The sequence below is a fragment of the Marinovum sp. genome, from assembly GCF_048263515.1.
GTDB lineage: Bacteria > Pseudomonadota > Alphaproteobacteria > Rhodobacterales > Rhodobacteraceae > Marinovum.
In genome coordinates this window covers 336,602-450,108 of record NZ_JBLXEC010000001.1, presented here as the reverse complement: position 1 = coordinate 450,108, position 113,507 = coordinate 336,602, and the positions used below count along the sequence as shown (strand labels likewise).

At 64.8% G+C, this 113,507-nt stretch carries 107 protein-coding genes (2 of these 107 running past the window's edge); 42 read left to right on the top strand and 65 right to left on the bottom strand.

The window, feature by feature from the left end; genetic code table 11:
- The 8 genes from ACN0SE_RS02130 to ACN0SE_RS02095 form a co-directional block, all read right to left on the bottom strand.
- Positions 1-893, bottom strand: the 5' portion of a protein-coding gene (locus ACN0SE_RS02130) for an FGGY family carbohydrate kinase (protein ID WP_417522823.1). The gene continues 667 nt to the left of window position 1, outside the view; the window shows 893 of its 1,560 coding nt (coding positions 1-893); it begins with the start codon at positions 891-893; its stop codon lies off the left edge, out of view.
- Entirely contained in the window at positions 890-2,518 is a 1,629-nt protein-coding gene (locus ACN0SE_RS02125) for an FGGY-family carbohydrate kinase (RefSeq protein WP_417522822.1), read from the bottom strand. The genes ACN0SE_RS02130 and ACN0SE_RS02125 overlap by 4 nt, the downstream gene beginning before the upstream one ends.
- Before the next feature lie 8 nt (positions 2,519-2,526).
- Positions 2,527-3,255, bottom strand: coding sequence for an SDR family oxidoreductase (locus ACN0SE_RS02120; RefSeq protein WP_417522821.1), 729 nt, complete (start codon positions 3,253-3,255; stop codon positions 2,527-2,529).
- Between the two features lie 172 nt (positions 3,256-3,427).
- Positions 3,428-5,569, bottom strand: a complete 2,142-nt coding sequence (locus tag ACN0SE_RS02115; protein ID WP_417522820.1) for an arylsulfatase — start codon at positions 5,567-5,569, stop codon at positions 3,428-3,430.
- 153 nt (positions 5,570-5,722) lie between these two features.
- Complete coding sequence (locus tag ACN0SE_RS02110) at positions 5,723-6,733, bottom strand: ABC transporter substrate-binding protein (protein ID WP_417522819.1); 1,011 nt, start codon at positions 6,731-6,733, stop codon at positions 5,723-5,725.
- Between the two features lie 45 nt (positions 6,734-6,778).
- Positions 6,779-7,576 carry an ABC transporter ATP-binding protein gene (locus ACN0SE_RS02105; protein WP_417522818.1) on the bottom strand — a complete coding sequence of 266 codons (798 nt, stop codon included), beginning with the start codon at positions 7,574-7,576 and terminating at the stop codon, positions 6,779-6,781.
- Positions 7,577-7,629: 53 nt separating this feature from the next.
- Positions 7,630-8,424: an ABC transporter permease gene (locus ACN0SE_RS02100; RefSeq protein ID WP_417522817.1), complete on the bottom strand. Its 795-nt coding sequence runs from the start codon at positions 8,422-8,424 to the stop codon at positions 7,630-7,632.
- Between the two features lie 4 nt (positions 8,425-8,428).
- Entirely contained in the window at positions 8,429-9,220 is a 792-nt protein-coding gene (locus tag ACN0SE_RS02095; RefSeq protein WP_417522816.1) for an ABC transporter permease, read from the bottom strand.
- Positions 9,221-9,519: 299 nt separating this feature from the next.
- Here ACN0SE_RS02095 and ACN0SE_RS02090 point away from each other — a divergent pair, with 299 nt between their 5' ends.
- Entirely contained in the window at positions 9,520-10,524 is a 1,005-nt protein-coding gene (locus ACN0SE_RS02090) for a LacI family DNA-binding transcriptional regulator (protein ID WP_417522815.1), read from the top strand.
- 101 nt (positions 10,525-10,625) lie between these two features.
- On the opposite strand, the gene ACN0SE_RS02085 is transcribed toward ACN0SE_RS02090, so the two are convergent.
- On the bottom strand, positions 10,626-11,207 hold the full coding sequence (locus tag ACN0SE_RS02085) for a hypothetical protein (protein ID WP_417522814.1): 582 nt from the start codon (positions 11,205-11,207) through the stop codon (positions 10,626-10,628).
- Positions 11,208-11,482: 275 nt separating this feature from the next.
- Positions 11,483-12,379, bottom strand: coding sequence for a LysR family transcriptional regulator (locus ACN0SE_RS02080; protein WP_417522813.1), 897 nt, complete (start codon positions 12,377-12,379; stop codon positions 11,483-11,485).
- 84 nt (positions 12,380-12,463) lie between these two features.
- Here ACN0SE_RS02080 and ACN0SE_RS02075 point away from each other — a divergent pair, with 84 nt between their 5' ends.
- The 3 genes from ACN0SE_RS02075 (at position 12,464) to ACN0SE_RS02065 (ending at position 15,792) form a co-directional block, all read left to right on the top strand.
- Positions 12,464-12,892 (top strand): MFS transporter, encoded by a 429-nt coding sequence (locus tag ACN0SE_RS02075; RefSeq protein WP_417522812.1) that lies wholly within the window; start codon positions 12,464-12,466, stop codon positions 12,890-12,892.
- Positions 12,841-13,665, top strand: a complete 825-nt coding sequence (locus tag ACN0SE_RS02070; protein ID WP_417522811.1) for an MFS transporter — start codon at positions 12,841-12,843, stop codon at positions 13,663-13,665. The genes ACN0SE_RS02075 and ACN0SE_RS02070 overlap by 52 nt, the downstream gene beginning before the upstream one ends.
- 303 nt (positions 13,666-13,968) lie before the next feature.
- Entirely contained in the window at positions 13,969-15,792 is a 1,824-nt protein-coding gene (locus tag ACN0SE_RS02065) for a sigma-54-dependent Fis family transcriptional regulator (protein ID WP_417522810.1), read from the top strand.
- A 2-nt stretch (positions 15,793-15,794) separates the two neighbouring features.
- Here the strand turns inward: ACN0SE_RS02065 and ACN0SE_RS02060 are convergent, their stop codons facing one another.
- The 10 genes from ACN0SE_RS02060 to ACN0SE_RS02015 all read right to left on the bottom strand — a co-directional run bounded on the left by ACN0SE_RS02060 (position 15,795) and on the right by ACN0SE_RS02015 (position 24,118).
- Positions 15,795-17,036 (bottom strand): HupE/UreJ family protein, encoded by a 1,242-nt coding sequence (locus tag ACN0SE_RS02060; protein ID WP_417522809.1) that lies wholly within the window; start codon positions 17,034-17,036, stop codon positions 15,795-15,797.
- Between the two features lie 55 nt (positions 17,037-17,091).
- Positions 17,092-17,676, bottom strand: coding sequence for a VOC family protein (locus tag ACN0SE_RS02055; protein WP_417522808.1), 585 nt, complete (start codon positions 17,674-17,676; stop codon positions 17,092-17,094).
- 124 nt (positions 17,677-17,800) lie between these two features.
- Positions 17,801-19,378 carry a GMC family oxidoreductase gene (locus tag ACN0SE_RS02050; protein ID WP_417522807.1) on the bottom strand — a complete coding sequence of 526 codons (1,578 nt, stop codon included), beginning with the start codon at positions 19,376-19,378 and terminating at the stop codon, positions 17,801-17,803.
- 11 nt (positions 19,379-19,389) lie between these two features.
- Positions 19,390-19,977 carry a hypothetical protein gene (locus ACN0SE_RS02045; RefSeq protein WP_417522806.1) on the bottom strand — a complete coding sequence of 196 codons (588 nt, stop codon included), beginning with the start codon at positions 19,975-19,977 and terminating at the stop codon, positions 19,390-19,392.
- Positions 19,978-20,054: 77 nt separating this feature from the next.
- A complete protein-coding gene (locus ACN0SE_RS02040) occupies positions 20,055-20,357 on the bottom strand; it encodes a DUF1330 domain-containing protein (RefSeq protein WP_417522805.1) in 303 nt (100 codons plus the stop codon).
- A gap of 51 nt (positions 20,358-20,408) precedes the next feature.
- Entirely contained in the window at positions 20,409-21,107 is a 699-nt protein-coding gene (locus ACN0SE_RS02035; RefSeq protein WP_417522804.1) for a lipoate--protein ligase family protein, read from the bottom strand.
- A complete protein-coding gene (locus tag ACN0SE_RS02030) occupies positions 21,104-21,784 on the bottom strand; it encodes a 2-oxo acid dehydrogenase subunit E2 (protein WP_417522803.1) in 681 nt (226 codons plus the stop codon). Before ACN0SE_RS02030 ends, ACN0SE_RS02035 begins: the two co-directional genes overlap by 4 nt.
- Positions 21,781-22,014 (bottom strand): biotin/lipoyl-containing protein, encoded by a 234-nt coding sequence (locus ACN0SE_RS02025; RefSeq protein WP_417522802.1) that lies wholly within the window; start codon positions 22,012-22,014, stop codon positions 21,781-21,783. The genes ACN0SE_RS02030 and ACN0SE_RS02025 overlap by 4 nt, the downstream gene beginning before the upstream one ends.
- Before the next feature lie 72 nt (positions 22,015-22,086).
- Positions 22,087-23,115 carry an alpha-ketoacid dehydrogenase subunit beta gene (locus ACN0SE_RS02020; RefSeq protein WP_417522801.1) on the bottom strand — a complete coding sequence of 343 codons (1,029 nt, stop codon included), beginning with the start codon at positions 23,113-23,115 and terminating at the stop codon, positions 22,087-22,089.
- Positions 23,116-23,128: 13 nt separating this feature from the next.
- Positions 23,129-24,118, bottom strand: coding sequence for a thiamine pyrophosphate-dependent dehydrogenase E1 component subunit alpha (locus ACN0SE_RS02015; RefSeq protein WP_417522800.1), 990 nt, complete (start codon positions 24,116-24,118; stop codon positions 23,129-23,131).
- 1,227 nt (positions 24,119-25,345) lie between these two features.
- On the opposite strand from ACN0SE_RS02015, the gene hydA reads away from it, so the two are divergent.
- Both hydA and ACN0SE_RS02005 read left to right on the top strand, forming a co-directional pair.
- On the top strand, positions 25,346-26,731 hold the full coding sequence (gene hydA / locus ACN0SE_RS02010) for a dihydropyrimidinase (protein WP_417522799.1): 1,386 nt from the start codon (positions 25,346-25,348) through the stop codon (positions 26,729-26,731).
- 36 nt (positions 26,732-26,767) lie between these two features.
- On the top strand, positions 26,768-27,445 hold the full coding sequence (locus tag ACN0SE_RS02005) for a GntR family transcriptional regulator (protein WP_417522798.1): 678 nt from the start codon (positions 26,768-26,770) through the stop codon (positions 27,443-27,445).
- Positions 27,446-27,448: 3 nt separating this feature from the next.
- On the opposite strand, the gene allE is transcribed toward ACN0SE_RS02005, so the two are convergent.
- Genes allE through ACN0SE_RS01980 form a run of 5 tightly spaced genes read right to left on the bottom strand, consistent with a single transcriptional unit; the run spans position 27,449 to position 31,914 of the window.
- The gene (allE, locus tag ACN0SE_RS02000) at positions 27,449-28,195 is read right to left on the bottom strand and encodes a (S)-ureidoglycine aminohydrolase (RefSeq protein ID WP_417522797.1); all 747 of its coding nucleotides are present in this window, start codon (positions 28,193-28,195) and stop codon (positions 27,449-27,451) included.
- Positions 28,192-29,145, bottom strand: a complete 954-nt coding sequence (locus tag ACN0SE_RS01995) for a dihydrodipicolinate synthase family protein (RefSeq protein WP_417522796.1) — start codon at positions 29,143-29,145, stop codon at positions 28,192-28,194. The genes allE and ACN0SE_RS01995 overlap by 4 nt, the downstream gene beginning before the upstream one ends.
- The gene (locus tag ACN0SE_RS01990; RefSeq protein ID WP_417522795.1) at positions 29,142-30,278 is read right to left on the bottom strand and encodes an NAD(P)/FAD-dependent oxidoreductase; all 1,137 of its coding nucleotides are present in this window, start codon (positions 30,276-30,278) and stop codon (positions 29,142-29,144) included. Before ACN0SE_RS01990 ends, ACN0SE_RS01995 begins: the two co-directional genes overlap by 4 nt.
- The gene (locus ACN0SE_RS01985) at positions 30,275-31,672 is read right to left on the bottom strand and encodes an FAD-dependent oxidoreductase (protein ID WP_417522794.1); all 1,398 of its coding nucleotides are present in this window, start codon (positions 31,670-31,672) and stop codon (positions 30,275-30,277) included. Before ACN0SE_RS01985 ends, ACN0SE_RS01990 begins: the two co-directional genes overlap by 4 nt.
- Positions 31,669-31,914, bottom strand: coding sequence for a (2Fe-2S)-binding protein (locus ACN0SE_RS01980; RefSeq protein ID WP_417522793.1), 246 nt, complete (start codon positions 31,912-31,914; stop codon positions 31,669-31,671). Before ACN0SE_RS01980 ends, ACN0SE_RS01985 begins: the two co-directional genes overlap by 4 nt.
- 153 nt (positions 31,915-32,067) lie before the next feature.
- Here ACN0SE_RS01980 and ACN0SE_RS01975 point away from each other — a divergent pair, with 153 nt between their 5' ends.
- The 5 genes from ACN0SE_RS01975 to ACN0SE_RS01955 all read left to right on the top strand — a co-directional run bounded on the left by ACN0SE_RS01975 (position 32,068) and on the right by ACN0SE_RS01955 (position 35,949).
- A complete protein-coding gene (locus tag ACN0SE_RS01975) occupies positions 32,068-32,886 on the top strand; it encodes a transporter substrate-binding domain-containing protein (protein WP_417522792.1) in 819 nt (272 codons plus the stop codon).
- A gap of 80 nt (positions 32,887-32,966) precedes the next feature.
- Positions 32,967-33,641 (top strand): amino acid ABC transporter permease, encoded by a 675-nt coding sequence (locus ACN0SE_RS01970; RefSeq protein WP_417522791.1) that lies wholly within the window; start codon positions 32,967-32,969, stop codon positions 33,639-33,641.
- On the top strand, positions 33,641-34,315 hold the full coding sequence (locus tag ACN0SE_RS01965) for an amino acid ABC transporter permease (RefSeq protein ID WP_417522790.1): 675 nt from the start codon (positions 33,641-33,643) through the stop codon (positions 34,313-34,315). Before ACN0SE_RS01970 ends, ACN0SE_RS01965 begins: the two co-directional genes overlap by 1 nt.
- Positions 34,293-35,030: an amino acid ABC transporter ATP-binding protein gene (locus tag ACN0SE_RS01960; RefSeq protein WP_417522789.1), complete on the top strand. Its 738-nt coding sequence runs from the start codon at positions 34,293-34,295 to the stop codon at positions 35,028-35,030. The genes ACN0SE_RS01965 and ACN0SE_RS01960 overlap by 23 nt, the downstream gene beginning before the upstream one ends.
- Positions 34,999-35,949 (top strand): DUF6282 family protein, encoded by a 951-nt coding sequence (locus ACN0SE_RS01955; protein ID WP_417522788.1) that lies wholly within the window; start codon positions 34,999-35,001, stop codon positions 35,947-35,949. The genes ACN0SE_RS01960 and ACN0SE_RS01955 overlap by 32 nt, the downstream gene beginning before the upstream one ends.
- A gap of 9 nt (positions 35,950-35,958) precedes the next feature.
- Here ACN0SE_RS01955 and ACN0SE_RS01950 read toward each other — a convergent pair whose 3' ends face one another.
- The 9 genes from ACN0SE_RS01950 to ACN0SE_RS01910 all read right to left on the bottom strand — a co-directional run bounded on the left by ACN0SE_RS01950 (position 35,959) and on the right by ACN0SE_RS01910 (position 46,091).
- Complete coding sequence (locus ACN0SE_RS01950) at positions 35,959-36,627, bottom strand: GntR family transcriptional regulator (RefSeq protein WP_417522787.1); 669 nt, start codon at positions 36,625-36,627, stop codon at positions 35,959-35,961.
- A 419-nt stretch (positions 36,628-37,046) separates the two neighbouring features.
- Complete coding sequence (locus ACN0SE_RS01945) at positions 37,047-37,469, bottom strand: DUF3830 family protein (RefSeq protein ID WP_417522786.1); 423 nt, start codon at positions 37,467-37,469, stop codon at positions 37,047-37,049.
- 13 nt (positions 37,470-37,482) lie between these two features.
- Positions 37,483-40,311, bottom strand: a complete 2,829-nt coding sequence (locus tag ACN0SE_RS01940) for an FAD-dependent oxidoreductase (protein ID WP_417522785.1) — start codon at positions 40,309-40,311, stop codon at positions 37,483-37,485.
- A gap of 4 nt (positions 40,312-40,315) precedes the next feature.
- Complete coding sequence (locus ACN0SE_RS01935) at positions 40,316-41,209, bottom strand: dihydrodipicolinate synthase family protein (RefSeq protein WP_417522784.1); 894 nt, start codon at positions 41,207-41,209, stop codon at positions 40,316-40,318.
- Positions 41,206-42,228 carry a phosphotriesterase family protein gene (locus ACN0SE_RS01930; protein WP_417522783.1) on the bottom strand — a complete coding sequence of 341 codons (1,023 nt, stop codon included), beginning with the start codon at positions 42,226-42,228 and terminating at the stop codon, positions 41,206-41,208. The genes ACN0SE_RS01935 and ACN0SE_RS01930 overlap by 4 nt, the downstream gene beginning before the upstream one ends.
- A gap of 12 nt (positions 42,229-42,240) precedes the next feature.
- Positions 42,241-42,996: an amino acid ABC transporter ATP-binding protein gene (locus ACN0SE_RS01925; protein WP_417522882.1), complete on the bottom strand. Its 756-nt coding sequence runs from the start codon at positions 42,994-42,996 to the stop codon at positions 42,241-42,243.
- A gap of 82 nt (positions 42,997-43,078) precedes the next feature.
- Entirely contained in the window at positions 43,079-43,810 is a 732-nt protein-coding gene (locus ACN0SE_RS01920; protein ID WP_417522782.1) for an amino acid ABC transporter permease, read from the bottom strand.
- A gap of 70 nt (positions 43,811-43,880) precedes the next feature.
- Positions 43,881-44,726, bottom strand: coding sequence for an ABC transporter substrate-binding protein (locus tag ACN0SE_RS01915; RefSeq protein WP_417522781.1), 846 nt, complete (start codon positions 44,724-44,726; stop codon positions 43,881-43,883).
- A gap of 75 nt (positions 44,727-44,801) precedes the next feature.
- Entirely contained in the window at positions 44,802-46,091 is a 1,290-nt protein-coding gene (locus ACN0SE_RS01910; RefSeq protein ID WP_417522780.1) for a M20 family metallopeptidase, read from the bottom strand.
- Positions 46,092-46,274: 183 nt separating this feature from the next.
- On the opposite strand from ACN0SE_RS01910, the gene ACN0SE_RS01905 reads away from it, so the two are divergent.
- The 15 genes from ACN0SE_RS01905 to ACN0SE_RS01835 all read left to right on the top strand — a co-directional run bounded on the left by ACN0SE_RS01905 (position 46,275) and on the right by ACN0SE_RS01835 (position 66,171).
- Complete coding sequence (locus ACN0SE_RS01905) at positions 46,275-46,955, top strand: GntR family transcriptional regulator (protein WP_417522779.1); 681 nt, start codon at positions 46,275-46,277, stop codon at positions 46,953-46,955.
- Between the two features lie 491 nt (positions 46,956-47,446).
- Positions 47,447-50,773: a Hint domain-containing protein gene (locus ACN0SE_RS01900; protein WP_417522778.1), complete on the top strand. Its 3,327-nt coding sequence runs from the start codon at positions 47,447-47,449 to the stop codon at positions 50,771-50,773.
- Positions 50,774-51,077: 304 nt separating this feature from the next.
- The gene (locus tag ACN0SE_RS01895) at positions 51,078-51,869 is read left to right on the top strand and encodes a helix-turn-helix domain-containing protein (protein ID WP_417522777.1); all 792 of its coding nucleotides are present in this window, start codon (positions 51,078-51,080) and stop codon (positions 51,867-51,869) included.
- A 356-nt stretch (positions 51,870-52,225) separates the two neighbouring features.
- On the top strand, positions 52,226-53,836 hold the full coding sequence (locus ACN0SE_RS01890) for a sulfatase (protein ID WP_417522776.1): 1,611 nt from the start codon (positions 52,226-52,228) through the stop codon (positions 53,834-53,836).
- Between the two features lie 49 nt (positions 53,837-53,885).
- Entirely contained in the window at positions 53,886-54,308 is a 423-nt protein-coding gene (locus ACN0SE_RS01885) for a hypothetical protein (RefSeq protein WP_417522775.1), read from the top strand.
- A gap of 10 nt (positions 54,309-54,318) precedes the next feature.
- Positions 54,319-55,830: a tripartite tricarboxylate transporter permease gene (locus ACN0SE_RS01880; protein WP_417522774.1), complete on the top strand. Its 1,512-nt coding sequence runs from the start codon at positions 54,319-54,321 to the stop codon at positions 55,828-55,830.
- Between the two features lie 24 nt (positions 55,831-55,854).
- Positions 55,855-56,802, top strand: a complete 948-nt coding sequence (locus tag ACN0SE_RS01875) for a Bug family tripartite tricarboxylate transporter substrate binding protein (RefSeq protein ID WP_417522773.1) — start codon at positions 55,855-55,857, stop codon at positions 56,800-56,802.
- Positions 56,803-56,916: 114 nt separating this feature from the next.
- Positions 56,917-57,864, top strand: coding sequence for a tripartite tricarboxylate transporter substrate binding protein (locus tag ACN0SE_RS01870; RefSeq protein ID WP_417522772.1), 948 nt, complete (start codon positions 56,917-56,919; stop codon positions 57,862-57,864).
- An 88-nt stretch (positions 57,865-57,952) separates the two neighbouring features.
- Entirely contained in the window at positions 57,953-59,143 is a 1,191-nt protein-coding gene (locus ACN0SE_RS01865) for an alpha-hydroxy acid oxidase (RefSeq protein ID WP_417522771.1), read from the top strand.
- A gap of 331 nt (positions 59,144-59,474) precedes the next feature.
- Positions 59,475-60,281 carry a sugar phosphate isomerase/epimerase family protein gene (locus ACN0SE_RS01860; RefSeq protein WP_417522770.1) on the top strand — a complete coding sequence of 269 codons (807 nt, stop codon included), beginning with the start codon at positions 59,475-59,477 and terminating at the stop codon, positions 60,279-60,281.
- A 426-nt stretch (positions 60,282-60,707) separates the two neighbouring features.
- Positions 60,708-62,333: an ABC transporter substrate-binding protein gene (locus ACN0SE_RS01855; protein WP_417522769.1), complete on the top strand. Its 1,626-nt coding sequence runs from the start codon at positions 60,708-60,710 to the stop codon at positions 62,331-62,333.
- A gap of 69 nt (positions 62,334-62,402) precedes the next feature.
- Entirely contained in the window at positions 62,403-63,323 is a 921-nt protein-coding gene (locus tag ACN0SE_RS01850; protein ID WP_417522768.1) for an ABC transporter permease, read from the top strand.
- On the top strand, positions 63,316-64,209 hold the full coding sequence (locus ACN0SE_RS01845; protein WP_417522767.1) for an ABC transporter permease: 894 nt from the start codon (positions 63,316-63,318) through the stop codon (positions 64,207-64,209). Before ACN0SE_RS01850 ends, ACN0SE_RS01845 begins: the two co-directional genes overlap by 8 nt.
- A gap of 1 nt (position 64,210) precedes the next feature.
- Entirely contained in the window at positions 64,211-65,200 is a 990-nt protein-coding gene (locus tag ACN0SE_RS01840) for an ABC transporter ATP-binding protein (protein ID WP_417522766.1), read from the top strand.
- Positions 65,197-66,171, top strand: a complete 975-nt coding sequence (locus tag ACN0SE_RS01835) for an ABC transporter ATP-binding protein (RefSeq protein ID WP_417522765.1) — start codon at positions 65,197-65,199, stop codon at positions 66,169-66,171. Before ACN0SE_RS01840 ends, ACN0SE_RS01835 begins: the two co-directional genes overlap by 4 nt.
- A gap of 169 nt (positions 66,172-66,340) precedes the next feature.
- Here ACN0SE_RS01835 and ACN0SE_RS01830 read toward each other — a convergent pair whose 3' ends face one another.
- From ACN0SE_RS01830 to ACN0SE_RS01795, 8 genes are all read right to left on the bottom strand, one after another.
- Positions 66,341-67,549 (bottom strand): aspartate transaminase, encoded by a 1,209-nt coding sequence (locus tag ACN0SE_RS01830; RefSeq protein WP_417522764.1) that lies wholly within the window; start codon positions 67,547-67,549, stop codon positions 66,341-66,343.
- A gap of 80 nt (positions 67,550-67,629) precedes the next feature.
- The gene (locus tag ACN0SE_RS01825; protein WP_417522763.1) at positions 67,630-68,406 is read right to left on the bottom strand and encodes an SDR family oxidoreductase; all 777 of its coding nucleotides are present in this window, start codon (positions 68,404-68,406) and stop codon (positions 67,630-67,632) included.
- A gap of 60 nt (positions 68,407-68,466) precedes the next feature.
- A complete protein-coding gene (locus tag ACN0SE_RS01820) occupies positions 68,467-69,228 on the bottom strand; it encodes a LamB/YcsF family protein (protein ID WP_417522762.1) in 762 nt (253 codons plus the stop codon).
- On the bottom strand, positions 69,225-69,617 hold the full coding sequence (locus tag ACN0SE_RS01815) for an acetyl-CoA carboxylase biotin carboxyl carrier protein (RefSeq protein WP_417522761.1): 393 nt from the start codon (positions 69,615-69,617) through the stop codon (positions 69,225-69,227). The genes ACN0SE_RS01820 and ACN0SE_RS01815 overlap by 4 nt, the downstream gene beginning before the upstream one ends.
- Before the next feature lies 1 nt (position 69,618).
- The gene (locus ACN0SE_RS01810; RefSeq protein WP_417522760.1) at positions 69,619-70,587 is read right to left on the bottom strand and encodes a biotin-dependent carboxyltransferase family protein; all 969 of its coding nucleotides are present in this window, start codon (positions 70,585-70,587) and stop codon (positions 69,619-69,621) included.
- Positions 70,584-71,237, bottom strand: a complete 654-nt coding sequence (pxpB, locus tag ACN0SE_RS01805; RefSeq protein ID WP_417522759.1) for a 5-oxoprolinase subunit PxpB — start codon at positions 71,235-71,237, stop codon at positions 70,584-70,586. The genes ACN0SE_RS01810 and pxpB overlap by 4 nt, the downstream gene beginning before the upstream one ends.
- The gene (locus tag ACN0SE_RS01800; RefSeq protein ID WP_417522758.1) at positions 71,230-72,600 is read right to left on the bottom strand and encodes an acetyl-CoA carboxylase biotin carboxylase subunit; all 1,371 of its coding nucleotides are present in this window, start codon (positions 72,598-72,600) and stop codon (positions 71,230-71,232) included. Before ACN0SE_RS01800 ends, pxpB begins: the two co-directional genes overlap by 8 nt.
- Positions 72,597-73,022, bottom strand: a complete 426-nt coding sequence (locus ACN0SE_RS01795; RefSeq protein ID WP_417522757.1) for an acetyl-CoA carboxylase biotin carboxyl carrier protein — start codon at positions 73,020-73,022, stop codon at positions 72,597-72,599. The genes ACN0SE_RS01800 and ACN0SE_RS01795 overlap by 4 nt, the downstream gene beginning before the upstream one ends.
- 219 nt (positions 73,023-73,241) lie before the next feature.
- Here ACN0SE_RS01795 and ACN0SE_RS01790 point away from each other — a divergent pair, with 219 nt between their 5' ends.
- The gene (locus ACN0SE_RS01790) at positions 73,242-73,916 is read left to right on the top strand and encodes a 4-carboxy-4-hydroxy-2-oxoadipate aldolase/oxaloacetate decarboxylase (RefSeq protein ID WP_417522756.1); all 675 of its coding nucleotides are present in this window, start codon (positions 73,242-73,244) and stop codon (positions 73,914-73,916) included.
- Between the two features lie 27 nt (positions 73,917-73,943).
- Here the strand turns inward: ACN0SE_RS01790 and ACN0SE_RS01785 are convergent, their stop codons facing one another.
- The 3 genes from ACN0SE_RS01785 to ACN0SE_RS01775 are packed head-to-tail and all read right to left on the bottom strand — an operon-like array spanning position 73,944 to position 76,321.
- A complete protein-coding gene (locus ACN0SE_RS01785) occupies positions 73,944-74,969 on the bottom strand; it encodes a LacI family DNA-binding transcriptional regulator (protein ID WP_417522755.1) in 1,026 nt (341 codons plus the stop codon).
- Positions 74,970-75,006: 37 nt separating this feature from the next.
- Positions 75,007-75,543 (bottom strand): gluconokinase, encoded by a 537-nt coding sequence (locus tag ACN0SE_RS01780; protein ID WP_417522754.1) that lies wholly within the window; start codon positions 75,541-75,543, stop codon positions 75,007-75,009.
- The gene (locus ACN0SE_RS01775) at positions 75,530-76,321 is read right to left on the bottom strand and encodes an SDR family oxidoreductase (RefSeq protein ID WP_417522753.1); all 792 of its coding nucleotides are present in this window, start codon (positions 76,319-76,321) and stop codon (positions 75,530-75,532) included. Before ACN0SE_RS01775 ends, ACN0SE_RS01780 begins: the two co-directional genes overlap by 14 nt.
- 120 nt (positions 76,322-76,441) lie before the next feature.
- Here ACN0SE_RS01775 and ACN0SE_RS01770 point away from each other — a divergent pair, with 120 nt between their 5' ends.
- The 3 genes from ACN0SE_RS01770 to gndA are packed head-to-tail and all read left to right on the top strand — an operon-like array spanning position 76,442 to position 79,922.
- Positions 76,442-77,389: a 2-hydroxyacid dehydrogenase gene (locus ACN0SE_RS01770; protein ID WP_417522752.1), complete on the top strand. Its 948-nt coding sequence runs from the start codon at positions 76,442-76,444 to the stop codon at positions 77,387-77,389.
- Between the two features lie 10 nt (positions 77,390-77,399).
- The gene (locus tag ACN0SE_RS01765) at positions 77,400-78,440 is read left to right on the top strand and encodes an L-idonate 5-dehydrogenase (protein ID WP_417522751.1); all 1,041 of its coding nucleotides are present in this window, start codon (positions 77,400-77,402) and stop codon (positions 78,438-78,440) included.
- Between the two features lie 54 nt (positions 78,441-78,494).
- Positions 78,495-79,922, top strand: a complete 1,428-nt coding sequence (gene gndA, locus ACN0SE_RS01760) for an NADP-dependent phosphogluconate dehydrogenase (RefSeq protein WP_417522750.1) — start codon at positions 78,495-78,497, stop codon at positions 79,920-79,922.
- 80 nt (positions 79,923-80,002) lie between these two features.
- On the opposite strand, the gene ACN0SE_RS01755 is transcribed toward gndA, so the two are convergent.
- The 3 genes from ACN0SE_RS01755 to ACN0SE_RS01745 are packed head-to-tail and all read right to left on the bottom strand — an operon-like array spanning position 80,003 to position 82,941.
- Positions 80,003-81,307, bottom strand: a complete 1,305-nt coding sequence (locus tag ACN0SE_RS01755) for a TRAP transporter large permease (protein WP_417522749.1) — start codon at positions 81,305-81,307, stop codon at positions 80,003-80,005.
- 49 nt (positions 81,308-81,356) lie between these two features.
- Complete coding sequence (locus tag ACN0SE_RS01750; RefSeq protein WP_417522881.1) at positions 81,357-81,950, bottom strand: TRAP transporter small permease subunit; 594 nt, start codon at positions 81,948-81,950, stop codon at positions 81,357-81,359.
- A gap of 1 nt (position 81,951) precedes the next feature.
- Complete coding sequence (locus ACN0SE_RS01745; protein WP_417522748.1) at positions 81,952-82,941, bottom strand: TRAP transporter substrate-binding protein; 990 nt, start codon at positions 82,939-82,941, stop codon at positions 81,952-81,954.
- 230 nt (positions 82,942-83,171) lie between these two features.
- Between ACN0SE_RS01745 and ACN0SE_RS01740 the strand changes: the two genes are divergently transcribed.
- The 3 genes from ACN0SE_RS01740 (at position 83,172) to ACN0SE_RS01730 (ending at position 85,549) form a co-directional block, all read left to right on the top strand.
- Positions 83,172-84,074 (top strand): LysR substrate-binding domain-containing protein, encoded by a 903-nt coding sequence (locus tag ACN0SE_RS01740; RefSeq protein WP_417522747.1) that lies wholly within the window; start codon positions 83,172-83,174, stop codon positions 84,072-84,074.
- Between the two features lie 189 nt (positions 84,075-84,263).
- The gene (locus tag ACN0SE_RS01735; protein WP_417522746.1) at positions 84,264-84,383 is read left to right on the top strand and encodes a hypothetical protein; all 120 of its coding nucleotides are present in this window, start codon (positions 84,264-84,266) and stop codon (positions 84,381-84,383) included.
- A gap of 95 nt (positions 84,384-84,478) precedes the next feature.
- Entirely contained in the window at positions 84,479-85,549 is a 1,071-nt protein-coding gene (locus tag ACN0SE_RS01730; RefSeq protein ID WP_417522745.1) for a TRAP transporter large permease subunit, read from the top strand.
- Positions 85,550-85,663: 114 nt separating this feature from the next.
- On the opposite strand, the gene ACN0SE_RS01725 is transcribed toward ACN0SE_RS01730, so the two are convergent.
- From ACN0SE_RS01725 to hisD, 3 genes are read right to left on the bottom strand one after another with little or no spacing between them, the layout of a single operon-like run.
- On the bottom strand, positions 85,664-86,653 hold the full coding sequence (locus ACN0SE_RS01725; RefSeq protein ID WP_417522744.1) for a zinc-dependent alcohol dehydrogenase: 990 nt from the start codon (positions 86,651-86,653) through the stop codon (positions 85,664-85,666).
- On the bottom strand, positions 86,650-87,408 hold the full coding sequence (locus ACN0SE_RS01720; RefSeq protein WP_417522743.1) for an SDR family NAD(P)-dependent oxidoreductase: 759 nt from the start codon (positions 87,406-87,408) through the stop codon (positions 86,650-86,652). The genes ACN0SE_RS01725 and ACN0SE_RS01720 overlap by 4 nt, the downstream gene beginning before the upstream one ends.
- A 3-nt stretch (positions 87,409-87,411) precedes the next feature.
- A complete protein-coding gene (gene hisD, locus ACN0SE_RS01715) occupies positions 87,412-88,719 on the bottom strand; it encodes a histidinol dehydrogenase (RefSeq protein ID WP_417522742.1) in 1,308 nt (435 codons plus the stop codon).
- Between the two features lie 235 nt (positions 88,720-88,954).
- Here hisD and ACN0SE_RS01710 point away from each other — a divergent pair, with 235 nt between their 5' ends.
- The 6 genes from ACN0SE_RS01710 (at position 88,955) to ACN0SE_RS01685 (ending at position 95,334) form a co-directional block, all read left to right on the top strand.
- On the top strand, positions 88,955-90,013 hold the full coding sequence (locus ACN0SE_RS01710) for a LacI family DNA-binding transcriptional regulator (RefSeq protein WP_417522741.1): 1,059 nt from the start codon (positions 88,955-88,957) through the stop codon (positions 90,011-90,013).
- Positions 90,014-90,243: 230 nt separating this feature from the next.
- Positions 90,244-90,444, top strand: coding sequence for a hypothetical protein (locus tag ACN0SE_RS01705; RefSeq protein WP_417522740.1), 201 nt, complete (start codon positions 90,244-90,246; stop codon positions 90,442-90,444).
- A gap of 296 nt (positions 90,445-90,740) precedes the next feature.
- Positions 90,741-91,826 carry a phosphotransferase family protein gene (locus ACN0SE_RS01700; RefSeq protein WP_417522739.1) on the top strand — a complete coding sequence of 362 codons (1,086 nt, stop codon included), beginning with the start codon at positions 90,741-90,743 and terminating at the stop codon, positions 91,824-91,826.
- A gap of 12 nt (positions 91,827-91,838) precedes the next feature.
- On the top strand, positions 91,839-93,011 hold the full coding sequence (locus ACN0SE_RS01695; RefSeq protein ID WP_417522738.1) for an acyl-CoA dehydrogenase family protein: 1,173 nt from the start codon (positions 91,839-91,841) through the stop codon (positions 93,009-93,011).
- 23 nt (positions 93,012-93,034) lie between these two features.
- Positions 93,035-94,645 carry an acyl-CoA synthetase gene (locus tag ACN0SE_RS01690; protein ID WP_417522737.1) on the top strand — a complete coding sequence of 537 codons (1,611 nt, stop codon included), beginning with the start codon at positions 93,035-93,037 and terminating at the stop codon, positions 94,643-94,645.
- The gene (locus ACN0SE_RS01685) at positions 94,642-95,334 is read left to right on the top strand and encodes a nitroreductase (protein ID WP_417522736.1); all 693 of its coding nucleotides are present in this window, start codon (positions 94,642-94,644) and stop codon (positions 95,332-95,334) included. Before ACN0SE_RS01690 ends, ACN0SE_RS01685 begins: the two co-directional genes overlap by 4 nt.
- 113 nt (positions 95,335-95,447) lie before the next feature.
- On the opposite strand, the gene ACN0SE_RS01680 is transcribed toward ACN0SE_RS01685, so the two are convergent.
- From ACN0SE_RS01680 to ACN0SE_RS01660, 5 genes are all read right to left on the bottom strand, one after another.
- The gene (locus ACN0SE_RS01680; RefSeq protein ID WP_417522735.1) at positions 95,448-96,542 is read right to left on the bottom strand and encodes a CaiB/BaiF CoA transferase family protein; all 1,095 of its coding nucleotides are present in this window, start codon (positions 96,540-96,542) and stop codon (positions 95,448-95,450) included.
- Positions 96,542-97,291, bottom strand: coding sequence for an SDR family oxidoreductase (locus ACN0SE_RS01675; RefSeq protein WP_417522734.1), 750 nt, complete (start codon positions 97,289-97,291; stop codon positions 96,542-96,544). Before ACN0SE_RS01675 ends, ACN0SE_RS01680 begins: the two co-directional genes overlap by 1 nt.
- Positions 97,292-97,368: 77 nt before the next feature.
- Entirely contained in the window at positions 97,369-98,253 is an 885-nt protein-coding gene (locus ACN0SE_RS01670) for an enoyl-CoA hydratase/isomerase family protein (RefSeq protein ID WP_417522733.1), read from the bottom strand.
- Positions 98,250-99,476 (bottom strand): acetyl-CoA C-acetyltransferase, encoded by a 1,227-nt coding sequence (locus tag ACN0SE_RS01665; protein WP_417522732.1) that lies wholly within the window; start codon positions 99,474-99,476, stop codon positions 98,250-98,252. Before ACN0SE_RS01665 ends, ACN0SE_RS01670 begins: the two co-directional genes overlap by 4 nt.
- Before the next feature lie 9 nt (positions 99,477-99,485).
- Positions 99,486-100,238, bottom strand: coding sequence for an SDR family NAD(P)-dependent oxidoreductase (locus tag ACN0SE_RS01660; protein ID WP_417522731.1), 753 nt, complete (start codon positions 100,236-100,238; stop codon positions 99,486-99,488).
- Between the two features lie 104 nt (positions 100,239-100,342).
- Here ACN0SE_RS01660 and ACN0SE_RS01655 point away from each other — a divergent pair, with 104 nt between their 5' ends.
- Positions 100,343-101,353 (top strand): AraC family transcriptional regulator, encoded by a 1,011-nt coding sequence (locus ACN0SE_RS01655; RefSeq protein ID WP_417522730.1) that lies wholly within the window; start codon positions 100,343-100,345, stop codon positions 101,351-101,353.
- Between the two features lie 73 nt (positions 101,354-101,426).
- Complete coding sequence (locus ACN0SE_RS01650) at positions 101,427-102,173, top strand: FadR/GntR family transcriptional regulator (RefSeq protein WP_417522729.1); 747 nt, start codon at positions 101,427-101,429, stop codon at positions 102,171-102,173.
- A 3-nt stretch (positions 102,174-102,176) separates the two neighbouring features.
- Here the strand turns inward: ACN0SE_RS01650 and ACN0SE_RS01645 are convergent, their stop codons facing one another.
- The 7 genes from ACN0SE_RS01645 to ACN0SE_RS01615 form a co-directional block, all read right to left on the bottom strand.
- Positions 102,177-103,310: an iron-containing alcohol dehydrogenase gene (locus ACN0SE_RS01645; RefSeq protein ID WP_417522728.1), complete on the bottom strand. Its 1,134-nt coding sequence runs from the start codon at positions 103,308-103,310 to the stop codon at positions 102,177-102,179.
- A 63-nt stretch (positions 103,311-103,373) separates the two neighbouring features.
- Positions 103,374-104,564, bottom strand: a complete 1,191-nt coding sequence (locus ACN0SE_RS01640) for an ABC transporter substrate-binding protein (protein WP_417522727.1) — start codon at positions 104,562-104,564, stop codon at positions 103,374-103,376.
- Between the two features lie 23 nt (positions 104,565-104,587).
- A complete protein-coding gene (locus ACN0SE_RS01635; protein ID WP_417522726.1) occupies positions 104,588-105,586 on the bottom strand; it encodes a branched-chain amino acid ABC transporter permease in 999 nt (332 codons plus the stop codon).
- 22 nt (positions 105,587-105,608) lie between these two features.
- Positions 105,609-106,490 (bottom strand): branched-chain amino acid ABC transporter permease, encoded by an 882-nt coding sequence (locus ACN0SE_RS01630; RefSeq protein ID WP_417522725.1) that lies wholly within the window; start codon positions 106,488-106,490, stop codon positions 105,609-105,611.
- Positions 106,487-107,224, bottom strand: coding sequence for an ABC transporter ATP-binding protein (locus ACN0SE_RS01625; protein ID WP_417522724.1), 738 nt, complete (start codon positions 107,222-107,224; stop codon positions 106,487-106,489). Before ACN0SE_RS01625 ends, ACN0SE_RS01630 begins: the two co-directional genes overlap by 4 nt.
- Complete coding sequence (locus ACN0SE_RS01620) at positions 107,221-107,973, bottom strand: ABC transporter ATP-binding protein (RefSeq protein ID WP_417522723.1); 753 nt, start codon at positions 107,971-107,973, stop codon at positions 107,221-107,223. Before ACN0SE_RS01620 ends, ACN0SE_RS01625 begins: the two co-directional genes overlap by 4 nt.
- A gap of 172 nt (positions 107,974-108,145) precedes the next feature.
- Complete coding sequence (locus ACN0SE_RS01615) at positions 108,146-109,039, bottom strand: LysR family transcriptional regulator (protein ID WP_417522722.1); 894 nt, start codon at positions 109,037-109,039, stop codon at positions 108,146-108,148.
- 123 nt (positions 109,040-109,162) lie between these two features.
- Here ACN0SE_RS01615 and ACN0SE_RS01610 point away from each other — a divergent pair, with 123 nt between their 5' ends.
- The gene (locus ACN0SE_RS01610; RefSeq protein ID WP_417522721.1) at positions 109,163-110,284 is read left to right on the top strand and encodes an NAD(P)/FAD-dependent oxidoreductase; all 1,122 of its coding nucleotides are present in this window, start codon (positions 109,163-109,165) and stop codon (positions 110,282-110,284) included.
- Positions 110,285-110,464: 180 nt separating this feature from the next.
- Here ACN0SE_RS01610 and ACN0SE_RS01605 read toward each other — a convergent pair whose 3' ends face one another.
- A complete protein-coding gene (locus ACN0SE_RS01605; RefSeq protein WP_417522720.1) occupies positions 110,465-111,979 on the bottom strand; it encodes a sulfatase-like hydrolase/transferase in 1,515 nt (504 codons plus the stop codon).
- Positions 111,976-113,507, bottom strand: the 3' portion of a protein-coding gene (locus ACN0SE_RS01600) for a tripartite tricarboxylate transporter permease (protein WP_417522719.1). 67 nt of this gene lie beyond the right edge of the window; the window shows 1,532 of its 1,599 coding nt (coding positions 68-1,599); its start codon lies beyond the right edge, outside the window; the stop codon is at positions 111,976-111,978. The genes ACN0SE_RS01605 and ACN0SE_RS01600 overlap by 4 nt, the downstream gene beginning before the upstream one ends.

Below are 113,507 nucleotides of genomic sequence, written 5' to 3'. Positions count from 1 at the left end.
GCTTCGTCGGCAAGCGCCACCGTATAGCCGGTTCGGTTGTCGTTCAGCACGATCTCGTCGACATTCGCGGCATACCGCGTGTGAACTCCGGTCGATCCGAGGATCGACACCCCAGGCCGTGCGGTCCTGTCGCACAGCCCCGAGGCAATTCCGGAGGTGACGATATCCATATACCCAAGGCAGACCGGCAGCCCCTCAGGCAGTCCTGTCGCGGCAGCGGCGCGTCTGCCGAGCCCGTGCGCGGACCTGCTGCCATCTATGATTGGCGGCATCAGACGGCGCATGTCATCGAGGCCCAGCGCGGTGATCACCGCGTCGCTGTAGCGCCGCGTCCGGATATCGCCGAAGTTCAATACCGCTTCGCTCACATCGGCAACCACTTCGCCGGTGAGGCAAAAGTACAGCCACTCCTTGCAATGCAGGGCATGTGCCGCGCAACCAATCCTCTCGGGGGCGGTCTTTCGCAGCCAGGAGAGTTGCACCCGCATCTGGCAGAGATTCACCCCGGTCGCGGTTGTGTGGTAGATGGTGTCGTGCCCACAGGAATTGGCGATCTCTCGCGCTTCCAGAGCCGCGCGCGAATCCATCCACAACATGGCATCGCCGATCGGGGTGCCCTCGGCATCGATCAGCCATGTGCCGTCACCCTGGGCCGTCACCCCCATGGCGAGCACGCGGCCTGCGAGATCGGGGATCGTATCGGACAACTGGCGGAGCATTTGCGCCGCAAGCTGCCAGGTTTGCGCCATGTCCTGCTCCGCTGCCCCTTGCGGCGAGGTGCGGTAGCGATTGCGGACACCGGCCGCGGCCAGTTGACGCCCCGTCAGATCAAAGGCCACGGCCTTGATGACCGAAGTGCCGGCATCCAGACCGATCAGGATGTCCCGGTTCATGCCCCGTCTCCCTGGCTGGCGCGTCCGGCTTGCTGCAACGCGGTGAAGCGGCGATAGCGCTGGTCGTGCAGCTCTCGCATCTCGCCCGTTGCCGGCGCATACATACCGTCGAGGCTGGACATCTCCGCCATCGCTTCTTCCAGCGAACAGAAGTGACCGGAGGCAACCGCGCCGAGCATGGCGCTCCCCAGCAAGACCGGTTCAGCTGTTCCCGGACTGGCCATGGTCCTGCCCGTCGCGTCGGCCAGGATCTGCTTGACGAAGCCGCTTGCGCCGGCTCCGCCGCTGACGACAACCGTCTCTGGCACGACGCCGCAGGCGGCTTGTGCATCAAGGATCTGGCGGAGCCCGTATCCGATGCCGGTCAGGCCGGCGATGTAGAGCGCGACATGCGACGCCAGATCCCGCCGCAGATCGAGACCGGCGATGATGGCCCGCGCAGAAGGGTCCGACAGAGGCGCGCGATTGCCCAGGAAATCCGGCACAACGATCACGTTCCCGGCGAGGAGCACGGCCTGTTCCGGATTTTTGCTCATTTGCTCGGCTTCAGCGAGCAGGAAGTCGGTCACCGACAGCTCCTTTTGCCGGGCGATCTCTGCCGCTTCGGGGAAATGCGGATGCATCTGCACCAGATGTGCAATCGCCTCGCCTGCCGCGGATTGACCGCCCTCGATCAGCCAGGCGTCCGGCAGCATCGCCGCGTGATAGGGGCCCCAGACACCTGGCACGCTGGTGGCATGCGGCGACGACGTCATGGTGCAGGCCGAGGTGCCGAAGACATAGGCCATGCGCGACTGAGCCGGGGCTCCCTTGGCCCCGACCGTTCCGATCCCCCCCGAGTGCGCGTCGATCATCCCGGCCGCGACCGGAGTTCCTGCCGCCAGTCTCAGTGCCAGAGCTGCGTCTTGCGTGAGACCGCTGCCCAGAGGGCTGCCCGGAGCGACCACTTTGGTTCCGATCCGCGCAAAGTTGTCGTCACCAAGATCGGACAGGCCGATTTCACGGAAATAACTGACATCGAATCCGCCTTCATGCGCGAGGTAGGTCCACTTGCAGGTCAGTGTGCAGCTTGACCGGGACAGATCGCCGGTGGCCCGCCAGGTGAGGTAATCTGCCAGATCCATGAAATGCCCGGCGCGGCCGTAGCTCTCGGGCAGATTTTCCTTCAGCCAGAGCAGTTTCGGCGTTTCCATCTCGGGTGAGATGCTGCCGCCGACATAGTCGAGCACCCGATGCCCGGTCGCATTGATGCGGGCAGCCTGTGGGGCCGCGCGCTGGTCCATCCAGACGATGATGTTGCGCTCAGGATCGCCGGAGGGGCTGACGCTGACCGGCCTGCCGTCACCGGACAGACAGACCAGCGAACAGGTTGCATCGAAGCCGATGCCAACGACGGTATCGATTGCCACGTCAGCCTCGGCCATGGCCGCCCTGACGGCCATGCAGACCGCATGCCAGATGTCGTCGGATGATTGCTCGGCCAGAGCGCCCTCGCGCCAGATCCGGATTTCGTGCTTGCCGGTCCCCAGCAGCGCACCATCGGGCCTGAACACCCCGGCGCGGGCACTTCCTGTGCCGACGTCAATGCCGAGAAAGACCGGGTTTCCATGTGAGAGGTCCGTCATCTCCGGCCTCACAGTTCGACACTGTTGGGCAGGATCACGAGGTCCCGGATGGTGACGTGCCGTGGCCGGGTCAGCATGAAATGCACGCAATCGGCCACATCATCAGGCTGCATGAGGCTGCCGTTTGCCAGGGCTTCATCCATCTTTGCCTTGGGCCAGTCGTCCAGCAACGCGGTCACCACCGGGCCGGGCAGGACCGCGCCGACACGGATGCCGTGCGGGGCCATCTGTCGCCGAACCGTGTGGGTAAAGGCTTGCACGGCATGTTTCGATGCGGTGTAGATCGGCTCCCACATCACCGGCACGACACCTGCGATGGAGCTGGTCATGATGATGTCACCGGTTCCGCGTTCTTTCATGTGCGGCAACACGGCACGCACGGTGCGAAAGGCAGCGTTGACGTTGAGATGCAGCACCCGGTCCCATTCGTCCGGGTCTCCCTCAGACGCATCGCCACCGACGTAGCCCCCGGCGTTCGCGTGAAAGACGTCCAGATGTCCCATCCGGTCGAGGATCCGAGGCAGCATCTGGTCGACGCTGGCCGGTTCGAGCAGGTCTGTGACCACAGGGACTGCACGTTCGCCCAGCTCCTTGCACAGCGTCGCCAGCCGATCCTCGGCGCGGTCGACAAGCGCCACCTGCGCGCCGGACGCAAGGCAGGCCCGGGCGCAGGCCAGCCCGATACCAGAGGCTGCGCCGGTGATGGCGATGGTTCTTCCCTCAAGATCTCGTGCCATGTGTGCTTCTTTCAAATTAACCAGTGGTGCCGTGGACGCTCTCGACGTGCTCGCGCCTTACCGGCAAAGCGCCCGGTGGCGCGGGATCTGTCGTCGCGCGCCGAAGGCGGGCCAGGTCAGAGCGGAGTGTCGTGTCCCGCGCGACAGCCGCGCGGGATCGGGAACCGGGGACTCAGTCCTGCGATTCATAGTCGTTGGGTCCGGCAATATCGTTGCCCAAGGTGATGCGGACCCGGTCGATTTCGCCCGTGAAGGCAAATCCCTGTCGGCCCTCATAGACCGGGCTCACCGGCGAGCCGGCATCGCGCCCCAGGCTGAAACCCTCCCAGTCCATGAAATACCGATAGGTCTCGGGCAGCGCGGTGCGTCCCGCCTCCTGACCGTTGATGACCAGAACGCCTTCACCCTGACGGACGCCGGTCTTGTCGAACCTGTAGAGGATATCGACCCAGTCCCCGGCCGGCGGCACCCTGCCCTCGACCCGGTACATCTTCTGGTAATAGTTGTACTCGTGAATGATGCGATCATCCTTCACGTAGAGCGTATACCCCCCGCAGAGCCCGCCGCAGGCCGCGATGACCCCTTCGGCCCCCTCTGGCAGGCGCACACGTGCGGCCAGCTCATAAGAACGATCCAGCGTAAAGGGAGCAGCCCCGCCGGGAATGTTCGTCATGCCGGGAAAGAAGACGAATTCCTGCTGGATGCGCGGAGACTCGTCGCGCGGACGCGACATGGCGCGGCGTTCGGCAAAGCCACGGTCGTCAAGTGGCAGCACGTCATAGCGCCCGGCTTCCGCCCACCACAGCTCGATCAGCTTCCTCAGCCGCTCCGGCTCTTTCTGCGCGAGATCGGTGCTTTCCGAGAAATCCTCGGCGACGTGGTACAATTCCCACTGGTCCTCGTCATAATCGGAATAGCGCTTGTGATAGGCAACCGCCTTCCAGCCGTCGTGCCAGATGGCGCGGTGGCCGAACATCTCGAAGATCTGTGCGGTCTTGCGGGTCGGGGCGCGGGCGTCGTCGAAGGAATATTTCATGCTGGTGCCATGAATATTCATCTGGGGGATGCCCTTGATCCGGGCCGGCGCTTCGGTCCCGGTCACCTCAAGAATGGTCGGCACAATGTCCATGACATGATGGAACTGGGTGCGGACGCCGGTGTCCTTCAACCCCTTGGGCCAGTGGACGATCAGAGGGTCCTGAACCCCACCGGCATGGGTGTTCTGCTTGTAGCGGCGCAGCGGGGTGTTTTCGACCTGGGCCCAACCGATCGGATAGTTGTTCTTGGCATGCATCGTGCCGATCTGGTCGATCCGCTCGAGGTTGTAGTCGAAGGATTCAGCATCCATGTTTTCGTAGAAGGTGGTGCTGGTCGACCCGTGGATCTGACCTTCCTGACTCGCCCCATTGTCAGACATCAGGAAAATGATCGTGTCGTCGAGCTTGCCCAGTTTTTCGAGATGGTCGAAGACGCGGCCCAGTTCCTTGTCGGAGTGGTCGAGAAAGGCGGCATAGGCCTCTTCGAACCTGCAGTAGACCCGCTTCTGGTCGTCGGACAGGCTGTCCCAGGGTTCCACACCGTCATTGCGCGGTACCAGTTTCGTGCCCTCTGGCACGATTCCCATCTCGATTTGCCGCGCAAGGCGCCGTTCGCGCGCGATGTCCCAGCCTTCGTCGAAACGACCCTTGTACTTGTCGAGGTATTCCTGCGGAGCCTGATGTGGCGAATGCATGGCTCCCAGAGCGTAGTACATGAAAAGCGGCTTGTTCGGCGCCAGAGACACGTGATCGGTCAGAAACTTGCACGCCTGGTCGGCCAGGTCCTCGTTCAGCGTATAGCCTTCTTCCGGGGTGCGCGGCGGTTCGATGTGCTGGTTGTCCCGCACCAGCGAGGGCCGGAACTGATCGGTCAGCGCTTCGAGGAAGCCATAGAACTTGTTGAATCCGCGCCCGAGAGGCCAGTGATCGAAGGGGCCGACGGCCGACATCTGATCTGCCGGCGCCAGGTGCCATTTGCCTACCGCGTAGGAATTGTAACCTTCGGGCGCCAGCATGTCAGCCAATGTCCCGGCGTTGTGCCGGATCGCGCCGCGCTTGCTGGGAAAGCCGCTGTCGGCGTTGGCGATGATCGACATGCCGACAGCGTGGTGGTCCCGTCCGGTCAACAACGACGCCCTGGTGGGAGAACACAAGGCCGTGGTGTGGAAGTTGTTGTAGCGCAGGCCTCCTTGGGCCAGGCGGTCGATATTGGGGGTTTCCGCGTCGCCGCCGTAGCACCCCAGACTCCCGAACCCCAAGTCGTCAAACAGGATCACGAGGATATTGGGACTGTCTTTCTTCGGGCCCCTGACCTCAGGCCACCAAGGGGTGGACTCCTTGTATGTCCGGCCGATTTGACCTTTGAAAACCTCGGTCACCGTATCGCACGTGATGCTCATTCTTTACGTCCTTCTTTGGGAGTTGCCGGCTTAGTTTCGCAGGGCTTTGGCAGCGGTCAGCACCTGGAGCGCCACCGGCTGCATGGCCTTGAGGTCGGGCACTTCGTCATAGGCCCCCGCGGCTACCAGAACCTCGGCACCGGCGATCAGCGCGTCGATGGTGGCACCGGATTCCATGTCGGCGATTGCTTCGTCGAGGGTCTGGAAATCCCGCAGGCTGAACGCATAAGCGGCAGTTTCCTTGTCGCCCTCGATGCCGGTGTCTGCATAGTACTGGAGGGCCAGTTCGACGGCCTTGTCGGGATTGGCGCGGATGTATTCGTTGGCCCGGTAAGCGGCCTCGACGAATTTGGCCGCGGCCTCGGGATTCTCTTGCCAGAACCGATCCGTGATGATCCAGGGCGCAATCACCGATGTCCCGGCAATCTCGCCATCGCAGATGACTTCGTATTTGTCCTTGTCCATGACGATATCGAAATCCGCGCTGGCGGCGGTCGTGCCTGCGCCGACCTCGCCGTTGCGGAGCGACTGACGCGTCACCGGCGGATCAAGCGGAACGATCTCCAGGTCGCCCTGCGCCACGCCGAAATGGTCGGCGCAGGCGAAAAGAACCTGGCTCCAGGTCGAATTGGGAACGGTGCCGATCCGCACCTTTGCCAGCGCCTCGGCGGGGGTCATGCCCTGCATGACGTCCTTGCGCATGACCAGCTTTATGTTGCGGTCTTCCTTCTGCATCGTGCCAAAGGAAATCAGCTTGAACTTGTCCCAGCCCGAGATCGCCGGCGGCCCACCTGTCCAACCCGCCTGCCAGTCGCCAGAGACGCCGGACGCCAGCGCCACGCCGCCATTGGGGAAATAGGTGGTTTCCACCTCGAGGCCGTTCTCTGCGAAATATCCGAGGTGATCGGCCAGCCACATCGTATAGCCCGCCTCATTCGGCTGGCTGTTGAGATGCAGTGCGGTTTGCGCAAGAGCGCCACCCGCGGCCAGCGCCGCGATGGCCGCTCCCGCGGCAAGGCGCTTGATAAGATTGAATGTCATGGTCTTTCTCCTCCGGTTGGGTCGTTTCGATGGCTTCGGCATGTTTCAGGCGGCCAGGATCTCTTCGCGCACGAGCGCCCAGATCTCGCGCCGAGCCTTGATGAAGTCCGGGTGTTCGGCGGCCTGTTCGATGTCGCCGCGTTTCCAGACCACGTCGCGTGGCAACTGGATTTCCTTCTTGATGCGGCCGGGGCGTCGCGACATGACGATCACGCGATCGCTCAGGTAGACGGCCTCTTCCACCGAATGGGTGATGAACAGGACGGTGTAGTGCTTTTCATGGCTGAGCCGCTGGACCTCTTCCTGAAGGAGGGTCCGGGTCTGGGCATCCAACGCGCCGAAGGGTTCGTCCATCAACAGGATCTCGGGCTGCATCGCCAGGGCGCGGGCAATCGCCACACGCTGCTGCATGCCGCCCGAAAGCTGGCTGGGATAGCTGTCGCGGAACTGGGCAAGGCCCATGATGTCGAGCTGTTCGCACAGCCGACGCTCCTGCTCGTCGCGTGGCACGTTGGTCATCTGAAGGCCGAACTTGATGTTCTGGGCCACGGTCTCTGACGGAAACAGGGCGAACTTCTGGAACACGACGCTGCGGCGCGGGCCGGGCTTTCCGGCCGGCTTGCCGTCAATCAGGATCTCGCCCCGCGTCGCCTGCTCCAGCCCCGCCCCTACGGTCATCAGGGTGGATTTCCCGCAGCCCGACGGCCCGACGACGCAGACGAATTCGCCCTTTTGCACCGAGACCGAACAATCGTCGACCGCCAGCACCCCGGACCCTTCGGGGCCGTACCACTTGGTGATATTGCGCAGTTCCAGCTTGGGGATGGGGGCAGGTTCGAGCATCGGGGTGTTCCTTGTCGTGCTTGGTGCGGCTTCTGGCCAGGCGTGCGGGGCGGTCATGAAAGTCTCCAGGGCATCAGGCGGCGCTCGAGTTGCTGCACGCCAAGGTCGATCAGGACGCCCAGCACTCCGATGGCGATGATCCCGACAAAGATGGTCGAGACAGAGTCGTTCTGCTGTCCTTGCGCGATCAGGAACCCGAGGCCGGTCTTGCCGACGACAAGCTCCGCGCCGACCAGCGCCATCCAGCCGTTGCTGATGGCAATTCGTATCCCGGTGATGATGCTGGGCGTGGCAACCGGCACCACGACCCGGGTGAGCGTGCGTGACTGACCAGCTCCGAAAACCCGGGCCGCCTGGATCAGGATGTTGTCCACGTGCTGCACGCCAAGCTGCGCATTGATGACACAGGCCGGAAACGCGGCGATGAACACTACCATTGCCTGTGTCGCCGTCGACGCGCCGAACCACAGGATCGCGATGGGAACCCAGGCAAAGGGCGGGATGTAGCGCAGAGTCTCGAAGATCGGGTTCATCACCGCTCGAAACCACGGGGCCCAGGCAAAGAAGATGCCGATGGGCACTCCCAGCAGGATTGCCAGGATCACGCCGTAGGACCAACGTTCGAGGGACGCCAGAACATGACCCATGAGCGCAGCCCCGGCAAAAGGCTCGACGATCAGGTTGGCAAAGCGGGCCATCACCGCGAAGGGCGACGGCAGCACTTCGGGCCCCACCCAGCCGAACACGCTTGTGGCAAGAACCCAGAGCGTCCCCAGGAGGCCGAGAGACATCGCACCGTATGCCAGGGGGGCTGAAAGGGTCGAGGTGGCGGATGATCTGATGGTCATGGCCCTATCCTTTCTGTTGCGGCAGCGACCAGGGCGCGAGAAGGCGCGTCGCCAGTTTCATCAGGACGGACAGAAGGACGCCCAGCAAGCCGATCAGCAGCATCGCCACCACGAGCACATCGGTGTCCAGCATCCTCGAGGCGTTCAGCGCGACGTATCCAAGCCCGGCGGTGGCGGCGAGCAGCTCGGCCGCAACAAGCGTGGTCCAGGCATTTCCCAGCGCGATCCTCGCTCCGGCAATCAAGGTCGGCAGGGCGGTTCGGCACACGATCCGGGTCAGGATCTGATGATCGTTCGCCCCCAGCGTCCGCCCGGCGTTGATCAGCAGCTTGTCGACGGAAGCGACCGCCTGCATCGAGTTCATCAGCCACGGCACCAGCGCTGCAATGAACACCACGAAAACCCGTGCGGGCTCTCCGATACCCATCCAGACCAGGGTCAGCGGGATCCATGCCAGTGGCGGCACCGGACGGATCAGCTGAAAGATCGGAAAGACCAGCCATTTCACGCGCGGCCACCATGCCATCGCCACTCCGAGCGGCACGCCGACGATCCCGCCAAGCGCCCAGCCCGCCAGCACGATCGACAACGAGCTGAAGACATGCCCCAACAGGGTCGAGCCGATATAGGGCTTGACCCACATCCGACCAAAGCGCTCGGCGACATCGCCGGGCGAAGGCAGGAACAGCGACGACACCGGCCCGCTGCTGCGCGTGACCCAGGCCCAGGCTGCGATCCAGGCCACGCAGGCCAGTGCGCTGACCAGGAACAGGTTATCGTTGGCTATGCGCCGCATCGCTCTCCCCCTTCATCGGTTCTCCCCCGCCCCGACTCATCGCGGCTGGCGGCAATCTCGTAGTAAAACGTTTAACTGTCAATGCAGATTTCCGGCACTCACGGACAGCCGTTGGCGATATCCTCGCTAATTACTTGTTATAAAAGTTTTTTTATTTGGACTTGACCTCTTCAGCCAGATGACGCTCGCGCCGAGCGGTCAGGAATGCCAAGAAATCGAGACTCTGCGATTGCCACTTTCTCGTGATTCATATAACTGTTTAATTAAGAGCCATCTGGCAGAAACCGGAGCATGGGGAAGTGACAAAGAAGCCGTCGATCAAGGATGTCGCCCGGGAAGCGGGCCTGTCGACAGCGACCGTTTCGCACGTCTTTTCAGGCAAGAAACATGTCAACGAGGAGTCGGCCCGGAAGGTGCGGCAGGCTGCCAAGAAGCTGGGCTACACGATGGACAGGGTTGCGTCGCAGCTTCGCTCGCGACGCACCAGGATCATCGCGGTCCTTGTGCCCAGCCTCGAGGACCTCTTTCTCAACCGGTTCATCTCGCTGATCGAGTCTCGCGCCGAAGATGCCGGATACCAGGTCATTGTTTCCTGCTCACGCGATGATCTGAAAATCGAGCAGGACCGCTTGCGTGCCTTGATGGGATGGCGCCCGAGCGGACTGATCATCGTGCCCTGCGTCGACACTGTTCCCGCCATGCTGCTCAAGGAACACCCGGAAGTGCCGGTGGTCGCGGTCGACAGGGTCAATCCTGCGATGTCGCATTACGATACGGTGACCATCGACGACTTCGCCTCTGGTCGGGACGTGGCGCGGCATTTGATCGAGAATGACGCCCGGTCTATCCTGGTGCTCGCAACCAGCGATAGGGTTTTCACACAGAGACAGCGGGTCCTCGGAATTGAAGACTGCGTGCGCGCCGCAGGCGATGTGCCGGTCAACACGCTGGTAGCCGGGCCCGATGCCGAAAAGGCTGCGGCGAAGCTTGCAGACTGGCTCGAGGAACATCCGCAGACTGACGCGGTCATAGGGCTGACCAACGTCATGACGCTTGCCGCACTCTCGACATTTTCATCCCTGGGCATCGAGCCGCCCAAGGACATCATGCTGGCCGGGTTTCACGACTCCCTGTGGATGACCGCGCGACGCGTTCCCGTCACGACAGTGGCGCAACCGGTCGATGCGATCGCCGATGCCGCTTGGGAGCGTGTCAGCAACCGGATTGACCAGAACGACGATCAGATACGCAATGTCATCTTCAAAAGCACGTTGATCGAACGAAAATCGACGCTCAAGCATTGAGACCGCCCAAGGCAGCCTTGACAACACCCGGGGAAATGCCCGCAGAAATGTCATTTCTGACATCCCCGGCGAAGAACTTTCTCGCATTCCTATCGAGCTGTTCAGAGGTGCCGGAGCGATTTCGAAACGGGGGTTATGTCGAAATTGAAGCCGCCGTCGGTAAACAACCCGGGACCGGCCGCAAGGGCCAACACAGTCGCGGTAGTCACCTTAGACCTCAACTGGTGGGCCGCGCTTTCGCCGAGGGCTGAAAGCACGGCTCGCTGCAGCCGGATGTACCGCGTGACTGCGTCGATCAAGGTAGCAGAAAAGATCCGGCGGTCGCTGCGCGACTCCTGCGTGTGCGAGGCGTCGAAGTAGAGGCCCGACAGGTCCGCAAGCAGGCCTTCGGTTAGCTCCAATCCAGCATAGCCTTTGATGCGGATCGGTGCCTCGGGGATCAGGATCATCGTCGGCGTGATGCTGGCCCGCGTGTTTGCGTTCACGAGTTCCCGGCAGGGGCGGGCAAGATGATGGGCCACATACTGCCCGATCCGATAAATCAGCGCCGAGAACGCGAGCGCGACATTCAGCATCCGAGCCTTGCTTAAGCGCCGGATCAGGGCACAGGCCAGCTCCCAGAAGGTCGGAGGCGCTTCGAACCAGCGCCTGAGCCTGGTGGCCTCCGCGAACGCGGCAAGCATTGTGGCGTGTCAGAATCCGATGCGTCGATCGGCGTAGGCCCGTTTGAACCTGCAATCAGAAGTGCGCTGCGTGCCGCCCAACGCAGGGTCGACCCGTCTCTTCAACTCCTCGATCACCTCCCGGCGAACGTGGTTAACCTCAATCGCGCCCTACCGGACAAAGTGCCCTTACCAGAGAATGGTGTTGTCGGGGATCTCAGCAGCCTGTCCCGCCCCGGTGATGTGACCCACCGCCGTCCGTTATCCGTTCCGGGCCAGTGATGTCAGACAGCTGCTCATACCTGATGAATGACACCCAGCCAGTCCAGGAACACTGCCAACCGGCGCAGCCCCGAGACGCGGGTGAGGTAGAGCGCGGTGATGTCCAGCGGGTCGGCCTCGAGCTGGCCGGGGAACAGCTCGACCAGACGGCCTGAGGCAAGGTCCTTGTCGATCATGAAGTCGGAGAACCGTGCAATCCCCAGACCGTTCAGCACCAATTGGCGCACCGCCTCGCCGTTGCCTGCGGTCAAGGATGATGGCACGCGCACCGAGGCGGAAAGGTCTGCAAACCGCAGGGTATTGATGTGCTCGGGGCTGGCAAATCGCACCTGCTCCAGGTGGACAAGGTCGGCCGGCACCTCTGGCCAGCCGGTGCGATCGAGATACTCCGGGCTGGCCACCAGTTTCCACGCCGCGCGCCCCAGGGGGCGGTGCAACATGTCGCTGTCGGGCAGCGGACCCAGACGAATGGCGACATCCGCATGACTGCCGATCAGGTCAACCAGCGTGTCTGCCATGTCGATCGACAGCTGGATGTCGGGATATCTCGTGTGGAACTCGGCCAGCCGCGGGGCGAGGACATGGAGGACATAAGGCACCGGCGCGTTCACCCGCAGCGGTCCGGCGGGGGCCTGACCGCTTGACGCGATCTCCTGCAGGGTTTCGCTGCGGTCCAGGATTTCGCGCGCCTCGGCCAGAACCGCGGCGCCTTCGGGGGTGATCTCGAGGGACCGCGTGGTTCGGCGCAGCAGCGTGACCTTCAATTGCGCCTCCAGCCGCGAGACAGACCGGCTCAGGGTGGAGGCAGATACCCCCCTGTGCCGCGCCGCCTCGGCAAAGCCGCCTTCATCGACGACCCCGACAAAGGCCGCCAGATCGCCCATGCGCAGCAATTCGTGCAATTTCTGCAATGATCCATTCCAAACATGCCTGTTCTCGCAATAGATAACGGCAGGCATATACGGCGTCGACATCAAATTCGTTGGAGAAAACCGATGCCACTTGCTCTTTGGGCGCTGACCATCAGCGCTTTCGCCGTCGGAACGACCGAGTTCGTTATCGTCGGCTTGCTGCCCACCATTGCTGCCGATCTTGGTGTGTCGACCCCGTCCGCTGGCCTGCTGGTCAGCCTCTATGCGCTTGGCGTGACCATCGGCGCGCCGGTGCTGACGGCGATGGCCGACCGGGTGCCGCGCAAGACACTCCTGCTGCTCTTGTTGGCGCTGTTCACGATCGGCAATGCCTATGCCGCCTTTGCGCCGGACTACAACAGTCTCGTCGCCGCACGCTTCATCACGGGTCTTGCCCATGGTGTGTTCTTTGCCATCGCCTCGACCATCGCGACGAACCTGGTGGAGCCCGAAAAGGAAAGGTGGAGCCCGAAAAGGAAAGCTCGGCCATTGCGCTGGTGTTCCTTGGCCTGACTGTCGCGCTGGTGACGGGTGTACCTTTGGGGACCTTCATCGGCCAGACCTTCGGCTGGCAGTCGACCTTCCTTGGCGTTGTCGCTTTGGGCGTGATCGGCTTCATTGCCTCAGCCGTCTTGGTGCCTGCGAACCTGACCAAGACCGCGTCAGCGGGGATCAAAGCGCAGCTGCAGGTGCTGACCTCGCCGCGCCTGCTGCTGGTCTATCTGATCACGGCCGTTGGCTATGGCGGCAACTTCATCGCCTTCACCTTCCTCGCGCCGATGCTGACCGAGGTCACCGGCCTGTCGGCAGGCGCTGTCAGCCTGGTGATGCTGCTTTACGGGGCCTCCGTGGCCGTCGGCAATATCGCGGGCGGCAAGCTGTCGGACCGCATCGGTGCCGTCCCGGCGCTGACCGTGATCTTTGCCGGCCTCGCCGTGGCGCTGATCGCGCTCGGGGCAACCTTGACCAGCCCGATTGCTGCCATCGCGGTTGCGGCCTTCTGGGGCGGTTTTGCCTTCGCCAACGTGCCGCCGCTGCAATCTTACGTCGTGCAGATCGCGCGCGATGTCTCTCCCGGTGCGGTTGATGTGGCCTCTGGCCTGAACATCGGTGCATTCAACCTCGGCATCGCCGGGGGCGCATGGGCCGGCGGCCTCGTGGTGGACGGCATCGGCCTTGCCGCCGCGCCCTACATCGCCGCCGGAGTGGTGGTCGTCGGGATCGTTCTGGTGCGCCTTTCGGGCCGGTTGAACGAGACGATGCCCCAGGCCGTCGCTGCCGAATGACCTCGCCTGCCCCGCCGTATCGTTGGTCCGGCGGGGCAAACCATGAATTTCAGTTTGTCTCAGGGCTGCCCTGAAGCTGATCGACAGCGCCTTGGGGTGCAGCGCGATAGCCGGGCGTCGGCCGGGATGAACTCGGCCAGCGCGCCTTGCAGGTCCGCAAGGCCCTCGGCACAGCCATAGACCTCGTCAGCAACCTCTTCCAAAATCGGACATAACCCGCCTGAGCAGGAGTTCAGTTTTCCGAAATCGAGTATAATATTCGGCGTCGTTTACCTCTATGATCGGGACGACGGAGGAGACACGATGAACCTTGCCCCCCACGCGGGCCCCGAAGCCGCGCTTGGCGCGTCTTGGGAGCGCTGCGCATTGAAGTACAAGCTGGCGCGCGACAGCGCCCGCCCGATCCTGCGCATGCAATCGTCCGAGGTGACGCCCAGGCTCGAAGAGATGATCGAGCGCACCGGCGGGCGAAACGGCATCTTCCGGCAACTGGCCGGGATCGCCGCCGAAACCGGCGCCTGCCTCGTGGTTACCGACGCTGACGGCGTGCTGGTGCGGCTGGAGGGCAGGCAAAGCGGCCGCGACCTGTTCGAGCGGAAAGGCATCGCGCTGGGCTCGGTCTGGGATGAGCGCGTGGCCGGCACCAATGGCGTCAGCATGGCCCTGTCGGAGAAGGCGGCCTTCACCGTGCGTGGGCAGGATCACTACTTCTCGCTGCTCAAGCCGTTCTCCTGCACCGCCGTGCCGCTGTTCGACGCCGAGAACGAGATCGTGGGCGCGATCAATTACTCGATGGTCGATCGTGGCAACCACGCGGATTACCTCTTTGCCCGGCAACTTCTGGGGGCTGCGGCCGACCGGGTGCAGCGGCTGCTGTTCGAGCGTCGGTTCGACAGTGCGATGATCCTCACGGTGGCGCCCAGTGCAGGGCGCGACCTGTTGCAGAGCAGTGAGCTGGTGGCGGTCAACGAAGACGGCATTATCCTCGGCGCCACTGCCCGCGCGCATTTGCTAGCGGGTGGCGAGGCGCCTGCGAAACTGAAGGGCCAGTCCTTCGAGGCGGTTTTCGCTGCGGATACCACGTCGCTTGTGCAGGTGCCGGACCGTGTGATGAGCGTCCGATCCGAGGCCGGGGCGACGCTGAATATTTCGGCCCGCGTCCCGACCTCGCGGCACCGGCCTCTGCGCCCGGCTCGGTCACCCGCCAGCCCTCTCAGGCGCCGGCTGGCTCCCTCGCTGAAGCGGCTGTCCCAGGGCAGTGAGCGGATGGCGGCGATGTGCGCCCGAGCGCAGGCTTGCTATCGCCGGGGCCTGCCCTTCGTGATCGAGGGGCCGTCCGGCACCGGGAAATCCAGCCTCGTGGCGGCTCTGACCGACGATGCCGGATCGGCGCAGGTGATGACGGTGGATTGCGCCACGCTCGACGACACCCCGGACGACCGCGCCTATTTCAGAACCCTCGTCGGGCAGGCGCAGGCCGCCGGCGCGCTGTCGGACAGCCTCGGGGCACCGGTCACCATCGTCTTCGAGAATGTCGACGAAATGCCGGGCTTTGCCCAGGCCGGATTGCGCGCCATGCTCGAGACCTTCGACACGACCGACGCCACCGACATGCCCCGTATCATCGCAACCAGCCGCCGGTCCCTGAGACAGAGTGTCGAGCAGGGGCTGTTCCGAGATGACCTCTATTTCCTGCTGGCCCGCGCGGTGGTGGCGCTGCCCGCGCTGGCAGAGCGCGAGCGGATCGACACCCTCGCGCGCGACCTCGCGGGGTCATTGTCAGGCGCGGAGGTGGAGATCACCGAAGAGGCGCTGGCGTTGCTGCGCGCCCATCCCTGGCCGGGCAATCTGCGCGAATTGCAGAACGTCCTGCAACAGGCGCTGATCGAGGGAAACGGGAGGCGTATTTCGGCCGTCGAGCTTCTGGATTTGGCACCCCCAGCGCCCCTGCAAGCCGGCGTGCCCATCGTACAGCGAACCGCAGCAAACTACGACGAACGCAGCATGATCGAGGACGCCCTGGCCGGCGCGCGCTGGAACGTCAGTCAGGCTGCGCGGACCCTCGGCATGGGCCGCGCGACCATCAATCGCAAGATCAAGCAGTTCGGGATTTCCCGTCCCGCCTGAGCTCAGGTGAAGGCGTTGGTAGCGAGCCCCAGACGCGCCCATGTTTCCGACGCGGCCAGCAGCGCGACTGTCAGCGCCAGGCCGCGCCGCCAGGCCGAGGGGGCGGTGGGCAGAGCGCGGTCCAGCAGTCGGACGATGGGCAGCAGCAGGGCGTAAAGCGCAAACTGGCAAAGCTCCAGCCCCAGTGCGAAGGCCATCAGTAGCGAGGCATCGAAAGCCCCGGCAAAGATTGCCGTCGAGGCAGAGGCGGCGAAGCCGTAGCCGTGGATCAACCCGACGCTCAGCAGCGCCACCGGGCCGAAAGCGGCGGACCTCCTGGCGAAGATGGCGATCCCGGTGACGACGATCGACAGGGCGATGCTCAACTCGACCAGCGGGATGAACCAACTGGTCTGGGGGGCCATGCCGTAGAGGCCGGCGGCCAGGGTCACGACATGCCCGAGGGTGAAGGCCGAAGCCCAGCCGAGAGCCTGCCGCCAGCCGCGCGCCGCAAGAGCGATCAGCAGGATCAGGGCAAGATGGTCGGGCCCGCGATAGATGTGCTCGGCCCCGCTGAGCGCCGCCTGCCTCAGCTGCGCGGCAGGGGTGATCGTGGCCTGGAAGCTCACGTCGAAGAGGCCGAGAACCGCTCGGGTCTCTATCTCGTCGGCGCGGTGCAGCTTGAGGACGGTGCCGAAGCGGTCCATCACCGCGAAACGCGCGCCGAGGCCTGAGGCGAGCCGGAGGTCGCTGTCGAGGCCCCCGGGGACCGTCAGAAGGACGTCGAGCGTGGCTTCGAAGTAGGGGACAGGTCCCGTGCCGGCGGGGGTGGCGAATGCAGATCGCGCGGTCTTGAGGGTGCCGAAACGTGGACGGGCGTCATCTGCGTAAATGCGGATCGCACGGACCTCCGAGGCCTCCGCGCGACCGCCGATCTCGAGCGTCAGCAGACGGCTCAGTGCGCCCCGCAATTCAGGATCGGCAATGTCGAGCGCGCCGGGATCGAGCATAACTTCATCGCCGGCCGCGAAAGTGAAGGGCGGCAGACCTGTCTCGGCCCGGCCCTGCCAATCGTCGGGCAACAGAGCCAGCGGCACCGGCAGGCGCATGAGGACCGCAAGTTCGCCCTGGGTTTCGGTCACATGGATGATCCGGGGATCGGAATAGCTGAAATGCGCGTGGGCGACGTGCGGGGTGGCGAAGGCCAGCAGCGCCGCGATCAGCAGCGAAAGCCAGGGCGCATAGGGCCGGTTCGGCAGGCTCATGGCAGGTTCCTTTCCAAAGGAAAACCCCGGCCACAGAGGGCCGGGGCTGCGGAAGTCAGTCGCGCGGGTCCCAAAACCGTTTTTCGGTTTTCTGCTCGTAGACCATCCCGTCCGGGTAGCTCACCAGTTCCATCTGCATGCCCCAGGGCGACAGAAAGTAGACCCATTCCTGGCCCTCGGACCCGGTGCCGGTCAGCGGGTGCGGATCCTCCAGCACGCGCACGTCGTTGTCGCGCAGGTAGTCCACGGCCTCGCGGATGTCGTCGACGTAGAAGGCGATGTGATAACCGCCGATGTCGCTGTTCTTCGGCGGCTCGGGGTCCTGGTCGGGCGAGGTATACTTGAACACCTCCAGCGCCGGACCGTTGCCGCATTTGACCATGGTTATCAACTCGATCGTCGCGCGCGGATTGACGTTGAGGTTGTCGGTCATCCAGTCGTCTTCAAACGGGCCGAAGGGACCGAAGGAGTAGAAGCTCTCGCATCCCATCACGTCGACAAGGAAGGTCACCGCCTTGTCGAGGTCGGGCACCGTGATGCCGATGTGCTGGGTGCCGCGCATGCCGGGCAATTGGGCATGGGCCACGGCGGGCAGGGTCAGTACCGCGGCGAGGGCAGCGGCGGTCAGGGTCTTGGTCATGGGGGTCTCCTTGAAATTGGGCGAGCGGTCAGCGCGCGCAGGTTGCAGCCTGCGCGAACGGGGCCTTTGCCTCCCAATGCGGCCGGGTCCGCAGACCCGACCACACCGGGGAGGAACCGCTGGTTCAGATGTTCTGCGCGTTCATTTCCTGCGCGATGTACTCGGCCTGCCGGATCGCCAGAGCAACGATTGTCAGCGTCGGATTGCAGGCCGCCGACGAGGTGAACTGGCTGCCGTCCGACACGAAGAGATTGTCGATGTCGTGGCTTTGGCCATGGGCATTGACCACGCCCTTCGAGGCATCCGCGTGCATCCGGTTGGTCCCCATGTTGTGCGAGGCCGGATAGGGCGGCAGTTCGTAGATGTCGGTCGCGCCCACGGATTCGTAAATCTGCGAGGTAGACTCGACCATATGCGCGGTCATGGCGTGGTCGTTGTTGTGTGGTGTCTTGGCGACGATCGGCACCGGCAGGCCATGCTGGTCGACCTCGCTGCCATGCAGGGTGATGGCGTTCTGCTCCTGCGCGAGGTCTTCGCCCAGTGCCCAGACACCGGACATATAGTCGTATTGCTCCATCGCGCGCGAGAAGCTGCGCCCCCAGCCGGTGTTACCGGGCTCGAGGAAGGCCGCCATGAAGGGCAGGCCCAGCGACAGGAACTCGAGGTAATAGCCGCCATTGAAGCCCCGCGCGGGGTCGTGCTTCACGTCGTCGCCGACGACCCCGGCGACCGAGGTGCCCCGGTGCATATGCACCTTCTCCGGCATCACCGCGTAGATACCCGTTGAGGTGTGGCACATGTAGTTCTTGCCCACCTGGCCGGAGGAATTGGCCAACCCGTCGGGAAACATGCTCGACGCCGAGTTGAGCAGCAGGCGAGGGCTTTCGATGGAATTGCCAGCGACACAGACGATCCGCGCCTTCTGCAGGTGCTGGTTACCCTCGGTGTCGGCATAGAGCACGCCGGTCACCTTGCCGCTCGCGTCATGCTCGATCTTCAGCGCCATGGCATCGGTGCGCACCTCGCAGAGCCCGGAATCCTCGGCGCGCGGCAGTTCGCTGACCATCGTCGACCACTTGGCGCCGATGGCACAGCCCTGCATGCAGAAGCCGATCTGCTGGCAGGCCGGGCGGTCATCGCGGTCGACCGAGTTGATCGCCATGGGGCCGGAGTTGTAATCCGTCCGCCCGGTGCGGCGGCAGCCCTCGGCCAGCACTCGAAAGCCGTTGTTCCACGGCAGATGCGGCATGCCGGTGGTCTTGCCGGTGACGCCCATCTTGAGCTCGGCCTTCTCGTACCACGGCTCCATCTCTTCCAGGCTGACCGGCCAGTCCTCGACATTCGCGCCCTCGACCGCTCCATAGGTGGAGCGGGTCTTGAACTCCCACTCCTTGAAGCGCAGCGCCACGCCGGCCCAATGCACGGTCGAACCGCCATAGCCCTTGACGATCCAGGCCGGCAGGGTCGGGTGGTTGACCGCCCCGTGCCAGCCGCCCGCCGAGTGGCGCTTGTCGAGCCAGGAGATCTTCTGGAACATGGTCCATTCGTCGTTTTCCATGTCGGAGGTGTCGAGCCGCTTGCCGGCCTCCAGCACCACGGACCTGATCCCCTTCTGCGCCAACTCGTTGGCGAGTGTCCCGCCCCCCGCGCCGGAGCCGATAATGACGACCACGCTGTCGTCGGTTTTTTCGAAAGTTGTCATGATCCGCTCCCTCAGCTTTGCACGTTGGCCATGCGTTCTTCGAGGCTCGGGCCCTCGGGAACGAAGGTGATGTCGGAAAAGCCGCGGTCGATGTATCCGCCGTATTCCACCGAGGATCCTTCGTAGCCGAACAGCGGCCAGACATCGGCGTTGTTGTAGATGGCGAAATAGGCGGTCCAGCGGACACCCTGGAAGAAGCCGTCATGCTGGAAGGCGCGCAGTACGCCTTCGCGGGCGTCCGGATTTTCGATCGCGGTGTAGGGCGAACCGAAAAGGCTGTCGGCCTGCGCGTCGATCTTCTGCAACCCTTCGCGCAGGTCTTTCGCCGCGGCGGCATCGCCCTCGGCATTGGCAATCACCGTGTCGGCGATGGCCTGGTAGTGGCTGACGTCCAGCAAATCGGGATGCGGGTAGATGTCCTGGATCACCCGCAAGAGCGTAGCGTCCTGGCCTTCGTCGAGCGGCGCGGCGAAGGCGCGGTTGCCCAGCATCGTGCCGGTGGTCACGCCCGCCATGGCGGTGGTCATCAGGAACATGCGGCGGCTCAGGCCGAGATGGTCCTTGCCCGGCCTTTTCAGCCGGTGAAAGCGGATGGTCATCGGGTCTCCTCCCGTTCGTGAGTGGTGGTGTCGGGCCAGTCGCGGTCTCCTCAGGCCGCGAGCTGCCGTTCGCAGGCTCAGGCGAGGTCGTCCTTGCCCTCGATCAGGAAATGCTCGCTGACCGATCCCGCGTGCCGCTTGGCAAGCTGCGGGGTGTATTCGGGGTCCGACATGAAGGCCTTGGCGGCCGCCTCGGAGGGCCACTCGAGGATGATGCGCAGCCCGGCGGTGGTCGGTTCACCCTCCAATTGCTCGTGACTGGTCGTGCGAGCGAGGTATTTGCCGCCGTGCCTTTCGATGATCGGCCCGGCGACGGGCAGGTAATCGGGGATCCAGCTGTCGTCGGTGGGTGTGACGGCGAGTACGGAGTAATAGGCCATGTGAGGTCCTCCCTTGGTGTTGGCCTGCCCGCTCCTCCGGGCAAGGTGGTGTCAGGCCGCCTTGCGGTCGGGGCCTGTGAGATGGCGCAGGCGGTCTTCTGCCGCGCGCAGCAAGGCGCCTTGCAGCGCCTTCGCGGGCATGGTGGCAGGCAGCAGTTCGCTCAGCGCCACATGCACCTGGCGACGCGGTGGGGTGATGCCGCCAGCATGGGTTTCGATGGCGCCGAGAACGGGCCAGACGGTGTCGGGCGGGGGACTTGCGACAAGGGCGGCATGGATCAGCGCGAGGCTGCGGCCGTTTCCCATGGGTCGCCAGCGCTGCGCCGTGCCGGCGAGCTTGCGCCCGCCCACCGTGACGTTCCAGTCGCCGTCACAGAAGGCGGCATCGACCGCGCCGGTGTCGCTGACCACCTCGAAGCGCATCAGCGCCTCGGCGATGGCACCGCAGATAAGGCGATAGCCGTCCTCGATCCGTGCGCCTTGAGGCATCGGCGTGACCATGGCGAGGTTGATCGTCCCCGGCCCCTGCGGCACCGCGCCGCCGCCGCTGGCACGCAGGGTGAGCGGCCAGCCGGCGCGGGCGGCGGATTGAGCGAGGCCGACGAAACCGGCCTTCCGTGCGCGGCTGCGCGGCACGACGATGGCAGGCTCGACGGAGCGCCAGAGCAAGAGTGCAGGCCGCCCGGTGGCAAACAGAGCCTCCTCGCGCGCCACGCCTTCGGCGGCGGTCTGGAACTGAACGCAAGTCACGGCGCGAAGCTTTCGATCTCGACGCAGATTGCGGTCAACAGATCACCCGCCGGGGCACCGTCGAGCGCGCGGTGGTCGAATGTCAGCGACAAGCCGACATGGCTGCGCAGCGCGATCTCGCCATCCGACCCGCGCACCGCCCGGTCGGTCAGGCGACCGACGCCGAGGATGCAGATCTGCGGCGCGTTGATGATCGGGGTGAAATGCTCGACCCGCGTGAGCCCGAGGTTCGAGACGGTGAAGGTGCCGCCGGTCATCTCGGACACGCTCAGCTTGTTGGCCCTGGCTCGTGCCGCCAGATCCTGCCGCGCGGCGCGCAATTCGCTGACGGTCATGGCGCTGGCGCCGAAGATTGCCGGTGCGACCAGCAGGTTGCCGGGCAGCGCGATCGCCACCGACAGGTCGACGGTGTCAGAAAGCTTGATCTCCTTGCCCTCGACCCGACCATTGGCGTCCGGGTGGTTCGACAGCGCCCGGATCACCGCCAGCATCAGCAGGTCCTCGACCGAGACCTTGGTGCCCGCCTCGGCCATTCGTGCCTTTTCGGCCAGAAGGACCGAGGCATCGGCACTGGCGTGGTGAGTGAGCTGCGCCCCGGTCTGCAGGCTCTGCACCATCCGGTCGGCGATCATGCCGCGCACGCCCTTGAGGGGGACGGTTCTGATCTGCGCGGTCATCCGATGGTCCCGATCACCGCGCCCTTGGCGACGACGGCATCGGCCTCTTCGGTGATCGTCACGGTGCCCGATGCGGGCGCGTGAATTTCGTATTGCACCTTGGCGGTCATGATCTCGGCGATCAGCGCACCCTTCTCGACGGTGGCGCCATCGTCGACCAGCCATGAGGTGATGACGGTTTCCTCGTCTTCTTCCCAAAGGTCGGAGGGGATGGTGATATCGGTTGCCATTGGGGCAGTCCTTCTCTGTTCGGGGACGCGAGACGCGCCCCCGGTGATGGTGGGTTCCGTGAGGGTTTGGGGTCAGGCGGGCTGAAGCGCGCCCATCTCGTTCCAGGCGGCGACGATCTTGTCGGGGTTGGGCAGGCAATGCTGCTCCATCACCCGGGCAAAGGGGATCGGCACATCCGGGAAGGCAACACGCTTGGGCGGGGCCTTGAGCGCCGAGATATTGTGCTCGGTGACCGAGGCGATGATCTCGCCAGAGACGCCATAGGACATGTAATCCTCATCCACCACGATCAGCCGGCCGGTCTTGGCAACGCTGGCGCGGATGGTGTCGCGGTCGAGCGGCACGAGGCTGACGAGGTCGACGACCTCTGCGCTGACGCCCTGCGCCTCCAGCGTCTTCGCCGCCTTTAGCGCGTTATGCACACCCATGCCGAGGCTGACGATGGTGACGTCTTTGCCCTGCCGCACGACCTTGGCCTTGCCGATTTCGACGGTGTAGCTTTCCTCGGGCACATGCACCGTGGCGCCGGCTTCGGTGCCGAGCCAACCCATGCCCTGCAAGCCCTTGTGGTACATGTAGACCACTGGTGAATCATCGCGCATGGCGGCGGTCATCAACCCCTTGGCGTCATAGGCATTCGAGGGCGCAACCACCTTCATGCCCGGAAGATGCGCAAAGGTGCCGTAGACGCATTGTGAGTGCTGGCCGCCGTCGGAATAGCCGCCCCCGGTCGAGGTCATCAACACCATCGGCACCTTCACGTTGCCGCCGGAGAAATAGATGTTCTTGGCCATCAGGTTGTAGATCGCATCAAAGCAGACGCCGAAGAAATCCACGAACATGAGTTCGACCACCGGCCGCATGCCGTCCATGGCCGCGCCCACGGCGGCGCCGATGAAGGCCGTCTCGGAGATCGGCGTATCGCGGATGCGCTCGGCGCCGAATTCGTCGATCAACCCGCGGGTGTTGCCATAGACACCGCCGAGGGGCCCGATGTCCTCGCCCATCACGAAGACATTGGGATCGATCCGCATTTCCTGCGCAGTGGCCTCGGCCATGGCGCGGGCGATGGTGAGTTTTCTTTCGTTGCTCTTCGTCATTGGTCTTCCTCCCTCAGGCTGCGAAAACGGCGGTCAGCGCGTCTTCGGGCGCCGGGTCCGCGCTGTCGCGGGCATATTTGATGGCGGCGTCCACGCACTCGGCCGCCTCCGCCTCGATCCGGTCCAGCTCGGCCTCGGTAGCCGTGCCCTCGTCCAGCATCCTCTGGCGCATCTTCGGGATCGGGTCCTTGGCGAGAAGCGCGTCCTTCTCGCCCTCAGGCCGATAACCTTCTGCGTCGCCCATGAAGTGCCCGGCAAGGCGGTAGGTCTCGACCTCCAGAAGTGTCGGGCCGTCACCGGCCCGGGCGCGCGCGATGGCCTCGCCCGCCGCCTCGTAGATCGCGAAGGGGTCATTGCCCTCGATCCGCTTGCCGGGGATGCCGTAGGCGGCGGCACGGTCGGCATTGTTCTCGATGGCGGTGGCGGTGCTCTTGGCGACCGAGATGCCCCAGGCGTTGTCCTCGATCACGCAGACGAAGGGCAGTTTCCACACGGCGGCGAGGTTCATCGCCTCGTGCCAGGCGCCTTGGTTCACCGCGCCTTCGCCGAGGAAGGCCACAGCGACGCCGGGTTTTCCCTGCATCTTGCGGCTGAGCGCCGCGCCCACCGCCGGGCCCATGCCCTGGGCGATGATGCCGGAACAGGCGAAGTTCACGTCCGGGTCGAAGATGTGCATGTGACCGCCACGGCCGCCGGAGAGGCCGGTCGCCTTGCCGAAGATCTCGGCCGCCATCTTGTCGAGGTCGACGCCCTTGGCGATGGCCTGGTGATGCGGGCGGTGGGTGGCCGTGACCACGTCATGGGGAGCAAGATGCGCACAGACCCCCACCGCCACTGGCTCCTGTCCGTCGGACAGGTGCATTTCGCCGGGGATCGGCCCGTTGGCCATGTTGAAGACCGGCGTCTTTCCTTCGAAATAGATCTTGGCGATGGTCTCTTCGAACCTGCGGCTCGTGACCATATTGCGATACATCCAGTGCTGTTCGTCGCGTGTTGGTGACATGAACTCCTCCTCCTCCCGTAGCTGCGGCGGGTCTGCCGCATGAAGCTCTGAGGTCAGGATTGTTCAGCACTGTCGTTTCACGCAACGCCGGGTATGGCCGGGCTGTCGCGGAGGGCGCTTTGTGTCTCATCGTAAGACAGGATGAGACACATCGAGACATCCGGCAGGCGGCCTCGGACGCGCAAGGGCTTGCCGGGCGATCAATCTGTGTTCCGATTTTGATCGGCGCTCTTCTCGAACAGGTCTATCGGGCTCCCTTGATCGACGAGTCGATCTCGCATTGTTCATCAGGACGGCGCCGACGCCTGCTTGGAATGGCCCCACCATTTTTGTCGGCTCTACGATTGGTGCCAATCGCAAAAGCCCCCTCCCCGCGCAGCTTGAACGGCGTTCGCAGCCACGCCGAAAATCCGAGCCCGCGGGGCGAACGGCAGGTTTGACGGGCTGCACCGCGGCGATACCACTCGCGGTCAATTGACCGCAAAGGGCCGTTGTACCTTGATGATACGGCCACCCTCGTCGACAATGCAGATGTGTGTCTCGTCGAGGGAAATTTCGAGGCCAACGAAAAATCCCATTTCTGATCTCCTTGATCGGTTGCAACGAAAGGTATGGTCCCAACATCCCCGTCTGGCGCAAAGCCCGATCAGCGCATCTGTATCGCCAGAACGAGATCTGCGCCCGCATGGGGGCCGATATCCCGAACAGCACGCTGTTGGTCTGGTGCGGGCGCGCTGGCCGGCCGCAGGGCTACTTGGGCGTCGGAGACCCGAGTAAAATGCCAGCATCTCCCACCATCGGCCCGGCGAAAACGCACAGACTGTCGGGATTTTTCCGGTTTTCGCAAAAGGGCCTGCAAACATAACGCCGATATATGTCCGGGGTCCTGTGTGCGGCTGTCGGAGGGTTGCCGGGCTGTCGGGATTTTGCACATGGCGGTGTGCGCATCCGGCCATCAGGTGGGGGCGCGCGCGACCTTGAAGTGCAACTCCTATTAGAAACTAATGAGTTACCAAATGAAAGGATTGCGCCATGGGGTCTGTGTACACGATCCACCCGCACCGACTTTTCTCTACTGGCAAGGTCGGATGTGGCGGAGCATGACTTGCCAGACGTTGCGCAACTTTTGCGCATTTCCGTCTGCCTCCCGAAAAATTCAGCATCAATTGTATACGAACTGTCTATTTATAGTATATGGAGAGATGGACATGAACCGAGGCCCTCTCCATGCAATTTGACCTACTTCTGAAATCCGGCACCGTGGTGACCGAAACCGACAGCCGACAGGCCGATGTCGGCATCAAGGACGGCAAGATCGTCGCCATTGGCAGCACACTTGACGGCGAAGCCACCGAGGTGATCGACGCCTCGGGCCGCCTGGTCCTTCCCGGCGGGATCGACAGCCACGTGCATATCGCACAGCCGTCGGGTGATGGCATCGTCATGGCCGACGACTTCGAAAGCGGCACGCGCTCGGCTCTTTTTGGCGGCAATACGACGATCATGCCTTTCTGCCTGCAAGAGCGCGACGGCGACCTGCGCAGCGCCATCAACTGGTATCACGGGCTGGCCGAAAACCAGCTTTACACCGATGTTGCCTTTCACCTGATCGTCGCCAATCCCAGCCCCGGTGTGCTGGGCCAGCAATTGCCGGCGGCGATCAAGGATGGCTACACCTCGATCAAGGTCTTCATGACCTACGAGAACCTGCGCCTCAACGATGCCGAGCTGCTCGCCACCTTCGACGTGGCCCGCGAACACGGTGCGACAATGATGATCCATTGCGAAAACGAGGATGCCATCCGCTACCTGGTCGAACGGCACGAGGCCAATGGCAATGTCCTCCCCCGCGCCCATGCCACCACCCGCCCGGTGCCGGTCGAGCGCGAGGCCACCCACCGAGCGCTGTCGCTGGCCGAGATCGTCGATTTGCCGATCGTTATCGTGCATGTGTCGAATGCCGCCGCCATCGAGGAAATTCGCCGCGCCCGCGCAAGGGGCATGAAGGTGACGGCGGAAACCTGTCCGCAATACCTCGTGCTGACCGAGGATGACCTCGACGGCATGGACTGGGAAGGGGCCAAGTTCGTCTGCTCGCCGCCGCCGCGCAATACCCAGGAACAGGCCGCCTGCTGGGAAGGACTGACTGACGGCACCTTCGACCTGTTTTCCTCCGATCACTGCCCGTTCCGCTACGCGGGCACCGACGGCAAGATGAACCCGCAGGGGGCGAAGAACTTCCGCTACATTCCCAACGGCATTCCCGGCGTCGAGACGCGGCTGCCGATCCTGTTTTCCGAGGGCGTCGGCAAGGGCCGCATCGATCTGCAACAATTCGTGGCCCTGACCGCGACCAACCACGCCAAGACCTATGGGCTTTTCCCGCAAAAGGGCACCATCGCAGTGGGCTCGGATGCCGACATTGCCATTTGGGATCCCGAACTGACCCGAACCGTGACCCACGAAAGCCTGCATGACGGCGCAGATTATTCGCCTTATGAAGGCATGACCCTGACGGGCTGGCCCACCACCGTGGTGCTGCGCGGCAAGGTCATGGTTCGGGATGACGTATTGGAAGGAGAACTCGGTGACGGTCAATATCTTTCGCGGTAAATTCGACCGTTCCCCGTCTTGGTGCAGGAGGCGCGCATGAGCCGAGAGATCAACGACCCGGTCAATGTCACCCCGCGCAAGCGCACCAGCGCCCTGTCCGAGCAGGTGCGCCAGCGCCTGAACGAGATGATCCGCAATCGCGATCTGATCGGGGGACAGGTGATCACGGAAGAGCGCCTTGCCGAAACGCTGGGCGTGTCGCGGACCCCGCTGCGCGAGGCGCTGTTGCGGCTCGAAGGCGAAGGCATGCTTCAGAAAAACGCCGGCCGCTCCTTTATGGTGCGGCAGGTGGATTTCACCGAATATATGCAAAGTCTGAAGATGCGGCGCATCATCGAACCCGAAGCGGCAGCGCTGGCCGCGATCCGGGTGCCAAAGGCCGAACTGACCGAGATGCGCCAGGAGATCGAGGCGTTGCACAGTACGCGGGACGACCGCGAACACACCCGCGCGCATTGGAACTGCGATGACAAACTGCACCGGCTGTTTGGATATCATTCCGGCAATCAGGTGATGTACGGCGTGATCGAACGCCTGCGCGTCACCACGCGGCTCTTCGAGGTGGCGGATATCCGGCAACGGGTCGAGGCGGACCATGCGCAGCACCTGGAAATTCTTGATGCGCTTGACGCCGAAGATGCCGACTGGGCCCGACGCGCGGTCGATGCCCACATCGGCAGTCTCATTTCCTATTCGCTCGAGCAATTCACCTGAAGGTCAGCCCAGCGGTTCGCGGTTCCAGTTCTTGTAGATGAGATAGCGTGCGTTTCCCGGCCCGATGGCCCCGAACCACTGCGGGCAGTAGGGGCCCATCCATATCGCATCACCGGCGGCCACCGGATACCAGGCGTCCTCAAGCCGATAGATCCCGCCGCCGTCCAGCAGCATGAGCCCATGTTCCATGAAATGGGTCTCGACATAGGGCAGGCTGGCCCCGGGGGCGAAATCCATTACGTTGATTTCCATGTCGAAACCTGCGCCGTCAGGCAGCAGTTTCTGCAGCATCAGGCGGTCGTCACCCTTCATCGGTTGCGCCGCGGCTTGCGGGATGGATGACACCACGGGCGCTGGCGGCGGCGTGCCCTCCATCGGCCTGTAGCACCGTTCGAGAACAAGTACTTCGGACCCCGCCCCCAGTTTCAGCGCATGTTGGCACCCCGCAGGCAGAAATGCATAGCCTTCATGCGGCAGAGCCTCGGGGCCAGCGCCATCCAGATCAATCGCCACGCCGCCCGCGCGGTGCAGCACGAACCGTTCAACATCCGCTCTTGCCGCGCCAATCCTCGTCTCCTCCTGCGTGCGAACCAGGAAAAAGGTGAACTCGGCCCCGAGCGCCGGGGTGATCAGGTGAACCAGTGCACAGCCGGGCCAAAGCGGCAAAGTGACCCGTTCATGGCTGTCTCGGCTGATGACCGCATGTTTCTTTGCAAATGCCGAGCGCGTTTCACCGAAAGTCTGTCTCATGCCTGTGCCCTTTCGCACGCAAGTGCCAGGACCGCGCGCAGGCGGTCGATTTCTTCGGGGGCCAATTCCCGCATCGGACGTTTCATCCGGTCGCTTGCGATATGGCCTTGCAGGTGCAGGCCAGCCTTGAGCCGGGCGTTGGCCAGATAGGCCGGCGCGCGACGGTAGATTTCGCGCGACAGCGGATAGATCGCATCGTGAAGGTCCCGTGCCCGGCCCCAGTCTCCGGCGGTGCAGGCAGCAAAGAGCCCGGTGACAAGCTCCGGTACGATGGCGGCGAGAGAGACCTGGCTGCCATCGGTGCCGATCTGGTAGCAGGCAAACAGGTGTTCATCGCCCGAGGCCATGACCGACACGCCGGGACGCTCTGCCTTGATCCGCCGCCGCAGCTCTTCGTAGGCCGCGACGTCCCAGGCGCCTTCCTTGATCCCTGCGACTGCCTCGATCTGGCACAGCCGCGCCAGCAGGTCGACGTCATAGGACAGGTGCCCCCAGCCCAACGGCGCCTTGTAGAGCACAATTGGCAAGCCGCAGGCCTGCGCAACGGCGCGGTGATGTTCAACAACGATGCCCGGATCTACGCCCATCGCCCAGTGATTGGGCGGAAACAGCAGCACCGCATCAGCCCCGGCACGGGCGGCGTCCTCGGCCTCTTGCGTGGCGGCGGCAGTGGATTCCGAGGTCACGCCCACGGTCAGGAAACTCTCGGCGGGCACCGCCGCGCGCACCACCTCGGTCACGCGCCGCCGCTCGTCCGGCGACATCAGCCCTCCCTCACCTGCATGACCGTTGATCAGCAGCCCGCCAATCCCCTCGGCGCGCGCGATGCGCCCCGCGTGGGCGGCCAGCTCTGCCTCCGACACGGCCCCGTCGCGGGTCAATGGGCAAAGGGTGGCGGCATGAATGCCTGTCAGGCCGGGAACATCGAGCGGTGCGGCGGTATCTGTCACGTGCGATCTCTTTCGTTGAGGGAGCCTTGGCCGGGCAGAAGCCGGTCGATGGGGAAAAGGGGCATCTCGGGGGTTTGCCCCAGGATGGCCTGGGTCAGGCACCGGGCCACGTAGGGCGCGCTGGTATAGCCCGAGTGGACCGAGCCGATCACCCAGGCACCGGGATGGCCCGGCACCGGGCCGACGGCGGGCAATGCATCGGCGGTTTCCGCCTCGAACCCGGTCCAGATGCGGACGATACGACTGTGCCGCAGCGCCGGGATGGCATGCACGGCGAGCAGCGCATTGCCCACGGCGCTGGCGGCGGTGGCACGATGGGTGCCGCTGGCACGGTCGCCCACCCCCTGCCAACCGCCGCCGATCACCACGGTGCCATGCGGATATTGTTTGAGCGACAAGAGCCCGCTGGCAATCCCCAGCACCGTGCGCATCACCGGCGCCGCGCGCTCGGTCACCGCAAGCTGGTTGATCAGCGTCTTGATCGGCAGGTCGATCCCCAGCCACTTCAGCATCGGCTCGATCCAGACACCGCCTGCCAGGACCACCTGACTGGCCGCGAAACCGCCCCGGTCGGACCGAATGTCATAGCCATGCCCCAAGGGCGAAACGCCGGAAACGGGCGTGTATTCACGCAGGTCCACCCCAGCCTCGACCAGCGCCCGGCGATAGGCCAGCCCGGTAAGATAGGCGTTGGCATAGCCGTCGACCGAACAATGGCTCGCCATGCGGATGGCAGGATTCACCCCCGGCTCGATCCGGGCAGCCTCTTGCGGCGAGACCAGCCGGATCGGCGCACCGGCGGCGCTCCGCGCCTCGGCACGTTGCGACAGGATCTCTTCCTCGGCCTCGGTAAAGGCCAGTGACAGCCCGTCGCAGGCCACCACGCCCACGTCGTGGCCCAGCCACTCCGGTGCCTTGACCCACATCTCATGCGCCTTGAGCGCATAGGGGATCAAGGCCGCACGGGTCATCTGCATGGTCAGCGTGCCGGCGTTCGTCCCCGAAGCCTGCCGCGCCAGCGCGCCCTGATCGAACAGCACCACGCGCATCCCTTCGCGCGCCGCGAAAAGTGCCACGCTCGCGCCTTGGATGCCGCCGCCGATGACGGCCAGATCGAAAGCCATCTGGGTCATAGCGGCGCAGGTTTCGGAACGGGAATGTCGGAATAATCGAACTCGCCGATCAGCCGGTCCATGCTGACCGGGCGCACGGGTGCGCGGGGCGTGAACCGCAGGTCACCCTCAAGCGCCAGGATCCCGGCGGCGTTCAATCCGCACATCCGGCCCTGGCACGGCCCCATGCCAAGGCGCGTGAAATGCTTGAGCTGGTTCATGTCGGCGGCGCCAGCGGCCACCGCCGCATCGATGTCCGAACGCCGCACGTCCTCGCACCGGCACACAACACAGTCCGACGGCATGTGCGCCAGATCATCCTCGGGAAAGGCCATCAGCCGGCACGAGGCATCGGCAAAGCGCCGGGCCCGCGTCAGGCGACGGCGTGCAGACCGGGAACGTGCCGCGAAAGCTTCTGCGCTCAGGGCGCCATGATCGCGCGCCGCCGCGAGCCCGGCAATCTGCCCCTGATAGACCGAAGGCAATGCGCCATGCACCCCCGCGCCATCGCCCGCCGCGTACAGCCCCGGCACCGAGGTCCGTTGATCGGGGTCAACCTCAGTGCGATACCCGCCGCGCAGCCGGTCACGGGTTTGTGCCGCACCAAGAAGCCGGTGCAACTCGTCCGCCGGGGTCAGCCCGTTGCCGATATAGAGCGTATCTGCGGCAATTTCGGTTTGGCGGCCGCTTGGCAGATGCCGCACCGTGACGCGACCCAGTACCGGATCGCCCCCTGCGGCCACGATCGCGCTCTGCCGCAGGATCGGAACCCGTGCCGCCGCCAGCCGCGCCATCCACTGCGCGCCACGCGTCAGCATCATGGGCAGGGCGACGAAGCCCGACGCCGCACGCAGCCAATCGCCCCGACCTGCGCGGTCGACAATCGCGCGCGGACGCAGACCCAGCTCAAGCGCCTTGGCCGCAACAGCAATCAGCAGCGGCCCCTGTCCGGCGATCACGATCTCCTTGCCCGGCAGGATCTTTTCCGCCTTCATGATCGCAGTCGCCGCGGCCAGACCAAAGACGCCCGGGGTCGTCCACCCCGGAAAGGGCAGCACCCGCTCGATCGCACCGGTGGCCAGGATCAGGCGCGGTGCCTGCAACTCGCGGTTGCCCTGCTCTGCAAGGCACTGCACCAAGAACCCCGGGCCGGCATCCCAGACCTCGGCCCCGGCCAGAAGATCGACCGACGACTCCCGCAGCCGCTTTCGCAGCGCTTGGCCCTGTCGGCCATCGGCATCGGTTGCGGCGGCCACCTGCGCCTGCACGGTGCGCGGCGCGCGCCAGACCTGACCGCCCGGCGCCGGGCCTTCGTCGATCAGCGCCACCCGCAATCCTGCGTCCGACGCCGCCAGCGCCGCCTCGCCACCCGCCGGCCCCGCGCCGATGACAATCACGTCATGCGATGCGTTCATTCCGCAGCCCCCGCGCCGCGCAGACGCAACACCATGCCCGTCGCCACCGGCGTCTGGCAGGCGCGGCGAATCACCCCGTCGATCTCGATCGCGCATTCCTGACAGGCGCCCATCATGCAGAAAGGCCCGCGCGGCGTGCCCGCATCCGGAGAGACGCGAAACCGGTAGATGCCCCGCGCCAGAAGCGCCCCCGCCACTGTCTGGCCGGCCACGCAATCGACTGGTTTTCCGTCTACAACCATCTGAATTGCCTTATTTTCCATCATCTTTGAAAGCGCCCGTCCCAGCATGTCTCAAGAAAGTTGTTTACTTGTATGAGTTTTGTATACAGGCTGAGTGCAGAGTGAACAATAGAGTTTGCTGCACCGTCAAACAAAAACAGGGAACACTGACTCATGATGACTTTTTTCAAGCGCGCGATGGTCGCCGGGGTGGGCGCACTTCTCTCTGCATCCATGCTTCTGCCCGGCACGGCGGAGGCCCGGTCGCTGGATGAAATCCTGTCCTCAGGCACGCTCAAGGTCGGTGTGAACCCGACACTGCCGCCGCTCGGCATCTATGACGACACAAACCAGATCGCAGGCTTCGACGTCGATTTCTCGCAAAAGATCGCCGACATGCTGGGCGTCGAGCTCGAAGTCGTTCAGGTCGGATCGCCCGACCGCATCCCCTTTGTCGCCAGCGGCAAGATCGACATTGTCATGGGTGCCATGACCCGCAACCCCGAGCGCGCCAAGGTGATCGACTTCACCCTGCCCGTGCATACCGAGGTCTTCGGCGTGCTGACCACCGAGGAGAAGGGGTACAGCGACTGGAAAGAATTGAACACCTCCGACGTGACGATGGTGCAGGTGCGTGGCTCCACCCCGGTAAAGTTCATCGAGGAAAACCTGCCCGAGGCCGAGGTGCTGCTGCTCGACAACTACCCTGACGTGATCCGCGCACTGGCCCAGGGTCGCGGCGACGCGATGCTCGACGTGGTGGATTTCGTCGGCGAACACATGAACAAGCATGACGTCGCGTGGAAGGTCGTCGAGACCCCGGTCGACATCTACTACTGCGCACTCGGCGTCGCCAAGGGCAGCACCGGCCTGAAAGACTGGCTCAACGTGGCGATCTTTGAACTGCACCGCGATGGTGTGGTCGACGATCTCTGGGTCAAGTGGTTCGAACGCCCGATGATCCGCGACGTCGAGATGTCGCCCTGGTTCTGAATTCTCTCCCAGCGCAATCAGGGTCCCCGCCGGCTGTGCCGCGGGGGCCTTGCCTTCGGACTGGCACATACGGGTAATCGATGGACTATACTTTCCAGTACGGCCAGGTCTGGCCCTACCTCCCCTATCTCCTGAAGGGCGCGTGGCTCAGCCTGCAGATCGCCTTTCTCGCCTTTTGCGGCGGCATGTTGATCGGCACCGCCTGTGCCGCAGTCAAGACATTCGGCGGTGGCTGGATGCGACACGGGGTCAATGCCTACGTGGTGTTCTTCGTCAACACGCCGCAGCTGGTGCAAATCTACTTCCTCTATTTCGCCCTGCCGGACATGGGCATCTTCCTCAGCTCCTACATGGCAGTGCTGCTGGGCATGACGCTGAATGCCGGCGCCTACCTGACCGAGATCCAGCGCGCCGGTTTCGAAAGCCGTCGCCAAAGCGAGATGGAAGCCGCCGAAGTGCTGGGCTTTTCCCGCTGGCAGCAGATCCGCTACGTGATCCTGCCGCATGTGGCCAAGGTGCTGTTTCCGCCGCTGTCCAACCACTACATCCTGATGACGCTTGGCACCTCGATGGCGGCGATCTTCGGGGTCGAGGAATTGACCGGCCGCGCCTTCAACATCAACAGCGAAACCTTTCGCTCGCTTGAGGTCTTCTCGATCGTGGCGGTGATCTACGTGGTGGTCACGCTGGTCGCCTCGGTCCTGCTGGCGCTTTTCGGCCGCTTTGCCTTTCGCGCGAAAATGAGGGTGGTGTGATGAGCGAACTGGCCGAACTCCTTACCTATTACAACGTGATATTCCTGCTCAAGGGCATGGGAACCACCTTCGCGCTCTCTGCCCTTGGCTGCATCCTTGGCGGTCTTTTCGGCACCGCGCTGGCCGTGGCGCGGCTGACCACCGGGCCGCTCACCCTGCCCCTGCGGGCGCTGGCGCTGGTGTTCACCGAATTCTTCCGCCGGGTGCCCTTTCTTGTCACGCTGATGCTGTGTTTCTTCATATTTCAGTTCAGCGGGCTTGATGTCTCGACCTTCACTGTGGGCTGCGTGACCGTCGTGCTGATCGGCACCGCCTTTCTGGCGGAGATCGTGCGCGCCGGGCTGCAATCGGTGCATTCCAACCAGTGGCACGCCGCCGAGACGATGAATTTCACCCTGCTGCAAACCATCCGCTACGTGGTGCTGCCGCAGGCCTGGACAGTGATCCTGCCGCCGGCCTTCGGCTTCTTCATCCTCTTCATCAAGGACAGCGCGCTGGCCTCGCAGATCGGGGTGATCGAGCTCACCTATGTCGGCAAGGTCTTCAACAACCGCGGCTTTTCCGCCGGCGTGTCCTTTGGCGTGATCCTCGTGGCGTACTTCATGCTGTCCTACCCCCTGTCCCGCCTCGGCGCGAAACTGGAGAAAAAACTTGGCTCATCTCGAACTCGATAACATCAGCGCCGCCTATGGAAAGTTGCGGGTGCTCGACGGGATCGACATCTCGGTCGGCTCGGGCGAAACCGTCGGCCTGATCGGCCCCTCCGGGTCTGGCAAGAGCACGATCCTGCGGGTCTTGACCGGCCTGCTCAAACCGGATGCCGGCGTGGTCCGCGTCGGTGGCGCGCCGATCAACTTTGACAAACCGGCCGAGATCCGGCGATTGCGCGACCGCGCGGCCATCGTGTTTCAGCAATACAACCTGTTCCAGAACCTGACCGTGCTGGAAAACGTGATGATCGCGCCCACCAAGGTGCGCGGGCGCAAGCCCAAGGAGGTGCGCCCGGAGGCCGAGCATCTTCTGGCCAAGGTCGGTCTGGCCGACAAGATGGACAGCTACCCCGATCAGCTCTCCGGTGGCCAGCAACAACGCGTCGCGATCGCGCGCGGCCTGTGCCTGAAGCCTGAGATCCTTCTGCTGGACGAGGTGACTGCCGCGCTTGACCCCGAGTTGGTCAGCGAGGTTCTCGATACCATCCGGGGCTTGGCCGAAGACGGCATGACCATGCTGATCGTCAGCCACGAAATGGGCTTCATCCGCGAAATCAGCGCGCGCGTCGCCTTCATGGCCGATGGCAAGGTGGTCGAGCTGGGCGCGCCCGCAAAAATCTTTGATGCCCCCGAAAAGGAGAGAACCCGTGATTTCGTCGGAAAAATCTTGCGCCACTGAGGGCCTGCCCGCCCATCTGCCCGGCGCCGACCTGCTGGTGGGTGCGGTGGACGGGCATGTGCACGCCTGCCCCCACATCAATCACCGCTCGCTCGACGTGTTCGAGGCCACCCGCATGGCCGCCGCCGCCGGCATGCGCGCCATAGGCCTGATGGACAATTTCGCCAACACATCGGGCCTTGCCGCGCTGGCCAACCGTCAGTTGGCGCATCTGGGCGTCGAGGTCTTCGGCGGGCTGATCATGGAACCCCCGGCCGGCGGGATCAGCGCCGAAGCCGTGCGCATCGCACTGAAGCTGGGCTATGGCGCGCCGGGCGACGGGGCGCGCTTTGTCTCGCTGCCCACCCATCACACCCGCCACATCGCGCTGTTGGAGAACCGGTCGGAGGAACATGTCGCGCGCTGTCTCGCCATACCGGAGAGCGGCCCCCTGCCCGATCCCCTGCCCGAGATCCTCGACCTGGTGGCCGAAGCCGACGTGGTGCTGAACACCGGCCACCTCTCCGCAGCGGAAGCGCTGCGCGTGGTCGATGCGGCGCGCGCACGTGGCGTCACCCGCATTCTGGTGCCCGCCAGCCATTATGACGCCGCCACGGTGACCGCGCTGGCCGGGATGGGCGCGCATGTGGAGTTTTCGTTCTTCTTTGCCAGCCATGCCACCCAGACCGGGCTGACCCATGTGGACGCCGCGCGCAACACCGTGCCCCCGGTAAGCGCCCCCGAAATGGTCGCCCTTATTCGGTCGGCCCCGGCAGATCAGGTGGTGCTTTCAGGGGATTGCGGCGTGTTCCTCCTGCCGCCGCCAGTCGAAGGGCTGCGAGAGTTTCTCTTGCTGCTGGAAAGCTGCGGCCTGACCCGCGACGCGCTGCGCCGCATGACCGGCAAGACCCCCGCAGCGCTGTTCAAAGTCGCGTCCTAGGCAGGATGATCAGGACACCGTTTCAATGGCAAACTGACGCAGGGACCGGATGTGCCCTGCCATCGCCTTGCGCGCGAGCCGCGCATCGCGGGCCTCCAATGCGTCGAGGATGGATTCGTGCTGGCGGGTGTCGGGTTCCAACCGTTCCGAAAGGCGGTCAATCTCGAACATCTTGGTACTGGCGCGCAGGGAATGAAGCATGTTCGCCATGACCCGGTTGCCGCAGTTTTCGATCACCAGCCCGTGCACCTCGTCATCCGACCTCCAATGGGCCAGCATGTCGTAGGGCTTTTGCTCTTTCACCGCCTGCAATGTCTCACGCGCCCGGGCGATTGCCGCGGGATCGACCCGATCTACGCAAAGCGCAGCGGCCTCGGCTTCCAGAAGCTCCCTGACCTTCAGGCTTTGCAGGTATTCGCTCAACTCCACCTTGCGCACCTGGAAGGAACGGTTGGCGGACTTGACCAGCACGCCCTGTGCCTCCAGTCGCTGCAAGGCATGGCGCAACGGGGTGCGGGAAATACCCAGAAGATCGGCAATCTGCTGCTCCACGATCACGCTGCCAGCGGTGAGTTCGCGCTGTTCGATCATCGTTGAGATCGCATCGTAAGCCTGACCCGCCAAGGTACCTCGACGCTGCGGCAGCGCGAGGTCTGCGGAAGGCGGCTGTTTCGTCATGTCGTCATTCTTTTCAACTGTGGTGGCCCCGGGATGAAAGCCAGAACTCCGCCCGGGAAACCCTCTTTGCGATGCCCCTTCCGGAAGTCAACGGTATCCTAACCGGATACCGCCGTTCAGGCAAAGGTGGAACGCATTCCCCTGTAAACCGCGAGCTTGCAGGAGATTGCCCAGCTTCCGCACACGGCAGTGCCGCCATGGCGATCCGGTTGTCGTGATCTCCGACATGCTTTGCAGTCATACCACGCCACAGACGCTACAGCCGGAATCGCCTTCCGAAACTCATTGCAAGGGGTGCATGCTGCGGCGGCCTGCGCCCCGGCCAAACAGTCGCTTGATCAGGCATCACCCACGTGTGCGCATATCCCATGCCCTCGGAGAAAGGCCGCCGCGCCCGGCTTTTCAACGCCGGTCCCGCCTCAGGCGCCAGGTGCCAATTCAAACAGGATGTCCTGCGCGCCTTCCCAGAGCACCAGATTGCCCAGCTTCATCAGGTGTTCCTGTCCGCTGGTGATGGTGACAAAGTGGTTGCCTGCAAGCTGCCCCATCTTGGACGAGAAATCGACGCCGCCATAGGCCAACAGGATTTCCGTCTCGGAGATCCCGCCGGGATAGAGGATGATATGCCCCGGCGCGGGGTGCGAGGTGTGGTTTTCATAGCCGACGCCAAAGTCGAAGTCGCCCAGCGGGATCCACACGCCTTCGCCACTCCAGCGCACGTGCACCAACTGGCCGCTATAAGGCAGCTTTTCGCGGAACACGGCGCAGGTCTGGGGCGCAGCCTCTTCCTCCAGAACGGCGTCAAACTCGTAGGGGCCTGCCTTGATTTTCAGCTTGGTCATGATGTGCCTTTCGTCATCTGTTGAACCGGTCGAATGAGAATGCAGAGAGATCTTGCCGCAGCGTGCCATGCAGCGCCGCATGCGCCACTTCGCGGCCCATCAGCGGCCCGAGCGTATAGCCATTGGCGGTTGCGGCGACGGTTATTCCGGGATGGCCCGGCAACGGGCCGATCAGAGGCGCGCCGTCGATGTCGATGTTCATCGCGGCCCAGCTGCGCAGCACGCGCAGCCCGCCCACCGCAGGCACCGTGCGCGCCGCCACCCATAGGTTGCCTTCAAGGCTTTCGGGCAGGACCCGCGATTGCCCGGCCGGGCCGGTCTCGGCCGTCCAGGCACCGCCGATCAGGATCGTACCGGCATGGGTTTGTTTCATCGTCAGGTGTCGATCGGCATGGGCCACAAGGCAGGGCAGCACTGGCGCAGTGCGTTCTGTCACCACCATCTGCAATGGCGCGCCCTTTACCGGGATGTCGGCCCCCAGCATCCGGCCCAGCTGCGACGACCAACCCCCTGCCGCGATCACGACACGCCGCGCATGGATCGTTCCGCGCGGGGTAGAGATCTCATAGCCATCCCCGACGCGGGCCATGCCCGTCACAGGTGTCTGCTCTTCGAAACACACGCCTTGGGCCTTTGCCGCCGCAACCAGGGCCCGCGAGGCCGCAAGCGGATTGATCTTGCCCTCGCCGGGGCACCAGGCCGCGGCAACCATGCGCGGGGAAATCTCCGGCGCGATCTGGCGCAGGCGGTCGGGGCCGATGATCTCGGTCGTGATGCCGACCCGAGCTTCGGAACGCGCTTTCTGTTCGAGGAAGGGGATCTGTGCTTCGGTTTCCGCCACCATCAGCCCGCCAGAGGTGACCATCTCGAAGTCCGCGCCGAACTGGTGCTCGAGCTCGCTCCACAGCGCGATGGATTCCTGCTGGAGCGGCAGGGTCCGCAGTTGCAGGTCGCCGCCGCCCACCGCCTTTTGTCCGAAATCCCAGGACAGAAGTTGCAGATGCAGGCTCCCCGCGTTGCCGCCCGAAGCCTCGGCATTGAGCCAACCACGTTCCAGCACCGTGACCTTTGCGCCCTGCCGTCCGGAAAAAAGCGCGGCAGAAATGCCGGTGATGCCGCCGCCAATGACAACAAGGTCAGCGCTGTCCTGATGCAGCGGTGTGTCAGCCGGCGGTCCGGGCCGGGCCGCCGGCGCGCTTTCGCGGTGGCCGCCCCATTCCGGCTTTTCGATCCCCAGCTTCGAGACCGGCACCGGCTTGGCCGGGAGTTGCGGCGCAAAAAGCCGTTCGGGCGATTGTGGCACCCCTGCATCCGCCAGCAGCCGAAGCGCCACGGGAAGACAATACCGCCCCTGGCACCGCCCCATGCCCATGCGGGTTTCGCGTTTGAGGGCGCCGGGATCACGGGCCCCGTCCGCAATGCAGCGCCTCAGCTCGCCTGCCGTGACCGCCTCACAACGGCAGACCACGGCGCTGTCGGCAGGCCTCCCCGGCGGCGGCGCGTCGAACAACGCCCAAAGCGCGGATTGAAACCGTTGCGCGCGGCGAAGCGGCGCGGTTGAAACGGCGGGGGCGTCGCACCCCAGAAAACGCGCGATGGCCGCACCTGCCAGCGCGCCCTGCGCCTCGGCGGCGGGCGCACCGCCCAGACCACCCGCGTCGCCGGCAATCCACAGTCCGGGAACCGAACTGGCGCCGTCCCTGTCCCGCCGCGGGACCGGCCAACCGTGGCCCGGCCCGGCGATCAGCTCGGCCCCCATCAACCGAGCGAGCTCCATCTGCGGCGCGAAGCCGGCTCCGATGCAGACGGTTTGTGCCTCGATCCGCCGGCTGGCGCCACCGCCAGCGGCGGGTTGCACAACCGCGCCCCCGTCGTAAATCTCGGCCAGGTCCCACCCGGTCAATACCGGCACACCGGCGCGCGCAAAGCGCAGCCTTTGGCCCAGCCCTGCCGCAATCAGCCCCGGCGATTGCAGGGCCGTTCGCAGGAAAGCTCCGGCACGGCGCAGCGGCGCGCGTTCCACCACGGCGGCCACCTTGCCGCCCATGCGCAGGATTTCATCCGCCACCTGCCAGCCCAGCGGGCCATGGCCCGCCACCAGAACCGGCCCCGGCGGCAGAACACCATAGCGCCGCACAAGTGTCTGCGCCGCGCCGATGCTCAGCACATTGGACCCGGTCCACCCCGGAACCACCGCCGGCATCTCGTAGCCACCGGTCGCCAGAAGAACGGCGCGCGCAGTCACCGACAGATCGCCCTCCGGGCCATGCGCCCGCAAGGTGAAATCCTTGCCTCCACGCGCATGCCAAACCGTCTGGCCGAGGATGACCTCGACCCCCGCCGCCACGACGGCGGCGCGCAGCGCATCACCGGCGCGGTGTTGCCCGTCTTTCGGGATTTCATGCCGGAAGCCATCGCTGCGCGGTTTGAAATACTGCCCGCCCGCGGCATCACGCTCATCCAGAACCAGCACTATTGCCCCGCTCTTGGCCAAAAGCAGCGCAGCGCGCAGACCGGCCGGCCCCGCACCGATCACCACGGCGTCCACCGTCAACGCACGCGGCGGCGCGGCATTGCCATCCCAATGCGCAGGCGCGCTTGTCAGATCATCCTGCGTCCGAACGTCCATGTCCGGCCTGACCTTGGTCATGCAGGCCAGTTGCCCGACCTGTCCGTCAACCCGGACTGCGCAATCCTGGCACACGCCCATGCCACAGAACATCGCCCTGTCCTGCCCGGTGCATCCCGAGCCCAGCCTGCGCACGCCGGCCGCCATCAAGGCGGCGGCAATGCTGTCGCCGGGCCGCGCCGCGATGCTGGCGCCGTTCCAGGTGAACTTCATGCCGTCAGGCCTCGGCCATATGCATCAGCCCCACCGCTTCAAGCGCTGCCAGAAGCTCGGGCATTTCGGCCTCCGGCAATGGCAGGCGCGGGCTGCGCGGATCGCCGGTCGGCAGGTCCATCAGCTCCAGCGCTTTCTTGGTAGCCGCGACATAGCGATGCCCGCCCACCAGCCGGATCACCGGCAGCATCTTCTTGTAAAGCGCGCGGGCGGCGTCGTAGTCCTGCGCATCCGCGGTGAGGGTGAAAAGCTCGGCGCACTCCTTCGGCAGGATATTCGATCCGACGGCAACCCAACCCTGTGCCCCGTTGACAAAGCTCTCGAAGCCCATGATCCCGCCAAAGACGGTCATCCGGTCGCCGCACAAGTCGATGATGTCGCGCACCCGGGTCACGTCCATCGTGCTTTCCTTGATATAATCCACGCCTTTGAGCGTCGACAGCCGCGCCACGATGGGCGGGGTCAGGTCCACATTGGCCGTTGCCGGATTGTTGTAGAGCATGATCGGCAGGTCGGTCGCCTCGCTGATCCGCGCATAATGGCGGTAAAGCTCGTCCTCGGTAGGCGTCGAGTAGAACGGTGGAATGATCATCACCCCATCGGCGCCCAGGGCTTCCGCCATTCGGCAGTTCTCGATCACCTCTTCCGTGCTTTCCGCGCCCGCGCCCAGCAGCACAGGCACCCGGCCCGCCACCGTATCCACGACACAGCGTGCCACGGCTTCGCGTTCGCCGATGTCGAGCGACAGGAACTCGCCGGTCGATCCAAGCGGGATCAGCCCGTGAATGCCTTCTGTCACCTGCCAATCGGTGTAGCGCGCCATGCGACCGGGATCGAAATTGCCCGCGTCATCATAGGCGGTGACCATCACGGAATAGGTGCCGCGAAACTGGGTCATTGCGGGTTCTCCTTCATATTCAGCAATCGTAAAGGGGTGTCGCGCAAAAGCGCGGAGACGAGCGCCGGCGGAAACTCCAGCCGCTGCATGAGAGTGGCGACATTGCGCAGGATGTGGCCATAGCCATGCCCGCCCCAGTGCCGCAGACGGGTCTTGGTACAGATGTCATGCGAGATGGCGATCTGATCGCCAAAGCCCTGTCCGGCCAGGTCCCGGATCAGCCGCAGGCGGCCAAGATCGGTGGGCAGCTCGACCTCGTCCGTCATCCAGTAGTGCGAGGATTCGACGCCGAAAAAGTCCCATTCGACCACCGCCCCCCGCTCGACCAGCGGGCGGATGCCCGTGCCGTCCGGGTGGGTGCGGTCCATGTGGCAGAGCACGACGTGGCAAAGGTCGGCGCCGTTGGCCTCCAATATGTCCAGCACCTGAGCGCAGGCAGTGTCGTGCCGCCCGGGATGCACGCTGATCGATGCTCCGGTGCGCGTCTGGGCGTCGGCGGCGGCCTCAAGCGCGCGACGCTCAAAGGCCGTCATCGGCCATGAGCATCCCATTTCGCCGATCAGCCCGGCGCGGATATCGGTGCCATCCATCCCATCCGTGACCTCCGCCGTGAACCGGTCGGCCAGCGCCTCGGCGGACAGTGTCCGAAGATCTTCGGGCACATAGGCTTCGACATAGGTGCCCGCCGCGGCGACGACGTGAACGCCGCTTTGCCGGGACGCCCGGGCCTGGCCCTCCGGGTCACGGGCCAGACCGAAAATCGACTGATCCACCAGGAGACTGCCCCCGTCCGCCGCGTAGTGCGCCAGTTCGGCCGCGGCGATTGCGACATCGGTTTGCACAGCGTTTGCGGCGCATTCGTTGGCGCGGTAGTCGACCTGCCAGCGGTCTTCGGCCCGGATATCCGCCTGCCGGTCGCCCGGTGTTCCGGGCGGAACGATGTCGAACAGCAAGTGCTCGTGCAGCAATATCGGTCCGATCATATCCGAAGATATGTCGCCCAGAACGGTTCTGATCACGGGATGTTCCTCTCAGAGGATCTTCGACAGGAAAAGCTTGGTGTGCTCGCTCTGCGGGTTGGTAAAGAACTCCTCGGGCGGCGCTTCCTCGACGATCATGCCATCGGCCATCATCAACACGCGGTCAGCCGCGGCGCGGGCAAAGCCCATCTCGTGGGTGACCACGATCATTGTCATGCCCTGGCGGCTGAGGTCGATCATCACGTCCAGCACCTCGGAGATCATTTCCGGGTCCAGCGCCGAGGTCGGCTCGTCAAACAGCATGACCTGCGGCCGCATCGCCAGCGCCCGGGCAATCGCCACCCGCTGTTGCTGGCCGCCCGACAACTGGCTGGGATAGGCATCAGCCTTTTCGGGCAGACCCACCTTGGCCAGAAGCTCATGTGCGTGGGCCTCGGCCTTTTTCGGGTCCTCGCCCATGATCCTGACCGGCGACAGGGTGATGTTCTTCAGCACGTTGAGATGCGGGAACAGGTTGAAGGACTGGAACACCATGCCCATGTTGCGGCGCTGCCGGGCGATCCTGCGGTCACCCAGTTGTACCCGCTTGCCGCTGCTGTCCTGGCGGTAGCCCATGTTCTCGCCGCAGGCGAGGATGCTGCCGCCCTCGATGGTTTCAAGGTGGTCGATGCAGCGCAGCAGCGTGGATTTCCCCGAGCCCGACCGACCGGCGATCACGACGACCTCGCCGGTGCGCACGGTCAGGCTGACATCCTTCAGCACGGTCACCCTGCCGAAGCGTTTCTCGACGTTTTTGATCTCGACGATCGGCGGGCCAAGATCACGCGGACCGGCATTCGCCAAGGGGAGGACTTCGGTTTCCATATTGCTCATATCCTTGTCCTCCATCTCAGACCTGGGCGGCCTGGCCGGCCAATACCGGGTCGGGTTTCTTCTGTTCATCGGTGTCCGCGACGGGGCCGAAGGGCCGGTCGTAATGCGCCTCGAGCCGTTGCTGGATCAGGCCCCAGACCGTGGTCATCAGCAGGTACCAGCAGGCCGCGCACATGTAGGCCTCAAGCACCTTGAATTCGAGCTGGGCCAACTGCTGTGTCCGGCGAAACAGCTCTTCCATCGAAATGACAGAGGCCAGCGAGGTGGTCTTGATCATCAGGTTGAACTGGTTGCCCAGCGGCGGAATGATGACGCGCGTCGCCTGGGGAATGATGACATAGCGCATCCGCTGCGCCCAGGTCATGCCAAGCGCAAGGCTGGCGTCTTCCTGCCCCTTGTTCACCGAGGTGACGCCGGAGCGGACGATCTCGGCAAAATAGGCGGCCTCGTGCAGCGACAGCGCGATGATGGCGCTTTCGATCACGCCCAGCTTGATGCCGACCTTGGGCAGCACGGTATAGATGATCACCATCTGCACCAGCAGCGGCGTGCCGCGCCAGACCCAGATGTAGGTGTTCGCGATCTGCCGCAGGATCCAGGTTTTCGACATCTTCATGAAGGCCAGCATGACCCCCAGCGAACAGCCGATCAGCATCGCGACGATCGACAGCCAGATCGTCGTCCAGACCCCGTTCAGCATGTAGGGGCTGAACAGGAACTGCATGAAATGATCCCAACTCCAGGACATGGTCTCTCCTTCCGGGTGCGGGGCGGCCGACGCGGGCCGCCCGTCTTTTTGTCATTTGGTCCGGAAAGGGTCAGTTGCCGGTGTAGAAATAGGTGAACTCGCCCGGCCAGCGGTCCCAGACGTCGATCCTGGTGGTGCCATAGGCCTCCATCATCGCGTCATAGGTTCCATCAGCCTTCATCGCATTCAGTGCATCGGCCACGGCTTGGGCGAGCGTCGGCTCATCAAAGGCAAAGGCGCCCGGGGTGCCGGGATAGAGCCCGGTCGCCGCCTTGGAGAACTGGCCCTTTTCCTGATAGTAGGAGCCGATGGCATCACCCGCGAAAACCGCTGAAATCTGACCGCCGCCAAGCGCAAGGAAGACTTCGCCGTAGGTGTTGAAGGCGCGGATATCCATCGGCTCGAGGCCTTCGGCCACTTGGGCATCGTTGATTTCGTTCAGCTTCTTCTCTTCGAACCCGGCGATCTCGACACCCACTGGATGTCCGGCGAGATCGGCGGGCCCGGAGAGCCCCTCAGGGTTGCCCGCCGCCGCGATCAGCGCCAGGGCGTTGACGGAATAGGGCACCAACTGCATGAAGCCTGCGCGTTCATCAGTGAAATACAGACCGGTGTTGATCATGTCCCAACGGTCGGCATCAAGACCGGGGATTTGCACCGCGAAATCCACGTTCTGATAGTTCGGCTCAAGGCACAGACGCTTGGCAATCTCATCGCCCAAGTCTTTGTGCAGACCCGCAAGATTGCCATCGGCATCAATGTATTGCTTCGGCGGAATGGTCGCGTTGATCGACATCGTCAGCTTGCCAGCCTCGACAAGCGGAAGATCGGTCGGACAGTCCTGAGCCTGCACGGCGCCGGCAGCCAGGGTGATCACGGTGGCAAGCGCCGTACCGGTCATCATCGTATTCTTCATGGATTTTTACCTCTGTTGGAAAGTTCGGGGGAAAGGGGATCGGGGCCGCTTGACCGGCCCTCTTTATGGTCGAAGTCAGTCATGCGTGCCGCTGCACCAATCGGTGACCACCTGCGTGGTGACATCCACCATGCGCAGAAAGTCATCCACATCGACCCATTCATCGCACTTCTCGTTCTGGCTGAGATCGCCACAGAGACAGCCGAAGGCGACACAGGGAATACCCGCCTCGACCGGCGGATTGCGGATGTCGGAAGAAGTGTGCATCACGTTGACGTAAGGCGCCTCGCCGGTGACGGCGCTGACGGCGCGAGCGGTGACCTGGTACAGCGGATGCGCCTCGGGCACATGGGCCCCGGTCACGCCGGTCAGCCACTCGACCACAGGAGGATTGTCGCGCAGCCAATCGTCGGCCTGTGCCGCCTTGGCAACGGCGCCCTCGACCTCGGCACAGATCTCCGCCAGCGTTTCGCCGGGAGGGAAGGACAAAGCGCCGCCCATGATGCATTCGTCGTGGATACGGCTGAACTTGCGCATTTCACCGCACTGCATTCGAGAGATGTGCAGATTGGTCGCCCGGCCGACCCGCGCCTCCATTTGCGGCTGCCGGACGCGCGCCGCGCGCTCATCTGCCAATTGCATGAGGGCGGAATAGATCAGGACAGCCTTGTTCACCGGGTTGGCCGACAGGTGCGAAAACGCCGTATGCCCGGGCTCGGTCGTATCGGGAGCCTGGCCCTTGACGGTGATCTTGAATTCAACGTGGCCCGAGGCCAGCGCCTTGATCTCACGCATGCCCACACCCGATTCCGCCGGGTGAAGGTAAAGCGCTGCATCCGCCCGCAGCCCATCGTGCAAGAGCGCCGCAACCCCGCGCGCATAACGCTTGGATGGGGTCGAGGCAAAGACCACCCGCCCCATGGGCCGGCCATTGGCCGCCGCGGCCTCGATCGCCAGAACAGCCGCAGCGCAACCGGCAAGGTCATCTGCAACGCCCCAGCCATGCAGCCGGCCCTTGTCAATCTCGCCGGCAAAGGCATCATGCGTCCATTGGTCCGCGTCGGTCACCGGTTCGCCATCGGGATGGGCAAAGATCAGCAGGCTGGGCAGGTCCGCCTGCCCGGCAAGGCTGCCCACCACCGCGCTGCGCAGCCCGGTCGCCCCGTTGGCCGCGTCGATTTCACCCTTCACCGGCACCCTGGCCGGGTCATATTCATGGTGACTGACGTCACATCCCGCCCGAGCCAACCGCGCGCCGATCGCGGCTTGCACCGCCGCCTCTCCCTCCACCTGGGCCGCGATCAGCTCGCGCAGAAAGGCGATGGCACTTTCGGTTCTGCCTTGGGGGGCGGTTCTGACATTCATGTGTTGCATCCTTTGCCCGCGTACTCACGGTATACAATTTACTAATCACTGTATACTGCCAGAATGCAATAGATTTCTTTTGGGATACATGAAAGGGTGGGTTGAAATCGCCGCCGGCCCAGGCCAGCGCCTGCATTTTAAGCACAACCGTGGTGACCGGATTGGAAACGAAAGACACTGATCATGACGAAGCTGACCCATCCACTCGCTCCCGGCCTCGAGAGCCCTGCGACCAACAAGGCCGCTACACTGTCGGAACAGGCCTATGCGGCGATCTCGGCCATGATCGAACAGCGCAGGCTGGTATCCGGGCAGGCTGTGGTGGAACAGCAATTGGCCAATGAGCTTGGCGTTTCCAGGACCCCCCTGCGCCAGGCCCTGCAGAAGCTGGAGGCCGAGGGCGTCCTGATCAAATCTGCCAGCCGATCCTACCACGTGCGCAAGGTCGAACTGCGCGAGTACCTGCAAAGCCTGAAGGTTCGAAAATTGCTGGAAAGCGAGGCCGCCGCACTTTGCGTGGATCGCATAGATCTCAAGGCCCTCCAGAAAGCCCGCGACACCCTGCATGCAGTGAAGACACAAGAGCCCTACGACCTGCGCGCGCATTGGCGCTCGGACGATGAGGTGCACGGGCTCTTCATCGAGAATTGCGGCAACAAGGTCATGACCGACCTGATGCACGCCCTGCGCTCCGGCACCAAAATGTTCGAAATCGACCGCCTTTCAGAACGGCTGGAACCCGATTCACGCCAGCACGAGAGGATTCTCGATGCATTGGAGGCGCGCGATCCAAAAGCCGCGCGCAAGTCGGCGGCCGATCACATCCAATCGCTCTTTCAGTTCGCAATCGACACCGTCAGCTGAGCACATCGGCCCAGGCCCGCCGTGTCATCGGCGGCGCACGATCCGGCCCGGCCGGACGTAGCCGGCCCCGAAGCACGCGCTTCGGCGGATTGGGCCGCCGGTAGTCTGCATCGACGCTCGCCCCGCCCATGCCCTGCCCGAGATGATCGGGCGTTTCCACACCGATCTGGCTGCCCTGACCAACGACAGAAGACCGGCATCTCACGCACGCGCGCCCATCGATAAGATCGCGCGCGTTCTGCGGCGATCGAAATCAACCATCCACCGCGAGATGATCTGAGACCGCCTCAACGCGACGCCGCGGAAACGCCTCGGATGGAAGACTCCCCCGAAACCTCCGGCCGGCCCGTCTCAGACATACACACGTCTGCAACTTCCGAGCTGGGATCTCGAAAAACGAGGCCGCTGCCCTTATTGTGCCACATTTCTCGGAAATGTTGCCAAAGGCGAAACAATTCAACTTTTTCAACGCAAAAGACCCAGTAGTCCGGATGGCATATCAACTCACAGTCTATGGCTGGTCCCTTTTCACGCTGCCCGGCGGCATTCCGATGTCGGACATCGAGGGGGACAGTCACGCCAATGACCCCAACAGCCCTGACTACACCAGCACCGCGCCGACCTGGATCGGCGAGACCTTCACCTTCAATGGCGGTCCCGGCGTCGATCTCGTGGTCAACGACGACGATGCCTACTTCGAAGACGCCTATGTCGAGACCGGCGGCGCGCAGACCCTGGCGCAGGCCGTCACCATCAACGGCGTCACCTATGCGGCCGGTTCGACAATCCAGAACGAGTTCTCGATGGTCGATGGCGCCGGGAACGAAGTCTGGATCCTTCGGATCAACGACACCAACGTCGGTTTTGTCTATGCCGCCAACAATCAGCCGGCGGCGGGCGAGAGTTTCACCGGAACCGCCGGCAGGGACGGTGACCCGGCAGACAGCGGTGACGGCGTTGCCTCGGCCGAGCCCTATCAGACCATGGACACCCGCGACGGCATCGTCTCGGGCACTGCCGGCAATGACAGCATCGACGCGGCCTATACCGGCGATCCTGACGGCGACCAGATCGACGATGGCTTTGGCGGCGGTCCCAGCGGCAATGCCAACGTCGTCTATGCCGGCGACGGCGATGACACCGTCGTGGCGGGGCATGGTGACGACAGCGTTTTCGGCGAGGCCGGCAACGATTTCCTGCAGGGCCAGGCCGGGAACGACTATCTGGATGGCGGCGCTGGCAATGACGTTATCCTCGGCGGCATCGGCGACGATGTCCTCTTTGGCAATACCGGCAATGACACGCTTTACGGTGAGGCCGGCAACGACACTGTCAGCGGCGGCGACGGCAACGACGTGCTGTATTTCGGCGCCGGAAACGACTCTCTGCTGGGCGGGGCCGGGTCGGACCAGTTCATCGCCGTCACCGGTTTCGGCCATGACACCATCGTCGGCGGCGAGCTCGGGGCCGATACGGACTATCTCGACTTCCGGGCGCTGACCGACAGCGTCACACTGACCTTCGGCGGGTTCGAGGCCGGCTCGGCGAACTCCGTCGGGCATACGGTCGACTTCACTGAAATCGAGAATTTCTGGCTGACAAACCAGGCCGACGGCGTCGATGGCTCTGCCAACACCGGTTACATGGGCGTTGCCGCCGGCGCCGGCAATGACACCGTCCTCGGCGGGTCCGGCAGCGACAGCCTGTTCGGTCAGGACGGCAATGACAGCCTGTCCGGCCAGGGCGGCAATGATACCATCGATGGCGGGCTTGGCAGCGACTCGATCCTCGGCGGCACCGGCGACGACAGCCTCTCTGGCGGCAGTGGCAGCGACCTGATCGAAGGCGGTGACGGCGCCGACACGATCCACGGTGGCGACGACAACGATACGCTTTACGGCCAGGCGGGCAACGACTCGATGTCTGGCGGCAATGGCTCGGACTGGATGTCCGGCGGCTTTGGGAACGATGTCATCGACGGCGGAACCGGCAACGACACGATCGCCGGCGGGGCCGGCAACGATACGCTTTACGGCGGCGCGGGGCACGACAGCATCAACGGCGGCGACGGCGATGATGTCGTCTATACCGGGACCGGTGCCGACACCGTCGAGACCGGCGACGGCAGCGACACGATCTATCTCGACGACGATGACAATGGCCTGTCCAACACCCTGACCGATTCCGGCCTGACCGGCATCGACAGCATCATCCTGGCGACAGGCGCCGGCACCTACCGCATCCAGGGCAGCTTTTCCGCCGCGACCGGCTTCGAGATCATCGACGGCAGCGGTGCCACCGGCGATATCCTCTCGACCAACGATGCCGTCGCCCACTTCGACTTTACCGGCGTCACGCTTGTTGGCGTCGACCAGATCGCCGGCACCGGTGGCAACGACACGATCACCGGCTCGGCCGCGGCCGACCTGATCACCGGCGGGCTCGGCAACGATTCCCTCGCCGGCGGCGATGGCAACGACACGCTGAACGGCGAGGCCGGCGACGACACGCTTCTTGGCGGCGGCGGCACCGACCTGCTGCAGGGTGGCGACGGGGCTGACCATTTCGAAGGCGGCGCCGGCAACGACACGTTCTATGGCGGAGCCGGCAACGACACGATCTACGGCGACGGCGGCGCCGACTTTATCCGCGCCGGCACCGGCAACGACCACGTCTTTGCCGGTGCTGACAACGACACCATCGACGGCGGCGATGGCAACGACACGCTCTATGGCGGTCAGGGCAGCGACCTGATCTCCGGCGGTATCGGCAACGATGTCCTGCATGGCGATGACTTTTCGACCAGCGGCGGCAACGACACGCTGATCGGCGGCGAGGGCGACGACACCTTCCACGGCAATGCCGGCGACGACGTGCTGACCGGCGGGGCCGGCAACGACTTCTTCCAGATCTCCGACGGCCACGACACCATCACCGACTTCAACTTCGGCAACACCGGCGGGTTGGGTGACGGCAACATCTTCAACAACGACTACCTGCATCTCGCCGAGTATTACGACAGCCTCGACGAGTTGCGCGCCGACCAGGCCGACGATGGCATCCTGAACCAGTCGAACGCCTTCGATACCGAAGGCCGGGCGGTTGATTACTCCGACAATACCCAGTTCGGCACGCGGTCGATGACCGTTCAGGGCGCGACGGCCGACAGCTATTCCTACGACAACACCGGAATCGTCTGCTTTGCTGCCGGCACCCGCATCCTGACGCCGCGCGGCGAGGTTCCTGTCGAGTCCCTCACGCCCGGCGATCTGGTCATCACCCTCGACCGTGGCTTGCAGCCGCTGCTCTGGATCGGCAAGCGGCATGTCGGCCAGGCGGAACTGCAGGACAATGCCAGACTGCGCCCGGTCCTGATCCAGCAAGGAGCGCTCGGAAACCGGCGTGACCTGCTGGTCTCGCGGCAGCACGGAATGATGCTGGGGTCTGATCACCTGGTGCGCGCCATTCATCTGACCGACACGGCCAAGGGCGTTCGGATTGCCCGCGGCAAACGCGAGGTGACCTATGTCCATCTGCTCTTCGCGCGGCACGAGGTGGTCTTTGCCGAAGGCATTCCCAGCGAGAGCTTCTACCCGGGGCCGAATGCGTTGAACGTCATGTCGCCTTATGCCCGGGCCGAGCTCTTCCGGCACATCCCCGGCCTCGCCGGGCAGGCCTCCCTGCCCGACCGGTCCCGGGTGGAAGCCGTCTATGGTCCCACCGCCCGTCCTTTCGCCAAGCGCGCAGAGATCGCGGGGCTCGGCGCGGTTCCGGCGCTCGGACCGACGGCTTGGGGACCAATCGCGCGGGCTGGGTGAGCCACCGGTGAGCCGGCCATGGCGGTCCTTTCAACTGTGCCGGGAACTCGTTTTTCCAGCAGCCAATCCTTGAACCCACGAGGCCGCGTATTTCGACGTGCTTGCTGAACGCAACACCCTTAAAATATCTTGATTGCAAGACACCGGCCGGGGTGGTCCCGAAAAGGATGATGGAGGAAATCGGCCGACGTTCCCGCGGCGTCGACGATCTGGCGGAGGCGATAGGGCTGCAGGGCATCTCGCCAACTTCGTGCGGCTGGCCCATACTGCCCGCAGGCACCGACATTCAGAGCGAGGGTTCGGCTTGACGTCACTGCGCAACAACTCGATGGACCGCGGCATCACGGTGCTTGAGGTTCTGGCGGCGGGGGGCGGGATGTCCCTGGCGCAGCTGCACAAAGAGACCGGCATTCCAAAGACCCCGCTGCGGCGCCTGTTGAACACCATGGTCGACCGGCGTTTCGTGCGCCGGTCCGTCGCCGATGGCCGGTATCGCGCCAACATCCTGATCCCGCGTTGGCACAATCCGGATTTCCTGCCGCATCTTTCCGATCTGTCCGACCTGATCATGCCCAGTGCACTGGCACTGACGGAAAAGATCGAATGGCCAACCGACATCCACATGATGGGCTACGGCTGCATGACCATGGTGGACAGTACCCGCAAGCTCAGCCCGTTCCAGCTCTATGTCGGCAACATCAACATTCCGATCAACATCTTCGGATCGGCCTCGGGGATCGCCTGCCTGTCGCAGCTGTCGCGCGAGGCGGTCGAAGACGTCATGGACCTGCGCGCCAATGATGCGCTCTACGGGTTGGGGAGGTTCGGTCTGTCACGCACGGAGTACTTCGCCATCCTCGATCGCGCCCGTGAGGCAGGCTACGGCAGCCGCCTGCCGAATTACATCGGCGAAGCGGGCTCCGATGACGGCCTTGCAGGCATGGCCGTACCCTTTCGCAAGCAAAACCGAGTGATCGGTGCCGCCGTGGTCATGTACCTCAAGAAGCACAAGAAACCCGAGGACTTCGCGCGCGACAACCTTCAGGCTCTTTCCGAAACCGCGCAGCGGATCACTGAAGCCCTCGACCGCGCCTGACCGCGCGTCGCGCGCAATGGTACCGGCAAGAGCGTGCCTCTCAGAGGCACGCTTCATGGATTCCCGTTAGCAAACAGACCCGCCCCCTGTAGACCGTCCGGCAACCGATGCGGCGCCCCCTCGCCTGAAGGGATCGCCGCAAACGGAACATCGGTCGGTGTGCGGAGGAGGAACGCAATGACCACGGGAGGACATCAACTCGTCGGGCCGTTTGGTCAGGCATCCGCAGGCAGACGCGGCAAGGGCATGGGGGTTCCCCTGTTCGACGGCGCCTCGGCCTCGCAGCGCCGGATGCGCCGCCCCCTCGCCACCGAGACACGGAACACACCCTATCGCAACCAAGAGGATTGTCAGCCATGAAGGCCATCGTTGTCATGTTCGACACACTTAGCCGCCGTTACCTGCCGAACTACGGCAACGACTGGGTGCACGCACCCAACTTCAAACGGCTCGGCGAGCGGTCCGTGACCTTTGACAAAGCCTATGTCGGCTCGATGCCCTGCATGCCGGCGCGGCGTGACTATCAGACCGGGCGGCCCAATTTCCTGCACCGCAGCTGGGGTCCGATGGAGCCGTTCGACGACAGCATGCCCAGAATGCTGAGCGATGCCGGGGTCCACACTCATATCTCAACCGATCACAACCACTATTTCGAGGATGGCGGGCTCAACTATCACACGCAGTTCACCACCTGGACCTACTGGCGTGGCCAGGAAGGCGATCCCTGGATCGGCGACCTGAGGGAACCGCAAATCCCCGAACGCACCTTCGGCAAGAACGGTCTCTATTCCAACGCCAAGCTCTACGACAACTACACCAAGGTCTATTCCGAGCTCGACGAGGCGACGCTGCAACGCCGGCGCTACCTGGTCCGGCAGGACTGGATCAACCGCCAGTTCCTGAACGTCGAAGAGAACTTTCCCCAGGCCAGAACCTTCAAGGACGGGCTGAAGTTCATCGACCGCAATGCCGACGAAGACAACTGGATGCTGCACATCGAAACCTTCGATCCGCATGAGCCCTTCTACACGCTCGATCGCTACAAGGAGCTCTATGCCGAGCACTACCGCAGCTACGAAGGGCCTTTCTACGACTGGCCGATGTATGAAAAGAGCGACAAGCATCCCGACGAGGTCGCCCACCTCAAGATCGAATACGCGGCGCTGATCAGCATGTGCGACGAGTACCTCGGCAAGGTGCTCGACATGATGGACGAGAAGAACCTCTGGGACGATACCATGCTGATCGTCTGGACAGACCACGGCTTCCTGATGGGCGAGCATGACTGGTGGGGCAAGATGTCGATGCCGATGTACCAGGAGGTGGCCCATACGCCGTTCTTCATCTGGGATCCGCGCAGCGGCAAGCGTGGCGAACGGCGCGACGCACTGGTGCAGCCCTCGCTCGACCTCGCGCCGACCTTGCTGCGGTTTTTCGGCCAGGAGCCGACCGAGCGGATGACCGGCCAAGACCTTGCGGGGGTGGTGCAGGACGACACGCCGGTGCGCGACATGGCGATCTTTGGCAATCACGGCGGCCATGTGAACATCACCGACGGAAGGTACGTCTACATGAAGGCGCCGGCAAACACCGACAACCAGCCGCTTCATCAGTACACCCTGATGCCGACACACATGCGAAGCTTCTTTGCGGTCAAGGATTTCCACGACATGGAACTGGCCGAGCCCTTCCCCTTCACCAAGGGCGCCCGGACGATGAAGATCTCCAACACCAGCTGGGTCACCCATGACCGCCGTTTCGACACCATGCTCTGGGACACCGAGGCGGACCCCGGACAGGAGAACGAGCTGCAGAACGCGGAACTGGAAGCGCAGCTGCAGCGCGGCATGGTCCGCCTGATGGAGGAATGCCACGCGCCGGACGAGCAATACGAGCGACTGGGACTTGTGCACCTGCGCTGCCGGGAAGAGGCTGCGCCGGATCTTGAACTGAGCATCGGAGGATAAGCAAATGGCGGCTGGTCGGAGCAGAACGACGTCGGACATCGTGATCGGCATGGCGGTTCTACTCGCCGCCGCGGCGATGTATTTCCACACCTTTTCCGATCGGTACGACAGCGGGCCGCTGTATGGCGACGTGTCCACCGTGTTTGTCCCCAGGGTGATCCTGATCGCCCTGGGAACCCTGGCGGCGGGACTGGCCCTGCGCGGCGCGCTGCGCCCGGCCGGTCCGGCGGGACGGGACCTGAACTGGTCCCGGATCATCCTGACCTTCGCTGCCGCCTCGGCGATGTCGCTCGGCGCCTATCTGCTGGGCTACTGGATCGCCATGCCGCTGGGCGTTTTCCTGACCGGTCTCGCCATCGGCTATCCGCGCAAGGCCGTGCTGGCCGCTGTCAGCCTCGCGGCCACTGCCCTCGTCTGGTTTGCCCTCGGCTACCTGGCGCGGGTGTCACTCCCCCAAGGCCAGCTGTTCTGAGGAGACCGTCATGATCGAACATCTTCCCTATGCATTCTCCATCGCGCTGGGCTGGCAGGTGCTCGCCGCCATGGCCATCGGCACTGTCGCCGGGATCATCATCGGCGGTCTGCCGGGGCTCGGCACGGTGCTGGGGCTGGTGATCGCGCTGCCCTTCACCTTCTCGATGGAGCCGGCCACTGCCATCGCGCTCCTGCTGGCGCTCTATGTCAGCTCGATCTACGGCGGGTCGATCTCGGCCATCCTGATCAACGTGCCCGGCACGCCACAATCGGCCGCCTCGGTGCTCGACGGCTATCCGATGTCGCAGAAGGGCAAGGGCGACCTGGCCCTGGGATACGCCACCATCGCCTCGTTTGTGGGCGGGGTGGTCTCGCTGGTCGTGCTGATCATCTTTGCCCCGCAGCTGGCCAGGTTCGCGCTGAGCTTTGGCCCGATCGAGACCTTCGCGCTGATCCTGTTCGCTCTGACAACCGTGGCCGGGGTCTCGGCCGACGACATGCTCAAGGGTCTGATCGCCACGCTGATCGGCCTGTTCCTGTCGCTGATCGGACCGGACGAGATGACCGGCCAGATCCGTTTCGATTTCGACAACCTGTTCCTCGCCGCGGGGCTGAGCGCGATCCCGCTGCTGATCGGGATCTTCGCGATCTCGGAAGTGCTGTTCCAGGCCGGGATCGCGACCGACAGCGGCAAGGCCACGGTGATCAAGGGCGGCTTCCGCCTGCCCTCCTGGGCCGACTGGAAACCCCGCCTCGTCACGCTGCTGCGCAGCTGCGGCATCGGCAGCATGATCGGCGTGCTGCCCGGCACCGGCGCCACCGCGGCCACCTTCGTCAGCTATGCCGACGCCAAGCGCCGCGCGCCCAACCCCGAGGACTTCGGCCAGGGCGAGCCCAGCGGTCTGATCGCCTCCGAGGCCTCCAACAACGCGGTCAGCGGCGGGGCCATGGTGCCGATGCTGTCGCTGGGCATCCCCGGCGATGCCGGCACCGCGGTGATGCTGGGCGCGCTGGCGATCCACAACATCGCCCCCGGTGCGCAGCTCTTTCAGGGTCAGCCGCACACGGTCGCGCTGATCTTCGTGCTGCTCTTCGTGGCGAACATCTTCATGCTGGTGTTCGGCGCGGCCGGCGCCAGCCTTTATTCACGGGTCCTGCAGGTGCCGGTGACGCTGCTGATGCCGGTGGTGCTGCTGCTCTGTACGGTGGGGACCTATGCGGCGCGCTCGAACCCGATCGACCTGGTGGTAATGCTGGTTCTTGGTCTCGCGGGCTTTGTCATGCGGCTGAACCGGTTCCCGCTGGCGCCGATCATCATCGGCTTCATCCTCGGTGCGCCGCTGGAACGCGCCCTGCGCCAGGGGCTGATCCTGACCGACACCAATATTCTCGCCTTCTTCGAGAAACCGATCGCGCTCGTCCTGTTCATCGTGACCGGCCTGATCCTGCTGAACCTCATGGGTCTTGGCAGGCTGGCGCGCCGGGCCTTCGGCCGCAAGGCGCCCCACAACGCTCTTTAATTCGTATCCTGAGGAGGAGACATCATGCGAAGCAAGCCCATCAAGACCCTGGCCCTTTCGGCAGCATTGCTGACCGCCGGTTTGCAGCCGGCCGCGGCGGAATACCCCGAAAAACCGATCAACATGGTCGTCAACTACGGCGCCGGCGGCTCCACCGACACCTCGGCCCGGGTCCTCGTCGATGCGATGAAATCCGCGCTCGACAGCGAGATCTTCGTCTCCAACGTGACCGGCGCCGGTGGCACCGTGGGCACCGCTCACGCCGCGACCGCCAAGGCAGACGGCTACACCCTGCTCTATTCCCCGATCGGCCCGCTGACCGTGCAGCCGCATCTGCGCCGTCTGTCCTACGGCGAGGAAGACCTGATACCGGTCTGCAGCGTGACGCAAAACCCGCTGGCCGTCATGGTGGCCCCCGACAGCCCCTATCAGAGCGTGCAGGACCTGATCGACGCCGCCAAGGCCGGTGAAGAGATCGTGGCCGTCGGTCCCGCGCCGGGCTCGATCCCGCATATCGCTCAGGCGACGATTGCCAGCCTGAACGGTGTCGCGTTCAAGTACCTGCCCGTCGGCGGCGGCCCTGACCAGTCCAAGGCCATTCTGGGCGGCGATGCGACGGTGGCAACGGACCTGACCTCGACCGCGATCCTCTTCGGCCTGCGTCCGATTGCCGTCATTGCGGATGCGCGGATCGACGGCTTCGATGTGCCGACCATGGCGGAGCTGGGGTTCGATGTGCCGATCAAGAGCTGGTACGGCGTTTTCGCTCCCAAGGGCACCTCTGAAGCGGTGGTGGAACGGCTGTCCGCCGCCTGCGCCACGGCGACGCAGGACCCCGTGTTCCTGGACAAGATGGACGGGATGAACTTCTACGTGAAATACCGCGACCACAAGACCTTCGCGGAATTCTTCAAGTCGGAATACAGCGGCAACAAGCAGCTGCTCGATCTGATCGGCATCAAGATGAACTGATCGCGCCCGCGATACCCGGACCCGGACGCGATCCGGGCCGGTTCCGAACGGCACCCCGCCAGGGCCGCCGTCGCGCATACCACACGCAAACCCGCATCCTGAGGAGGAGACATCATGCGAAGCAAGACCATCACGACCCTGGCCCTTTCGGCAGCATTGCTGACCGCCGGCCTGCAGCCCGCCGCCGCGGAATTCCCCGAGAAACCGATCAACATGATCGTCAATTACGGCGCCGGCGGCTCAACCGACACCTCGGCCCGGATCCTCGTCGATGCGATGAAATCCGCGCTCGACAGCGAGATCTTCGTGACCAACGTGACCGGCGCCGGTGGCACCGTGGGCACCGCTCAGGCGGCCGCTGCCAAGGCTGACGGCTACACGCTCCTCTATTCCCCGATCGGTCCGGTCACGGTGCAGCCGCACCTGCGCCGCCTGTCCTATGGCGAAGAAGACCTCGTGCCGGTCTGCGGGCTGACCCAGAACCCGATGGCCATCATGGTGGCACCGGACAGCCCCTATCAGAGCGTGCAGGACCTGATCGATGCTGCCAAGGCAGGCGAAAAGATCGTGGCGGTCGGCCCCGCGCCGGGCTCGATCCCGCATATCGCACAGGCCGCGATTGCCAGCCTGCATGGTGTCGAGTTCAAGTATCTCCCGGTCGGTGGCGGCCCTGACCAGTCCAAGGCCATCCTGGGCGGCGATGCGACGGTGGCGATGGATCTGACCTCGACCGCGATCCTCTTTGGCCTGCGCCCGATCGCCGTCTTCGCGGACGAACGGATCGAAGGCTTCGACGTTCCCACCGTGGCGGAACTCGGGCTCGATGTACCGGTCAAGATCTGGCACGGCGTCTTTGCGCCCAAGGGCACGCCCGCGGCCGTCGTCGAGCGGCTCTCTGCCGCCTGCGGTACCGCGGCCCAAGCCCCTGAACTGCTTGAGAAGATGGACGGCATGAATTTCTACGTGAAGTACCGCGACCACGCGGCCTTCGCCGAGTTCTTCAAGGCAGAATACAGCGGCAACAAGCAGCTGCTCGACCTGATCGGCATCAAGATGAACTGATCGCGCCCGCGATCCCGGCCCCGACGCCACCGGGCGTCCGGGCCACCCTGCGCTGCGAAACGCAGCCCTCCCAGAAGGAACCGAGACCATGGACCTGGACCTCAGCCACCCCTGCATCGAAGACCTGCGCCAGCGCGCCAAAAAGCGCATTCCCAAGTTCATCTTCGAGTATCTCGACAGCGCCACCGGCCGCGAGCTCGGGCTGAAGATCAACCGCGAGGCGCTTGATGCCATCGGCTTCATGCCGGGCATTCTGGAGGGCCGGGTCGAGGCCGATATGAAGACGACCTTCCTTGGCCAGACCTTCGATGCGCCCTTCGGCATCGCACCCGTGGGCATGTCGGGCCTGATCTGGGCCGGCGCCGAGCGGCACCTCGCCAAGGCCGCCGTCGCGCACAATATCCCCTATTCGCTGTCCAGCGTCGCCGTGGCCTCGCCCGAGGACGTGGCGCCTTATATCGGCGACAACGGCTGGTTCCAATTCTACCCGGTCAGCTCGCCCGAAATCCGGCGCAAGATGCTGCCGCGGATCAAGGCGGCGGGCTTCGACACGCTGATTTTCACCGTCGACGTGCCCGAGGAAAGCCGGCGCGAGCGCCAGCGCCGCGCCAATCTGACGGTGCCTCCCAGGATCGACCTCGCGACGGTGACCTCGATGGCGGCCCACCCGGCCTGGTGTCTGGCGCATCTGCGCGAAGGCATCGTGCCGCGGATGCGCTTCTTCGACGATTACATCTCGCAGCGCGGGCGCGAGAGCTTTACCCATGCCGGCCGGCTCATCCGCGGCGTGCCCGACTGGAACAGCCTGCGGGAGTTGCGCAAGGAGTGGGACGGCAAGCTGATCGTCAAGGGCGTGATGCGGCCAGAGGATGCCCTGCGCCTGACCGAGGAAGGCGCGGACGCCATCTGGGTCTCCAACCATTCCGGCCGCCAGTTCGAAGCGGGCCCCGCCGTGATCGACCAGCTTCCCCTGATCCGCGCCGCCGTGGGACCTGACGTGCCGCTGATCTACGACTCCGGCGTGAACTGGGGGCTCGACGTGATGCGCGCGCTGGCGATGGGCGCGAACTTCGTGATGCTCGGCCGCGCCTTCCAGTATGCCGTCGCGGCCTTCGGACCCAAGGGCATCGACCACGCGATCCACATCCTTCGCGCCGATATCCAGGCCAACATGAGCCAACTCGGTACCGGCGATCTCTCCCGACTGCCGGACTATCTGCTGAAACGCCCTGTCCCGCAGTCGAGTGCTCCGCCGGCAGTCCTCAGCAAGGCGTCCTGACAGGACAGGCTCGGCCGATACCCCATTGCAGCTTGGAAGCCAGCCGGACAAGGACGCAAACCAAGCGCCCCTCCCCAAGTGCGACCTGACTGCCCCTGTGTCCCGTCTCACGGGACATAGGGCTTGGCTATGGCGACATGCCGCGATTGTATTTCTCAAATGTCCCTCCGACCGTCATCATGCCGGCAGCATGCCACTTCTGTGGCGCGCACCCTGCCTGAAGCAGGTGCCCTGACCCATCGGGAACCCTTCCCTCGCCTGAAACGACGTGTCCCCGGGCACGCCCAGTCGCGCGGTTGTCCGCGCTCGACCAACGAAAGCCTATCGCCAGATGAAACTTGCCGCAGTCACCAACGAAGTCGCGCCGCTGACCGAAGCCGGAACGCTCGACACGATCCTCAGAACCGCCGTTGATCACGGCATAACGCTCTTCGAGGCGCGCACCGTCGAGGGCAAACGCTTTCCGCTGCTCTCCGGCCAGGCCTGGGAGGTGCTGAAAGGCGCCAGGCAGAACTACGGCATTTCCTACTCCGCTGCCTCCGCCGGCAATTTCATCGGCGTCCAGGTTGGCAGTGACCTGATCGACCTGCACAAGGGTGCGCTCTGGGCGATGAGCATGGACATGGTCGAAAAGCTCGGCACCAACACGCTGATCACCTTTGCCCCGCAGCGCAGTGCCGCCGCCGATGCGGATGAGTTTGACCAAGTGGTCACACTTCTGGCCGAGGTGGCCGACAGCGCCGCCGCGCGTGGGATCGACGTGCAACTGGAAAACCTGCCAGGGACCTGGGCTGACACCAGTGATGCCTGTCTTGCCCTTCTCGAGGCGGTGGATCGCAGGAGCTTTGGCTATGTCTGGGACACCGGCAACCTCTACGAGGCCGAGAAAGAGACCTTCGAGGCCGGTTTCGAAAAGCTCAAACCCTATATCCGCAACGTGCATCTGAAGGATGGCCGGTTCATCGACGGCAAGATGACCTGGCAGCATTACGGGACCGGGGTGACCAACGTCAAAGGCCAGATCGAAGCGCTGAAAGCCATCGGCTACGACGGCACTCTCGCGCTCGAGGCGGCGCGGATTCCGCACCGCGAGGGCGACTTCGAGGCGTCGCTCGGCTACCTGCGGACCATCCTGTAAGAGGCGTGGCCCGGGGTAGCCCGGGTTCGCCCTCACGACGACCTGAACGCGGCGGGGGGTTTCCCCGCCGCTTTTTTCATGCGCCACCCGGAGCCACCTGGCACGAGACCCTTCTCTCCTCAAGGTAGCCGAGCGAGCGGATGTGCACGCAGTTCGTGCGTTCCCCCGGCGTGAAATTGCCAAGCTGCGGACCACCTCGCGGCAAAGGCGCCGACACGGATCGTGGCCGCAATTACCTGTGAACGCGAGCAGAATTCGATCCGCTGCATCAAACTTCCTGCCGGTGCCGGTCTCGCATCGCCAATGCTTATGTCGTCAGTTGGCATTGCTATTATACAAAACCGCCGCCGCCCCTGAAACTGATCCCACAAGAATTCGGTGCCTGAAAAGGCCGAAACAACCGACCATGACAACAGGGGACGATCGATGACTTTGACACTTTCACATCTGACACGGGGCGCGACGCGGGCTGTCACCGCGGCGTTGCTCGCCGGCACCATCCTGAGCGGTGCGGTGGCCGGCGGTGCCCGGGCACAGGAGACGGTCGTCGTGGCGGTCAGCCCGCTCGGCGCCGATTCAAACCTCTACTGGACCACCACGGGCGCCTTCATCCTGCCGTCGCTGCAGACGCTGGTGGGCCAGAACCCGGAAACCGGCAAATACGACAACAGCCAGTTGGCCGAGAGCTGGGAGCACAACGAGGATTTCACCTCCTGGACCTTCCGCCTGCATCCCGAGGCACGTTTCAACGACGATTGGGGCCCGGTCACCGCGGCGGACGTGGTGCACAGTTTCAACCTGCATATCGGCGATGACGCCAAGCTGAGCGGTATCAGCAAGTTCCGCGAGATCACGGTGACCGCGCTGGACGATCACACCGTGCGCTTCGACATTCCCTCGCCCGAGCCGGACTTCCTGTTCTCCCACGCCGGCCGCGGCTCGCTGGCGATCTACAGCAAGGCTCAGTTCGACGCCGAGGGGCTCGAAGGCTATGAAACCGCCCCGGCCGGTTCGGGCCCGTTCAAGTACGAGGGACGCGAAACCGGCCAGTCGGTCACCTTCAGCGCCGTGGAAGATCACTGGAGCGGCGCCAGCCCGGCGTATGACCAGCTGGAATTCCGCTGGGTGAGCGAGCCGTCCACACGCCTCGCCATGCTCTCGGCCGGCGAGGCCCATGCGGTCACCCTGCCCCGCGATCTGCAGGACGACGCCGCCGAAGCCGGCCAGACGGTGCTGGTCTCGAGCGAAGGTGCCATGCAGACCACCATGCTCTTTACCGGCCAGTTCCTGAACCCCGAGGCAGAAGAGAACCGCGATGCCCGCAGCTACGCCTGGGCCGACCAGCGGGTGCGCGAGGCGATGAACCGCGCGCTTGATCGCGACGCCATTCTCGAGGCGCTTTACGGTGAAGGCGTGCGCAAGCTGCCGGTCTACACCATGGACCCGCGCTTCCCCGGCTATTCCGAAGACCTCGAAGCGCGCTTTGACGAGGCTTACGGCTATGATCCCGAGCGGGTGGCGGAATTGCTGGCCGAGGCGGGCTATCCCGACAAGTTCGAGAACCCGAAGATCCCGCTGGTCGTGACAAGCCTCGCCGGCAATCCCGAGTTCGCCCAGATGGCCGAACTGGTGCAGGCCTATTTCGACATCGCCGGCATCCAGACCGAGATGCGCGAACAGGACTGGGCCACCGGCAACACCGCGATCCGCGGCTTCTCGGCGGATTTCGTCACGCCGATGCGCAATGCCCCGGTCCGGCCCAGCGCCCTCGGCGTGCAGATCTTCTTTACCTCCGAGGCCAGCCCGCATCTCGACGTGGGTGACCCCGAGCTCAACAAGCTGGGTGCCGATCTGGTGGCGGAGACCGATCCCGAGACGCGCGACGCGATGCTGGAACAGATGTTCACCCGCATCTTCGACAGCTACGCGCATCTGCCGATGGCCACCGTTCCGGCCTCGGTCGTGGTCAACAGCGATCTTGTCGAGGGCTGGACCTTTCCGGGATCGACCTCTTCCGGCCTGAGCCACTTTGAACTGATCGACCTGAAGTAACGCTCTCGGGCGGCTCAGGGTGAGACCTCCTCCCGGGTCTCACCCTGATGCATTGCAAGGAACCAGATAATGCTGCGCTATCTCCTGCTGAGAGTGTCCTCCAGCCTCTTTGCGCTACTGATCATCACGATGATCGTCTTCTCGCTCTCACAGCTGTCGGGCAGCCCGGTGGATGCGCTTCTGCCGGATGACGCCACCCAGGAGCAGATCGATCTGTTCATCCGGGAGTGGGGCCTCGATCAGCCTTTGTGGAAGCAATACCTCACCTTTCTCGGCAATGCCGTTCAGGGCGATTTCGGCATCTCGCTGAAATGGCCCGGCGAAAGCGCCATGGGCTTTGTCATCGACCGGATGCCGGCGACGCTGAAACTTGGCGGGCTGTCGATCCTGATCACCCTGGTGATCGCGCTGCCGCTGGGCATCGCCGCCGCCGTCTACAAGGGATCGCTGATCGACAAGGGCGCGCAGGGTTTCGCGCTTCTGGGACAGTCGATGCCCAACTTCTGGCTCGGCATCGTGCTGATCTGGGTGTTCTCGGTCTGGCTGGGCTGGCTGCCGACCTCGGGGATCGGCGGCTTTGCCCACCTGATCCTGCCGGCGATCGCCATTGCCTGGTTCCAGATCTCGGCGCTGGCTCGGCTGACCCGCTCTGCCATGCTCGAGGTGCTGGACGCCGAGTACATCAAGCTCGCCCGGGTCAAGGGTGTCTCTGAATGGGTTGTCGTGTTCAAGCACGCATTGCGCAATGCCGCGGTGGTGCCGCTGACCTATTTCGGCATCCTCGCCGCCTCGATCCTGACCGGCTCGGTGGTGATCGAATCCGTCTATTCCTATCCCGGCATGGGCTGGGTCGCGATCGAGGCGATCCGCGGTCGGGACTTCCCCGTCGTTCAGGCCGTCATCATCGCCTACGCGGTGATCTACATGCTCTCCAACCTTTTCGTCGACCTGCTCTATGTCGTCGTCAATCCGAGGATCCGTCATGGTTGAGGTCTCTTCACTTCCGCGGACCAGCCCGTCCGAGGGCCGCGGCCGCGGGCTTGGCCGCAAGCTCCGCGCGCTGCCACTCCTGCCAATGGCGGTGCTTCTGACCGTCTTCATCATTCCGGCTCTTTTTGCCGACTGGCTCGCCCTGCATGATCCCTACGTCCCCAACCTCAAGGCGCGGTTGCAGCCGCCGGTGGGTTTCGGCGGCGACTGGGAGTACCCGCTGGGCACCGACCGGCTGGGCCGCGACATCTACAGCCGGATCGTGCATGGCGCCTGGTACGTACTGGCCGTCTCGATGATCGGCATCGCGGTGGGGGTCGTCGTCGGCACCACCCTGGGGCTGATTGCAGGCTATGTGCGCGGGTGGTTCGACGGACTGGTGATGCGGCTGGTCGACATCTCGCTGGCGCTGCCGGCGATGCTGCTGGCACTGGCCCTGGCGGCGGCGCTCGGCGCGAGCTTCCTGTCGGTGGTGATCGTCGTGGGCTTTGCGCTCTGGGCCTATTTCGCCCGGCAGGTGCGGGCCGAGGTCCTGCTGCTGCGCAATGCCGATTTCGTCGCCAGATCGCGGGTGGCCGGCGCTTCGCATGTCCGGATCCTGTTCCGTCACATCCTGCCGAATGTCACCAATACCATCGTCGTTCTCGCGACGCTTCAGGTGGGCATCGCGATCATGCTGGATGCCTCGCTCAGCTTTCTCGGCATCGGCATTCCGCGGCCGACGCCGACCTGGGGCCTGCTGGTGTCGGATGGGCGGGATTTCATTGCGACCGATTGGTGGATCGCCTTCTTTCCCGGCCTCGCCATCATGCTGACCGTGCTCTCGGTCAACATGATCGGCGACTGGCTTCGCGACACGCTCGACCCCAGACTAAGGCAGGTTTGACATGAACTCACCCGACACAGGCGCCCTGCTGGACGTCAGGAACCTCAAGGTCGAAGTCACGACCAAGGCCGGCAGCTTCTTTCCGGTCAACGATCACAGCTTCTCGGTTCAGGCAGGAGAGACCCTGGGCATCGTCGGTGAATCCGGCTCTGGTAAATCGATGACGGCAATGTCGCTGATGCGGCTCTTGCCGAAACATGCCGCGCGGATCCGCGGCGGCAGCGTCAAGCTGGACGGGCGAGAGCTGCTCTCGCTCAGCGAAAAGGAGATGCGGCAGGTGCGCGGGGCCGAGATCTCGATGATCCTGCAGGACCCGCAGACCTCGCTCAACCCGGCCTTCACCGTCGGCAGCCAGATCGCCGAGGCGCTGAAGCTGCATGCGCCCGGGCCCCGCAAGACCCTGCGCGAGCGCACCATCGAGGCGCTGAGACGGGTCAAGGTCGCCGCGCCGGAGCACCGGGTGGATGCCTACCCCGGCGAAATGAGCGGCGGCATGCGCCAGCGCGTGGTCGGGGCCATCGCCATTTCCTGCCGGCCAAAGGTGATCATTGCCGATGAGCCGACAACCTCGCTCGATGTCACGGTACAGGCGCAATACCTGAGGCTTCTCAAGGAGCTGCAGGAAGAAACCGGAATGGCGATCCTGTTCATTACCCATGATTTCGGCATCGTCGCCAATCTCTGCCACCGGGTGATCGTGATGTATTCCGGCCGGATCGTCGAATCCGGACCGGTTGCCAAGATCTTCGCTGCTCCCGCGCATCCCTATACCGAGGCGCTGATCGCCGCGGTTCCCAGCCTGCATGGCCAGCAGGGTCGGCTGACCACCATTCCGGGCCAGCCGCCTGCCCCTACCGATCAGATCACCGGTTGCCCCTTTGCCCCGCGCTGCGACTACGCTGATGCACGCTGCCGCGCCGAGGCACCGCCGACCGTGGCGGCCGATGCCTCCGGCGATCACACCACTAGCTGCTGGAGGGCCGTAGAATGACGTCCGACACCCCAATTCTCGAGGCCCGCGACCTGTCGAAGCATTTTCGCATACGCGCCGGGATGATGCGGTCCGAGACCCGCACCGTGCGGGCCGTCGACCGGCTGAACTTCCAGATCGCCAAGGGCGAGACCCTTGCGCTTGTGGGAGAATCCGGCTGCGGCAAGACCACCACGACCCGGCTGTTGCTGCTGCTGCAGGATCCGACCCATGGCTCGGTGCGTTTTGCCGGTGAGGATATCCACAAGCTATCCGGCGCCGGTCTGCGCAGCTACCGGTCAAAGGTGCAGGCGGTGTTCCAGGACCCCTGGTCCTCGATCAACCCGCGGGTCCGGATCCGGGATTTCGTGGCGGAACCGCTGGTTGTGAACGAGAAACTGACCGCCGGCGAGATCGACCGCCGGGTGCACGAGGCGCTTGACGCCGTTGGCCTTGGTCCGGCCCATGCGCGCAAGTTTCCGCATGAGTTTTCCGGCGGACAGCGTCAGCGGATCGCCATTGCCAGCGCCATGGTCTCGCGGCCCGAACTGGTGGTTCTGGATGAGCCGGTTTCGGGTCTGGACGTCTCGATCCGGTCGCAGATCATCAACCTTCTGAAGGACATGCAGGCGGAGTATGGCGTCAGTTTCCTGCTGGTCGCACATGACCTGGCAACCACGCGCTATCTCGCGGACCGGGTGGCGGTGATGTATCTCGGCAGCATCGTCGAGATGGGCGCGACCGACGACGTGTTCGACACCCCGAACCATCCCTATACCGAGGCGCTGCTCTCGGCCGCGCTGCCCAGCACGCCGGGGGTCAGGCGGGACGAGATCATCCTCGGCGGCGAAGTCCCGTCGCCGTTGTCCCCGCCCAGTGGCTGCAGCTTTCACCCGCGGTGCCATCGCATTATCGGCGATGTCTGCAAGACCGAGGCGCCGGCGTTGCGAGACCACCAGGCTGAGCGCTGCGTCGGGTGCCACCTCTACTGACGGACATCCGAAGCCGGTGAACGGGCAAAGGCGGGCTTCGCGGCCCGCCTTTGCCTTTGCCTGTTGCGGCCGGCCCTTGCAACGTTGCTTCGGGCCGCGACGAAAAAGGCGCCGGAAACCTGTCGCAACAGATCTCCGGCGCCTGATTTCACCCGTGGCAGAGCGTGTGTTACCTGAGCCCAGCCACTGCTTCGGCGATCTTCTGGCAGGCGGCTTCAATGACCTCCATCGAGGTTGCGGTGGAGATCCGGAAATAGGGCTCGAGCCCATAGGCCCCGCCATGGACCGACGCGACGCCGGCCTGTTCCAGCAGGTAGAGCACGAAGTCGAGGTCGCTCTCGATCCGCTTGCCATCCGGCGTGGTCTTGCCGATCACTCCGGCGCAGCTCGGATAGAGGTAGAAGGCCCCGTCAGGCAGCGAGCAGCTGAGCCCGGGGATCTGATTGATCAGCTCATGTGCCCGGTCGCGGCGTTGCCGGTAGACCTTGACGGTGGCGTTGACGCTGCCCTGCGGCCCGGTCAGGGCAGCGGCGGCAGCGGCCTGACTGATCGACGACGGGCAGGAGGACATCTGCGACTGCAGCTTGTTGATGGCATCGATCAGAAACTTCGGTCCCGCAGCATATCCGATCCGCCAACCTGTCATGGCATATGATTTCGACACGCCATTGACCACCAGCGCCTGCTCCGCAAGCTCTGGTGCAACGCCGAGGATGCTCTCGGTCCTGAAGTCGGCGTACCAGATGCGGTCGTAGATTTCGTCGCACATCACCAGCACCTGCGGATGGCGCCTGATCACCGCGGCCAGAGCCCGCAGCTCGTCGCCGGTATAGGCCACGCCGGTGGGGTTCGAGGGAGAATTCAGGATCACCCAGCGGGTCTTGTCGGTAATGGCCGCCTCCAGCGCCTCGGGCGTCAGCTTGAAGCCCACGTCCTCGCCGCAGGGGACGATCACCGGGGTGCCGCCGTTGGCCACCACCATGTCGGGATAGGACACCCAGTAGGGCGCCGGCACGATCACTTCGGTGCCCGCCTCCACGGTGGCCATCATGGCGACGAACAGGATTTGCTTCGCCCCGCTGCCGACGCAAATTCGGTCGAGCGCACAATCGATCCCGAGACGCGTCGAGAAATCGTGCTGCACCGCCTTGCGCAGTGCGTCGGTGCCATTGACCGGGGTGTATTTGGTATCGCCCTCGGCAATCGCCTGCACGCCGGCGGCCTTGATGCTGTCTGGCGTGTCGAAATCGGGCTCTCCCACGGTCAGATTGAGGATCTCCCGGCCCTGGGCCTTGAGATCGCGGACCTTCTGCGCCGCTGCAACGCTGGGAGAAACGCGGATCGAGGTTACGCGGGTTGCTAATTTCTGATGGGTCACTCTGGTCTCCCTGAGACGTCGAATATCTGGAATGGCCGGGCCGGCGCAGACGTCACGCGGCCCGACGCTGCGCACGGCGGCTACTTGTTGCCGGTGAGGATGACCTCGTCGCCGACCCGCTTGCCGGTGCGAAGCCCGCCCGGCACCTGCAGGATCGGCAGCAGTTCGATCATCCCGATGTTGACGTATTGCGGCGTGCCGATGGCATATTCGACGGCGTCGGCAATGTCGGAGACCTGCGGCATCTCGAAGCCTTCGAAGTATTTCTTCTTGGCCTCTTCGGGGCTGATCTTCTCGACGTGGGCAAAGATGTCGGTCTCGACCCGGCCGGGGCTGATCTCGGTCACCCGCACGCGACGCCCGAAGGCGTCGACCCGCAGCTGGCGCGAGACCGTGTGCATCGCCGCCTTGGTGGCGTGATAGGCGATGTGGCCGCCGAATTCGTAATGTGCGGCCATCGAGGTGATGTTGAGGATATGGCCATTGTCGCGCGCCATCATGCCCGGCAGAAGCAGCCGCGCCAGATGCAGGCAGGCGCGCAGGTTCACGTCGATCTGTTCGTCGATGTCGAAGGCCTCCGACTGCAAAAGGCTGCCGGGGCGTGACACGCCTGCACAATTGACCAGAACGTCGATCTCCAGACCATCCAGCGCCCGTGTCACCGCGTCGAGATCGGTCACGTCGACCGCATGCGCCACGATGGTGTCATGCTCGGCCGCCAGCGCCTCGAGCTTTTCGGCGCTGCGCGCAAAAGCGTGCACTGTCAGGCCCTTCCGGGCGAGGCGCTCGGCAATGCCGCGCCCCATGCCGCCGGAGGCTCCGGTGACGAGGGCGGTCTTGTAGTCGGAGAAAGGCATACGTCTGTTCCTGTCCTTGTTGGAAATGTCCGGCCCGGCAGCTTTGCCGTGGCCTGTCGTCTATTGCGCGCTCAGCGGCGCGATCTCGCCCCCGATGGTGGTGATTTCCTGCTTCAGCCGGCGGGCCAGGCCCACAGCGCCGGGGGTGTCGGAATGTACCAGCACCGACTGCACCGGCATGGCGATCTCTTCGCCGCTCACGCAGGTCAGTGTCTGCCGGCGCAACACGCCGAGCACCCGGGCCACCACCTGGGACTCGTCGTCGATCACAGCGCCCGGGGTGCCACGCGGCGCCAGCTGGCCGTCGGGCAGGTAACCGCGATCGGCAAGAAAGAGCCGCACCACCTTGCCACCCCGCGCCAGAGCGGCGGTCTCGAGCGCACTGCCGGGCAGCACCAGGAAGGCGATCTCGGGATCAAAGGCCAGTGTGGCATCGGCCACGGCCTCGGCGATGCCAGCGTCGACGCTTGCGAGGTTTCCAAGCGCCCCATGCGGGTTCATGTGGCTGACGCGGTGCCCGGCGCGGCGGGCAAACCCGGCGAGCGCCCCGATCTGGTAGAGCACATGCGCCTCGAGCTCGGGCAGCGGGATGTCCATCCTGCGGCGGCCAAAGCCCATCCGGTCGGGAAAGCTTACATGCGCGCCGAGATCGACGCCGTGATCCCGCGCCAGGCAGACGGTGCGATCCATGATCAGCGGATCTCCGGCGTGATAGCCGCAGGCCACATTGGCCGAGCTGATCTGCGCCATCAGCGCCGCATCGTCGGCCAGCGTATAGGGGCCAAAGCCCTCGCCCATGTCGGAATTGATATCGATCTTCATCGCCCGGCCTCCAGCGTGAACAGCAGGTCGCCGTAGCCTGCGATCCGGCCCTCCTCGGGCCCGTCCGTCAGGATGCCGCCATCAGGCGCCGTGATTTGCAGGCGCGCGCCGTCGACCTCCAGGTAGCCCAGCACCTGCCCCTTGCTGATCCGATCTCCGGTAGAAACCGGGATCAATCCGTCATCGCGACCACAGGCGACAAAGCGGCCCATGCCGGGGCTTTTCACCGCGACCGGCCCGGAGCCTTGGACGGCAGTTGCAATGGCGGGCTGGCCTCCTGCCGGCAGGGCGAGCGTCAGGCTGTCGTCTCCACAGTCGATTTCCAGCCGGGTGGTGCCGGTGCGGCGCATGGCCTCGACGAGCCGCAGTTTCTCGGGATCGCTAAACATCTCAACTCCAACTCTTCTGAAGATCACGTGCCCCGGCGAGGCTGCGCCGCAGCCCTTCCAGCCAGGTACCTTCGTCGGTTTCGGCGCGTTGCGCCCCGGCCAGATCAATGCGGGCAAAGCGCAGGGTGTCGCCGGGACGGGCCTGACCCAGGCGCCAGAGGTCCGGTTCGATCACGCAGGCGATCTTGGGATATCCGCCCATTGTCGCGGAATCGGCGAGTTGAATGATCGGCTGCCCCCCGCCCGGCACCTGGACGATGCCGGGCGCGATGCCATGCGAGCGCAACTCGCCTTGCGCCTCGCGCAGAAGCTCGGGGCCGCTCAGGCGATAGCCTTGCCGGTTGCTGGCGGGGGTGACCTGGTAGGGTTCGCCAAAGAAGGCGTCCAGAGCGTCGACGGCGAATTCCTGCGTCTCGCTTGACGGCAGGACACGCAGCACGATGTCGGCGGCGCCGTTCTGTCGCGGCGCAGGCAGCGCATAGCTGATCTCTGGCGCGGCACGACGTGGCGCGGCCCCCTCGAGACGGTCGCCCGGCGCCAGGACACGGCCCTCGAACCCGCCAAAGCCCTCGCGCAGCTGGGTGCTGCGCGAGCCCAGCACTTCTGGCACGTCGATGCCACCTGGCAAGCCGAGGTAGACCCGCGCACCGTCGCGCATCGCGCCCAGTTCCAGCGTCTGACCGGCGCGCGCGGACCCTGCCCAGCAGCGCGGCAGAGCCACCCCGTCGAGCCTGGCATCACAGGCAGCACCGGCCAGAGAGACCGCGGTATCTTCGACAAGGACGAACCGCGCCGGCGTCAGCGGAATTTCCAGCGTTGCTGCCGTTTCCTCGTTGCCGAGCATCAGGTTGGCCACGCGGTGCGCCATTGGGTCCATTGCCCCGGCGCAGCCGAGGCCGTTGTGCCAATGGCCGTTGCGGCCGAGATCCTGCACCGTGGCAAGTGGCGGGATGGCGACAACCTCGATCATGTGATCACCTCCACCGGGGTAAAGCGAATGGCGTCGCCAGGCTGGAGCAGCGCGGCGGGCTGTCTCGCCGGATCGAAGAAGCTGATGTCGGCGGCGCCGATGGTGTTCCAGCCGCTGGGACCGGCCGAAGCCGAGACCCCGGTCTGCAGGCCGGCGATCGAGAGCGACCCGCCCGGCAGGCTTTGCAGCGGAACCTTGCGGCGCGGCGTTTCAAGCCGCGGATCGAGGCCGCCGAGGTAGCAATAGCCGGCGTGACTTCCGACCGCGAAAACCGGGTAGTCCGGTGCGCTGTGACGGCGGATCACCTCGTCGACGCCCAGCCTGGTGATCTCGCAGACCTCCTGCAGATGCGGTCCGCCGGTCCCGCCGTAGACGATCTCGATCTCGAGCACCTTGCCGGACAGGTCCTTCTGCCGTCCCTCGGCCCAGAGCGCGTCCAAAGCGCGTTCCAGGGCCTCGAGGTCCGTCGGCACCTTGGCGAGGCGCAGGGTCAGGTTGGTCATGCCGGGCACAGCCTCGAGCACGTCGTCGCGGGTGCCGGCGGCTTCGGCCAGGGCCCAGACCCGGCGCTGGTGAGCCAGGTCGAAGGGGCAGTCCACCTGGTAGAGGAAGCTGCGGCTTCCGATCGGGAAGAGCCCTGTCTCAGACATCGGCCTTCTCCTGCGCGGCAAGCCACTGTTCGAAATGATGGATCGACACGCCTCCGGCGACAAAGCCCGGGTCGGCCAGCAGCGCCGCGTGCAGCGTCGCATTGCACCTCACCCCGTCGATCCGCAGTTCGGCCAGCGCAGTGCAGGCGCGCGACAGCGCCTCTTCGCGGGTCGCGCCATGGGCGATCACCTTGGCAATCATCGAATCGTAATGGGCAGAGACCTCGGCCCCGGCGACAATATGCGTTTCGACGCGGATGCCCGGCCCGCCGGGCAGATGCAGCCCCGTGACGCGGCCCGGACTGGGTGAAAAGCTCTCGGGGTCTTCGGCGTTGATCCGGCATTCGATGGCATGTCCGGCACTGGCGACCTGGTCCTGGCTGAGGGGCAGCGCCGCGCCGAGGGCGACGTCGATCTGCAGGGCGACGATGTCCAGCCCGGTCACCAGCTCGGTCACCGGATGTTCGACCTGGATACGGGTGTTCATCTCGATGAAATAGAACTGGCCGTCTTCGTAGAGGAACTCGAAGGTGCCCGCTCCGACATAGCCGATCTCGCGGCAGGAGGCTGCGCAGCGCGCGCCGATCTCGGCGATCAGGGCGCGGTCGATCCCCGGCGCCGGGGCCTCCTCGATCAGCTTCTGGTGACGGCGCTGCATCGAACAGTCGCGGTCGCCCAACCAGAGCGCGGTGCCATGGGCATCAGCGAGGATCTGGATCTCGACGTGCCGGGGCCGTTGCAGGAACTTCTCCATGTAGATGTCGGGGTTGCCAAAGAACCGCTCGGCCTCTTGTCGGGTCAGCATGCAGGCTTCGGCCAGCGCGGCGGGGTCGCGGACGATACGCATTCCGCGCCCGCCGCCCCCGCCGGCGGCCTTGAGGATCACCGGGTAGCCGATCTCCTCGGCAATGGCGGCTATCGCAGCAGGGTCCTTCGGCAGCGTGCTGTCGGGCCCCGGCACGCAGGGCACGCCCGCGGCGATCATCGCGGCCTTGGCTTCGACCTTGTCGCCCATCCGGCGCATGACATCGGCGCTGGGTCCGATCAGCCTCATCCCGGCGGCCGTAACGGCCTCGGCAAAGCCCGCGTTTTCCGACAGAAAGCCATACCCCGGATGCACCAGGTCGGCCCCCAGCAAGCGCGCCGCCTGGATGACGGCAGGAATGTTGAGATAGCTTTTCGAGGCCGGTGCCGGACCGATACAGATCGCGGCATCGGCCAGGTCGAGATAGGGTGCGCCCCGGTCGGCCTCGGAATAGCCGCAGACAACGCGCAGGCCCAGCCGGCGGCAGGCGCGGATGATGCGCAGGGCAATTTCCCCGCGGTTGGCTATGAAGACGGTTTGCTGGTCTGCTCGGGTCATGTCCGCACCCTCATCAGGCTTGCACCGGCTTCGACGGTCGCGCCATCGACAATGCAGATTTCCTCCAGCGTGCCGTCGCGGTCCGCGGTGACCGAGGTCATCACCTTCATTGCCTCGATCAGGCAAATCGTCTGCCCCGTCGAGACCGCTGCTCCGATCTCGACAAAGGGGGGCGAGCCCGCGTCCTGTGCCAAGTAACAGGTCCCCGACAGCGGCGCTTCGATCGCCTCGAGCCCGCCACTTGCCTCTTCCGGGGTCTGCGCCGCGGCCGGCTTTGCCGCTGGTACGGGGGCAGTTACGGAACCCTCTGCGCCCCGCTGCAGCGACACACGGCAGCCGTCGCGCCTGAAGCCGTATTCACTCAGGTTGTTGCTGGCGGCCCAGTCCATGCTGGAAATGAGGGCCTCGACTGACATCGGCATAACGGAACCGGTTCCTCTTGCTGGGATCGACTGCTGTTTGGTCGAAGTTAGCATCGGCGCCGCGCGATGATGTCAGAGCGCTTTCAAATGACCCGGTCCGCAGGTGCATAGCAAAGCGCGATCATGTCAGAGCCAGTTGATGTTATCCGCGCGCACCCCGCGCCGATAAATTGCGCGCATCCGGGCCACGGCCCGACCGATCTGCAGGAGGCGCATCAAATGCCCAATATCGTTACCAAATTCGAACGTGCCAGACCCGAGGACGTGGCGGCCCTGGCCCCCTTCGGCAGCGCCACCGTGCATGAGGCCCAGGGCCGGCTCGGCGCGCTCGACTCTCGCCTGAAGCCGATCGACCGCACCATGCGGCTCTGCGGTCCGGCCTTTACCGTGCTGGGCGCGCCGCGCGACAACCTGATGCTTCAACTGGCCATTCACTATGCCCAGGCCGGCGATGTCATCGTCATGTCGGCGGGAGAATACGAAGAGGCCGGGTGCTTCGGCGATGTTCTGGGCAATGCCTGCGTCGCCAAGGGAATTGCAGGGGTGATCACCGACACCGGCGTGCGCGACACCCAGGCGCTGATCGAATTGGGGCTTCCGGTGTTCTCGCTCAACGTCTGCATCAAGGGCACGGTAAAGGAGACCCTGGGCCGGACCGGCTGCGACATCGTGATCGGCGGCGAGCTGGTGCGCCCCGGCGACGTGCTCTGCGGTGATGCCGACGGGCTGGTGGTGGTGCGGCGCGAGGACGCCGCGAGGGTGGCGAGGCTGTCACAGGAGCGCGAGGACATCGAGGCCGACCTGATCGAGAAATACAAGGCCGGGCGCACGGTGATCGATCTCTGCGGGCTCGAGCCGGTGCTCGAGGCCAAGGGGCTGACCACCGATCTCTGACCCCAGGCTGCGCTGCGCGACCCCGGCTCAGGGGGTCGAGCGGCGCAGAATCAGGTCGGGCTGAAGGACGTGGCGTTGCGCCACGCCACCCGGCGTCGCCGCCAGCACCTCGAGCACCAGGTCCGCAGTGCGCGCCCCCAGCCGCCCGGCATGGACATCGATGGTGGTCAGCGGCGGCTCGCAGACCCGACCGATCTCGTAATTGCCGAAGCCCGAGACCGCCAGGTCTTCGGGCACCCGCAGGCCGCGTCGCTTGCATTGCGCCAGTGCGCCGAACGCCACCAGGTCGGACACACAGATCAGCCCGTCGGTCTCCGGGTAGTGATCCAGCATCAGGTCGAGCCCCGCCGCCCCTTCGGTCATGCCCACCGGCGCCGCGCCGGCCGGCACCAGCCGATGGGCCTCCAGCCCGTGGTGTGCCATGGCCTCGATGAACCCTTCGCGCCTTTGCACGCCGCGCGGGTCGCGCTCGGTCTCGCCGCCCAGAAACGCCAGGCGCCGCCGCCCGCATCTGACCATGTGGTCGACCAATGCCGTCACCGAGGTCCGGTTGGAAAAGCCCACCACGTGGCCGATCGGCCGCTCCGGCAGGTCCCAGATCTCGATCACCGGAATTGCCACGTTTTCCAGCATCGTCCGCGTGCGCACGCTGTGTTCGCCGCCGGTCAGCACCACCGCCTCGGGGTTGCGGCGCAGAAGCTGCGCGATCAGTCGCTCCTCTTCTTCGGGATCATATTCGGTATTGGCCAAAAGGATCTGCAGATCCTTCTTCAGCAGCCCACGAGACAGCTCCCGGACCGTGGCGGAAAAGTTGGCATTCTCGATCGAGGGCACGGTGACGGCGACAAATCCGCTGCGGCTTTGGCGCAGGTTCGCGGCGGTGGCATCAAAGACATAGCCCAGCTCCTCGGCCTTGCTCAGGATGCGGGCCCGGGTCTTTGCGTTGATGCCGCTGTCCCCCTTGAAGGCGCGCGACACCGTCATCGCCGAGACGCCCACCGCCGCCGCGATGTCCGACATCTTGACCTTGCCGCCCTGCGCCGGTCTTTTCACCTGAGCCCTCCGGATGTGTCAGCGTTCAGTAGCCGCCTCACGCCGCCCGAGCAACCGGCGACAGCCGGCGGGTGATCCGCGTGAGGATCTGCTGTGCCACCGTCGCGGCCGGCTGGTCGATGCTGACGGTGATCGCCTGTTCCCCGGGCGCTGGCACGTCGAGCGTGGCGATCTGGCTGTCGAGCAGCGCCTTCGGCATGAAATGGTCCTGCCGTCCGCCCAACCGCATCTGCAAGGTCGGTCTCGACCCGTGCAGGTAGACGAAGATCGGCACCGCCGGACTGGCGTGGCGACGGATCATCGACCGGTAACCGGCCTTCAACGCCGAGCAGCCTAGGATCAGCCCCGACGGCGCATCGGCCAGCCTGCGTCCGCAGTCCGCCAGCCAGGGCGCGCGATCTGCATCTTCGAGCGGCACGCCCCGGCGCATCTTTTCGACGTTGGCGACAGGGTGAAGATCGTCACCGTCGAGATAGGTCAGCCCGGTTGCCGCGGACAGCGCCTGTCCGATGGTGGACTTCCCGCAACCGCTGACGCCCATCAGCACGATATGCTGCGCCTCAAAGGGAAACACTGATGCCTCCGTCCACAAAGAGCACGTGACCGTTGACGAAGCTCGCCGCACCCGACGACAGGAAGACACAGGCACCGACCAGCTCTTCGACCCTGCCCCAGCGCCCGGCCGGGGTCCGTTTCTCCAGCCATGCGGTGAACTCGGGGTTTTCCACCAGGGCGGCGTTGAGCGGCGTTTCGAAATAGCCCGGGGCAATGGCGTTGCACTGCAACCCATGCTGAGCCCAATCGGTGGCCATCCCCTTGGTCAGGTTGGCGACCGCGCCCTTGGTGGCGGTGTAGGGCGCGATGCCGGGACGGGCCAAGGCGGTCTGCACCGAGCAGATATTGATGATCTTGCCGCGGCCGCGGCCGATCATGAAGCGCGCCACCGCCTGGCCGACATTGAACACCGAAGAGACATTGGTCTGCATCAGGGTCTCGAAACGCTCGGCCGGGAAGTCTTCGAGAGGCGCGCGATGCTGCATGCCGGCATTGTTCACGAGGATGTCGATCGGCCCGGTTTCGAGCTCGAAGCCGTCGATCGCCTGTCGGACGGCTTCGTGGTCGGTGACGTCGAAGCAGAGGGTGTCGATTTCGACCCCCGGGCAGGCCTCTTCCAGTGCGGCGCGGGCGGTTTCGAGCCTGGCCGCGTCGCGGCCGTTCAGCACCACGCTTGCGCCGGCCCGCGCCAGGCCCATCGCCAGCGCATGGCCGATCCCCTGCGAGGAGCCGGTGATCAGCGCGCGCCGGCCGGTCAGCCCAAAGCTGGTTTCGAGAAAGTTGTCCTGAAGGGTCATCACGGTCTTCCTTTTTGGGTGTCGACATCAGCGACTCTTGGCAATATGTTATCGATAACTATTTTCGTCAAGCACAAGATTCGCCGGTCCGGCGTGGGCCGGTCGGCAAGGAGACACCGCATGAGCAAACCCGTGATCCTGCAGATGGGGGCCTACCCGTCCTGGGACGAGGCGCCATTGAACGCCGACTTCGAGATGCGCCGCATCTTCGACGCCGATGACCAGGAGGCTTTTCTCGCACACCATGCCGCCGAGGTGCGCGGCATCGCGACCCGCGGCGAGCTCGGCGCCTCGGGCGATCTGATTGCTGCCTGCCCGAAGCTCGAGATCGTCTCGGTCTATGGCGTCGGCTATGACGCGGTCGATCTCGACGCCTGTCGCGCACGCGGTATCCGGGTGACCAATACGCCGGATGTCCTGTCGGGTGACGTGGCCGATTTCGCAGTGACGATGATGCTGGCGCAAAGCCGCGGCATCGTCGCTGGCGACGCCTGGGTCCGCGGCGGACAGTGGGAGACGCAAGGCGCCGTGCCGCTTCAGCGCAGGGCCTTCGGTCGCCGCGCCGGCATCCTTGGACTGGGGCGCATCGGTTTCGAGATCGCCAGGCGTCTGGCCGGATTCGACATGCAGATCAGCTATTCGGACGTAGCGCCCAAGGACTATGCCCCCGATTGGACCTTCGTCGCCACGCCGGAAGAACTGGCGGCCCGGAGCGACCTCCTCTTTGTCGCGGCCGCGGCCTCCGAGGCGACCCGGCACATCGTGGACGCCGACGTTCTGCGGGCGCTGGGGCCTGACGGCATGCTCATCAACGTCTCTCGCGCCTCCAATGTCGACGAAGAGGCCCTGATCACGGCCCTCGGCGATGGCACATTGGGCGCCGCCGCGCTTGACGTTTTCGAAGGCGAGCCGGCGCTTGACCCGAGGTTCCGTGCGCTGCCCAATATCCTGCTGCAACCGCACCAGGCCTCGGGGACCGTCGAGACGCGCAAGGCGATGGGTGCCCTGCTGCGCGCCAATCTCGAGGCGCATTTTGCCGGCAAGCCGCCGGTCAGCCCTGTGATCTGAGGTCAAATCCATGAAATCACTTGTCATTTACGCCGCCAAGGACCTCCGTCTCGAAGAGCATGCGGGGCAGGACGACCGCCCCCTCGCCCCCGGCGAGGTGCGCATCAAGGTGGCCGCCGGCGGCGTCTGCGGCTCAGATCTGCACTATTACCACCATGGCGGTTTCGGGTCAGTGCGCCTGCGCGAGCCGATGATCCTTGGCCACGAGGTCTCCGGTCACGTGATCGAAACCGGATCAGACGTCAGTGGTCTGTCCGAGGGCGATCTCGTCGCGGTCTCGCCCTCACGGCCCTGCGGGGCCTGTGGATATTGCCACGAGGGGTTAGCCAATCACTGCGAGAACATGCGCTTTTACGGATCGGCCATGCCCTTTCCGCATATCCAGGGCGCCTTCCGCCAGGAGCTGGTGGCCAGCGCCGCGCAATGCGTCCCGGCCGCGGGCCTCACGCCCGGAGAGGCCGCGATGGCCGAACCCCTTGCCGTCACCCTGCACGCCATGCGCCGGGCTGGGCCTCTGTTGGGCAAGGATGTGCTGGTGACCGGCTGCGGCCCGATCGGGCTGCTGGCGGTTGCGTCGGCCCGGCTGGCGGGGGCTGCAAGCATCACCGCCACCGACCTGTCGGATTTCACCCTCGATATGGCGCGCAGGATGGGGGCCGATCGCACCATCAACACAGGTCGCGAGGCCGAGGCCCTCGCAGGCTTTGCCGCCGGCAAGGGCCATTTTCACGTGCTCTTCGAATGCACCGGAGTTGCGCAGGCGTTGCTGCCGGCGCTCGATACCATGCGGCCGTGCGGCGTGGTGGTGCAGCTTGGTCTCGGCGCCGAGGTTCCCTTGCCGATCACGAAGATCGCCGCCAAGGAACTGGATTTGCGCGGCTCTTTCCGGTTTCATGAGGAATTCGCGAACGGCGTTCTGGCAATGCAGCAAAGACGCGTTGACCTGCGACCGCTCATCACGCACGAATTCGCCCTCGCAGAGGCGGAGGAAGCCTTTCTGACCGCCTCGGATCGCAGCAGGGCGATCAAGACACAAATACGGTTCTCCTGATTGGTTTTCGTTATCGATAACCACAGTCGACCGCAGGATTTGGAGACAAGCACCATGACCCGCCCCACAGACATCGGACTGATCGGCCTCGGCACCATGGGCTCTGCGCTGGCCCTCAACATTGTCGACAACGGCTTCAGCCTCAGCGTGTTCAACCGCACCGCCTCGGTCACCCGGACCTTTGTCGGCGCGGCCGGTGCCCTGGCAGACAGGCTGACGGCGACCGAGACTTTGGAAGACTTCGTCCAGTCACTGGCCAGTCCGCGCACGATCATCCTGATGGTGCCCGCAGGCGCGGTTGTCGACCAGCAGATCGCGGCGCTGGCGCCCCTTCTCGAGCCCGGCGACCTGATCGTCGACGCCGGCAACGCCAATTATGCCGACACCAGCCGCCGGGTGCGCGCAGCGGAAGAGTCGGGTCACGATTTCCTCGGGATCGGTGTCTCGGGTGGCGAGGAAGGGGCGCGCCACGGTCCGTCCATCATGGTGGGCGGCGGCCGCGACCACTGGCTCAGGCTCAAGCCGTTGTTGCAGGCCATCTCGGCCAAGTATCAGGGCGCGCCCTGCGCCGCCTACATGGGCCCCGAGGGCGCCGGGCATTTCGTCAAGATGGTGCACAACGGCATCGAATATGCCGACATGCAGATGATCGCCGAGACCTACGATATCCTGGGACGGGGCCTGGGCCGCGACATGGAGGAGATCGCCGAAACCTTCGAGACCTGGAACAGGGGTCCGCTGGCCTCCTACCTGATCGAGATCTCCGGCCGCATCGCCCGCAGCACCGATCCGCTGACCGGCGCGCCGATGCTCGACGTGATCCTCGACAAGGCGGGACAGAAGGGCACCGGCCGCTGGACGGCGATCGAAGCACAGCACCTCGGCGTCGCGGCGCCGGTGATCGAGGCCGCGGTCTGCGCCCGCAACCTCTCGGCCGCGCTTGACACCCGACAGCGCGGCGCAGAGGTCTTCGGCGCGCAGCCCGGGCCAATGGCCGGTGACACCGTGAGCGCGGATGAGCTGGAGTCAGCGCTGATCGCCGGCAAGATCCTGTGCTACGCTCAAGGCTTCGACATGCTGGCTGCGGCCTCGCGGCACTATGGCTGGGACCTGCCCCTGCCCGAGATTGCCCGGATCTGGCGCGCCGGATGCATCATCCGGTCTGACATGCTCAACGACATGGCCAAGGCCCTTGCCGAGTCAGACGACGATCTGCTGATCTTTGCGGCGCCTTTCCAGGACCACCTGGCCCGACACGAGGCGGCGCTGCGCAAGATCGTCCTCACGGCGATGGAAGCAGGGCTCGCCGTGCCCGCACTGGCCGCCGGGCTCAGCTGGTTCGACAGCATCCGCACCCCGCGCAGCTCGGCCAACATGATCCAGGCTCAGCGCGACTTCTTTGGCGCCCATGGCTATCAGCGCACGGACGGCAAGGACGCGCCGCACGGACCCTGGGGCAGCGAACAGCACACCGGCGCCTGACATCGCCGCCCGTCCATTACAATGAAGAGCCCCGGGCCAGTTTACCTGGCCCGGGGCTCTTCCGTCGCAAGCCGCGAGTCTCAGCCCAGCAGCAGGTCGGGCACGAAGGTCACGATCTGCGGGAACACCGCCAGCAGGATGACGAAGAGGATCATGATCAGCAGGAAGGGAAAGGTCACCCTGGCGATATAGCCGGTACTGCGCCCGGTGATGTTCTGGATCACCGCAAAGTTGAAGGCGACCGGCGGCGTAATCTGCGCCATCTCGACCACCAGCACCATGAAAATGCCGAACCAGACCTTGTCGAAGCCCGCCGCCTCGACCAGAGGCAGCACCACCGGCAGCGTGGTGGCGATCATCGAAAAGCCTTCCAACGCCGTGCCCAGCACAAGGTAGAGCCCGATCAGCGCGAGGATCAGAACGATCGGCGCCAGGTCGAGCGCGGTCACGAAGCTCGCTACTGCCGCGGGAATGCCCAAGGTCGCTGTCACATTGCCCAGAACCGAGGCACCCAGGATGATGATCCCCATGACCGAGCAGGTCTGAACCGCGCCAAGCACCACGTCGCGCAGCACCTGAAATGACAGGCAGCCTTGGAACAGCGCCACCAGGAAGGCCCCCAGCACGCCAAGCGCCGCCGCCTCTGACGGGGTGGCCAGACCACCGTACATCGAGCCCAGCACGCAGAGGATCAGGAAGAGCGCGGGCGCCAGGTCCCGTAGTGCGGCAAAGCGCGCCCGAAGGGGCATGTGCCTCAGGGCGCGTTCGCTTTCCGGGATCAGCTCGGGCTTCAGGGCGCTGCGGATCATGATGTAGGTGCCGAAGGTGGCAGCCAGCAGCAGCCCCGGCAGGAACCCGGCGGTAAACAGTCGCAGCACCGACTCGTTGGCCAGCACGCCGTACATGATCATCACCGTCGAAGGCGGGATCAGAAAACCGAGCGTGCCGGCACCGGCCAGTCCGCCAATGGCCAGTTCCGGCGAATAGCCACGCGACAGAAGTTCCTTCAACGTCATGCGCCCGACCACTTGGGTGGTCGCAGCCGACGAGCCGGATATCGCCGCAAAGATCGAGCAGCCCACGATGTTGACATGCAGCAGCCTGCCCGGCAGCAGGCCCGCCCAAGGCGCGAGACCCGAGAATAGCGCCTCGGAAATCCGCGTCCGGAACAGGAATTCTCCCATCAGGATGAACAGCGGCAAGGCCACGAGATCGGGGGTGGTGAGGATGTTGAAGACATATTGCGGAAAAAGCCTGTCGATCGGGATATGGGTGAACAGGACGGTCAGGCCGATGGCGGTGGACAGCAGTCCGATGCCGATCCATGCACCGGCCGCCAGGGTTCCGAACAGCAGCCCGAAGAGGCTGGTAACGATTGCGCCCATAGGTGGGGTTCCTTGAAATTCTGTGGCGTCGCGCGTGCGAGAAATCGCGCTATTCGATCGCGCTGGCGGCGCCGAGCCGCGGATTGTCCAGCGCATGACCGGCGAGCGCGGACACCAGGCGGGCCAGCATCTGCAGGGCCAGCACCCCTGCCCCGAGCGTGAGCACGGCCTGCGGGATCCACAACGGCGTGAAGCTTTCCTGCGACACCTCGCCGTAGCCATAGGTGCGCAGCGTGAAATTGAAGAGCCAGAGTGTGAGCGCCCCGGTGACCGCCGTTCCCAGCGCGGCGGACACGATCTCGAGCCCCCGGGCCAGCCAGCGTGGACCGGCCGACATCACCAGCTCGACCCTCAGTTGCAGCCCGGCCCGCAGCGTCATGCCGGAGCCAAGTAGAAAGGCCGCCCCCATGAGATAGGCGCTGTACTCCCAGCCGACGCCGGTGCCCGATGGCACGAAATGCAGGTACTGGCTGAAAAACGCCAGCAGGATGTCGGCCAGCACAAGCAAGGTCAGCCCGACGATGCACAGCCCCGCCCCCCAGGCCCCGACAAGCGCAACCAGATCTGCGGCCCCTTGCAGGGCCGCAGCAGGTCCGCGAGGCGTCGGCCGAGCCGCGGCAGAGCCTTCGGACAGGTTTTCCATCTCAGCCACCGACCCGCGACTTCAGGTAGGCATCGGCAATCGGGCGGGCCGCCGGCACCCGCTCGAAGAAGGCGTCCTGTACAGTCTTCGCGCGCTCGCCGATTTCGGCCATCAGTTCGGCGGACAGGGGAACCAGGGTCATGCCGTTCTCTTCCATGGTCTTGAGGCTCTTCAGGTCGCTCTCGCGCGAGATGTCCCAGAACGCCGGCTCGAGCTCGGCCGCGACCGCCTCGATCGCCGCGCGATCCTCCTCGGAGAGGCGGTTCCAGGTGTCGAGGTTGATGGTCACCGCGTTCGAGCCCCAGGTGTGATTGGTGGCATAGATGTAGTCGAGAAATTCCCAGAACCGCCCGTCGACGCCGGAGGTCGCCGAGGTGGCCACCCCTTCGACCCGGCCAGAGGCCAACGCCGGAAGCAGTTCGCCCCAGGGCATCACCACGCCGTCCATGCCGATGCTGCTGATGATGTCGACGGTGTTCTTGTCGGCACCGCGGACCGGGATACCTTCGAAATCGTCGATGCTGTCGACCTTTTCGTCGAGGTAGACGTATTGCGCCGGCGATGGCACCATGTAGAGCAGTTTCTGATTGTGCTGTTCGAACAGCTTCTCGAACTCGGGGCGCAGCACCTGGTGATAGGCTTTCAGCTCTTCCATCGAGCTGACCAGAAAAGGCACGCCCTCCGCGCCGAAGAGCGGGTTGCTGCCGACCTGCTGGCTGATGTTGATGTCGGCCATGTCGACCAGGCCGTCGCGCACCGCGGCCAGCTGATCGGGGCCCTTGAAGCCCAGAGAGCCCGCGGCACTCACGGTGATGGTGACCTCGCCATCGGTCGCCTCGGCCACCGCCTCGGCAAAGGTACGGGCGTTGTCGACCATGAAGTTGCCTTCGGGAAGGACATCCGAAAGGCGCAGGTTGGTTTCGGCGGCGGCGATGCCTGCAGCGGCAACCAGCGTAGCGGTGCCGAGAGCCAGTGATTTGAGGACGGACATTCAGTTCTCCCTGTGTGGTCGGTCTCTGGCGGCCTTGGTGCCTGACGTCAGCAGACCTCTGTGATCTCTGTGGTACCACCGCATGCTAAGGCGGTTTTGAGGCGCGCGGAAACACCGCTTCGATCTGACGTGATCGCAGAATCTTATGTCTGCACAGCCGAGGCTCGAAGCGCTTTGACAAACGATCTTGGCATTGGCCTAAACGTCATCGAACCGTTAAGAAAGCCTGCATGGACATCCGAAAGCTACATTCCTTCGTCAAGATCATCGATATCGGCAGCATAACCCGCGCCTCGGCGATCCTGCATATCGCGCAGCCGGCGCTCAGCCAGCAGATTGCAGCGCTCGAGTCGCACTATGGCAAACCGCTGCTGGTGCGGTCCAAGCGCGGCGTGGTTCCCACCGAGGCCGGCAAGGTGCTTTACCGCCATTCGCAGTTGATCCTGCGCCAGATGGACGAGGCCGAGCTCGACATTCAGACCGCCTCGGAGGATATTCGCGGGGTTGTCCGGGTCGGCTTGGCGCCCTTGGGTCTGGGCTCTCTCCTGGCGGCGCAGCTGATCAAGAAGCTGCGCAGCGACTATCCCGGCATCCTGCTCTACATCAACGAAAACGTCGGCGGCGGCGCGATGAGCGAGCTGATCATGACCGGCAAGATGGACGTGGCGCTGATCTTTTATCCTGGCGCGATTCCCAGCCTTGCCTTCGAGAAGATCTCGACCGAAGAATTGCACTACGTCACCACGTCGGGCCAGATTGCCGAGACCGAAGAGATCGCCTTTGCCGATGCGGTTGCCCGCCCGCTGATCCTGCCCAGCAAGATTCACACGTTGCGGCAGGTCATCGACACGTCGCTTGCCCGCACCGGGATGACAGCGCATGTCATTGCCCAGACGGAATCCATCTCGATCCTGTCGAACGCCCTGAGCGAAGGGCTCGGCGACAGCATCCTGCCCCTGTCTGCCGCCTTGGCGGTGCAGCGCAGGGTTCCCGAGGCGCGGATCTGCCCGATCCGCCGCCCCAACATGCGCACTAACATGGCGGTCTGCTGGTCAGCCCAGCTGCCTTTGTCAGAGGCCACCACTGCCGTGCAGAAATGCCTGATCGAACTGTCGCGCCAGCTTACCGAGTGAACAACGACAATCTCGTCGGCGAGTTCACCTTGGCGTTGACCAATTCCTGCTGACAGGCCGTCGCGTCGGCGGCAAACAAATACTACTTGGCACAGCGAAACGAGGAAGCAGCTATCTCCGAACGCTCCTAATCCACGGTGCCCGGTCAGTCTTAATACCCCTCGATCGCGCCAAGCCATCCGGAAATGGATGACCTTCTACAACCATCAGCGCCCTCATTCAGCCCTGGGTGGCCAGCCTCCGGCGCTGGTCTATTGGCAGAGAAATGATAGCAAGCAACCCGATCAGCAGGCGCAACGAGTAGCTTAAATTACGCCAGATCCTGTCCAAGAGATGCGGAGTAGCTCAGCCGAGCGGCGGGCCGGCCGGGGGCGGCTCTCTCCGCAGCATCGGCGGCTTATGCCGTGGCCGCGATTGTCGTCAGCTATGTCTGCTACGCTTACTACCGGATCGGCCAGATCATCGCCAACTCGGTGATTTTCTTCGGGCCGCGCGAAATGTATGTGGCGCTGGCCGCCGCGGCGCTATCGCTCTGGGCCTGCTGGGTCCTCTGGGGCGCTCCGATTGCCATCCTTGGTGCGCTGGCGCTGCTCTATCTCGCCACCGGGCAATACTGGCCCGGACCGCTGCAGACCGCGCCCTCGGACATGTTCGACACGATCTCGGCCAATATCTGGTACGACAGCGACCAGGGTATTCTCGGCTCGATCATGGGGGTGGTTCTGACCACGGTGCTGCCCTTCATCATCCTCGGCGCGATCCTCGAAGGATGTGGCGCCGGCGGCTCGATGATCCGCATTTCCTTTCACCTGATGAAACGGTTCAAGCGCGGCCCGGCCTATGCCGCGATCCTCGCTTCGGCGCTCTTCGGCACGGTCTCGGGCTCGGCGGTCGCCAACGTCGTGGGCACCGGCGTCGTCACCATCCCGATGATCCGCAAGCGCGGCTTCAACGCCAATTTTGCCGGCGCGGTCGAGGCCACGGCCTCGACCGGGGGGCAGATCCTGCCGCCGATCATGGGGGCGGCGGCGCTGGTCATGGCCGATATCGTCGGCGTCAGCTACCTGACCGTTGTGCTGGCGGTGATCATCCCGGCAGTGGCCTATTACCTGTCGCTGTTTCTCGCGGTCTATTTCGAGGCGCAGAAGCTCGACATCCAGGTCAGCGACGATGACATCGGCGTGCCGCCGCCGGCGCTGCAGGACTGGGTGAACATGATCCTCGTCTTCGGCCCGATCTTCGTGATCGTCTGGCTGCTGGTCAGCGGGCTGTCCGCCCCCGGCGCCTCGATCGCCGCGATCCTGCTCTTGGTACCGCTCAGCTTCATCAACCCCGAGGTCCGCCGCAAGCCGCAGATGCTGGTCGCCGCGCTCGCCGACGGCGGCCGGACCATCGGTCAACTGGCCGTGGCGATCGCCATCGTCGGCATCGTGGTCTCGATCCTGTCGGCGACCGGCGTGCGCCAATTCCGATGATGCGCGGGTAACCGGATCGTCAACCCGCGCTGACGTCTATGCCGAGGATCGGGCAGGCCGGCGTCATTTACGCGGCCAGCGGCTCTCCGACCGACCAGTTTGCCTTTTCATGGGTCAGGCTCCTTGAGTGTCAGGATGCAGGATGATCTTCGGCGCCGCTGCCTGGCCGGACCGGATATCCCGGAAGGCGTTGCCGCCCTCCGACAAAGGCCGCGCCTCGACCCAGTCGAGCTTGCCCAGTCGGCCGTCGAACAGCGCCGCCGCGGTGTCGCGGAAATCCTGTGCGGTGTAGGTATAGGTGCCGATGAAGGTGATCTCCTGCAGGGTCATGCGGCGGATATCGAGCCCGCCCATGTCCTCGCCCAGACCGATATGCACGATCACCCCGCCGGGCGCGGCCAGCGCCGAGGCGGTGCCGCGGGTGGCGGCGTAGCCCACCGCGTCGATCACGATCGGCGCGCTCATCTCGGACGCTTTCACCGCCCGCAGGCCACAGCGATCGCCGAGGTATGCACGGCGCGCAACGTTGGGCTCGACCACGGTGACGTCACTCACGCCCATCGCTGCCAGTGCCAGCGCCGCCGCCAGACCGATCGCCCCGCCGCCGAGGATCAGTGCCCGCCGCTCCGTCGCCGGGTGCAGCGCCTCGAGCCCCAGCCGCACCGCGTGCCAGCTCACCGCCAGCGGCTCGGCCAAAGCGGCCTTGGCCAGGGGCACATCGTAGGGCACCGCGATCAGGTTGCTTTCGGGCATCCGCAACAGCTCGGCAAAGGCGCCCTCGCGCGGCGGCATCGAGATGATCTGCCGCGCGGGGCAAAGGTTCTCGCGCCCCGCTTCGCAGGCCGGACACTGCCCGCAGGTGACCAGCGGGTTGATCGTCACCCTTTGCCCCTTGCACGCCCCGGCAATCACCGTGCCTGCCGCCTCGTGGCCGAGGATCAGCGGCGCCGGGCGGCGGTTGTCATGCCCCAGATAGGCATGCATGTCCGAGCCGCAGATGCCGACGCTCTCGACCCTTATCAGCGCCTCGCCGGGCTGCGGTTCTGGGTCGGGCGCGTCGCGATAGACCAGCGTTTCGACGCCGGTATAGACCAGGGCTTTCATTTCGCGGTGAACCCCCCGTCCAGCATGAGCACCTGTCCCGTCACGTAGCGTGACGCGTCAGAGCAGAGAAAGCGCAGCGGTCCGTCCAGATCCTCCGGCTCGCCGTTGCGGCCGATGCAGGTCTGCGCGGCATGGCGCGCGGCGCGTTCGGGATCGTCGAACACCGCCGCCGTCAGCTCGGTGCGGAAGAAGCCCGGCGCGATGGCGTTGGCGGTGATGCCATGCGGCGACCAGGCCTCGGCCATGGCGCGGGTCATCTGGGCGACACCGCCCTTGCTCGCGCCATAGGCGATGCCGCCGGGGAAGGCGCGGAAGGACTGCAGCGAGGCGAAGTTGACGATCCGCCCCCAACCCTTGGCCTGCATCGCCGGCACCAGCTTCTGGCTCAGGAAGAACGGCGCCGAGAGGTTGATCGCCAGCGTCGCGTCCCAGCCCTCGGGTGTCACATCATCGGCCGGCTCTCGGGTGTTGAGCCCGGCCGCATGCACCACGATGTCCGGCGCCCCGAAGGGCGCGCAGATCCGCGCCACCAGCGTATCGAGCCCGTCGCGGTCTGCCACGTCGCCCGCGACGCCGGCGCAATCGCCGCCGGCCTCTCGCTGCCAGGAGGCCAGCGCTTCGGCGCGGCGCGCCACGCCCACCACCTTTGCCCCGGACTGCGCCAGAACCGTCGCGGCATGACGGCCGAGGCCGGAGCTCGCGCCGGTGACACAGGCCACCCGGCCCGCCACGCTGAAGAGGTCGTCTCCGGCCATGGCTCAGGCGTCCGCCGTCAGGTCGAAGGTCTCGTCCGGGAAGTACTTCTTCAGCCGGATGTCGGCGGTGCGGGCATGGCCCTCCATCCCCTCGAGCCGCGAGATCCGCGCCGTGGCCTCGGCCACCGGCCGCGCGCCTTCGCGGGTGGCGCGTTGCCAGGTGACAATCTTCATGTACTTGTGAACGCTCAGCCCGCCGGTATAGCTCGCCGCTCCCGAGGTCGGCAGCACGTGGTTGGTGCCCGACGCCTTGTCGCCAAAGGCCACCGTGGTCTCTTCGCCGAGGAACAGCGAGCCGTAGCAGCTCAGCCGGCCCAACCACCAGTCGAGGTCCTCGGCCTGCACCGTCAGGTGCTCGGGCGCGTAATCGTCGGAACAGGCGGCCATCTCCTCGCGGTCGGCGCAGAGGATCACCTCGGCATAGTCGCGCCAGGCGGCGGTGGCGTTCTCGCGGTTCACATCCGGCAGATCGTCGATCAGCCCGGGCACCAGCCGCATGACCTCTTCGGCCAGCGCGCGGTCGTCCGTCACCAGCCAGACCGGCGAGTTGTAGCCATGCTCGGCCTGCCCCACCAGATCGGCGGCGACCACCATCGGATCGGCGCTCTTGTCGGCCAGCACCAGGCTGTCGGTGGGGCCGGCGATCATGTCGATGCCGACGCGGCCAAAGAGCATGCGCTTGGCCTCGGCCACGAACTGGTTGCCGGGACCGACGAGGATATTGGCCTTGGGCAGACCGAAGAGACCATAGGTCATTGCCGCCACGCCCTGCACGCCGCCCATGGCGAGGATCTGGTCGGCGCCGCAGACATGGGCGGCATAGATGATGGCCGGCGCAATGCCGACGCCGGGGCGCGGCGGCGAACAGGCGACGATATTCTTGCAGCCGGCGACCTTGGCGGTGGTCACCGTCATGATGGCGCTGGCGATATGGCTGTAGCGCCCGCCCGGCACGTAGCAGCCGGCGGCGTTGACCGGGATCGCCTTCTGCCCCGCGATGAAGCCCGGCACCACCTCGACCTCGAAATCCCTGACCGTGCCCAACTGCGCCTCGGCAAAGCGTTTGACGTTGGCATGGGCGAACTCGATGTCGCGCTTGAGCTTGTCCGGCACCAGGGCAATCGCCGCCGCGATCGCCTCGGGCGAGAGCAGCACCTCGCCGTCGTATTTGTCGAACTTTCTGGCATAGGCCAGCGCCGCCGCGTCGCCGCCCGCCTCGATCTCGTCAAGGATGTCACGCACGATCTTGCGGGTGTCGGAGGCGTCGCTCTTCGAGGTGAGGGTGGCTTTCTTCAGGTAGTCTCGGGTCATGAGCGGCGCTCCTGGTTGAGGATGTCTGGCAGCAGGATAGGGGAACCGTCGGCACAGAGGCGAGGAAGATCGGTGTGATCAACCTGCCGCAGGGCTTCGGCCTGTCTTCGAGTCGGAACTGTGATCATGTAAGCGCTTGCATGACCGCCGTGCAAGCGCTTACATGAACCCTGCGCCACCTTCTACACATAAGGTCGCACGCATCCCCGGCGGACCGGGCGAGAAAGAACACTGGATGGACAGTCACAACGATCAGGGCGGCAGATCCCGCGGCGGCACCTCGCCCCGGCTCGACGACGTGGCCGCGCGCGCCGGCGTGTCGACCGCGACGGTCTCGCGCTGTCTCAACACGCCGTCCAAGGTGTCGGAAGTCACCCGCGAGCGCGTGCTCGCTGCGGTGGATGCGCTGGGCTATGCCCCCAATTTCGGCGCCCAGGCGCTGGCGGCCAAACGCACCAACACCTTCGGCGCGATCATTCCGACGATGGAGAACGCCATCTTCGCCCGTGGTCTTCAGGCCTTTCAGGAGGAACTGCACCTTCAGGGCGTCACCCTGCTGGTCGCCAGCTCCTCTTACGATCCGGAATTGGAAGAGCAACAGATCCGCAGCCTCGTGGCGCGCGGCGCAGATGGCCTCCTGCTGATCGGCCACGACCGGACGCCGGAGATCTATGATTTCCTGGAAACCCGCCAGGTCCCTTATGTGATCGCCTGGACCTATGATGACCACGAAAGCCGCATTTCGATCGGCTTTGACAATCGCAAGTCCATGCGGTCTCTGGCCGATCAGGTGATCGCGCTCGGCCATCGGTCGATCGCCTTGATCACCGCCGAGCGCAAGGACAACGACCGCGCCCGCCAACGGTTCGAAGGCATCACCGATGCCATGTCGGCGCATGGCCTCGACCCGGCCGCCCTGCGCGTCATCGAAACCAGCTATTCGATCTCCAACGGCGGGCAGGCCTTTGCGTCCGTCATGCAGTCTGACCCAAGGCCCACTGCCGTCCTCTGCGGCAACGACGTGCTGGCGGCGGGGGCCCTGTCAATGGCCCGCCAGATGGGCCTCGACGTGCCCGGCGACGTCTCGATCACCGGCTTCGACGATATCGAGATCGCCCAGATCGTGACCCCTGCCCTCACCACCGTCCACGTCCCTCACCACGACATGGGCAAGGGCGCCGCGCGGATTCTACTCGCCATGCGCAGCGGCGAACGTCCGACGTTCAGCACAGAGCTCGAGGCAACCGTTGTCCTGCGCGAATCGGTTGGTCCGGCGCCGAACCTCGAGAGGTGAATTCGTCTCTCCACATCGTGGACGGTTTTCTGATCAGCTCAAGAGTTGCGCCGATTTGGCTGTCGAACGCTTGGTATTCCTGAAGATCGCTCTTACATGAGAAAAGATCAATTCATCCGCAATTATATTTAATTTTCCTCATCTGTTTCTTCTCCTTATGTCTGGTCCCAGCCGGATTGCTCCCGTCCACTTCGGGCCGGGGTCACGCCGCATCTGAGAAGGAGAGACCCATGACCAAATCCATCACCGCAAAACCGATGATCGCCACCGCCGCTTTGGCCTTTGTCCTGTCCGGGTGCAGCGCCGAACAAGCGGTCGACAGCACCATCGGCGTCGCCGCCGGAGCCACGAAAGTCGTCGCCAAAGGCGCGGTTGGCGCAGGCAAGCTGGTCTACAAGGGCGGGAAGGCCATCGCCAATCCGGACGGATGATCCTTGACGGCAGGGTGCCGAGGCGACCGGCCCGTCGGGACTTGAGCGATCACGGCGCTTGCAGCAATCGCCGGGATCGCGTGTCAGCGAGACCCGGCTTGGCCCGCGGTTTTGCCGTTCATCCGCAGCCTGTTCCCGCGTGGATCAAGTTCCATCTGCTTAATGCCGGGAAAGACTGGTTCGAGGGCTCCCTGATGAGCTCCCCTCGGACGGGATTAACGTCCACCTAAAATTCTGTTGCCCCCACATTGATCCGTCTGTATAAGGTTTATTGTCGGACACTAAGGGGCAGCAATATGGCCATGACGTCGAGACCGCTGACAGCAAGTTCTCCGCTCTGCATCCCGGGGCTGGATGTGGCGCGTCTGCAGGCGTATCTGAAACCTGTCGGAATTTCGCTGGTGCCCGGCGCGTCGCCCAGGAAATTCGCCGCGGGCTTCGGAAACATGAACTTTCTGCTGGAGACCGACCTTGGCCCATTGGTCCTGAGGCGACCGCCGCTGGGGCCTGTCCCGCCGGGCGCCAATGACATGGCGCGCGAATACCGCATCCTTTCGCATCTTCACCCGGTGCTGCCGCTGGTGCCCGAGGCCCGACTGTTCTGCGAGGATCTCTCGGTCATCGGTGCGCCCTTTCTTCTGATGGAATACCGCCCGGGCTTGGTGATCGGAAGTGAATTACCGTCGGACACTATTGTTAGCTGGAAAGGCACCGGCCCCATCGGACTTGCGCTGGGCCGCAGGATCATCGATGTCCTGACCCGCCTGCATGCAATTGACGCCAAGGCCTGCGGGCTCGGAACGCTGGGGCGGCCCGACGGCTTCGTGGAACGCACCCAACGCGGTTGGAGCAAGCGCGCACGACTGGCCTGGGACAATGCACCGGAGGACCTGACCTCGCTGCTGGGCTGGCTGGATGCCCATCCTCCCAAGACCTCGCGTGCGCCCACCCTGATTCACAACGACTTCAAGCTCGACAACATCATCCTCGATCCAGATACCCTTGAACCCCGGACGCTGATCGACTGGGACATGGGCACGCTGGGCGATCCGCTTTATGACCTCGCCGTTTTGCTCAGTTACTGGACCGAGGCCGAAGATCCTGAGGCGATGCACCAGTTGCGCCAGATGCCCACGGCACGCCACGGCTTTCCCACCCGCCAAGAGGCCGCGACTCTTTATGCAAAGGCGAGCGGTCGCAGGCTGACTGACTTCACCTATTACCGCGTGTTGGCCACATTGCGCCTCGCCGTCGTGTTTCAGCAGCTCTACCGCCGCTATGAGAGTGGCGGAACCGATGACCCGGACTTCGCCCGTTTCGACGACCTTTCCCGGGGGCTGCTGAGCTTCGGCCTGCAGGTCGCCCGCGGTGACTTTTACTGACAAGGACTGCCCATGATCTCTTTCGAGCCTACCCCCGAACAGGATGCGCTGCGCCAGCGGATCGAGAGCTTTGTCATGGAGCAGATCGTTCCGTATGAGAAAGACCCGCGCAACACCTCCCACGGCCCCACCGAAGAATTGCGGATCGAGTTGAACGCTCTGGCCCGTAAGGCGGGGCTGTTTGCGCCGCATGTGCCGCAGGAATGGGGCGGTCTGGGGCTGGATCACGTCAGCATGGCGATTGCCTTCGAGGCCAGCGGGCTGTCGCCGCTCGGGCCCATCGCGATGCATTGTGCTGCCCCCGACGAGGGCAACATGAACCTGCTCGACAAGGTCGCGACCGAGGCGCAGAAACAACGCTGGCTGAAGCCTTTCGCGGCTGGTGAATTCCGCTCCTGCTTCTCGATGACCGAGCCCTGGGGTGCCGGCGCCGATCCCTCCGAATTGAAGACGAAAGCGCGTTATGACGGCGAAGATTTTGTGGTCAGCGGCGTCAAATGGCTGATCACCGGGGCGCAGGGCGCGGGCTTCACCATCATCTTCTGCGATGTCGAGGCCGAGGGCGACAAACCCGGTGGCCCGACCATGCTGATCTCGGACATGGACGCCGAGGGCATCAGCCTGACGCGCCAGCTTGATACGCTCGACAGCTCCTTCACCGGTGGCCACTGGGAGGTGACCTTCGACAATCTGCGCATCCCGGCGGAAAACGTGCTGGGTGAGGTCGGCGAAGGTTTCCGCTACGTGCAGGTGCGGCTTGCCCCGGCGCGGTTGACCCATTGCATGCGCTGGCTGGGCGGCGCGGTACGGGCGCAGGGGATTGCGCTGGATTACGCCCGCAAGCGCGAAGCCTTCGGCAAGCCCATCGGGCGGCACGGCGAGATCGGCGCAATGCTGGCCGAGAACGAGATGGAGCTGCAGCAGAGCCGGCTGATGATCTGGTGGGCCTGCGCCCTGCTCGACAAAGGCGAACACGGCCGTCACGAAAGCTCGATGGTCAAGACGGCGGTGTCCGAGGCGCTGTTCCGCGTGGCCGACCGCTGCGTGCAGGTGCTGGGCGGCATGGGGGTGACCGGCGATACGGTGGTCGAGCAGATCTTCCGCGAGACCCGGGCCTTCCGTATCTATGATGGGCCGTCCGAGGTTCATAAATGGGCGATCTCGCGCCGGATCATGAAGGGTTGAACCGCTTCAGGGGAGGAGCAAGCATGCAACGTGTTGAGATGACGAGCTACGAGGCCGCCTGCGCGCAGTTCGAATGGCAGGTGCCTGAGACGTTCAACTACGGCGGCGACGTGGTGGATGCCTGGGCGGAAGACCCCGAGCGCATGGCGCTGATCTGGGTCAACGACGCGGGCGAAGAGCGGCGCTTCACCTATGCCGACATCCGCGACCTGACCAACCGCTTCGCCAATTACCTGACCGCCAAGGGCGTGCGAAAAGGCGACCGCGTGCTGATCATGCTGCCGCGCATCCCCGAGTGGCAGATCGCGATGGTCGGCTGCAACAAGATCGGTGCCATCCCGATCCCCTGCGTCACCATGCTGACCGAGAAGGACGTGACCTACCGCATGGAGCATTCCAGCGCGGTGGCGGTGGTGACGACGGCGGCAGAGACGCACAAGATTGCCAGTGACCTCAAAGTCCGGCTCTCCGTCGGCGCAACTAACGGCTGGGACGATTTCGAGACCGAAATGGCGCGGCACAGTGCCGATTTCACCCCTGTCCGGGTCGAGGCCGAAGACCCTGCGATCATGTTCTACACCTCCGGCTCGACCGGTCTGCCCAAGGGCGTGCTGCACGCCAGCCAGGCGCTGTTTTCCTGGCGTGTCTCGGCGTGGTACTGGCTGTCGCTGACCGAGCAGGACGTGATGTGGTGCACCGCCGACACCGGCTGGTCAAAGGCCGGCACTTCGATCCTCTACGGCCCGTGGAGCTGCGGCGCGACGGTGCTGTTCTATGACGGCCCCTTCGACCTCGAAAAGCGGCTAGAGCTGCTCGAGCGCTACAAGGTCAGCGTCTATTGCGCCGCCGCCACCGAGATTCGGCAGCTGGTTCAGGTGGACACCTCGGGTCATGACCTCTCGGCCCTGCGGCTGTCGGTCTCGGCCGGCGAGTCGGTGAACCCCGAGATCGTCAGGGCCTGGTCGGACAAGACCGGCGCGCTGCTGCTCGACGGCTACGGCCAGACTGAGACGCTGATGACCGTGCTCAACTATCCGCAGATGCCGGTGAAGCCCGGCGCGATGGGCAAACCGCTGCCGGGCACCGAGGCCGCGATCCTGGGTGAGGACGGGCGTCAAGCCCCTGCCGGCACGCCCGGTCAGCTGGCAATCCGCTGCCCGCATCCGCAGCTGATGCTGGGCTACTGGAACAACCCCGACAAGACCGCCGAGAGCTACCAGACCGTCGATGGCGTGACCTGGTTCCTGACCGGCGACACCGCCAGCATGGACGCGGACGGCTACCTGTTCTTCGGTGGGCGCGACGACGACGTGATCAATTCGTCGGGCTACCGCATCGGGCCGATGGAGGTGGAGAATGCCTTGATGGAGCATGAGGCCGTGCTGGAATGCGCCGCCGTCGCCAGCCCCTGCGAGACCCGCGGCGAGGTGGTGAAGGCCTTCATCATCCTGAAGTCAGGACATACCCCGAGCGACGCGCTCGCCAAGGAATTGCAGGATTTTACCAAGGCCCTGACCGCGCCCTACAAGTACCCGCGCAGGATTGCCTTTGTCGACGCCTTGCCCAAGACACCCACCGGGAAGATCCAGCGGCGTCTGCTGAAGCAGCAGGAGTTCGAGGGGCTGCCAGCATGAACTGCCTCGATCGGCCAGAGGCGCGCACCGCGACCGAGGCCATCACCTCGCGTCGCTCGGTCAGGGCCTTCCTGCCCGAGCCGGTCCCGCGCGCGACCCTCCGGCGCATCCTGGAAATCGCAGGGCGTGCGCCCAGCGGCTCAAATATCCAGCCGTGGCATGTGGATGTGGTGACGGGACCTGCCCTGACCAGGTTGACCACCGCGATCACGGCCCGGTTCGACGCCGGCGATGCTGGCGAGGACAGCTATCAGTACTACCCTTCCCCCTGGCGCGAGCCTTACCTGGCACGGCGGCGGGAAACCGGCTGGGGCCTCTATTCCACCCTCGGCATTGCCCGGGGTGACACGGCGCGAATGCGTGCGCAGCTCAGACGCAATTTCCTGTTCTTCGACGCACCGGTGGGGCTGATTTTCAGCATCGACCGGGACCTGCCGATTGGAAGCTGGCTCGACACCGGCATGTTCCTGCAAAGCATCATGATCGCGGCGCGGGGCTTCGGGCTGGACACTTGTCCGCAACAGGCCTTCGCGACCTATCATCAGACCATCCGCGAGGTGCTGGCCCTGCCCGACGATCGCACGGTGATCTGCGGCATGGCGCTGGGCCACGCCGATCCGTCCGATCCGGCGAACCGGTTCGAGACCGGGCGCCTCGGCGTCGAGGACTACGCACGGTTTCACGACTGACACACAGCCTGACGTCCCTTGCGCAACCGTCCCGGCCTCGCGCCGGGACCTCTTGGTCGCCCAAGCGCGAGGCCCCGGATCAAGTCCGGGGCGCGATTGCATCCTGACAGCGCTCAGTCGAAGCCTTCGCCCTGGTGCTCCCCGACCCCCGGCGCCCGCCTCAGCGGTGCATTGTCGTAGGCCGAGAACTTCACCGGTTGACGCAACACTGGCTGCACCGTCCCATCCTGCCGCATGACCTCGTCAAACAGACCCCGCGTCCGGAACTGCGGGTCCTCTGCAAGCTCCTCACGCCGCAACGCAGGCCCCCACATCTGCCCCGAGGCCTCGAACAGCGCCTCCCAATGCGCGAAAGGCTTGTCCCGGATGCGCGCGGCGATCTTCGCGACGAGTTCATCGCGCCGGGCCACACGCTCGGGACGGGTCAGACCCACACCCTCCGCCAGCCCCACATCGCGGCACAGTTGATCCCAAAAGGCATCTTCATGCGCCACCGAGGTGGTCAGCCAGCGCCCATCCGAGGTCTCGTAAAGTGCATAGCCCGGATCGCGCTGCGGCAGGCTGGCGTCCTCGACGGCGTCGGCCGCAATAAAGGGCGTCTGCAAGGCCAACACCGCGTCGCTCATGGCGATGTCGACATGAGTGCCCTGCCCGGTCCGCTCGCGGGCCAGCAAGGCCGACAGCACGCCAGTCAGCGCATAGAGCGCCGAGACGCTGTCGCCCAGCAGCACCGCCGGAGGCAGACCACCCACCGCCCCGCTGATGCGCTCGCCCAAGGCGCCGCCGATCCCCTGGAAGGTCAGATCATGCGCGGGGCGCATCCGGTAGGGACCGTTCTGGCCGAAGCCCGATATCGACACGTAGATCAACCGCGGGTTCACCGCGTTCAGGTCGTCGTACCCGAGGCCAAGCTTCGCCAGCTTGCCCGGCCGAAAGCCTTCGAGAAACACGTCGGCCCGTTCGATGAGCCGCAGGAGCTCCGCCTTCTGCGCCGGATCGCGCGCGTCCAGAGCGACCGAGCGCTTGTTGCGATTGAGCCCCTCGTAGAACGACGGCAGAAACCGCGAGGGATCGCCGCCCGGCCGCTCCACCTGGATCACATCGGCGCCCATGTCCGACAGGGTCAGCGTACAGAACGGGCCAGGATATTGCTCGGCCATCGAGACGATCTTCAGCCCTTCGAGGGCGCCGGGCTTGCGCTCTGCCATCAGATCGCCCAGCTCTGCGCGTCGTCGACCGTGAGCGCTTCGCCATTGACGAAATGACTGCGCGGATCGACGAGAAACAGAAGCGCGCTGTCAAGGTCCTTCGGCTCGCCCACACGGCGGCGCGGCAGCTTCGCAAGTTCGGCCTTGCCTTGGTCGGTGTCCCAGAATTCATCGTTGATCGAAGTGCGGATATAACCCGGACACAGCGCGTTGACGCGGATGCCGTGCTGGCCCCATTCCAGGGCGTGTCCGGCGGTGAGATGCCGGATCGCCGCCTTCGACATGGTGTAGAGTGACACGCCCTTGGCGACCCGGGTCGAGAGCATCGAGGAGACGTTGACGATGCACCCCTCGCGGCCCTCGTCGATCCAGCGCTCGGCGCAGAGCTGCGACAGGCGCCAGGGCGCACGGACGTTCACCGCCATGGTCTGTTCAAAATCCTTGAGCGTTGCCTTGTGGGCGCGGGCGGGCCTGCTGATACCGGCGTTGTTGACCAGGATGTCGGGCGTGCCCATCTGCTCGGACACGGCGGCGATCAACGCATCGGGCGCGGCAGGATCTGCGGCATCGAACCCGAAGGCCTGCGCCTGGCCGCCCTCTGACGTGATCCGTGCCACCAGATCGTCAAGCTTGCCGGTGCTGCGCGCGGCCACCGCGACGGCGGCACCCTGTCCGGCCAGTGTCAGGGCGAACTGATAGCCCAGCCCCGACGACGCGCCGGTCACCACCGCGATCTTGCCATCAAGCATGTGTTTCCTCCTCCGAAACTGCGATTTCCCCGGAGGCTACCATGCGCATTAGTGTCCGACAATAATAGAATGACGCTTCATGCCGCTTCGCCGAAGAACCGCGCTTGCAGGGTCTGCCGGGCCGAGGGGTTGCGGGTCAGCTCGATGAACCGGCGCACCTCCAGCCGCAGCGCCGGCTCGATGGGCATTTGCAGCCCGTGATAGACGGCCTCGGCAATCAACCTCTGCTCGGGTCGGTCGGCCACGCCATCACGGGTCAACCCGGCGTTCAGGGCGTGAAAGTACCGCTCAATCTCCGAGGCGGATGGCCCACAATAACCCCGCGCCACCCACGGCTGTTCGGCTGCGGGATTGTCCAGCAGCCACCGGCGGGCGGCATCGCGCAGGGCACCCGCTGGGACTACATCGGTCAGCAACCCCAAAGATCGCGCTTCCGACACGTCGTAGGTGGCCCCCTGCAACATATCCGCCGTCACCCGCTGCCACGGCGCCAGACGCGCCAGACGCTGCGTGCCACCGAAGCCCGGCATCAACCCGAGCCCGGCCTCGGGCAGGCCGAGCTTGATCGCCGGATCGTCCACGGCGAACCTCGCATGCGCCGCCAGCGCCATCTCGAAACCGCCGCCCAGGCAATGCCCGTTGATCGCCGCGGCCACCGGCTTGCCACAGGTCTCCAGTCGGTAAAAGCTGTCCTTGACGCGGGCCATGACGGACCAGAGCTCCTCGGCCGACATGTCGAAGAAGCCGCCGACCATTCGCAGGTCTGCGCCGGCGTGAAATGAGGCCTTGCCGGAAGTGATCAGCACGCCGCGAACACTTGGGTCCGTGGCCACCTGGTCCACCAAGCCCACCCATTCCGAGATGGCCTCGGTGGAAAACACGTTGACCTTGCGGTCCGGATCGTCCCAGCACAGCTCTGCAATGCCATGGCCGTCGATGCCCAGGGTAATGATACTGCTCATGCGCCTTCTCCCTCCATCCGTTCGATTACCATGGCGATCGCCTGTCCCGCCGCCGCGCAAAGCGTGGCGCAGCCGAATTGCTTGTCTGCGCGCTCCAACTCGTCGAGCAGCGTGCCCAGGATCATGGCCCCGGTGGCCCCCAGCGGATGGCCCATGGCGATGGCCCCGCCGTTGACGTTCATCCGGTCCGGACTGACGCCTGTTTCCTCCTGAAAATAGAGAACCACCGAGGCAAAGGCTTCGTTCAGCTCCCACAGGTCGATGTCGGCGTAGCCCAGCCCGGCCTGCTTCAGCGCCCGGTCGCAGGCGGCCTTGGGCCCGGTCAGCATGATCGTCGGCTCGGACCCCACCGAGGCCAGCCCGAGGATGCGGGCGCGGGGCGTCAGGCCATTGTCCTTGCCAGCCGTCTCAGACCCCAGAAGAACCGCCGCCGCGCCATCGACGATCTGCGAGGAATTGCCGGCATGGTGGACGTATTTCAGCGCGCCGATCTCGGGGTACTTTTGCTCCGCAACAGCGTCATAGCCCATCTTCTTCGCGTAGCGTTCAAAAGAGGGGTTCAGAGCGTCCAGCGACTGCATGTCCGCCCCCGGACGGATCGCCTCATCGCGGTCGAGCACGGTCAGGCCGTTGCGATCCTTGACCGGCACGATGGAGCGGGCAAAGCGCCCCTCCTCCCACGCCCGGCCCGCGCGCTGCTGGCTTTCCACCGCCAGGGCATCCACGTCGTCGCGGCTGTACCCCCGCAGCGTGGCGATCAGGTCGGCCGAGATGCCCTGCGGCACCGACTTGCGCGGGATGGCGATGCCGGGATCGGCCAGCACGGGCATGCCCGATGACAGCATTGGCACCCGGCTCATCATTTCGACTCCGCCGGCCACGGCCAAGCCGACCTCGCCGCTGGCCACCTTGCCCGCCGCGATGGCGCAGGCTTCCAGCCCCGAGGCGCAGAAGCGGTTGATCTGGACGCCGGGAACCGCCTCGTCATAGCCCGCCTCGAGCGCTGCCGTGCGCGCAATGTCGCCGCCCTGATCGGCCACCGGATCGACGCAGCCGAGCACTACGTCTCCAACGGCCGAGGTGTCGAGGTTCGACCGTTCCTTCAGGGCCTTCAACGGGACCGTGGCCAGTTCCACCGGGCTGAGTTCCGCCAGCGCGCCGACCGACGCCTTGCCTTTGCCGCGTGGCGTGCGCACGGCGTCGAAAATCCGAACATGTTGCATGGTCAGCCCCTATTTCGCGGTCATGCGCAGCGCGCCGTCGAGCCGGATCACCTCGCCGTTCAGCATTGGGTTGGCGAAGATCGCGGCCACCAGGTCGGCGAATTCTTCGGCCTTCCCGAGACGAGGCGGAAACGGCACCTTGGCCCCCAGCGACTCCTGTACCTCTTGCGGCAATCCCGCCATCATCGGCGTCTCGAAAATACCCGGCGCGATGGCCATCACGCGGATACCCGACCGCGCCAACTCCCGCGCCGCAGGCAGCGTCAGGCTGACCACGCCGCCCTTGGACGCCGCATAGGCCGCCTGGCCGATCTGGCCGTCGAAGGCCGCGACCGAGGCGGTGTTGACGATCACCCCGCGCTCTCCGTCCGGCCCCGGCTCGGCCTCTGCGATGGCTTCGGCCGCGAGGCGCATGGTGTTGAAGGTGCCGACGAGGTTGATCGAGACCGCGCGGGAGAACCTGTCGAGGTCATGCGGCCCGTCGCGGCCCACGATCTTCGCTCCGGGCGCGACGCCGGCGCAATTCACCAGCCCATGCAGGCCGCCGAAGCGGGTTTTCGCGGTCCGGATGGCCTCTGCCACCTGCTCGGCGGAGGTCACATCGGCCCGGACCATCACCTTGCGGTCATGCAATTCCGCGCCGTCGATGTTGATGTCGAGCCCGACCACATTCGCCCCGCCTGCCATGAGCCGTGTCACGACCCCCGCGCCGAGACCGGAACTCGCGCCGGTGACCAATACCGTCTTGCCTGCAATGTCCATGCTGTCCTCCCTCAGTGACTTGGCTCAGATCGGTAAGACGCGCCGGCATGGTAAACAATGACATTTCCGTTCCAATTCATGACCGAAAATGCCATATGAAAGCCATGTCAGACCTCACCGCACCGGTCTCTCCGGTCTTCATCGACGAAGCCTTCGACTGCGCCCGCCGCGTAGGTCTCGATGCCACGCTGATTGCCCATCGGATCGCACCTGACGGGCCGATGACGCTGGCGCAATACGGGGAGTTCTGGTTCGCGCTCGCTCAGGAGATGCAGGATGAAATGCTGGGCATGACCGCGCACCCGATGCGGCCGGGAAACTTTGCGCTGATGTGTTATGCCATCCGTGGCGCGCCCACCCTCGGCAAGGCGCTGGAGCGCGCGCTTTGGGCTCTGGACGTGATGGTCGGCGCGCCGCGCGGAAAGGTCACGGTCCGAAACGCGCAGGCCATCATAGGCTTCACCGACGACGGACCGCCCGCCTCGGCCTTCGCCTATCGCACGCTTTTGATCGTGTTGCTGGGACCGATCTGCTGGCTGGCGCGGAGGCGATTGCCTTTGGTGCAGGTGGCCTTTCGCTGCGCCGCGCCCGCGGGGGCCGAGGCCTATTCGCGTCTGTTCGGCACGCAAGTTCAGTTCGACGCGCCGGAAACGCAGGTGGTGATCGACGCCGCGCATCTGACCCTGCCGGTCAACCGCAGCGAGGCCGCTCTGAAGCGCTATCTGAAACAGGCCCCCGGCAACCTGCTGGTGGGCTACCGCGGCATGGACGACGTGACCGGACAGGTCCGCGCGCTGCTGTCACGCACATCGCCGCGGGACTGGCCGGCCTTCGACAGTCTCGCCCGGCAGTTCCGCATGTCGCCCAGCACCTTGCGTCGGCAGTTCAAGGATCAGGGCGAGAGCTATCGCAAGCTCACGTCCGAGTTGCGTGCCGCCAAGGCCCGGCACCTGCTGGCCGTGACCGACACGCCGGTTGCCGAGGTGGCCGATCTTTTGGGGTATACCGAGCCGAGCGCCTTTTTCCGGGCCTTCCAGGGATGGGCCGGGACCTCTCCGGCGCGATATCGGGCGGAGAGCCGACAGACTCCTACTTTGTCCGACGATATTTCATAATCCAGAAAATATCTCGCATTAGCGTCGGTCAGCCTGTAAGCTGACGTGGCGTAGTTTATCGTGAAAGTTGCCCATGAAACTCGACCTCGACACCACTGCCGATCTGCCCGTGTTCCGACAACTGGCGCTTGCCCTGCAACAAAAGATTCTCTCCGGCGAATTGCAGCCCGGGGCACGTATGCCTGCCGAAACCGCGCTGGCCAGCGAGAATGGCATCCACCGCTCGACCGTGCGCGAGGCGATCCGGTCGCTGGAACAGCAGGGCCTGCTCTATCGCGAAGAAGGCAAGCGCAAGCTCTTCGTGTCGCGCCCCGATACCGAGGAACTGTCGCGCCGGCTGGTGACGCCCCTGGTGATGAATGGCGTCACCTTCGAGGAGATCTGGGAGGCGATCCGCGCGCTCGACCCGGTGGCGGCCGAGGCCGCGGCGAACAGGCGCAATGCCGACAATCTCGCGGCGCTGGAAGACAATATCACCCGGACCAGAGCGGCGATGGACGACCCCGACGCCTTGGTCAAACTGGATATCGAGTTTCACGAATTGATCGCCCTGGCCGCCAACAACCGGGTGATCCAGTCGCTCAGGCTGCCGATCAGCGACCTGTTCTACCCGTCGTTCCAGACGGTGATGACCAGCCTCAACGCCAGCGAACGCCTGCTGACCGCGCATGAAAAGATCCTTCACGCGATCAAGTGGGGCGACGCGGATGAGGCGAAGGCCTGGATGATCAAGCACCTCAACGACTTCCGCAAGGGATACGAGCTGGCCAGCCTCGATATCACAGATCCGGCGGTCTTTCCCAAGGCGCGGGAGGCTTGAGGCTCAGGCCGCCAGTTCGAGAATCTGCATCACATCGTCCGCGCCTTTGATCGGGCGCGGGTTCTTGGGCACCCAAGGGGTGTGAAGCGCGGCCTCGGCGATATCGGGGAAAGCATTCCGTGCGATACCGTTGGCGAGCAGGCCTCGCGGCTGCCCGAGGCTGGCAATCAGCTCGTGCAGGAGGTTCGAGGCGGGCACTGATACATCCCCCAGAGCCTCTGCCACCAACGCCTGCCGATCCGCGTTCACGGAGGCATTCCATGCCATCACCGCAGGCAGCATGAGACAGGACGTGTGGCCGTGCGGGATGCCGTATCTGGCGCCAAGCACATAACCGATGCCGTGGCTCGCCCCCATCGGCACGCCGCTGGTCAAAGGCCCCATCGACAGCCAGGCCCCCAGCAGACAGTCCTGTCGGGCCTGCAAATCAGCAGCGTCCCCCTTGATGCGCGTCAACCCGTCCGCCAGCAGCCGCAAGCCGTGCAGCGCCTGTGCGTCGCCGAAGGGGTTGGCCTCCTGCGAACAGATGCCCTCGACGCAATGGTCGATGGCGCGCACGCCGGTGGACAGGAACAACCATTCGGGCGTGTGCCGCGCGACCTCGGCATCGAGGATCACCACACGCGGCATCAGACCCGGATGGCGCAGCATCTCCTTGGTGCCCGTGGCCTCGTTGGTGACGCCGGCGATGGCGCTGAACTCTCCGGCAGAGAGCGTCGTGGGGATGGAGATTTGCGGCACAGCAGGGGCCGCGACCTCGCCGGCAAGCAACCGGTCGATGTCCTGAACGGTCGAGACGACATTGGCGAGGCAGAGCGCCACCGCCTTGGCACCGTCGGTGGGAGAGCCGCCGCCGATGGTGACGATGAGATCGGCCTTGGCATCCCGCGCGGCCCTGGTCGCCGCAATCACATCGCCGCGCGGCACATGCGCGCCCATCCGGTCGAAGTCCCCGGCGCAGCGCGTGCCCAGGGCGGATTTCAGCTTCTCGACCTCGTTGGTCTCGCGACAGAGCGTGCCGCTGGCGATGACGAAGACGCGCCGCGCGCCAAGCCGCTCTGCCTCGGTCGCCACAGCTTGTGCCGCGGGGGTGCCGTAAATCACGGCCTCCATGGGGGTGAGCGCAATTCGGGTCATCGGCTTCTCCAATAGAAATGGCAGCGCACCCCGGGAGCAAGGGCGCGCTGCCGGACGGGCATATCAGTCGACGGCGATCACGTCGCCGAACAATGCCCAGTTGTCGCCATCGAACTTCATCAGTGACATCGCCTCGATCGGCGCGAAATCATCGGCGGCGGTGTTCACCGTGATCCCCGGCAGCAGCATCGGCGCCTCGAACCCGTCGAGGTTGGAGGCCACCTTCATCAGGTTTTCGCGGGTCAGCTCATCGCCCGCCTGCGTCAGCACATGTTCGATGGTGTAGGCGGTGGAATAGCACGACCAGTCCCACCAGTTGCCGTCCGAGGCCTTGGGGAAATACTCGGCCTTGAAGGCCTGCCACGCCTGCACATCCGCATCCTCGGCGTAGGCGGGGTTGGTCGGCTCCTTCAGGTACTGGGTCGAGATGATGCCAGTGGAATGATCCAGCCCCGCAGGCTCCAGCACCGCCGATTTGGCGTTGGAGACAGAGACAAGGAACTGCGTGGCATCCCAGCCGATCTCGCCCGCGCGCCGGATCGCCTGCGCCGCGAACTTGGGCGAGGCGACGTTGAAGAACACATCCGCGCCGCTTTCCTTCAGCGTCGACATCTGGCTGTCGACGGTGGCCGCCGAGGTGTCGTAGCTGACCGCCGAGACCACCATGCTCTCATCGCCCAGCTGGTCGATGAAGGCATCCATGTAGTCGCGGCCGAAGTCGTCGTTCTGGTAGAGAATGCCGATCTTGGCGTCGGGCATGTTCTCCTTGATGTACTTGGCATAGATCCGCCCCTCCGCCGCGTAGCTGGGGATATAGGGCATGGTCCAGGGATAGTTCTCGGGGTCGTCCCACTTCGATGCGCCAGTCGTCAGGAACAGATGCGGCACCTTGCGCTGGTTCATGTAGCGATGGATGGCCGAGTTCGTCGGCGTACCGATGTTGCCCGCGATGAAGAGCACGCCTTCGCGCTCGACCAACCGCCGGGCCTGCTCCAGCATCTTGGCCGGGTTGTAGCCATCGTCCTGTACCGAGACGCTGACCTTGCGGCCGTTGATGCCGCCCTTGTCGTTGACCATGTCGAAATAGGCCGCAATGCAGGTGCCGGTCGAGCCATAGGCCGAGGCCGGACCGCTGAGCGGCACGATGGTTCCGAACTTGATCTCGTCGTCCGAGGCGCCCTTGTCATAGGTGGCGGCCATTGCGCCGCTGGCGAGGGTGAGGCCCAGTACGAGGGCAGTGGTTGATTTCAGCATTGTCGGTTCCTCCCTGTCTGCTGTTATCTGTTGGTGTGCGTGGTGAGCTTGTCCTTGAACCAGCCGAGCATCCCGGCCAGTCCGCGCGGCTGGATCGCCATGATTGCGATGATGACGCCGCCATAGACGGCCCAGCTTCCGCCTTGCCAGATCTCCTCGGTCACGTTGGGCACCATGACGATGAACACCGCCCCCAGCAGCGGGCCGACCAGTGGCGAGCAGAGCCCGCCCACGACGACGGCGGTGAACAGCGAGATCGACAGGAAGAACGGAAAGCTGTCAGGGGCCACGAATTGCACGGCAACCGCCTGAAGCGCGCCCCCGACCGAGCAGGCCAGCACCGAGAAGACAAAGGCGCGGGTCTTGGCGCGGGTGACGTCAAAGCCCATGGCGCGGGCGGCGATCGGGTTGTCGCGCGTGGCGATCCAGGCCTTGCCATTGAGCCCGCGCACCAGCCGCAGGGTGAGGAAGGCGAAGAGCAGGAAATAGCCCACGACCGCGAGATAGATCGACTGGTCAAGGTCCAGCCCCGCCCATTCGGGCGCGGGGTTGATCAGCAAAAACAGCCCCTGCACGCCGCCCGTCCATTCCGCAAAGAGGTCCGAGCGCAGAACCGTCGGCGTGGCAATCGCCAGCCCGAAGGTGGCCAGCGCCAGATAGACGCCTTCCAGCCGAAGCGCCGGTTTGCCGATCAGCCATCCTGCGCCCATGCCGACGACACCGGCGATCACCGGTGTCAGGGCAAATGGCACGGCGAAACGGTCGATGCAGATTGCGGCCGCATAGGCGCCGATCGCAAAGAACGCGCCGTGGCCCAGCGAAATCTGGCCGTTGTAGCCCATCAGCACGTTCAGCCCCATCGCGGCAATGGCGTAGGACAGGATCGAGGACGCGAGGAACAGCTCGTAGCCTTCCAGCACCCCGGTCGCGGCCAGCAGGGCCAGCGCCGCGGCGCCGTATCCGAGCCGCGCCAGAGGAAGCGAGACCTTGCGGCTGCGGGGGGCGCTCAGGGCCTGGGTCATGTCTGTGCTCTCCATGGTCATTTCACACCCTCCGCGTCACGATTTCACCGAAGAGACCCGCGGGCCGCACCAGCAGAACCGACAGGATCAGCATCAGCGCGATCAACTCGCGGAACTCGATGCCGTAAGGAACATAGGCCGAGACCATTGCCTCCAGCACGCCGACGATCAGCCCGCCCAAGGCGGCACCGAAGGGGCTGGTGATGCCGCCCAGAAGCGCCCCTGCAAGGGCAAATATCAGCGGCGCAAGGCCCATGCCGGGATCAAGGAATGTCACCGGCGCGATCATCACGCCCGCCACGGCACCGATCCCCGCCGCCAGCCCCCATCCGAGCGCCAGCATGACCGACACGTTGATCCCCACAAGGCGGCTGCTTTCATGGTTGTCCGCTGCCGCCCGCAGCGCGAGGCCGAGGCGGGTGTAGCGAAAGAAGAACCAAACCGCCGTCAGCACCGCCACGGTGGTCAGCAGCGATCCCAGCGTATGCGCGCGGATCGACAGGTCCTCCATCAGGCTGATCGAGCCGTCGGAAAATGCGCTGGGGAAGGGTTTGACTTCGTAGTTCCAGATCGCGCCGGCAAGGCTGTGGATGCTGAGAAACAGCCCCACGAAAACCGCCACGACCACCAGATCGTCGGCCTTGGCAAAGGGCCGGACAACGACGCGCTCCAGCACAATGGCCCCGACGAAAGACACCGCCACGGTCAGCAGGATCGCAGGCCAGATCGGGACGCCCATCTGCACCAGCGTCCAGGCGATGAAGGTGGAAAACACCGCCATCTCGCCCTGCGCGAGGTTCACGTGGCCGGTGGATTTGTAGATCATCACCAGCGCCAAAGCCATGATCGCGTAGATGCCGCCAGACGACAGGCCGATGATGAGTTGTTCTAGAAAAAAGGTCATGCCCCTGCCCCCTCTGCCGCGACGTCGCCCAGATAGGCCCGCGCGATCTCCTGGTTCTGCGAAAGCTCCTTGGCGGTGCCCCGCGCCACGAGGTTGCCCACCTCCAGCAGAGCGGCGTTCGAGGCCAGTTTCAGCGCGAGGTTCGAGTTCTGCTCGACCAGCAGCATCGACACACCGGCATCACGCGCGATCTGATCGAGGATCTCGAACAGCTGCTTCACGATCACCGGCGCCAGCCCGATGGACGGCTCGTCCAGCAGGATCAACCGCGGTTCGGCCATCAGCGCCCGGCCAATCGCCAGCATCTGCTGCTCGCCGCCTGAAAGCGTGCCGGCGTGCTGGCCCACGCGCTCTTTCAACCGTGGGAAATAATCGAACACACGGTCGAGCGAGCGCTGGAAGTTGCCGCGCTTTTTCGCGGTGAAGGCGCCGAGCCGCAGGTTGTCCATCACCGTCAGGCTGGTAAAGGTGCCGCGCCCGTCAGGGACATGCGCAACACCCATCCGCGCGATGGCCTCGGGGCTCTTGCCGGTGATGTCTTCGCCGAACAGCCGCACCTCGCCATGGGTTTCGATCATGCCGCAGATGGCGCGCAGCGTAGTGGTCTTGCCCGCGCCGTTCGCGCCCAGCAGCGCCGTAACGCCTCCAGCGGGCACCGCAAGGTCAATGCCGTGCAGGATGCTGCCGTGGCCGTAAGAGGCCGTGACGTTGTTGAGCTCCAGCGCATGTTTCATGCCGCTTCCTCCCCGAGATAAGCCCGCAGGACCTGCGGATGCGCCCGCACTTCATGCGGCAGCCCGTCAGCGATCTTCTGGCCGAAATCCATCGCAACCACGCGGTCAGAGACCTTCATGACAAGGTTCAGGTGATGTTCGACCAAGAGCACCGCGACCTTGAACTCGTCGCGCACCTGCCGGATCAGGTCTTCCAGATGCCGCACCTCTTCGCGGTTCAGCCCGCCGGCGGGCTCGTCGAGCATCAGAAGGCTCGGTTGTGCGGCCAGCGCCCGGGCGAACTCGATCCGTTTGCGCACGGCGAAGTTCTGATCGGCAATGGTGTGATCGGCGATGTCCGCGAGGTCGAGCAGCGACAGCAGATGCATGATCCGCTCGCGCGTCTCGGCCCGTTCCCGGCGCACTTTCGCACTGTTGAGGATGTCTGCCGCAAGGCCACCGTTCATCGCGAATTGCGCGCCGGTCAGAACGTTTTCATAGACCGTCATCGTCTCGAACAGCGCAATGTTCTGAAAGGTGCGCCCGATGCCGCGGGCCGCCATATCCTCGGCGCCCAGCGGGGTGATGCTCTCGCCCCTGACGAGGATATCGCCGGAACTCTGGCGATAGAGACGGCTGAGGCAGTTGAACAACGTCGTCTTGCCCGCGCCATTGGGTCCAATAAGCCCGAGGATCTCTTGCTCGTGGATTTCGAGTGAAATCTCGTTGAGGGCCACAACACCGCCGAACTTGATGGTGAGATCCCGCACTTCGAGTAGTGGATTGCCGTTTTGCCGCACAGTGCATCCTCCCTGCCTGCGGGAATCTCCCATATCCCCGCATTAGTGTCCGACATTAATTGCAATCTGGCGGTTGGTCAAGTCTTTCTCCGTTAGTGTCCGACAAGAATCGCATCCGGAGAGGCTGTGCGGCGGCGGTCCGCTACCGGGGTGCCGCGGCAAAGGCCTCCCACAGATGCGCGGCCACAGGCCCCCTGCCCGCCCCGCGCTGGCGGAAGACATAGACCTCGATGTCAAAGCTGAGGTGGGTGTGCGGCAGGACGATCTCCCGCAAGCGATCTTGCGCCAGCTCTTCGGCGATCAAGTGCTCGGGCAGACGGCCCCAGCCCAGCCCCGCCAAAAGCAGCTGCTTCTTCATGTGCAGGTCGCCGACGTACCACCGCCGCTGCCCCTTCTGGACGCCCAGTTCTCGGTCAAACAGGCCAGCGGCCTGCCCGCTGTCGCGCGCGATGATCTGGTGAAACCGCCGAAGCTCGGCCAGCGTGAGCGCGCCCTCCATCGCCTCCAGAAGCGACGGCGCGGCGACGTTGCGCATCACCGACCCGGCCAGCGGGCTGTAGTCGAAGCCCGCCTCTTCCAGCATGACCGGGATCGCCGGCGCCAGGCCGAGCGCGGCCTCGCCGGATTGCACCGCCCCGATCGCGCCGGACAAGACCTCTGCGCGCAGCACGAGACGAGTGTCGGGAAAGCGGGTCTGCAGCCCGGTCAGTACGGGCGTCAACAGGGTCGGATCGGCGGCAGCGTCGATGGCTAGGGTGATCGTCTCTTCCTGCCCCTTCTCGAAATGCCGGATCAGCTGGGTCAGGTCCTCGGCCTCGGCGAGCACCCGCAGCGATTGCAGATAGACCCTCCGGCCCACCGGCGTCAGCTCGAGCCGGTAGCCCGAACGGTCAAACAGCTCCGTCCCGGTCTGGAACTCCAGCGCCTTCAAAGCCTGGCTCACCGCAGGCTGGGTGCGATTGAGGCTCTCGGCCGCCAGTTTGACCGTTCCGGTTTCAACCACGGCGCGCAGCACTTTCAACTGGTCCAGTTTCATCTGCAACTCCACCTGATAAGCATCTCTAATATAGATGCGGATAAAATATAAATTTCAATATCGCATTGCCGCGCCTATGTCTGCATCAACGCCAGAGTCATCAATCGAAACGGGCGCGCCCCTGTGTTCTGCACGCGGGACCGCCTTAAAAGGAAATCCCCCATGTCCAAACGCATCGCCATTGTCGGCGGCGGCTACATCGGCGCCGATCTCGCCAAGTCCCTCGACGACACCGCCGAGGTCACCTTGATCGAGCCGCGCAGCCATTTCGTTCATGCGCCCGCGATGATCCGCGCCGTTGTCGATCCCTCGCTGACGGACCGCGCCCTGATCCCTTACGACCGCCTGCTCACAAATGGCCGCGTGGTCCGCGCCCGCGCCACCGGCATCGACGCGACCGGCGTGACGCTGGATGACGGCCAGAGGGTCGAGGCGGATTACATCGTCGTCGCCACCGGCTCGTCCAATGCCATGCCGTTCAAGCCGGTGGGCTCTGACATTGAGGGGCTGCGCCAGGCCAATCAGCGCATTTACCAGCTGGTCAAGGCCGCACGCACCATCGGCATTGTCGGCGCCGGGGCCGTCGGCACTGAACTGGCGGGCGAGATTGCCCATGCCATGCCGGACAAGAAGATCACGCTGATTTCGGACACCGACCGGCTGTTTCCCACCATGCCGGACAAGTTGGGCGACGCGCTGGCGAGCAAGCTGCGCGACGCCGGCGTGACCCTCGTGCTCGGAAGACGCGCCGAGAACCTGCAAAACCTGACCGAGCCCTACGCCGGCAGCCTGACGCTGTCTGACGGGTCCGAGCATGACTTCGACCTGATCTTCCCCGTCCTCGGCTCCCGCGCCAGCTCCTCTCTTCTCGAAACCCTGCCCGACACGCAGAAAAGCACCGCAAACCGCATCAAGGTGGACCCCTGGCTACGCCCCTCTTCGCTGCCCAACGTCTTTGCCGCCGGAGACGTGTCCGACGCCGGCGACGGCATGACCATCGTCGCCACCAGCCGCCAGCTGCTCTGGCTCAAGTCCACGCTGAAGGGCCTGATAGCGGGCAAACCGCTCGAAGAGTTGAAATCCTACAAGCCCTGGGGCGCCAGAGCGCCGATCCTCGTGCCGCTCGGCCCGAAGCGCGGCAATTCCTTCCTCGGCCTGTTCACCTCGGGTGATTTCGTGACCCGGAAGATGAAGGGCGAGGACCTGTTCATAAAGAAATACCGGAAGCTGCTGAACCAGGCCTGAAAAGCGGCGGGTTCCCGGCGATATCGGTCACAGGAGGCTGGCAAACCGACTTGTTCGGTCTGCCAGCCTCTGTCGACGTTTGACATCAGGGCCTGAGGTCCAAGACGGCTGTTGGCGCGCCGCGGACCGTCGGTGCGCTGTCGTGGCGCGGAAATTGCCTCCACCCTCGAACGAGGCCCCCTATGCCATGCCCACAGGCACACGGTTGGGCTGGATGTCGTCAGGGCGGGACATGAGGATCTCGGTCAGGTCGGCCTGCAGTTGCGCGTGGTCGGGGTTGTCGAAGAGGTTGACCAACTCGTGCGGGTCCGCCTCGAGATCGTACATCTCCCCCGCGCCGGACTGAAGGTCCACGGTCAGCTTGGCTGTCTTTGACCGCACCGTGCGCAGTGACAGGCCCACGCCCACCCGGCCCGGCTGAAGTTCCCATTCCGACAGCGCCCCGTCGCGCGTGCCGTCGCCGGAAATGACGTCGCGCATCGACTGGCCGTGGATCTCCATCAGGCTGTCGGCGCCGGCCCAGTCCATGAAGGTGGCCCCCAGATCGAGCGTCGAGAGCGGCTCGTGGCTGACCTTGCCCACGGGCACGTCCGGACCCTTGACGATGGCGCGCACGTTCAGCAGCCCCTCGAAGGGCATCGGCCCCTTCAGCACCAGCCCGTGATCGCCCAGCCAGTCGCCGTGGTCGGCTGTGTAGACGATATAGGTGTTGTCGGCCAAACCCTGCGCCTCCAGCTCGATCAGGATACGGCCCACCGAATGGTCGATCAGCGCCAGCTGACCGTAGGTGTTGGCGATCACCTCGCGCAGGTGCTCGTCGGGGATCTCGGGATAGCGGGAATAGCTGGTGCGCACCTCGGCGCCCTTGCCTTCGATCTTTGTCTCGACTGCCGCCTTGTGCCACCATGGACGCCCCTCGAAATCGCGGGTCCGATGCTCCGGCATATCGACCTCTTCGGGCCGGTGCAGCGAAGCCCAGGGTTCGGGGCAGTCGAAAGGGTGGTGCGGATCGGGGAAGGACACCCAGAGGCAGAAGGGCTTGTCATGGTCCTGCTTGAGGAAGTCGATGGCGCGGTCGGCGATCCAGGTGGAATTGTGCCAGGCCACCGGCAGTTTCGACGACCAGACCTGCGGCGCGCCGCCGTGGTCGCGGTGGCTTTCCCACAAGAGCTTGTTCTTCCAGTCGCCGCGGCCGTCGCCGTAATACCATTCCTCATAGGCCAGACCGCGCGGCGGCTGTTCCGGCAGCCACCAATTGTGGCCGATCTGGACCAGTTCAGCGTGATCAAAGCCCATGTAGGGCCCGCGCCAGCCCTCGGGGGCATTGGCCGAGCCGGGGATGCTCTCGTAGGTGCCTGTGTCGTCGTAGACGTGATAGGTGGCGAAATGCGCCTTGCCGATCTTGGCCGTGTGATACCCCGAGGCCGAAAGCGAGGCGGCAAAACCCTTTTCGCCGATCTCCGGATCAAGATCGATGCCGTTGTCATGCACCCCGTGGGTGCGCGGCAGCAGGCCGGTCAGGATCGACGCCCGCGCCGGCTGGCACACGACACAGGGGGTGATCACCGTCTCGAGGCTGGTGCCTTCGCTGGCCAGCAGGTCGAGGTGCGGCGTCTGCACCTTGCGGCCGCGAAACCCGTAGCAATCGCCGCGCTGCTGGTCCGAGGTGATGAACAGGATATTGGGGCGGGTCATGGGGTCACTGCCTTTGGTTTGCGAACGGAGAGATAGACCACGGCCACGGCCGCGAAGATGAACAGCGCTGCGATCGGGCTCTTGAGCAGAAAGAAGGGATCGCCGCCGGTGGCCGAAAAGGCCTGTCGCGCCGTCATTTCCAGCCGGCCACCAAGGACGAAGCCGATGACGAAGGGCAAGGGCGAGATGCCGAAGCGCTTCATGAAATAACCGAGGATGCCGAAGCCGAAACCGAACCAGATCGCGCTCATCGAGGTTTCCTCGACGTAGAGCGAGGCCAGCGTCAGCAAGAGCACCACCGGCAGCAGATACTGTTTTGGAATGCGGACCAGAACCCCCAGCCAGCGCATCAGCGCGCCGCCGACGGTCCAGTTCAGCAGGTTGGCGATGATCATCGTGGTAAATAGGCCGAAGGCGATCACCAGTTCCGGGTTCAGGTCGGCCGAGAACTTGAAGACCGCCGGGCCGGGGTTGAATCCGCCGATGCTGTCGGCGGCGAGGATCAGGAAAACCGCCGCGGTATTGCCGGGGATGCCCAGCGACAGCACCGGGATCAGGTTGGCGCCGGAGACCGAGGAATTGGCCGCTTCCGTGGCGGCGATCCCCTCGGGCGCGCCTTCGCCAAACGCCGGATCGCCGGGGACCTTCTTGCGCGCATGGCGGCGTTTTCCGGTGGCATAGCCGATAGTCGCGGCGAGCGTCGAGCCGATACCGGGTAGCGCGCCGATTGCCGTGCCGATCAGGACGGAACGGCTGATATAGGGAAAGATTCGGCGGATGTCGGCCCAGTGCAGGCGCTGGTCGCCTTGGTCTTTTGCGACCTCGATGGTGCCGGTGCGGCGGGTCTGGTGCCAGAGTTCCTCCAGTTCGGAAAAGATCGCGCCGATCACCAGGATACCGATCACCGCGGCGGTGATCGGAATGCCGTCAGAAAGTGCCGGCAGGCCGAAGCTGAGGCGGGGATAGAAATCCTCGCCGGTGCCTATATAGACCGCCAGCAGACCGAGGCCGCAGCTGAGCAGCCCCTTGGCCGCCGAGCCGCCCACCACCGCGGCGATGAAGCTGAGCGACAGGATCAGGAGCGCGGTCTTTTCCGGCAGGTCGAGATAGGCTTCGACAAGGATCGCCAGGAAGGGCGCGCAGACGATCAGAACTATGTCAGAAAATGTGTCACCGGTGACCGAGGAGAAATGCGAAATCCTCAGCGCCTTGCTGGCCTTGCCGGCCTGCGCCATCGGATAGCCGTCGAGCGTGGTCATGTAGGCGTCGGGCGTGCCGGGCGTGTTGAACAGGATCGCGGGCACCGCCCCGCCGACGGTCGAGCCCTTCATCACCCCGATCAGAAAGCCCAGCACCGGCAGCAGCGCATCGGCGTTGTAGCCGAAGATCGAGATCAGGATCGGCAGGGAGATCGCCATGGCGATCACGCTGCCAAGCCCGGGCGTCGCGCCGACCACGATGCCGAGGATCAGCCCGAAGGTGACCATCAGCACGGTGATCGAGATGGGCAAGCCGAGGATCGAGAAGG

Bases quoted from the DNA above. Each gene is read 5' to 3' on its own strand.
- ACN0SE_RS02125 (WP_417522822.1), bottom strand. From the start codon at position 2,518: ATGACGGACCTCTCACATGGAAACCCGGTCTTTCTCGGCATTGACGTC.
- ACN0SE_RS02120 (WP_417522821.1), bottom strand. From the start codon at position 3,255: ATGGCACGAGATCTTGAGGGAAGAACCATCGCCATCACCGGCGCAGCC.
- ACN0SE_RS02110 (WP_417522819.1), bottom strand. From the start codon at position 6,733: ATGACATTCAATCTTATCAAGCGCCTTGCCGCGGGAGCGGCCATCGCG.
- ACN0SE_RS02105 (WP_417522818.1), bottom strand. From the start codon at position 7,576: ATGCTCGAACCTGCCCCCATCCCCAAGCTGGAACTGCGCAATATCACC.
- ACN0SE_RS02100 (WP_417522817.1), bottom strand. From the start codon at position 8,424: ATGACCATCAGATCATCCGCCACCTCGACCCTTTCAGCCCCCCTGGCA.
- ACN0SE_RS02095 (WP_417522816.1), bottom strand. From the start codon at position 9,220: ATGCGGCGCATAGCCAACGATAACCTGTTCCTGGTCAGCGCACTGGCC.
- ACN0SE_RS02085 (WP_417522814.1), bottom strand. From the start codon at position 11,207: ATGCTTGCCGCGTTCGCGGAGGCCACCAGGCTCAGGCGCTGGTTCGAA.
- ACN0SE_RS02075 (WP_417522812.1), top strand. From the start codon at position 12,464: ATGCCACTTGCTCTTTGGGCGCTGACCATCAGCGCTTTCGCCGTCGGA.
- ACN0SE_RS02065 (WP_417522810.1), top strand. From the start codon at position 13,969: ATGAACCTTGCCCCCCACGCGGGCCCCGAAGCCGCGCTTGGCGCGTCT.
- ACN0SE_RS02060 (WP_417522809.1), bottom strand. From the start codon at position 17,036: ATGAGCCTGCCGAACCGGCCCTATGCGCCCTGGCTTTCGCTGCTGATC.
- ACN0SE_RS02055 (WP_417522808.1), bottom strand. From the start codon at position 17,676: ATGACCAAGACCCTGACCGCCGCTGCCCTCGCCGCGGTACTGACCCTG.
- ACN0SE_RS02050 (WP_417522807.1), bottom strand. From the start codon at position 19,378: ATGACAACTTTCGAAAAAACCGACGACAGCGTGGTCGTCATTATCGGC.
- ACN0SE_RS02045 (WP_417522806.1), bottom strand. From the start codon at position 19,977: ATGACCATCCGCTTTCACCGGCTGAAAAGGCCGGGCAAGGACCATCTC.
- ACN0SE_RS02040 (WP_417522805.1), bottom strand. From the start codon at position 20,357: ATGGCCTATTACTCCGTACTCGCCGTCACACCCACCGACGACAGCTGG.
- ACN0SE_RS02030 (WP_417522803.1), bottom strand. From the start codon at position 21,784: ATGACCGCGCAGATCAGAACCGTCCCCCTCAAGGGCGTGCGCGGCATG.
- ACN0SE_RS02025 (WP_417522802.1), bottom strand. From the start codon at position 22,014: ATGGCAACCGATATCACCATCCCCTCCGACCTTTGGGAAGAAGACGAG.
- ACN0SE_RS02020 (WP_417522801.1), bottom strand. From the start codon at position 23,115: ATGACGAAGAGCAACGAAAGAAAACTCACCATCGCCCGCGCCATGGCC.
- ACN0SE_RS02015 (WP_417522800.1), bottom strand. From the start codon at position 24,118: ATGTCACCAACACGCGACGAACAGCACTGGATGTATCGCAATATGGTC.
- hydA (WP_417522799.1), top strand. From the start codon at position 25,346: ATGCAATTTGACCTACTTCTGAAATCCGGCACCGTGGTGACCGAAACC.
- ACN0SE_RS02005 (WP_417522798.1), top strand. From the start codon at position 26,768: ATGAGCCGAGAGATCAACGACCCGGTCAATGTCACCCCGCGCAAGCGC.
- allE (WP_417522797.1), bottom strand. From the start codon at position 28,195: ATGAGACAGACTTTCGGTGAAACGCGCTCGGCATTTGCAAAGAAACAT.
- ACN0SE_RS01990 (WP_417522795.1), bottom strand. From the start codon at position 30,278: ATGACCCAGATGGCTTTCGATCTGGCCGTCATCGGCGGCGGCATCCAA.
- ACN0SE_RS01985 (WP_417522794.1), bottom strand. From the start codon at position 31,672: ATGAACGCATCGCATGACGTGATTGTCATCGGCGCGGGGCCGGCGGGT.
- ACN0SE_RS01980 (WP_417522793.1), bottom strand. From the start codon at position 31,914: ATGGTTGTAGACGGAAAACCAGTCGATTGCGTGGCCGGCCAGACAGTG.
- ACN0SE_RS01975 (WP_417522792.1), top strand. From the start codon at position 32,068: ATGATGACTTTTTTCAAGCGCGCGATGGTCGCCGGGGTGGGCGCACTT.
- ACN0SE_RS01970 (WP_417522791.1), top strand. From the start codon at position 32,967: ATGGACTATACTTTCCAGTACGGCCAGGTCTGGCCCTACCTCCCCTAT.
- ACN0SE_RS01965 (WP_417522790.1), top strand. From the start codon at position 33,641: ATGAGCGAACTGGCCGAACTCCTTACCTATTACAACGTGATATTCCTG.
- ACN0SE_RS01950 (WP_417522787.1), bottom strand. From the start codon at position 36,627: ATGACGAAACAGCCGCCTTCCGCAGACCTCGCGCTGCCGCAGCGTCGA.
- ACN0SE_RS01945 (WP_417522786.1), bottom strand. From the start codon at position 37,469: ATGACCAAGCTGAAAATCAAGGCAGGCCCCTACGAGTTTGACGCCGTT.
- ACN0SE_RS01940 (WP_417522785.1), bottom strand. From the start codon at position 40,311: ATGAAGTTCACCTGGAACGGCGCCAGCATCGCGGCGCGGCCCGGCGAC.
- ACN0SE_RS01935 (WP_417522784.1), bottom strand. From the start codon at position 41,209: ATGACCCAGTTTCGCGGCACCTATTCCGTGATGGTCACCGCCTATGAT.
- ACN0SE_RS01920 (WP_417522782.1), bottom strand. From the start codon at position 43,810: ATGTCCTGGAGTTGGGATCATTTCATGCAGTTCCTGTTCAGCCCCTAC.
- ACN0SE_RS01915 (WP_417522781.1), bottom strand. From the start codon at position 44,726: ATGAAGAATACGATGATGACCGGTACGGCGCTTGCCACCGTGATCACC.
- ACN0SE_RS01910 (WP_417522780.1), bottom strand. From the start codon at position 46,091: ATGAATGTCAGAACCGCCCCCCAAGGCAGAACCGAAAGTGCCATCGCC.
- ACN0SE_RS01905 (WP_417522779.1), top strand. From the start codon at position 46,275: ATGACGAAGCTGACCCATCCACTCGCTCCCGGCCTCGAGAGCCCTGCG.
- ACN0SE_RS01900 (WP_417522778.1), top strand. From the start codon at position 47,447: ATGGCATATCAACTCACAGTCTATGGCTGGTCCCTTTTCACGCTGCCC.
- ACN0SE_RS01890 (WP_417522776.1), top strand. From the start codon at position 52,226: ATGAAGGCCATCGTTGTCATGTTCGACACACTTAGCCGCCGTTACCTG.
- ACN0SE_RS01885 (WP_417522775.1), top strand. From the start codon at position 53,886: ATGGCGGTTCTACTCGCCGCCGCGGCGATGTATTTCCACACCTTTTCC.
- ACN0SE_RS01880 (WP_417522774.1), top strand. From the start codon at position 54,319: ATGATCGAACATCTTCCCTATGCATTCTCCATCGCGCTGGGCTGGCAG.
- ACN0SE_RS01875 (WP_417522773.1), top strand. From the start codon at position 55,855: ATGCGAAGCAAGCCCATCAAGACCCTGGCCCTTTCGGCAGCATTGCTG.
- ACN0SE_RS01870 (WP_417522772.1), top strand. From the start codon at position 56,917: ATGCGAAGCAAGACCATCACGACCCTGGCCCTTTCGGCAGCATTGCTG.
- ACN0SE_RS01865 (WP_417522771.1), top strand. From the start codon at position 57,953: ATGGACCTGGACCTCAGCCACCCCTGCATCGAAGACCTGCGCCAGCGC.
- ACN0SE_RS01860 (WP_417522770.1), top strand. From the start codon at position 59,475: ATGAAACTTGCCGCAGTCACCAACGAAGTCGCGCCGCTGACCGAAGCC.
- ACN0SE_RS01855 (WP_417522769.1), top strand. From the start codon at position 60,708: ATGACTTTGACACTTTCACATCTGACACGGGGCGCGACGCGGGCTGTC.
- ACN0SE_RS01850 (WP_417522768.1), top strand. From the start codon at position 62,403: ATGCTGCGCTATCTCCTGCTGAGAGTGTCCTCCAGCCTCTTTGCGCTA.
- ACN0SE_RS01845 (WP_417522767.1), top strand. From the start codon at position 63,316: ATGGTTGAGGTCTCTTCACTTCCGCGGACCAGCCCGTCCGAGGGCCGC.
- ACN0SE_RS01840 (WP_417522766.1), top strand. From the start codon at position 64,211: ATGAACTCACCCGACACAGGCGCCCTGCTGGACGTCAGGAACCTCAAG.
- ACN0SE_RS01835 (WP_417522765.1), top strand. From the start codon at position 65,197: ATGACGTCCGACACCCCAATTCTCGAGGCCCGCGACCTGTCGAAGCAT.
- ACN0SE_RS01825 (WP_417522763.1), bottom strand. From the start codon at position 68,406: ATGCCTTTCTCCGACTACAAGACCGCCCTCGTCACCGGAGCCTCCGGC.
- ACN0SE_RS01820 (WP_417522762.1), bottom strand. From the start codon at position 69,228: ATGAAGATCGATATCAATTCCGACATGGGCGAGGGCTTTGGCCCCTAT.
- ACN0SE_RS01815 (WP_417522761.1), bottom strand. From the start codon at position 69,617: ATGTTTAGCGATCCCGAGAAACTGCGGCTCGTCGAGGCCATGCGCCGC.
- ACN0SE_RS01810 (WP_417522760.1), bottom strand. From the start codon at position 70,587: ATGATCGAGGTTGTCGCCATCCCGCCACTTGCCACGGTGCAGGATCTC.
- pxpB (WP_417522759.1), bottom strand. From the start codon at position 71,237: ATGTCTGAGACAGGGCTCTTCCCGATCGGAAGCCGCAGCTTCCTCTAC.
- ACN0SE_RS01800 (WP_417522758.1), bottom strand. From the start codon at position 72,600: ATGACCCGAGCAGACCAGCAAACCGTCTTCATAGCCAACCGCGGGGAA.
- ACN0SE_RS01795 (WP_417522757.1), bottom strand. From the start codon at position 73,022: ATGCCGATGTCAGTCGAGGCCCTCATTTCCAGCATGGACTGGGCCGCC.
- ACN0SE_RS01790 (WP_417522756.1), top strand. From the start codon at position 73,242: ATGCCCAATATCGTTACCAAATTCGAACGTGCCAGACCCGAGGACGTG.
- ACN0SE_RS01775 (WP_417522753.1), bottom strand. From the start codon at position 76,321: ATGACCCTTCAGGACAACTTTCTCGAAACCAGCTTTGGGCTGACCGGC.
- ACN0SE_RS01770 (WP_417522752.1), top strand. From the start codon at position 76,442: ATGAGCAAACCCGTGATCCTGCAGATGGGGGCCTACCCGTCCTGGGAC.
- ACN0SE_RS01765 (WP_417522751.1), top strand. From the start codon at position 77,400: ATGAAATCACTTGTCATTTACGCCGCCAAGGACCTCCGTCTCGAAGAG.
- gndA (WP_417522750.1), top strand. From the start codon at position 78,495: ATGACCCGCCCCACAGACATCGGACTGATCGGCCTCGGCACCATGGGC.
- ACN0SE_RS01755 (WP_417522749.1), bottom strand. From the start codon at position 81,307: ATGGGCGCAATCGTTACCAGCCTCTTCGGGCTGCTGTTCGGAACCCTG.
- ACN0SE_RS01750 (WP_417522881.1), bottom strand. From the start codon at position 81,950: ATGGAAAACCTGTCCGAAGGCTCTGCCGCGGCTCGGCCGACGCCTCGC.
- ACN0SE_RS01745 (WP_417522748.1), bottom strand. From the start codon at position 82,941: ATGTCCGTCCTCAAATCACTGGCTCTCGGCACCGCTACGCTGGTTGCC.
- ACN0SE_RS01740 (WP_417522747.1), top strand. From the start codon at position 83,172: ATGGACATCCGAAAGCTACATTCCTTCGTCAAGATCATCGATATCGGC.
- ACN0SE_RS01735 (WP_417522746.1), top strand. From the start codon at position 84,264: ATGACCTTCTACAACCATCAGCGCCCTCATTCAGCCCTGGGTGGCCAG.
- ACN0SE_RS01725 (WP_417522744.1), bottom strand. From the start codon at position 86,653: ATGAAAGCCCTGGTCTATACCGGCGTCGAAACGCTGGTCTATCGCGAC.
- ACN0SE_RS01720 (WP_417522743.1), bottom strand. From the start codon at position 87,408: ATGGCCGGAGACGACCTCTTCAGCGTGGCGGGCCGGGTGGCCTGTGTC.
- hisD (WP_417522742.1), bottom strand. From the start codon at position 88,719: ATGACCCGAGACTACCTGAAGAAAGCCACCCTCACCTCGAAGAGCGAC.
- ACN0SE_RS01710 (WP_417522741.1), top strand. From the start codon at position 88,955: ATGGACAGTCACAACGATCAGGGCGGCAGATCCCGCGGCGGCACCTCG.
- ACN0SE_RS01705 (WP_417522740.1), top strand. From the start codon at position 90,244: ATGACCAAATCCATCACCGCAAAACCGATGATCGCCACCGCCGCTTTG.
- ACN0SE_RS01700 (WP_417522739.1), top strand. From the start codon at position 90,741: ATGGCCATGACGTCGAGACCGCTGACAGCAAGTTCTCCGCTCTGCATC.
- ACN0SE_RS01695 (WP_417522738.1), top strand. From the start codon at position 91,839: ATGATCTCTTTCGAGCCTACCCCCGAACAGGATGCGCTGCGCCAGCGG.
- ACN0SE_RS01690 (WP_417522737.1), top strand. From the start codon at position 93,035: ATGCAACGTGTTGAGATGACGAGCTACGAGGCCGCCTGCGCGCAGTTC.
- ACN0SE_RS01685 (WP_417522736.1), top strand. From the start codon at position 94,642: ATGAACTGCCTCGATCGGCCAGAGGCGCGCACCGCGACCGAGGCCATC.
- ACN0SE_RS01680 (WP_417522735.1), bottom strand. From the start codon at position 96,542: ATGGCAGAGCGCAAGCCCGGCGCCCTCGAAGGGCTGAAGATCGTCTCG.
- ACN0SE_RS01675 (WP_417522734.1), bottom strand. From the start codon at position 97,291: ATGCTTGATGGCAAGATCGCGGTGGTGACCGGCGCGTCGTCGGGGCTG.
- ACN0SE_RS01670 (WP_417522733.1), bottom strand. From the start codon at position 98,253: ATGAGCAGTATCATTACCCTGGGCATCGACGGCCATGGCATTGCAGAG.
- ACN0SE_RS01665 (WP_417522732.1), bottom strand. From the start codon at position 99,476: ATGCAACATGTTCGGATTTTCGACGCCGTGCGCACGCCACGCGGCAAA.
- ACN0SE_RS01660 (WP_417522731.1), bottom strand. From the start codon at position 100,238: ATGGACATTGCAGGCAAGACGGTATTGGTCACCGGCGCGAGTTCCGGT.
- ACN0SE_RS01655 (WP_417522730.1), top strand. From the start codon at position 100,343: ATGTCAGACCTCACCGCACCGGTCTCTCCGGTCTTCATCGACGAAGCC.
- ACN0SE_RS01650 (WP_417522729.1), top strand. From the start codon at position 101,427: ATGAAACTCGACCTCGACACCACTGCCGATCTGCCCGTGTTCCGACAA.
- ACN0SE_RS01645 (WP_417522728.1), bottom strand. From the start codon at position 103,310: ATGACCCGAATTGCGCTCACCCCCATGGAGGCCGTGATTTACGGCACC.
- ACN0SE_RS01640 (WP_417522727.1), bottom strand. From the start codon at position 104,564: ATGCTGAAATCAACCACTGCCCTCGTACTGGGCCTCACCCTCGCCAGC.
- ACN0SE_RS01635 (WP_417522726.1), bottom strand. From the start codon at position 105,586: ATGACCCAGGCCCTGAGCGCCCCCCGCAGCCGCAAGGTCTCGCTTCCT.
- ACN0SE_RS01630 (WP_417522725.1), bottom strand. From the start codon at position 106,490: ATGACCTTTTTTCTAGAACAACTCATCATCGGCCTGTCGTCTGGCGGC.
- ACN0SE_RS01625 (WP_417522724.1), bottom strand. From the start codon at position 107,224: ATGAAACATGCGCTGGAGCTCAACAACGTCACGGCCTCTTACGGCCAC.
- ACN0SE_RS01615 (WP_417522722.1), bottom strand. From the start codon at position 109,039: ATGAAACTGGACCAGTTGAAAGTGCTGCGCGCCGTGGTTGAAACCGGA.
- ACN0SE_RS01605 (WP_417522720.1), bottom strand. From the start codon at position 111,979: ATGACCCGCCCCAATATCCTGTTCATCACCTCGGACCAGCAGCGCGGC.